76 protein-coding genes and 1 pseudogene (2 of these 77 running past the window's edge) are annotated in these 115,343 nt (G+C 61.0%); 39 read left to right on the top strand and 38 right to left on the bottom strand.

The annotated features are described in order from the left end of the window. From ACM6JQ_RS09815 to ACM6JQ_RS09795, 5 genes are all read left to right on the top strand, one after another. Positions 1-3,498 carry the 3' portion of an amino acid adenylation domain-containing protein gene (locus ACM6JQ_RS09815; protein ID WP_414893678.1) on the top strand. Its footprint begins 2,913 nt before the window's first position, so only the last 3,498 of its 6,411 coding nucleotides appear in the window; its start codon lies off the left edge, out of view; it ends in the stop codon at positions 3,496-3,498. 246 nt (positions 3,499-3,744) lie between these two features. Beyond that, positions 3,745-16,761, top strand: a complete 13,017-nt coding sequence (locus tag ACM6JQ_RS09810; protein ID WP_414893677.1) for an amino acid adenylation domain-containing protein — start codon at positions 3,745-3,747, stop codon at positions 16,759-16,761. After that, positions 16,758-34,610, top strand: a complete 17,853-nt coding sequence (locus tag ACM6JQ_RS09805) for a non-ribosomal peptide synthase/polyketide synthase (protein WP_414893676.1) — start codon at positions 16,758-16,760, stop codon at positions 34,608-34,610. Before ACM6JQ_RS09810 ends, ACM6JQ_RS09805 begins: the two co-directional genes overlap by 4 nt. Positions 34,611-34,676: 66 nt before the next feature. After that, a complete protein-coding gene (gene macA / locus ACM6JQ_RS09800) occupies positions 34,677-35,825 on the top strand; it encodes a macrolide transporter subunit MacA (protein WP_414893675.1) in 1,149 nt (382 codons plus the stop codon). A 2-nt stretch (positions 35,826-35,827) separates the two neighbouring features. After that, on the top strand, positions 35,828-37,786 hold the full coding sequence (locus tag ACM6JQ_RS09795; RefSeq protein WP_414893674.1) for a MacB family efflux pump subunit: 1,959 nt from the start codon (positions 35,828-35,830) through the stop codon (positions 37,784-37,786). Positions 37,787-37,976: 190 nt separating this feature from the next. Here ACM6JQ_RS09795 and ACM6JQ_RS09790 read toward each other — a convergent pair whose 3' ends face one another. Further along, entirely contained in the window at positions 37,977-38,723 is a 747-nt protein-coding gene (locus tag ACM6JQ_RS09790; protein ID WP_095111869.1) for a response regulator transcription factor, read from the bottom strand. A 318-nt stretch (positions 38,724-39,041) separates the two neighbouring features. Between ACM6JQ_RS09790 and ycaC (ACM6JQ_RS09785) the strand changes: the two genes are divergently transcribed. Beyond that, positions 39,042-39,674, top strand: a complete 633-nt coding sequence (gene ycaC, locus ACM6JQ_RS09785) for an isochorismate family cysteine hydrolase YcaC (protein WP_064390431.1) — start codon at positions 39,042-39,044, stop codon at positions 39,672-39,674. 81 nt (positions 39,675-39,755) lie between these two features. Here the strand turns inward: ycaC (ACM6JQ_RS09785) and ACM6JQ_RS09780 are convergent, their stop codons facing one another. Continuing rightward, positions 39,756-41,006 carry an MFS transporter gene (locus tag ACM6JQ_RS09780; RefSeq protein WP_414893673.1) on the bottom strand — a complete coding sequence of 417 codons (1,251 nt, stop codon included), beginning with the start codon at positions 41,004-41,006 and terminating at the stop codon, positions 39,756-39,758. A 265-nt stretch (positions 41,007-41,271) separates the two neighbouring features. Between ACM6JQ_RS09780 and ACM6JQ_RS09775 the strand changes: the two genes are divergently transcribed. Further along, positions 41,272-42,819: a sensor domain-containing diguanylate cyclase gene (locus ACM6JQ_RS09775; protein WP_095111871.1), complete on the top strand. Its 1,548-nt coding sequence runs from the start codon at positions 41,272-41,274 to the stop codon at positions 42,817-42,819. On the opposite strand, the gene ACM6JQ_RS09770 is transcribed toward ACM6JQ_RS09775, so the two are convergent. The 4 genes from ACM6JQ_RS09770 to ACM6JQ_RS09755 form a co-directional block, all read right to left on the bottom strand. Continuing rightward, positions 42,781-45,243, bottom strand: coding sequence for a PAS domain-containing protein (locus tag ACM6JQ_RS09770; protein WP_414893672.1), 2,463 nt, complete (start codon positions 45,241-45,243; stop codon positions 42,781-42,783). The genes ACM6JQ_RS09775 and ACM6JQ_RS09770 overlap by 39 nt on opposite strands. Before the next feature lie 128 nt (positions 45,244-45,371). After that, positions 45,372-46,910: a cryptochrome/photolyase family protein gene (locus tag ACM6JQ_RS09765; protein ID WP_414893671.1), complete on the bottom strand. Its 1,539-nt coding sequence runs from the start codon at positions 46,908-46,910 to the stop codon at positions 45,372-45,374. 279 nt (positions 46,911-47,189) lie between these two features. Beyond that, positions 47,190-48,314, bottom strand: coding sequence for an alkene reductase (locus tag ACM6JQ_RS09760; RefSeq protein ID WP_414893670.1), 1,125 nt, complete (start codon positions 48,312-48,314; stop codon positions 47,190-47,192). A 105-nt stretch (positions 48,315-48,419) separates the two neighbouring features. Beyond that, complete coding sequence (locus ACM6JQ_RS09755) at positions 48,420-49,097, bottom strand: type 1 glutamine amidotransferase domain-containing protein (protein WP_123376759.1); 678 nt, start codon at positions 49,095-49,097, stop codon at positions 48,420-48,422. A 212-nt stretch (positions 49,098-49,309) separates the two neighbouring features. Here ACM6JQ_RS09755 and ACM6JQ_RS09750 point away from each other — a divergent pair, with 212 nt between their 5' ends. Continuing rightward, on the top strand, positions 49,310-49,894 hold the full coding sequence (locus ACM6JQ_RS09750; protein ID WP_414893669.1) for a TetR/AcrR family transcriptional regulator: 585 nt from the start codon (positions 49,310-49,312) through the stop codon (positions 49,892-49,894). A gap of 33 nt (positions 49,895-49,927) precedes the next feature. Here ACM6JQ_RS09750 and ACM6JQ_RS09745 read toward each other — a convergent pair whose 3' ends face one another. Together ACM6JQ_RS09745 and ACM6JQ_RS09740 are read right to left on the bottom strand one after the other, a co-directional pair. Further along, complete coding sequence (locus tag ACM6JQ_RS09745; protein ID WP_102899148.1) at positions 49,928-50,632, bottom strand: helix-turn-helix transcriptional regulator; 705 nt, start codon at positions 50,630-50,632, stop codon at positions 49,928-49,930. Then, positions 50,632-51,579, bottom strand: a complete 948-nt coding sequence (locus ACM6JQ_RS09740) for an NAD(P)-dependent alcohol dehydrogenase (RefSeq protein WP_414893668.1) — start codon at positions 51,577-51,579, stop codon at positions 50,632-50,634. The genes ACM6JQ_RS09745 and ACM6JQ_RS09740 overlap by 1 nt, the downstream gene beginning before the upstream one ends. 306 nt (positions 51,580-51,885) lie before the next feature. Between ACM6JQ_RS09740 and ACM6JQ_RS09735 the strand changes: the two genes are divergently transcribed. Further along, positions 51,886-52,596, top strand: coding sequence for a carboxymuconolactone decarboxylase family protein (locus ACM6JQ_RS09735; protein ID WP_414893667.1), 711 nt, complete (start codon positions 51,886-51,888; stop codon positions 52,594-52,596). Between the two features lie 12 nt (positions 52,597-52,608). On the opposite strand, the gene paoC is transcribed toward ACM6JQ_RS09735, so the two are convergent. Next, positions 52,609-54,819 carry an aldehyde oxidoreductase molybdenum-binding subunit PaoC gene (gene paoC, locus ACM6JQ_RS09730; RefSeq protein WP_414893666.1) on the bottom strand — a complete coding sequence of 737 codons (2,211 nt, stop codon included), beginning with the start codon at positions 54,817-54,819 and terminating at the stop codon, positions 52,609-52,611. A 267-nt stretch (positions 54,820-55,086) separates the two neighbouring features. Between paoC and ACM6JQ_RS09725 the strand changes: the two genes are divergently transcribed. Further along, positions 55,087-57,213 (top strand): TonB-dependent siderophore receptor, encoded by a 2,127-nt coding sequence (locus tag ACM6JQ_RS09725; RefSeq protein ID WP_414893664.1) that lies wholly within the window; start codon positions 55,087-55,089, stop codon positions 57,211-57,213. A 99-nt stretch (positions 57,214-57,312) separates the two neighbouring features. Here the strand turns inward: ACM6JQ_RS09725 and ACM6JQ_RS09720 are convergent, their stop codons facing one another. From ACM6JQ_RS09720 to ACM6JQ_RS09700, 5 genes are all read right to left on the bottom strand, one after another. Then, positions 57,313-58,455, bottom strand: a complete 1,143-nt coding sequence (locus ACM6JQ_RS09720; RefSeq protein ID WP_095114548.1) for an IS481 family transposase — start codon at positions 58,453-58,455, stop codon at positions 57,313-57,315. Positions 58,456-58,800: 345 nt separating this feature from the next. Further along, positions 58,801-59,757, bottom strand: coding sequence for a 2-hydroxyacid dehydrogenase (locus tag ACM6JQ_RS09715; RefSeq protein WP_095111880.1), 957 nt, complete (start codon positions 59,755-59,757; stop codon positions 58,801-58,803). A 32-nt stretch (positions 59,758-59,789) separates the two neighbouring features. After that, positions 59,790-60,548, bottom strand: a complete 759-nt coding sequence (locus ACM6JQ_RS09710; protein WP_095112193.1) for an SDR family oxidoreductase — start codon at positions 60,546-60,548, stop codon at positions 59,790-59,792. A 49-nt stretch (positions 60,549-60,597) separates the two neighbouring features. Continuing rightward, entirely contained in the window at positions 60,598-61,290 is a 693-nt protein-coding gene (locus ACM6JQ_RS09705) for a fumarylacetoacetate hydrolase family protein (RefSeq protein ID WP_095111881.1), read from the bottom strand. A gap of 98 nt (positions 61,291-61,388) precedes the next feature. Next, on the bottom strand, positions 61,389-62,738 hold the full coding sequence (locus tag ACM6JQ_RS09700; RefSeq protein ID WP_095111882.1) for an MFS transporter: 1,350 nt from the start codon (positions 62,736-62,738) through the stop codon (positions 61,389-61,391). Positions 62,739-63,307: 569 nt separating this feature from the next. Here ACM6JQ_RS09700 and ACM6JQ_RS09695 point away from each other — a divergent pair. Beyond that, positions 63,308-64,240, top strand: a complete 933-nt coding sequence (locus ACM6JQ_RS09695; protein ID WP_095111883.1) for a helix-turn-helix transcriptional regulator — start codon at positions 63,308-63,310, stop codon at positions 64,238-64,240. Between the two features lie 199 nt (positions 64,241-64,439). Here ACM6JQ_RS09695 and ACM6JQ_RS09690 read toward each other — a convergent pair whose 3' ends face one another. From ACM6JQ_RS09690 to ACM6JQ_RS09675, 4 genes and pseudogenes are all read right to left on the bottom strand, one after another. After that, the gene (locus ACM6JQ_RS09690) at positions 64,440-65,438 is read right to left on the bottom strand and encodes an NADP-dependent oxidoreductase (protein WP_414893663.1); all 999 of its coding nucleotides are present in this window, start codon (positions 65,436-65,438) and stop codon (positions 64,440-64,442) included. 58 nt (positions 65,439-65,496) lie between these two features. Continuing rightward, positions 65,497-65,634 (bottom strand): annotated as a pseudogene (locus tag ACM6JQ_RS09685) (alpha/beta hydrolase); the annotation flags it as partial. A gap of 5 nt (positions 65,635-65,639) precedes the next feature. Then, complete coding sequence (locus ACM6JQ_RS09680) at positions 65,640-66,422, bottom strand: SDR family NAD(P)-dependent oxidoreductase (protein WP_095111885.1); 783 nt, start codon at positions 66,420-66,422, stop codon at positions 65,640-65,642. Positions 66,423-66,482: 60 nt separating this feature from the next. Further along, entirely contained in the window at positions 66,483-67,583 is a 1,101-nt protein-coding gene (locus ACM6JQ_RS09675) for an alkene reductase (RefSeq protein ID WP_414893662.1), read from the bottom strand. A gap of 141 nt (positions 67,584-67,724) precedes the next feature. On the opposite strand from ACM6JQ_RS09675, the gene ACM6JQ_RS09670 reads away from it, so the two are divergent. Both ACM6JQ_RS09670 and ycaC (ACM6JQ_RS09665) read left to right on the top strand, forming a co-directional pair. Beyond that, on the top strand, positions 67,725-68,321 hold the full coding sequence (locus ACM6JQ_RS09670; protein ID WP_007916010.1) for a TetR family transcriptional regulator: 597 nt from the start codon (positions 67,725-67,727) through the stop codon (positions 68,319-68,321). 128 nt (positions 68,322-68,449) lie between these two features. Then, positions 68,450-69,082, top strand: a complete 633-nt coding sequence (gene ycaC, locus ACM6JQ_RS09665) for an isochorismate family cysteine hydrolase YcaC (protein WP_007916011.1) — start codon at positions 68,450-68,452, stop codon at positions 69,080-69,082. Positions 69,083-69,164: 82 nt separating this feature from the next. On the opposite strand, the gene ACM6JQ_RS09660 is transcribed toward ycaC (ACM6JQ_RS09665), so the two are convergent. From ACM6JQ_RS09660 to ACM6JQ_RS09650, 3 genes are read right to left on the bottom strand one after another with little or no spacing between them, the layout of a single operon-like run. Next, positions 69,165-70,403 carry a nucleoside permease gene (locus ACM6JQ_RS09660; protein WP_123376766.1) on the bottom strand — a complete coding sequence of 413 codons (1,239 nt, stop codon included), beginning with the start codon at positions 70,401-70,403 and terminating at the stop codon, positions 69,165-69,167. Positions 70,404-70,445: 42 nt separating this feature from the next. Beyond that, complete coding sequence (locus ACM6JQ_RS09655) at positions 70,446-71,528, bottom strand: sugar phosphate isomerase/epimerase family protein (protein WP_123376767.1); 1,083 nt, start codon at positions 71,526-71,528, stop codon at positions 70,446-70,448. Continuing rightward, on the bottom strand, positions 71,518-72,708 hold the full coding sequence (locus ACM6JQ_RS09650; RefSeq protein ID WP_414893661.1) for a Gfo/Idh/MocA family protein: 1,191 nt from the start codon (positions 72,706-72,708) through the stop codon (positions 71,518-71,520). Before ACM6JQ_RS09650 ends, ACM6JQ_RS09655 begins: the two co-directional genes overlap by 11 nt. A 177-nt stretch (positions 72,709-72,885) precedes the next feature. Here ACM6JQ_RS09650 and ACM6JQ_RS09645 point away from each other — a divergent pair, with 177 nt between their 5' ends. Continuing rightward, complete coding sequence (locus tag ACM6JQ_RS09645) at positions 72,886-73,896, top strand: LacI family DNA-binding transcriptional regulator (protein ID WP_414893660.1); 1,011 nt, start codon at positions 72,886-72,888, stop codon at positions 73,894-73,896. Between the two features lie 189 nt (positions 73,897-74,085). After that, positions 74,086-74,718 carry an isochorismate family cysteine hydrolase YcaC gene (gene ycaC / locus ACM6JQ_RS09640; RefSeq protein ID WP_007915995.1) on the top strand — a complete coding sequence of 211 codons (633 nt, stop codon included), beginning with the start codon at positions 74,086-74,088 and terminating at the stop codon, positions 74,716-74,718. A gap of 102 nt (positions 74,719-74,820) precedes the next feature. On the opposite strand, the gene ACM6JQ_RS09635 is transcribed toward ycaC (ACM6JQ_RS09640), so the two are convergent. The 8 genes from ACM6JQ_RS09635 to ACM6JQ_RS09600 all read right to left on the bottom strand — a co-directional run bounded on the left by ACM6JQ_RS09635 (position 74,821) and on the right by ACM6JQ_RS09600 (position 80,655). Then, positions 74,821-75,558: a Fic family protein gene (locus tag ACM6JQ_RS09635; protein WP_095111891.1), complete on the bottom strand. Its 738-nt coding sequence runs from the start codon at positions 75,556-75,558 to the stop codon at positions 74,821-74,823. Continuing rightward, a complete protein-coding gene (locus tag ACM6JQ_RS09630) occupies positions 75,555-75,818 on the bottom strand; it encodes a hypothetical protein (RefSeq protein ID WP_007916021.1) in 264 nt (87 codons plus the stop codon). The genes ACM6JQ_RS09635 and ACM6JQ_RS09630 overlap by 4 nt, the downstream gene beginning before the upstream one ends. 143 nt (positions 75,819-75,961) lie before the next feature. Next, positions 75,962-76,885 (bottom strand): LysR family transcriptional regulator, encoded by a 924-nt coding sequence (locus ACM6JQ_RS09625; protein ID WP_414893659.1) that lies wholly within the window; start codon positions 76,883-76,885, stop codon positions 75,962-75,964. 93 nt (positions 76,886-76,978) lie between these two features. After that, a complete protein-coding gene (locus tag ACM6JQ_RS09620; RefSeq protein WP_095111894.1) occupies positions 76,979-77,689 on the bottom strand; it encodes an SDR family NAD(P)-dependent oxidoreductase in 711 nt (236 codons plus the stop codon). Positions 77,690-77,736: 47 nt separating this feature from the next. Further along, positions 77,737-78,393: a DsbA family oxidoreductase gene (locus ACM6JQ_RS09615; protein WP_414893658.1), complete on the bottom strand. Its 657-nt coding sequence runs from the start codon at positions 78,391-78,393 to the stop codon at positions 77,737-77,739. Continuing rightward, positions 78,390-78,605 carry a tautomerase family protein gene (locus ACM6JQ_RS09610; RefSeq protein WP_095111896.1) on the bottom strand — a complete coding sequence of 72 codons (216 nt, stop codon included), beginning with the start codon at positions 78,603-78,605 and terminating at the stop codon, positions 78,390-78,392. Before ACM6JQ_RS09610 ends, ACM6JQ_RS09615 begins: the two co-directional genes overlap by 4 nt. A gap of 181 nt (positions 78,606-78,786) precedes the next feature. Continuing rightward, a complete protein-coding gene (locus ACM6JQ_RS09605; protein ID WP_305887116.1) occupies positions 78,787-79,482 on the bottom strand; it encodes a tRNA (adenine(22)-N(1))-methyltransferase in 696 nt (231 codons plus the stop codon). A gap of 123 nt (positions 79,483-79,605) precedes the next feature. After that, positions 79,606-80,655, bottom strand: a complete 1,050-nt coding sequence (locus ACM6JQ_RS09600) for an NAD(P)-dependent alcohol dehydrogenase (protein WP_007916032.1) — start codon at positions 80,653-80,655, stop codon at positions 79,606-79,608. A gap of 188 nt (positions 80,656-80,843) precedes the next feature. On the opposite strand from ACM6JQ_RS09600, the gene ACM6JQ_RS09595 reads away from it, so the two are divergent. From ACM6JQ_RS09595 to ACM6JQ_RS09585, 3 genes are all read left to right on the top strand, one after another. Continuing rightward, complete coding sequence (locus ACM6JQ_RS09595) at positions 80,844-81,770, top strand: Gfo/Idh/MocA family protein (protein WP_414893657.1); 927 nt, start codon at positions 80,844-80,846, stop codon at positions 81,768-81,770. 167 nt (positions 81,771-81,937) lie between these two features. Further along, positions 81,938-82,138: a hypothetical protein gene (locus tag ACM6JQ_RS09590; RefSeq protein WP_007916036.1), complete on the top strand. Its 201-nt coding sequence runs from the start codon at positions 81,938-81,940 to the stop codon at positions 82,136-82,138. Between the two features lie 28 nt (positions 82,139-82,166). Continuing rightward, a complete protein-coding gene (locus tag ACM6JQ_RS09585; RefSeq protein ID WP_095111899.1) occupies positions 82,167-82,379 on the top strand; it encodes a DUF2945 domain-containing protein in 213 nt (70 codons plus the stop codon). 5 nt (positions 82,380-82,384) lie between these two features. On the opposite strand, the gene ACM6JQ_RS09580 is transcribed toward ACM6JQ_RS09585, so the two are convergent. From ACM6JQ_RS09580 to ACM6JQ_RS09550, 7 genes are all read right to left on the bottom strand, one after another. Beyond that, entirely contained in the window at positions 82,385-83,323 is a 939-nt protein-coding gene (locus ACM6JQ_RS09580) for an AraC family transcriptional regulator (RefSeq protein WP_095111900.1), read from the bottom strand. A gap of 11 nt (positions 83,324-83,334) precedes the next feature. Beyond that, positions 83,335-84,168, bottom strand: a complete 834-nt coding sequence (locus tag ACM6JQ_RS09575; protein WP_095111901.1) for an oxidoreductase — start codon at positions 84,166-84,168, stop codon at positions 83,335-83,337. A 170-nt stretch (positions 84,169-84,338) separates the two neighbouring features. Continuing rightward, positions 84,339-85,601 carry an NAD(P)/FAD-dependent oxidoreductase gene (locus tag ACM6JQ_RS09570; RefSeq protein WP_414893656.1) on the bottom strand — a complete coding sequence of 421 codons (1,263 nt, stop codon included), beginning with the start codon at positions 85,599-85,601 and terminating at the stop codon, positions 84,339-84,341. Then, positions 85,591-87,183: an aldehyde dehydrogenase (NADP(+)) gene (locus tag ACM6JQ_RS09565; protein WP_414893655.1), complete on the bottom strand. Its 1,593-nt coding sequence runs from the start codon at positions 87,181-87,183 to the stop codon at positions 85,591-85,593. The genes ACM6JQ_RS09570 and ACM6JQ_RS09565 overlap by 11 nt, the downstream gene beginning before the upstream one ends. Positions 87,184-87,253: 70 nt before the next feature. Next, the gene (locus ACM6JQ_RS09560; protein WP_414893654.1) at positions 87,254-88,201 is read right to left on the bottom strand and encodes a dihydrodipicolinate synthase family protein; all 948 of its coding nucleotides are present in this window, start codon (positions 88,199-88,201) and stop codon (positions 87,254-87,256) included. Positions 88,202-88,256: 55 nt separating this feature from the next. Beyond that, a complete protein-coding gene (locus ACM6JQ_RS09555; RefSeq protein WP_007916054.1) occupies positions 88,257-89,183 on the bottom strand; it encodes a 4-hydroxyproline epimerase in 927 nt (308 codons plus the stop codon). Positions 89,184-89,205: 22 nt separating this feature from the next. Beyond that, positions 89,206-90,831 (bottom strand): APC family permease, encoded by a 1,626-nt coding sequence (locus ACM6JQ_RS09550; protein WP_007916055.1) that lies wholly within the window; start codon positions 90,829-90,831, stop codon positions 89,206-89,208. A gap of 231 nt (positions 90,832-91,062) precedes the next feature. Here ACM6JQ_RS09550 and ACM6JQ_RS09545 point away from each other — a divergent pair, with 231 nt between their 5' ends. Then, complete coding sequence (locus ACM6JQ_RS09545) at positions 91,063-91,833, top strand: AraC family transcriptional regulator (RefSeq protein WP_093430807.1); 771 nt, start codon at positions 91,063-91,065, stop codon at positions 91,831-91,833. 113 nt (positions 91,834-91,946) lie between these two features. Here ACM6JQ_RS09545 and ACM6JQ_RS09540 read toward each other — a convergent pair whose 3' ends face one another. Together ACM6JQ_RS09540 and ACM6JQ_RS09535 are read right to left on the bottom strand one after the other, a co-directional pair. Further along, positions 91,947-92,543 (bottom strand): LysE family translocator, encoded by a 597-nt coding sequence (locus ACM6JQ_RS09540; RefSeq protein WP_414893653.1) that lies wholly within the window; start codon positions 92,541-92,543, stop codon positions 91,947-91,949. Between the two features lie 54 nt (positions 92,544-92,597). Continuing rightward, positions 92,598-93,434, bottom strand: coding sequence for an AraC family transcriptional regulator (locus tag ACM6JQ_RS09535; RefSeq protein ID WP_414893652.1), 837 nt, complete (start codon positions 93,432-93,434; stop codon positions 92,598-92,600). Between the two features lie 137 nt (positions 93,435-93,571). Between ACM6JQ_RS09535 and ACM6JQ_RS09530 the strand changes: the two genes are divergently transcribed. From ACM6JQ_RS09530 to ACM6JQ_RS09435, 20 genes are all read left to right on the top strand, one after another. Further along, entirely contained in the window at positions 93,572-93,847 is a 276-nt protein-coding gene (locus ACM6JQ_RS09530; protein WP_095111907.1) for a hypothetical protein, read from the top strand. A 67-nt stretch (positions 93,848-93,914) separates the two neighbouring features. Next, complete coding sequence (locus ACM6JQ_RS09525; RefSeq protein WP_414893651.1) at positions 93,915-94,838, top strand: bifunctional helix-turn-helix transcriptional regulator/GNAT family N-acetyltransferase; 924 nt, start codon at positions 93,915-93,917, stop codon at positions 94,836-94,838. Positions 94,839-95,720: 882 nt separating this feature from the next. After that, positions 95,721-96,677: an AraC family transcriptional regulator gene (locus ACM6JQ_RS09520; protein ID WP_095111909.1), complete on the top strand. Its 957-nt coding sequence runs from the start codon at positions 95,721-95,723 to the stop codon at positions 96,675-96,677. A gap of 151 nt (positions 96,678-96,828) precedes the next feature. Then, positions 96,829-98,184 (top strand): benzoate 1,2-dioxygenase large subunit, encoded by a 1,356-nt coding sequence (benA, locus tag ACM6JQ_RS09515; protein WP_007916066.1) that lies wholly within the window; start codon positions 96,829-96,831, stop codon positions 98,182-98,184. Continuing rightward, positions 98,184-98,672: a benzoate 1,2-dioxygenase small subunit gene (gene benB / locus ACM6JQ_RS09510; protein WP_414893650.1), complete on the top strand. Its 489-nt coding sequence runs from the start codon at positions 98,184-98,186 to the stop codon at positions 98,670-98,672. Before benA ends, benB begins: the two co-directional genes overlap by 1 nt. Before the next feature lie 20 nt (positions 98,673-98,692). Beyond that, the gene (gene benC, locus ACM6JQ_RS09505; protein WP_414893649.1) at positions 98,693-99,706 is read left to right on the top strand and encodes a benzoate 1,2-dioxygenase electron transfer component BenC; all 1,014 of its coding nucleotides are present in this window, start codon (positions 98,693-98,695) and stop codon (positions 99,704-99,706) included. Between the two features lie 20 nt (positions 99,707-99,726). Further along, the gene (locus ACM6JQ_RS09500) at positions 99,727-100,488 is read left to right on the top strand and encodes a 1,6-dihydroxycyclohexa-2,4-diene-1-carboxylate dehydrogenase (protein ID WP_414893648.1); all 762 of its coding nucleotides are present in this window, start codon (positions 99,727-99,729) and stop codon (positions 100,486-100,488) included. A 22-nt stretch (positions 100,489-100,510) separates the two neighbouring features. Then, positions 100,511-101,632: a muconate cycloisomerase family protein gene (locus ACM6JQ_RS09495; RefSeq protein WP_414893647.1), complete on the top strand. Its 1,122-nt coding sequence runs from the start codon at positions 100,511-100,513 to the stop codon at positions 101,630-101,632. A 15-nt stretch (positions 101,633-101,647) separates the two neighbouring features. Then, complete coding sequence (gene catC / locus ACM6JQ_RS09490; protein WP_095111915.1) at positions 101,648-101,938, top strand: muconolactone Delta-isomerase; 291 nt, start codon at positions 101,648-101,650, stop codon at positions 101,936-101,938. A 182-nt stretch (positions 101,939-102,120) separates the two neighbouring features. Beyond that, a complete protein-coding gene (catA, locus tag ACM6JQ_RS09485) occupies positions 102,121-103,038 on the top strand; it encodes a catechol 1,2-dioxygenase (protein WP_414893646.1) in 918 nt (305 codons plus the stop codon). Between the two features lie 359 nt (positions 103,039-103,397). After that, on the top strand, positions 103,398-104,444 hold the full coding sequence (locus ACM6JQ_RS09480; protein ID WP_414893645.1) for an isopenicillin N synthase family dioxygenase: 1,047 nt from the start codon (positions 103,398-103,400) through the stop codon (positions 104,442-104,444). Positions 104,445-104,471: 27 nt separating this feature from the next. Continuing rightward, complete coding sequence (locus ACM6JQ_RS09475) at positions 104,472-105,281, top strand: MetQ/NlpA family ABC transporter substrate-binding protein (RefSeq protein ID WP_414893644.1); 810 nt, start codon at positions 104,472-104,474, stop codon at positions 105,279-105,281. Then, complete coding sequence (locus ACM6JQ_RS09470) at positions 105,278-106,078, top strand: methionine ABC transporter ATP-binding protein (RefSeq protein ID WP_414893643.1); 801 nt, start codon at positions 105,278-105,280, stop codon at positions 106,076-106,078. The genes ACM6JQ_RS09475 and ACM6JQ_RS09470 overlap by 4 nt, the downstream gene beginning before the upstream one ends. After that, on the top strand, positions 106,075-106,746 hold the full coding sequence (locus ACM6JQ_RS09465; RefSeq protein WP_007950374.1) for a methionine ABC transporter permease: 672 nt from the start codon (positions 106,075-106,077) through the stop codon (positions 106,744-106,746). The genes ACM6JQ_RS09470 and ACM6JQ_RS09465 overlap by 4 nt, the downstream gene beginning before the upstream one ends. Before the next feature lie 8 nt (positions 106,747-106,754). Beyond that, positions 106,755-108,311, top strand: coding sequence for a sugar ABC transporter ATP-binding protein (locus ACM6JQ_RS09460; protein ID WP_414893642.1), 1,557 nt, complete (start codon positions 106,755-106,757; stop codon positions 108,309-108,311). Beyond that, positions 108,304-109,329, top strand: coding sequence for an ABC transporter permease (locus ACM6JQ_RS09455; RefSeq protein ID WP_414893641.1), 1,026 nt, complete (start codon positions 108,304-108,306; stop codon positions 109,327-109,329). Before ACM6JQ_RS09460 ends, ACM6JQ_RS09455 begins: the two co-directional genes overlap by 8 nt. Before the next feature lie 23 nt (positions 109,330-109,352). Then, entirely contained in the window at positions 109,353-110,408 is a 1,056-nt protein-coding gene (locus ACM6JQ_RS09450) for a substrate-binding domain-containing protein (RefSeq protein WP_414893640.1), read from the top strand. A 148-nt stretch (positions 110,409-110,556) separates the two neighbouring features. Continuing rightward, positions 110,557-111,222: a sulfite oxidase-like oxidoreductase gene (locus ACM6JQ_RS09445; RefSeq protein ID WP_095111921.1), complete on the top strand. Its 666-nt coding sequence runs from the start codon at positions 110,557-110,559 to the stop codon at positions 111,220-111,222. Between the two features lie 428 nt (positions 111,223-111,650). After that, positions 111,651-114,038, top strand: a complete 2,388-nt coding sequence (locus ACM6JQ_RS09440) for a TonB-dependent receptor plug domain-containing protein (RefSeq protein ID WP_414893639.1) — start codon at positions 111,651-111,653, stop codon at positions 114,036-114,038. Continuing rightward, positions 114,028-115,343, top strand: the 5' portion of a protein-coding gene (locus ACM6JQ_RS09435) for an APC family permease (protein WP_414893638.1). 100 nt of this gene lie beyond the right edge of the window; only the first 1,316 of its 1,416 coding nucleotides appear in the window; it begins with the start codon at positions 114,028-114,030; its stop codon lies beyond the right edge, outside the window. Before ACM6JQ_RS09440 ends, ACM6JQ_RS09435 begins: the two co-directional genes overlap by 11 nt.

Genomic DNA, 115,343 nt, shown 5'->3' with positions numbered 1-115,343 from the left:
GTCGAAATCGCTTTGGCGCAGATCTGGGCCGAGGTCTTGCAAGTCGAACGGGTCGGGCGTCACGACCATTTCTTCGAGCTGGGCGGTCACTCCTTGCTGGCCGTGGGCCTGATCGAACGCATGCGTCAGATCGGCATGAGCAGCGATGTTCGCGTGCTGTTCAGCCAACCGACCCTGGCTGCGCTGGCAGCGGCGGAGGGCAGCGGTCGTGAAGTCGAAGTGCCGGCCAACCGCATTGCCGCCGATTGCACGCGCATCACGCCGGACCTGTTGCCACTGGTGCAACTGGATCAGGCGATGATCGAGCGTATCGTTGCGACGGTGCCGGGTGGTGCCGCCAATGTGCAGGATATCTACCCCTTGGCGCCGTTGCAGGAAGGCATTCTCTATCACCACATCACTGCCGCGCAGGGCGATCCGTATCTGCTGCAATCGCTGCTGGCATTCGACAGCCTCGAGCGGGTCGAGGCCTTCGCCGTTGCGCTGCGTCAGGTCATGGCGCGGCACGACATCTTGCGCACGGCGGTGGTCTGGGAGGGGCTGACGTCACCGGTTCAGGTCGTTTGGCGCGAGGCCATTTTGCCGGTGCAGGAAGTCGAACTTGACCCTGCTGGCGGCGCAATCATCGATCAGTTGCACGAGCGCTTCGATGCGCGGCGTTATCGCCTCGATGTCAGTCAGGCACCGCTGCTGCGCCTGATGTATGCCCGTGATCCCGCGCATAACCGGGTGGTCGGCATCTTGTTGTTCCATCATTTGGCGATGGACCACATTGCGCTGGAGGCGATGCGCGAAGAAATTCACGCCAGCCTGTCCGGGCACGGCGAACCGCTGGCGGCACCGGTGCCGTACCGCAACTATGTGGCGCAGACGCGATTCGGCGTCAGCGAGCAGGAGCATGAAGCGTTCTTCCGGCAGATGCTCGGCGAGATCGACGAGCCGACCTTGCCGTTCGCTTTGCAGAACGTACAGGGCGACGGCAGCAACATCGAAGAAGCCGAGCAAGCCGTGGCGCCCGGTCTCTATCAGCGCCTGCAGCAGCAGGCACGCCTGGCCGGCGTGAGTGTCGCCAGCCTGATTCACCTCGCCTGGGCGCAGGTGCTGGCGGCGACATCCGGCCAGCAAAGCGTGGTGTTCGGCACAGTGTTGATGGGGCGCATGCAGGGCGGCGCGGGTGCCGACCGGGCGTTGGGGGTGTTCATCAACACCTTGCCGCTGCGGGTCGATGTCGGCGAGGGTGCGCGCGCAGCGGTGAAATCCACTCATGCGCGCCTGACCGCTTTGCTCGCCCATGAACATGCGTCCCTGGCGCTCGCCCAGCGGTGCAGTGGCGTTGCTGCGCCAGCGCCGCTGTTCAGCGCCTTGCTCAACTATCGGCACAGCGATGACGTCGAGCAAAAAACCTCCCGGCAAACCTGGCAGGGCATCGAAACCCTGGCCAACGAGGAGCGCACCAATTACCCGTTTACCCTGAGTGTCGATGACTTCGGCACAGGCTTGCGTCTGACCACCAGAACCTTGTCGAACATCGGCGCGCAGCGGATTGGCGCTTACGTGCAAGCGGCCCTGAATGGCTTGGTCGCGGCGCTGGAGACCGAGCCTCAGCGGCCGCTGAATAGCCTGCTGCTGTTACCGCAGGAAGAACTGCAACGGCTGCTGATCGAGTTCAACGATACGGTGGTCGACTGCCCGCTGGACCAGCCGCTTCACACACTGTTCGAACAACAGGTGCAGCGCAAACCGAATGCCGTCGCCGTGCAATTCGCCGAACAGCGCCTGACTTATCGCGAGCTGAACGAGCAGGCCAACCGCTTGGCTCATCATCTGCGCGGGCTGGGCGTGCAGCCGGATTCGCGGGTAGCGATTTGTGTCGAGCGCGGGCCTGAACTGGTGATCGGCCTGCTGGGCATACTCAAGGCTGGCGGTGCTTATGTGCCGCTCGATCCGGATTACCCGCTGCAACGGCTGAATTACATGTTGCAGGACAGCGCACCGGTCGCGCTGCTGGTGCACGCCGCGACGCGCGACCTGCTTGGCGAACCCGGCGTGCCGCTGATCAATCTCGACCTCGGCGTCTGGCAGGACCAGCCGCACGACAACCCGCAGGTGCCGGATCTCGGCGCGGCGAATCTGGCCTACATGATCTACACCTCCGGCTCTACCGGCACGCCGAAGGGTGTGATGATCGAGCACCGCAGCGCCTGCAACATGGTGCACTGGGGCTCGCAGTTGGCGCCACCCGGCGAACACGGGGCGTTGCTGCAAAAGGCGCCGTACAGTTTCGACAGTTCGGTATGGGAAATCTTCTGGCCGCTCTGCTCGGGCATGCGCCTGGTGCTGGCGCGGGCCGATGGCAACCGCGATTCGGCTTATGTCACGCGAGTGATTCGCGAGCAGAACATTACCGTGGTCAAGTTCGTGCCGGCGTTGTTGCAGCAGTTCATCGAACAGGACGACGTCAGCCAGTGCACCAGCCTCACCGACGTGCTTAACGGTGGCGGCGAGTTGACCGTTGCGCTGGCTCGGCAAGTGCGCGAGCGCCTGCCGTGGGTGCGCCTGCACAACGTCTATGGGCCGACCGAAACCACGGTCGACAGCAGCGGCTGGACCCTGGAGCCCGGCGAACCGGTGCCGCCGACGCTGGTGCCGATCGGCAAAGCCCTGAGCAATACGCGGCTCTATGTGCTCGACGCCTGCGATCAACCGGTGCCGCTTGGCGTGAGCGGGCATTTGCACATTGGCGGGGTGGGCGTGGCGCGGGGCTATTTGGGACTGCCGCAATTGCAGGCCGAACGCTTTATCGACAGCCCGTTCGTGGCCGCTGATCGCTTGTATCGCACCGGCGATCTGGTGCGTTACGGCGCCGATGGCAACCTCGAATTCCTCGGTCGCAACGACTTTCAGGTCAAGCTGCGCGGGGTGCGCCTTGAGCTGGGCGAGATTGAAGCGCGCCTGCTGGAACACCCGGCCATTCGCGAGGCCGTGGTGCTGGTGCGCGATGAGCGACTGGTGGCGTATTACAGCGTGCGTACCGGGCTGACTGCACCGACGCTTGAGGCCTTGCGAGCGCATGTACTGGCGCAGTTACCGGAATTCATGGTGCCCGGTGCCTACGTGATGCTGGCCGCATTACCGTTGACGCCTAACGACAAAATCGACCGCAAGGCCTTGCCGGAACCGGGGGCGGAGGCGCTGCTCAGCCGTCCTTACGAGGCACCTGAGGGTGACGTGGAAACGGCCTTGGCGCAGATCTGGGCGCAGGTGCTCAAGGTCGAGCAGGTGGGGCGCCACGACAACTTCTTCGAACTGGGCGGGCATTCGTTGTTGGCGGTCAGTCTGGTGGCGCGCATGCGTCTGGCCGGGCTGCATGTCGACGCGCGGACGCTGTTCAGCCAGCCGACGTTGGCCGCGCTGGCGGCACAGACCTCGCGGCAGGCCAAGCAGGTCGAAATCGCCCAGACCACCATCCCGAGCCTCAACCGCAAACGCCGCCTCTGACGGCGACCACAATCCCTGTAGGAGCTGCCGAAGGCTGCGATCTGTTGATCTTGTTTTTAAAAGCAAAATCAAAAGATCGCAGCCTTCGGCAGCTCCTACAGAGACGAACAGCGAGCAGGGCGGCTTGTCCCCGCTTCCCATGTCAGACACCCACGCCCCGATGTTTTAGTTTTTCCAGGCTGCGCGCCGCGTGCACGGACTCGCTGCTGCGCGCTCCTTTTTTCCGTATTTACAGCAGGTTACCTCATGCATTTCAGCGAATTGATGGCTGTTATTTCCACCCATGCGATCCGCCTTCAACAGGAAGATGAAGACCTGGTCATTCTGGGCAGCGACGACGCGCTGGATGACGCGTTGTGGGACAGCCTCGCGGCGCACAAGGCGCAATTGCTGGAATTGGTTGCCCAACACGGCGGCGACTGGCTGAGTCCTGCGTTTCGCATCACTCCGGACATGCTGCCGCTGGTGAATCTGCAGCAGGACACCCTTGACCGCATCGTCGCCACGGTGCCGGGTGGCGCGGCTAACGTACAGGACATTTATCCGTTGTCCGCGTTGCAGGAGGGCATGCTCTATCACCATCTCTCGGCTGCTGCCGGTGACCCTTACATCTCGCAAGCGCGCTTCGTGTTCGACAGCCAGCAACGGCTGGACGCTTTCGCCGACGCGCTGCGTTGGGTGGTCAAACGTCACGACATTCTGCGCACCTCGTTCGTTTGGGAATACCTCGACGAAGCGGTGCAAGTGGTCTGGCGCGAAGCGCCGCTGGTGTGTGAAGAAGTCAGTGTCGACAGCGGCGCCGATGTGCTGACGCAACTGCTCGAACGCCACGACCCGCAGCACTTCCGTCTCGACATGCAGCAAGCGCCGTTGCTGCGCATGGTCTATGCGCAGGATCCTGCTCAGGGTCGCGTCGTTGCGCTGTTGCTGTTTCATCACATGATCATGGATCACGTGGCGCTGGATGTACTGCGTCGGGAAATTCAGGCCTGCCTGCTCGGGCAGACCGCGCAAGTGGCCGCGCCGGTGCCGTATCGCGATCACTTGGCCAAGGCGCGCAGTGCCGGCAATGAACCGGCGCAGGAGGCGTTTTTCCGCGACATGCTCGCCGACATCGACGAGCCGACGCTGCCCTGCGGTCTGCAGGATGTGCAGGGCGACGGCCACGCCATCGAGGAAGCCGCGTTGATGCTCGACAGCCGCTTGAGCCGGCAGTTGCGCGAGCAGGCACGGCAGTTGGGCGTGAGTGTCGCGAGCCTGATGCATCTGGCGCTGGCGCGTGTATTGGGGCAATTGTCCGGGCGTACGGCGGTGGTGTTCGGCACCGTATTGCTCGGGCGGATGGACGCGGGCGAGGGCGGTGAGCAGGCGTTGGGGATGTTCATCAACACCTTGCCGCTGCGCGTTGATGTCGGTGCGCAAAGCGTGCGTGCCGGCGTGCGGGCGACCCATCAGCGCCTGACGGCGTTGCTGGCGCACGAGCAAGCTTCGCTGGCCCTGGCCCAACGCTGCAGCGCCGTCGCGGTGCCGACGCCGCTGTTCAGCGCGATTCTCAACTACCGGCACAGCAGCGTCGAAGAAGTCGCTGACGTGGTCGACATAGCCCCCGGTGTGCAGGTACTCGGCGCCCGCGAGCGCACCAACTACCCGCTGACCATCAACATCGATGACCTCGGCGTGGACTTGCGCATCACCGCGCTGGCGGATGCAGCACTGGGCGCCGAGCGCATGGCGGCTTATTTGAACACCGCGCTGGAGAGTCTGGCGGCGGCCCTGCAATCCAGTGCCGATGTGGCGCTGCAAGAGCTGAAAATCCTCCCCGCCAGCGAACGCGAACACCTGCTACACGACAGCAATTTGCCGCTGTCGCAGTGCCCCGACACCCCGCTGATCCACCAGCAATTCGAAGCCCGGGCACAGGCCCGCCCGGACGCTACGGCGCTGATCTTCGAAGGGCAAACGCTCAGTTACGGCGAACTCAATCATCGCGCCAATCAGGTCGCCCACCATTTGCTGGCGCTGAACATTCGCCCTGACGACCGTGTCGCCATCTGCGTCGAGCGCGGCCCACAGATGATTGTTGGCCTGCTCGGCGTGCTCAAGGCTGGCGCCGGTTACGTGCCGATTGATCCGGCCTATCCGCTGGACCGAATCAGCTTCACCTTACAGGACAGTGCACCGGTGGCGGTGCTGATGCAGGCGGCGACACGCGATCGTGTGGCCGATCTCGAGGTGCCGCAGATCGACCTCGACAGCGCTCACCTCAAGGCCGAACTCGACAGCAATCCGCAGATCCCCGAACTGACCCCGGCGCATCTGGCGTACGTGATCTACACCTCCGGCTCCACCGGTCTGCCCAAAGGCGTGATGGTCGAGCACCGCAACGTGGCGCGGCTGTTTTCTGCCACCCAGGACTGGTTCCAGTTCAACCAGCAAGACATCGGCGTGCTGTTCCATTCTTTCGCGTTCGACTTCTCGGTGTGGGAAATCTGGGCCGCGCTGGCATTCGGCGGGCAATTGCTGTTGATCCCGCAAGCCGTCAGCCGCTCGCCGGACGACTGCTATGCATTGCTCTGCGAAACCGGCGTGACCGTGCTCAACCAGACGCCGAGCGCATTCCGCCAACTGATCGCCGCGCAGGGCCGCAGTCAGCTTCAACACTCATTGCGGGAAGTGATTTTTGGCGGTGAAGCGCTGGAGCCGGGCTTACTCAAGCCGTGGTATGCGCGGGTCGGCAATTCCGGCACGCGGCTGGTGAACATGTACGGCATCACCGAAACCACGGTGCACGTGACCTATCGGCCGTTGCAGGCTGCCGACGCGCAGTTGCTCGGCGTCAGCCCGATTGGCGTGCGCATTCCCGACCTGCAACTGTATGTTCTCGATGCGCAGCGCGAACCGGTTCCGGTCGGCGTGATTGGCGAGCTGTACGTCGGTGGCGCAGGTGTGGCGCGCGGTTATCTGAATCGCGAAGCACTGACCGCCGAGCGTTTTATCAATGATCCGTTCAGCGAAAACGCCCAGGCGCGGTTGTATAAAACCGGTGACCTCGCGCGCTGGGCCGCCGATGGCAGCCTCGAATACCTGGGGCGCAATGACGATCAGGTGAAGATTCGCGGTTTCCGCATCGAACTGGGCGAAATCGAAGCACGCCTGTGCGCTTGCGAAGGCGTGCGCGAAGCCGTGGTCATCGCCCGTGAGGACAGCCCCGGTGATCAGCGTCTGGTTGCCTACTGGCTGGCCGACGAAGGCGCCGCGCCGGATGTGGCGCAATTGCGCGATCAACTGCTGGTTACGCTGGCTGAGTACATGGTGCCGAGCGCCTTCGTGCGTCTCGAGAATTTCCCGCTGACCGCCAATGGCAAGCTCGACCGCAAAGCCTTGCCAGCACCGGACAGCGAAGCGTTTGCCCGACGGGGTTTCCAAGCGCCGGTCGGCGCCGTGGAAAATCTGATTGCCGAACTCTGGCAGACGTTACTCGGTGTCGAGCAGGTCGGTCGCCACGACAATTTCTTCGAACTTGGCGGTCATTCGCTGCTGGCGGTGAAGCTGATCGAACGCATGCGCCAACAGGATCTGCATTGTGATGTGCGCGTGCTGTTCGGTCAGCCGAGCGTGGCAGCGCTGGCGGCGACCTTGAGCAGCGAACGCGGCATTGTCGTTCCAGACAACCTGATCGAGCCGGGGTGCACGCGCATTACCCCGGCGATGCTGCCGCTGGCCAATCTCGATCAAACCGCGATCGACCGTGTCGTTGCAACTGTGCCGGGCGGCATCGCCAATGTGCAGGACATCTATGCTCTGGCGCCGTTGCAGGCGGGGATTCTCTATCACCATCTGGCGACCAGCGCCGGCGATCCGTATGTGTTGCAGGCGCAATTTGCCTTCGACGGTCTGGCGCAGATCAAAACCTTCGTTCGCGCCTTGAACGGCGTGATCAAACGCCATGACATTTTGCGCACCGGCATTGTCTGGGAAGGGCTGGAAGAGGCGGTACAAGTGGTCTGGCGTGAGGCACCACTGGCGCTGGAACGCGTTGATGCCGATGAACTCGACGGCGACGTGCTGGAGCAGATGCAGGCGCGTTTCGATCCACGTCACTATCGTCTGGACCTCAATCGCGCGCCGCTGATGCGCTTTGTCTACACCGAAGATCAGCCGCACAACCGTTGGATCGGCATCCTCCTGATGCACCATATCGTCCTCGACCACACCGCACTGGAAGTGCTGGTCGCGGAAATGAGCGATGTGATGCTCGGCCATAGCGTCGATCTGCAGCCGCCGGTGCAGTACCGCCACTTTGTCGCGCAGGCGCGGCTCGGCGCCGATGATCGGGTCCACGAAGCTTTCTTCCGCGAGATGCTCGCCGACATTGACGAGCCGACCGTGGCCTTCGGTTTGCAGGACGTGCACGGCGACGGCAGCGCGATCCTCGACAGTCATGCCGAGCTGGACGCCGGCCTCGGCCAACGTCTGCGCGAGCAGGCGCGGCGGCTGGGTGTCAGCGTTGCCAGCCTGGTGCATCAGGCCTGGGCTCAGGTATTGGCGCAGGTTTCCGGCCAGCAAGACGTGGTGTTCGGCACCGTATTACTGGGGCGCATGCAGGGCGGAGAAGGTGCAGATCGGGCGCTGGGCATGTTCATCAACACCTTGCCGTTACGCGTCAGCGTCGCTGCTGATGCGGTAGAACACGGCGTGCGTGCCACGCATGCGCGTCTGGCGCAGTTGCTCGGCCATGAGCAGGCGTCATTGGCGCTAGCCCAGCGTTGCAGCGGTGTCGGCGGTGCGCAGACGCTGTTCAGCACCTTGCTCAACTACCGCCACAGTGCGGCGGATTCGGCCGCTGTAGCGTGGGATGGCGTGCAGATTCTCAGCTCGCGCGAGCGCAGCAATTATCCGCTGGTGGTCAGTGTCGACGACCTCGGCGAGGGGTTTCGCTTGAACGTGCAAGCCGTGCCGCAGGTGGACGGTGCGCGAGTCTGCGATTTCTTGCAAACCGCGTTGCACAGTCTGGTGACGGCGCTGGAGTACACGCCGCAGGCGCCGTTGCAGCAGCTGTCGATCGTGTCGCCGGGCGAGCGGCAACGGGTGCTGGTCGGCTTCAACATCAGCGGTCGTGAATACCCGCCCGCACAAACAGTGCCGCGTCTGTTCGAAGCACAAGTGGCGGTGCATCCCGAGGCGCTGGCGGTGGTGCAGGGCGAGCAACAGCTCAGCTACCGCGAACTGAATCAGCGCGCCAATCGCCTCGCCCATCACTTGATTGGCCTCGGCGTGCAAGTCGATGACCGTGTCGCGCTGTGCCTGCGTCGTGGCCCGGACATGCTCGTCGCACTGCTGGCGATTCTCAAGGCCGGCGCCGGTTACGTGCCGATTGATGCGGATTATCCCGCAGAACGAATTGCCTACCTGTTGCAGGACAGCGACCCGATCGCAGTATTGGCGCAGGCGTCGACACGCGAATTGCTCGGCAGGGTGCCGGTAATCGATCTGGACGCCAGCGACTGGCGGCACCTGCCTGACCACAATCCGCTGCGGCCAAATCTGACCCCGGAAAATCTGGCCTACGTGATCTATACGTCGGGCTCTACCGGGCAGCCGAAAGGCGTGATGGTCGAGCACCGCACTCTGGAAAACCTCGTGCACTGGCACGCCGAAGCCTTCGATCTGCACGCCGGCAGCCACACCGCCAGCGTCGCCGGTTGCGGTTTCGATGCCATGGCCTGGGAAGTCTGGCCGGCGTTGTGCGTCGGCGCGACTTTGCACCTGCCACCGCCTTCAATCGGCAACGAACACCTCGATGAATTGCTCGAGTGGTGGCGTGCGCAGCCGTTGCAAGTGAGTTTCCTGCCGACCCCGGTCGCCGAATACGCATTCAGTCGCGAGCTGGGCCATCCGACCCTGCGCACGCTGCTGATTGGGGGCGACAAGTTGCGCCAGTTCCCATGTGAGCAGACGTTCGCTGTGATCAATAACTACGGCCCGACCGAAGCCACGGTGGTCGCGACTTCCGGGCGCATCGAACCCGGACGGGTTCTGCACATTGGCCGGCCGATTGCCAATGCCAAGATCTATCTGCTGGACCGTCAGCAACAGCCCGTGCCGACCGGTGTGCAGGGCGAGTTGTATGTCGGCGGCGCCGGGGTTGCACGCGGTTATCTGAATCGCCCGGAACTGACCGCTGCACAATTTCTCGACGACCCGTTCAGTGACGAGCCGCACGCGCGGATGTACCGCACCGGCGACCTTGCGCGCTGGCTGGACGACGGCAATATCGAATACCTGGGACGCAACGACGATCAGGTGAAACTGCGCGGCGTGCGTATAGAACTCGGGGAAATCGAAGCGGCGCTGAGTGCTCACGAGGCAGTTCGCGAATGCGTGGTGCTGGTGCGTGACGGGCGTCTGGTCGCCTGGTTCACCGAAATCAAATCGGTCGAAATCGGCGACTTGCACCAGCATCTGCAAGCCCGACTGCCGGACACGTTGGTGCCGGCTGCATACGTACGCCTGGCCAGCCTGCCGCTGACCGCCCACGGCAAACTCGACCGCAAGGCCTTGCCCGAGCCGGATCAGGATGCGTGGCTCAGCCGTGAATACGAAGCACCACAAGGCCCGGTCGAAACAGCGTTGGCGCAGATCTGGGCCGACGTTCTGAACATCGAACAGATCGGCCGTCACGACAACTTCTTCCAACTCGGCGGCCATTCGCTGTTGGCGGTGAGCCTGATCGAACGCATGCGTCAGGCCGGTCTGAGCGCCGATGTGCGCGTGCTGTTCAATCAACCGAGCCTGGCCGCGCTGGCGCAGGCCTTGGGCAGTGGCCGGGAAATCGCAGTGCCGGCCAATCTGATTGCGGCCGATTGCACGCACATCACTCCCGACATGCTGACCCTGACCACACTGGATCAGGCCAGCATCGAGCGCATCGTCGCCACGGTGCCGGGCGGCGCAGCCAACGTGCAGGATATCTATCCGCTGGCACCGTTGCAGGAAGGCATTCTTTATCACCATCTGAGCGCCGAACAGGGCGATCCGTACCTGCTGCAATCGCGTCTGGCTTTCGACAGTCTCGAACGTTTACAGACCTTCGCCGCACACTTGCAGCAGGTCATCGCGCGCCACGACATTCTGCGCACCAGCGTGATCTGGGAAGGCTTGCCGAGCCCGCAGCAAGTGGTCTGGCGCGAGGCGCAGATGGTTGTGCAGCAGGTGCCGCTGGATGCGCAGGACGGCGATATTCTCGAACAGTTGCACGCGCGCTTCGATGCGCGGCATTACCGCCTCGATCTGACCCTCGCGCCGTTGATCCGCATGGTCTACGCCGAGGATCCGGCGCAACAGCAAGTCGTCGCCATCGTGCTGTTCCATCACTCGATTCTCGACCACACCGCCATGGACGTGATCGGTCGGGAAATGCACGCGTTGATGTTCGATCAACTCGACACGCTGACGCCACCGATGCCTTACCGCAATTACGTGGCGCAGGCCCGCCTGGGCGCCGATGAGCAGGCGCACGAAGCGTTCTTCCGCGAGATGCTCGGCGATATCGACGAGCCAACCTTGCCGTTCGGGCTGCAGGATGTGCAGGGCGACGGGCGCGGCATCGAAGAAGCGCTGCACCCGGTGGATGCCGCGCTCAATCTGCGTTTGCGGGAACAGGCCAGGCAGTTGGGCGTCAGCCCGGCGAGCCTGATGCACATGGCCTGGGCGCAGGTGCTGGGCGTGGTCTCCGGGCGCCGCGACGTGGTGTTCGGCACGGTGTTGATGGGGCGCATGCAGGGTGGTGAGGGCGCCGACCGCACGCTGGGGGTGTTCATCAACACCTTGCCGCTGCGCGTCGATCTCGCTGAAGGCGTGCGCGCCGGGGTGAAAACCATCCATGCGCGGCTGACAGCGCTGCTCGGCCATGAACACGCGTCACTGGCGCTGGCCCAGCGTTGCACTGCAATGGGCGGTTCCGCACCGCTGTTCAGCGCCTTGCTCAACTATCGACACAGTGCCGCCGAGCAGCAGCCGCGCGACGGCCAAGGCATCTGGCAGGGCGTGCGCATGCTTGGCGGTGAGGAGCGCAGCAATTATCCGTTGACCTTGTCGGTGGATGATCTGGGCGAAGGTTTTGCCTTGGATGTGCTGGCGGTTGCAGAGATCGGTGCGCAACGGATTTGCAGCTACATGCACACCGCACTGGAACATCTGGTGACGGCACTGGAAGAGACGCCGCAGCGTCCGCTCAACCGTTTGCCGGTGCTTTCGGTGGCGGAATACGAACACTTGCTGGTCGGCTTCAACCAACATTCAGCGGCCTATCCGCGTGGCGCGACGATTCAACGCTTGGTCGAGGTTCAGGCTGAGCAGCAGCCGAATGCACTGGCCGTGGTGCAGGGCGCGCAGCACCTGACCTACGCTGAGCTCAATCAGCGCGCCAATCGCCTGGCCCATCACTTGCTCGGGCTCGGCGTGCAGCCCGATGACCGCATTGCCGTGTGTCTGCGCCGTGGCCCGGACATGCTCGTCGCGTTGCTGGCGATCCTCAAGGCCGGCGCCGGTTATGTGCCGGTCGATCCAGCGTATCCGGCGGAACGCATCGCCTATCTGTTGCAGGACAGCGTGCCGATGGCGGTGCTGGCGCAGGCTGCGACGGTTGATTTGCTCGGCGCCGTGCCGCTGATTGATCTGGACAATCCCACCTGGCAACAGTTGTCCGAGAGCAATCCGCAACTGTCCGCGTTGACTCCGGCGCATCTTGCCTACGTGATCTACACCTCCGGCTCCACCGGCCAACCGAAGGGCGTGATGGTCGAACACGCGACGCTGGAGAACCTGGTGCACTGGCACTGCGAGGCCTTTGACCTGCGCGCCGGCAGCCACACGTCGAGTGTCGCCGGTTTCGGCTTCGACGCCATGGCATGGGAGGTCTGGCCGGCGTTGTGCGTGGGCGCGACCCTGCACCTGCCGCCGGAGTCGGTGAGCAACGAGCACCTCGATGAGTTGCTGGAATGGTGGTGCGCGCAGCCGTTACAGGTGAGTTTCCTGCCGACGCCGGTTGCCGAATATGCGTTCAGTCGCGACCTCGGCCATCCGACTTTGCGCACGCTGTTGATCGGTGGTGACAAGCTGCGCCAGTTCCCCCGCGAGCAGACCTTCGCGGTGATCAATAACTACGGCCCGACTGAAGCCACGGTGGTTGCCACCTCCGGCGCGGTCGAGGCCGGGCAGATGCTGCACATCGGTCAGCCGATGGCCAACGCGAAGATTTATTTGCTCGACGACCAGCAGCGCCCCGTACCGGTCGGTGTTGCAGGCGAGTTGTATGTCGGCGGTGCCGGTGTGGCGCGTGGTTATCTGCATCGACCCGAGCTGACTGCCGAACGCTTCCTCGACGACCCGTTCAGCGACGAACCGCAGGCGCGTATGTATCGCACCGGCGACCTCGCACGCTGGCTCGCCGACGGCAGCATCGAATACCTGGGGCGTAACGATGATCAGATCAAACTGCGCGGCGTGCGCATCGAGCTGGGCGAAATCGAAGCGGCGTTGAGCGCTCACGCGGCCGTGCAGGATTGCGTGGTGCTGGTGCGCGACGGCCAGTTGCTGGCGTGGTTTACCGAACGCCTGAGCGTCGACATCGAGGATTTGCGCAGTCATCTGCAAGCGCAGTTGCCGCAAGCTCTGGTGCCTGCCGCTTACGTGCGCCTGCAAGCACTGCCGCTGACCGCCAACGGCAAACTCGACCGCAAGGCGTTGCCGGCGCCGGATCAAACAGCGTGGCTGAGTCGCGAGTATGCCGCGCCACAAGGTTCGGTGGAAATCGTGCTGGCACAGATCTGGTCCGAAGTCCTCAATGTCGAGCAGGTCGGCCGTCACGACAACTTCTTCGAAATGGGCGGGCATTCCCTGCTGGCGGTGACGCTGATCGAACGCATGCGTCAGGTCGATCTGAGCACCGACGTGCGCGTGCTGTTCAGCCAACCGACTCTGGCCGCGCTGGCGGCGGCGGTGGGCAGCGGCCGCGAGGTTGCAGTGCCGGACAATCTGATTCCCGCCGATTGCACACAGATCACCCCTGACATGCTGCCGCTGGTGCAACTGGATCAGGCCAGTATCGAACGCATCGTCGCCACGGTGCCGGGTGGCGCGGCCAACGTGCAGGACATTTATCCGCTGGCGCCGTTGCAGGAAGGGATTCTTTATCACCACCTCAGCGCCGTGAAAGGCGATCCGTACCTGCTGCAATCGTGTCTGGCGTTCGACAGCGTCGAGCGTGTTCAAGCGTTCGCGGCGGCGCTGCGCCAGGTCATGACCCGCCACGACATCCTGCGCAGTGCGATTGTCTGGCAAGGCCTGCCGGCGTCGGTGCAAGTGGTCTGGCGGCATGCGGAGCTACCGGTCCAAGCCGTGGCGCTGGAGCCTGCGCAGGGTGAAGCCATCGATCAACTACGGGCGCGCTTCGATGCGCGGCACTGGCGTCTGGACTTGGGTCAGGCACCGCTGTTGCGTCTGGTGTATGCCCTCGATCCGGAACATCAGCGCGTCGTCGCTATGCTGTTGTTCCACCACATCGCCATGGACCACACCGCGCTGGCGGTGGTCAGCGCGGAAATGCAGGCGATTTTGCAGGGCGATGAGCAACTGCCGGTGGCCGCTGTGCCGTACCGCAATTATGTTGCGCAGACTCGTCTTGGTGTCAGCGAACAAGAGCACGAAGTGTTTTTCCGCGAAATGCTCGGCGACATCGACGAACCGACTCTGCCGTTCGGCCTGCACGATGTGCATGGCGACGGTAATGACATCGAGGAGGTCTGCCAGCCGCTGCCCGCCGTGGTGGCGCAGCGACTGCGCAGTCAGGCGCGCTTGCTCGGTGTCAGTGTCGCCAGTCTTTTTCATCTCGCCTGGGCGCGGGTGCTGGCGGCAACGTCCGGTCAGGAACGCGTGGTCTTTGGCACCGTGCTGCTTGGCCGGATGCAGGGCGGGGCTGGCGCGGATCGCGGGTTGGGCATGTTCATCAACACCTTGCCATTGCGTGTGGATGTTGACGAAAGCAACGTGCGCGCCGGGGTCAAGGCCACGCATGCGCGGCTCAGTGCGCTGTTGGCGCACGAACATGCTTCGCTGGCGCTGGCCCAGCGTTGCAGCAGTGTCGCGGCGCCGTCGCCGCTGTTCAGTGCAATGCTCAACTACCGGCATAGCGACAGTGAGGCCCGTCAGAACGCCAAGCGTGAATCCTTGCAGGGCATCGAATCCCTGGCCGGCGAGGAGCGCACCAATTACCCGTTGACCCTCAACGTCGACGATCTCGGCAGTGGCTTCCAACTGACGGTGATGACCCCGTCGCGCATCGGCGCAGCACGCATCGGCCAGTTCATGCAGAACGCGCTGGTTGCGCTGGCCGAGGCGTTGGAGCAGACACCACAGCAACCGTTGAATCGTTTGACGGTGTTGCCGGACGAGGAGCGACAGGCGTTGTTGTTCGGCCTCAACGCCACCGACGTCGATTACGATTTGCAGCAGACGCTGCACGGCTCGTTCGAGGCGCAGGTGCGACGTACGCCAGAGGCTGTGGCCGTCGTCGCCGGCGATCAGGCATTGAGCTACACGCAGCTGAACGAGCGCGCCAACCGCCTGGCCCGGTACTTGATCAGCCTCGGCGTGCAAGTGGATTCACGGGTGGCGATCTGCGTCGAACGCAGCCTGGAAATGGTCATCGGTCTGCTGGCGATCAACAAGGCCGGTGCCGCGTATGTGCCGCTGGACCCGGCCTATCCGCCGGAGCGCCTGACCTACATGCTCGAGGACAGCGCGCCAGCCGTGGTGCTGGTGCACGGCGCGACCCGTGCGTTGCTGGGTGAGATCTCGGCAGCGATGGTCGATCTCGACCAGATCACTTGGCAATCGCTGTCTGCCGACAATTCGCAAATCCCGGCGCTGACACCTCAACACAGCGCGTACGTGATCTACACCTCCGGTTCGACCGGCCAACCGAAAGGCGTGGTCAACGAACACGCCGGTGTGGTCAACCGCTTGCTATGGATGCAGGACGCCTATCAGCTGACGGCGGCCGATTCGGTGCTGCAGAAAACTCCGTTCAGCTTCGATGTGTCGGTGTGGGAGTTCTTCTGGCCGCTGATGACCGGCGCGCGACTGGTCATGGCGCAGCCCGGCGGGCACAAAGATCCGCAGTATCTGAGCGAAGTGATCGAGCGCGAGCACATCACTACGCTGCACTTTGTGCCATCGATGCTCGATGTGTTTCTCGCCAACAGCGATACCACACGCTGCGACAGCGTGCGCCAGGTGATGTGCAGCGGTGAGGCGTTGCCGGGCAGTCTGGTGCGGCGCTTCAAGCTGCAACTGCCGGGCAGCGGTTTGCACAACCTGTATGGCCCGACCGAAGCGGCCGTCGACGTCAGCGCGTGGGATTGCACCGGTTCCATCGAGCAGACGCCGGACAACACGCCAATCGGCAAACCGATTGCCAACACCCGCATGTACATCCTCGATGCGCAACAACAGCCGGTGCCGCAAGGCGTAGTCGGCGAGCTGTACATCGCTGGTGTGCAGGTGGCGCGCGGGTATCTGAACCGGCCTGAGCTGAGTGCCGAGCGCTTCCTCGACGATCCGTTCCAGCCTGGTGGGCGCATGTACCGCACCGGCGACGTCGCGCGGTATCGGCCGGACGGCAATATCGAGTACCTGGGGCGTAACGATGATCAGGTGAAGATCCGCGGTCTGCGTATTGAACTGGGCGAAATTCAGGCACGTCTGGCCCGGATCGAAGGTGTGCAGGAGGCCGTGGTGCTGGCCCGTGAAGAGGTGCCGGGCGACAAACGTCTGGTCGCGTATTACACCGGCGAGCGCTTGGACATCGACCTGCTGCGCAGTCATTTGCTCGAGCACTTGCCGGACTACATGGTGCCCGCCGTGTTCGTGCATCTCGCTGCTTTGCCGCTAAGTCCCAACGGCAAACTCGACCGCAAAGCACTGCCGGCGCCGGATCAGCAATCGCTGAAAACCCGCGAATACGAAGCCCCGGTCGGCGAAGTGGAAATCACCCTCGCACGGCTGTGGGCCGAGCTGCTCAACGTCGAACGGGTAGGGCGCCACGATCACTTCTTTGAATTGGGTGGTCACTCATTACTGGCGGTCAGTCTGATCGGCCGGTTACGTCAGGAAGGCATGGAAGCCGATGTCAGGGGGTTGTTCGAACAACCGACCCTGGCCGGCTACGCCGCAATTACGGAAAGAATGGAGATCGTCCTGTGAATGTGCTCGAACTGTTGGCAACCCTGAAGGCAAAAGACATTCAGTTGGCGGTGACCGATGAGCAATTGCGCGTCAATGGCAACAAGCAGGCGTTGAGCGATCCGGCGTTGCTGGCCGCGCTGCGCGAGCACAAACCGGCGCTGATTGAACTGATCAAGGCCGGCCAGTACTCGGCCACCCGCGTCGGCCAGATCGATGTTCCGGCCAACGGCATTCTCCCCGGCAGCACGCACATCACGCCAGCGATGGTGACCCTCGCTGAAGTGGATCAGCCGATCCTTGACCGTTTGATCGCCGATGTCCCGGGTGGCGCCGCCAATGTGCAGGACATCTACCCACTGGCGCCGTTGCAGGAAGGCATTCTCTATCACCACGCGAGCAACGAGCAGGGCGATCCGTACGTCATGCAATCGTACTTTGCGTTCAGCAGCCGTGAGCGTTTGCAGGATTTCGCCCAGACGTTGCAAAAGGTCATTGATCGCCACGACATCCTGCGCACCGCCGTGCATTGGGAGGGGCTCGACGTGCCACTGCAAGTGGTCTGGCGTCAGGCGCAGTTGCCGATAGAAGAAGTTGTGGTGCGCGACGGCGAAAGCGCTGTGCTGCAGCAATTGCACGAGCGTTTCGATGCGCGGCATTTCCGTCTCGACGTCAAGCACGCACCGATGATGCGGCTGGCCTACGCGTGGGATGAGGCCGGTCAGCGCGTGGTCGCGACGTTGTTGTTCCATCACATGGCGCTGGATCACTCGGCGCTCGATGTGGTGCGTCACGAACTGCTCGCCTGCCTCACCGGCGAGGATCAATCGCTCGGCCGGCCGGTGCCGTTTCGCAATTACGTAGCGCAGGCGCGGCTGGGCATCAGCGAAGCCGAACACGAGACGTTTTTCCGCGACATGCTCGCCGACATCGCCGAGCCAACGCTGCCCTACGGTTTGCAGGACGTGCAGGGTGACGGCCTCGGCATCGCCGAGCTGAGCCTGCCGATCAATGCGCTGCTCGGTCAGCGTCTGCGGGCGCAGGCGCGGCAGCTCGGCGTGAGTGCCGCGAGCCTGTTTCATCTGGGCTGGGCGCAGGTACTGGCGGTGCTCACCAGCAAGCAGAATGTGGTCTTCGGCACGGTGCTGATGGGCCGTATGCAGGGCGCCGAAGCCACTGAACGGGCGCTGGGGATTTTCATCAACACCTTGCCGCTGCGCGTCGATGTCGATGCGCAGGGCGTGCGTGCGGCGGTGGAGGCGACGCACAAACGTCTGACCACATTGATGCGCCACGAACACGCGCCGCTGGCACTGGCCCAGCGTTGCAGCGGTGTGGTCGCGCCGACGCCGTTGTTCAGTGCCTTGCTCAATTACCGTCACAGTCACACGGCGGCGACGGCGAGTGCCGAGACCCTGGCCGCTTGGGAAGGCATCAGCACGATCAGCTCCGAAGAACGCACCAACTATCCGCTGACCCTGAGCGTCGATGATTTCGGCGATGCCTTCAGCCTGACGTTGCTGGCCACCACCGAGGTCGATCCACAGCGCATCTGCGATTACCTGCAGTGCGCCCTGGAAAGTCTGGTGCTGGCGCTGGAGCAGGCGCCGGACACCGCGCTCAACCAATTGCCCATTCTTCCGGCGGCGGAGCGCGAGCAGCTGTTGTTGGCGTTCAACGGCACTCACGCCGACTTCCCGGCGACGTTGACCATTGGCCAACGTTTCGAAGCGCAAGTGGTGCAGCGGCCCGAAGCCGTAGCCGCGCAATACCTCGGTGAGCAACTGAGTTATGCCGAGCTCAACCGGCATGCCAACGCGCTGGCCCATCATTTGATTGCGCTGGGAGTGAAGCCTGACGATCGCGTCGCCATCGTCGCCCGCCGTGGCCTCGATACGCTGGTCGGGCTGGTCGCCATTTTGAAAGCGGGCGCCGGTTATGTGCCGGTCGACCCGGCGCACCCGGCCGAGCGTCTGCACTACTTGCTCAGCGACAGCGCCCCCGTTGCCGTGCTGATCCAAAACAATCTGCGGGATCGCCTGCCGGCGCTGGCGGTGCCGGTGATCGATCTCGACCCGCGCACCTGGCCATTGAGCGAGACCTTTGATCCGCAGGTGCCGGGCCTGACCACCGCACATCTGGCCTACGTGATCTACACCTCCGGTTCCACCGGCCTGCCCAAAGGCGTGATGGTCGAACACCGCACCTTGTCGAATCTGGTCGACTGGCATTGCAGCGCGTTTGATCTGTGCGCCGGTCGCCATACGTCCAGTCTTGCCGGGTTCGGTTTTGACGCCATGGCCTGGGAAGTCTGGCCGGCGTTGTGTGCTGGCGCGACTTTGCATCTGGCACCGACGCACGAGGGCAGCGAGGACATCGATGCGCTGCTCGAGTGGTGGCGCGCGCAGCCACTGGACGTGAGTTTCCTGCCGACACCGGTCGCCGAATACGCCTTCAGCCAGAACCTTGAACACCCGACGCTGCGCACGCTGCTGATCGGTGGCGACCGCTTGCGCCAGTTCAGCCGCAATCAGCAATTCGATGTGATCAACAACTACGGTCCTACCGAAGCCACCGTGGTCGCCACCTCTGGCCGCATCGAGGCGGGCGACGCCTTGCACATCGGTAAACCGGTGGCCAACGCCACGGTGTACTTGCTCGATGAACAGCAGCGTCCGGTGCCGATTGGCGTCATGGGCGAATTGTATGTTGGCGGAGCCGGGGTCGCTCGCGGTTATTTGAACCGTGCCGATCTGAGCGCCGAGCGCTTCCTGCATGACCCGTTCAGTTCCGTGCCGAATGCGCGCATGTATCGCAGCGGCGACCTCGCGCGCTGGCGTGCCGACGGTACGATCGAGTACCTGGGGCGTAACGACGATCAGGTGAAAATCCGTGGTGTGCGTATCGAACTCGGCGAAATCGAAACCCGCCTCAATCAGTTGCCCGGTATTCAGGAAGCCGTGCTGCTGGCCCGCGAAGATGAACCGGGCCAACCGCGTCTGGTGGCGTATTTCACCGAGCAGAGTCAGGTTGAACCGCTGGCGGTGGCCGAGTTGCGCGCGCACCTGTTGACCCAGTTACCGGATTACATGGTGCCGGTGGCCTTCGTCAGACTCGACGCACTGCCGTTGACCGCCAATGGCAAGGTCGACCGCAAGGCCTTGCCGAAACCTGAGCGTGCGGCGCTGTTCACCCGCGAATACGAGGCGCCGCACAACGAACTGGAAAGCGCCTTGGCGCAGATCTGGGCGCAGGTGTTGCAGGTCGAGCGAGTAGGGCGTCAGGATCATTTCTTTGAACTCGGCGGCCATTCGCTGTTGGCCATGCGCATGGTGTCCCAGGTTCGCCAGCGCCTTGGCGTGGAGCTAGCACTGGGCGATCTGTTTGCCAATGCCGAACTGGCAGCGGTTGCCGAGGCGGTGGCGCAGGCCGGGCGCAGCACGCAACCGGAGATTGTCGCGGTGGCCCGTGATGGCGCCTTGCCGCTGTCGTTCGCGCAGCAGCGCTTGTGGTTTCTCGCACAAATGGAAGGCGCCAACACTGCGTACAACATCCCCATCGGCCTGCGCCTGCGTGGGCAATTGAATGAACAAGCGCTGCAACAGGCCTTGGCGCGCATCGTCGCGCGGCATGAAACCCTGCGCAGCCGTTTTGCCCAGTTCAATGACGAGGCGCAAGTGCTGATCACCCCGGTCGACAGCGGTCTGCTGCTGCGCGTTGAAGACCTGCGCCAGCACCCGCAACCCGATGAAACCTTGCAGGCGCTGATTCAGGGCGAAGCGTCCGGGCCATTCGACTTGCAGGACGATGCGCTGATTCGCGGTCGGTTGGTGCGCCTCGCCGACGATCATCACGTGTTGTTGCTGACCCTGCACCACATCATCTCCGATGGCTGGTCGATGGGCGTTCTGACCCGCGAACTGATGGCGTTGTATCAGGCCTTCAGTCATGGCCAGCCGGATCCACTGCCACCGCTGGCGCTGCAATACACCGATTACGCGGTGTGGCAGCGGCGCTGGCTCAGTGGTGAGGTGCTGCAGCGCCAAAGTGAATACTGGCAACAGACTTTGGCCGGCGCTCCGGCGCTGTTGACGCTGCCGACCGACCGCGTGCGCCCGGCACAGCAGGATTACGCCGGCAACACCGTCGACGTGGTGCTCGACGAACGCCTGAGTGCCGGGCTCAAGGCTTTGGCCCAGCGTCACGGCGTGACGATGTACATGCTCATGCTCAGTGCCTGGGCGAGTCTGTTGGGTCGTTTGTCCGGGCAAGCCGAAGTGGTCATCGGTTCGCCGGTCGCCAACCGTACCCGCGCCGAGATCGAAGGCTTGATCGGCATGTTCGTCAACACCCTGGCCTTGCGTATCGATACCTCGGGCGAGTTGAGCTGCGAAGCGCTGCTGGCGCGGGTCAAGGCGCGGACGCTGGACGCGCAGGCGCACCAGGACCTGCCGTTCGAACAAGTGGTGGAAATCACCAAACCGGCGCGGAGCATGGCGCACAGCCCGTTGTTCCAGGCGATGTTCAGTTGGGACAGCGGCCATGGCGCGAGCCTGAGTCTGGGCGAGCTGACGCTGGAAAGCGTCGCCGAGCCGAGCCACTTTGCCAAATTCGATCTGTCACTGACGCTGGCAGAGGCGCCGGGCGGGATTCGCGGTGTGCTGGAGTACGCCGTTGCCTTGTTCGATGAGTCGACTATTCAACGGTACGTCGGCTACTTCCAGCGCCTGTTGCAGGCGATGGTCAGCAACGATCAAGCGGTGCTTGAACACGTGGCGTTGTTGGCGGACGACGAGCGTCAGCACCTGCTGGTCGATCTCAACGCCACCGCCGTCGCCCACGATCTCGAACAGACCGTTCATGGCCGCTTCGAAGCGCAGGTGTTGCGCACGCCAGACGCTGACGCCGTGGTCGCCGGTGAGCTGCGTTTGAGTTACGCCGAGTTGAACCGCCGCGCCAACCAACTCGCCCATCACCTGCGCCAGTGCGGTGTCGATCGCGATTCGCGGGTGGCGATCTGCGTCGAGCGCGGGCCGCAGTTGCTGGTCGGTCTGCTGGCGATTCTCAAGGCCGGCGGCGCTTATGTGCCGCTCGATCCCGGTTATCCCGCCGAACGTCTGGCCTACATGCTTGAGGACAGCGCGCCCGTGGCGGTGCTGGTGCATGCGCCGACGCGTGCGCTGATCGGCGAGTGCGCCGGCGTGTTGGTCGATTTCGACGAGTGCAACTGGCAAGACCTTGCGCAGAGCAATCCGCAGGTGCCGGACTTGAGCGCGGCAAATCTGGCCTATGTGATTTACACCTCCGGCTCCACCGGCACGCCGAAAGGCGTAATGGTCGAGCACCGTAACCTGGGCAATCTGCTGCACTGGAGCGCCGGGCTGTGCCCGCTTTCTAGCGGCGCCGCGCTGCTGCAGAAAACCCCGTTCAGTTTCGACGCCTCGGTGTGGGAGCTGTTCTGGCCGTTGAGCTGCGGCATGCGCCTGGTGCTCGCCGGCCCGGACGATCATCGTGATCCGGCGGCGCTGGTGCAGCTGATTCGTGAGCAACAGGTCAACGTCGTGCAGTTTGTGCCGGCACTGTTGCAGCAATTCCTTGAAGTGGCAGAGGTCGGCGAGTGCAGCAGCCTCAGCGATGTGTTCTGTGGTGGCGGTGAGCTGACCGCCGCGTTGGTGCGTAGCGTCCGCGAGCGTCTGCCGCAGGTGCGCCTGCACAACGTGTATGGCCCCACCGAAGCCACCGTCGACAGCACCGTGTGGACGCTGGAGGCGGATTCGCCGGTACCGCAAGGCGCGCCGCCGATTGGCAAACCGCTGTGCAATACCCGTGTGTATATCCTCGACGCTCATCAGCAACCGGTGCCATTCGGCGTAGTCGGCGAGATGTATCTGGGCGGTGTGCAGGTGGCGCGGGGTTATCTGAATCGGCCTGAGCTGACAGCCGAACGCTTCCTCGACGATCCGTTCAATGATCAGCCAGGCGTGCGTTTGTACCGCACCGGCGACGTCGCGCGGTATCTGGCCGATGGCAATATCGAGTACCTGGGGCGCAACGACGATCAGGTCAAGATCCGTGGCCTGCGCATCGAACTGGGCGAGATCCAGGCGCATCTGGCGCACATCGACGGCGTGCGTGAAGCTGCCGTGCTCGCTCGCGAAGACGTGCCGGGCGATCAGCGCCTGGTGGCGTACTACAGCGGCGAACCGCTGGACATCGATCAACTGCGTAGCCAACTGCTCAAACACTTGCCGGATTACATGGTGCCTGCCGTGTTTGTGCATTTGCCGGCCTTGCCACTGAGTCCCAACGGCAAGCTGGATCGTCAGGCCTTGCCGGCCCCTGACCAGTCGGCGCTGCTGACCCGCGAGTACGAAGCCCCGGTCGGTGAAGTCGAAACCGTCATTGCCGGTATCTGGGCCGAGTTGCTGAAAGTCGAGCGAGTAGGGCGCTTTGATCACTTCTTCGAACTGGGCGGCCATTCATTGCTGGCGGTCAATCTGGTTGCGCGCATGCGCCGGGCCGGGCTGTCGGCGGACATTCGCGTGCTGTTCGGCCAACCGACGCTGGCCGCACTGGCGGCGGCAGTAGGTGGGAAACCCGAAGCAGCGGTGCCGGCGAATCTTATTCCAGCTGATTGCCCGCGCATCAGGCCCGAACTGCTGCCACTGGTGACGCTGGATCAAGCGACGATCGACCGCATCGTCGCGAGTGTCCCCGGCGGCGCGCGCAATGTTCAGGACATCTACCCGCTGGCACCTTTGCAGACCGGCATTCTGTTCCATCATCTTTCGGCTGCGCAGGGTGATCCGTATGTGCTGCAGGCGCAGTTTGCCTTCGCCGATGAACAGCGTTTGCAAGCCTTCACCGACGCACTGCAACAAGTGATCGAGCGCCATGACATTCTGCGCACGTCGCTGTTCTGGGAGAGTCTGGAAGAGCCGGTGCAAGTGGTCTGGCGTGAGGCTTCGCTGAGCTGTGAGGCCTTGCAGCTGGACGCCGAAGCGGGCGATGCGCTGAGCCAGTTGCAAAGACGCTTCACCATCGATAACTACCGCATGCCTGTGACCGAGGCGCCGCTGATGCGCGTGGTGTACAGCCGTGATGCCGTCAATCAACGGGTGGTGGCGTTGTTGCTGTTCCATCATTTGGTCATGGATCACGTGGCGCTCGAGGTGTTGCAGCACGAGATGCAGGCGTTTCTGCTGGGCAACGCCGGGCAACTGAGCGAGCCAGTGCCGTATCGCAACTACGTGGCGCACACCCGCGCCGGGCTGAGCACGCAAGAGCACGAAAGCTTCTTCCGCGAAATGCTCGGCGCGATCGATGAGCCGACCTTGCCCTATGGTCAGAATCTGGCCCATGACGGTCCCGCGCAACAAGCCCAATTGACGCTGGAAAACACACTCAGCCACAGCGTAAGGCAACAGGCGCGGCGCTTGGGTGTCAGCGCCGCCAGCCTGATGCACCTCGCCTGGGCGCAGGTGCTGGGGCAATTGTCCGGGCGCGACGCCGTGGTTTTTGGCACGGTTTTGCTTGGCAGATTGCAGGGCGGCGAAGGAGCGGAGCGGGCGCTGGGTGTGTTCATCAACACCTTGCCGCTGTGCATCGAGCTCAATGCGCACAGCGTTAAAGGGGCGGCGCTGGCGACCCATCAACGCTTGAGTCAGTTGCTTGCTCACGAGCACGCGCAACTGGCGCAGGTGCAGCAGTGCAGCGCGATGCCGGCGGGTACGCCGCTGTTCAGCACGCTGCTCAACTATCGTCACAGCGCCCCGGTCGGGCCGATATCCGCCGAGGTGCAAGCGGCGTGGCACGGGATGCAATTGCTCGATGCCGAGGAACACACCAACTATCGCCTGACCCTCAGCGTTGACGATCTTGGCGAAGATTTCGGCTTGAAGGTATTGGCCGGGGCGGGGATTGATGCACAGCGAATCTGCGGGTACATGCAGGGTGCATTGATGACTTTGCTGAACGCGCTGGAGCACACGCCGCACGCGGGGTTTGATCGGTTGTCGGTAGTCAGCGCCGAAGAACGTCATCAGTTACTGGTCGAGTTCAACGCCACACAACGCGAGTATCCGCAGGCGCTGACAGTGCACGCGTTGTTTGAGGGGCAAGTGGCGGCGCAACCGCAAGCGGTGGCCGCGGTGCACGGTGAGCAATCGTTGAGTTACTTTGAACTCAATGCGCAGGCCAACCGTCTGGCCCATCAGTTGATCGCGCAAGGCGTCCAGCCGGGCGACCACGTGGCTATATTGTTGCCACGCTCGCTGACGCTGCTGGTCGCACAACTGGCAATCGCCAAGTGCGCGGCGGCCTATGTGCCGCTGGACATCCATGCGCCGAGCGAGCGGCAGTCGTTCATGGTCGATGACTGCCAGGCTGTTGCACTGTTGACCTTGAGCGGTGAAGTCATCGACTACGCCGTCCGGCGCATCGATCTGGATACGTTGTCGCTGGATGAGCAATCAACGCAAAACCCGAACCTTTCGCAAACCTCGGAATCGCTGGCGTACATCATGTACACCTCCGGTTCCACGGGCACACCGAAAGGCGTGATGGTGCCGCACCGAGGCATCGGCCGGTTGGTGATCAACAACGGTTATGCCGATTTCAACCCGCAGGATCGGGTGGTGTTTGCCTCCAATCCAGCGTTCGATGCCAGCACCATGGACATCTGGGGGCCATTGCTCAATGGCGGTCGCGTCGTGGTCATCGACCATCAGACGCTGCTCGATCCGAACGCTTTCGGCCGTGAATTGAGTGCTCGCGGGGCGACGATCCTGTTCGTCACCACCGCGCTGTTCAACCAGTACGTGCAACTGATTCCGCAGGTGCTCAAAGGCTTGCGTATGCTGTTGTGTGGCGGCGAGCGGGGCGATCCAGCGGCGTTCCGGCAGTTACTGGCCGAGGCGCCAGCGCTGCGTATCGTGCACTGCTACGGTCCGACCGAAACCACCACATACGCGACCACCTTTGAGGTGCGCGAAGTCTCGGAAAACGCCGAGAGCGTGCCGATTGGCGGGCCGATCGGCAACACGCAGGTTTACCTGTTGGATGCCCATCAACAACCGGTGCCGATGGGCGTGACCGGTGAGTTGTATATCGGCGGTGAGGGTGTGGCGCTGGGCTATCTGAACCGGCCGGATCTGACTGCCGAGAAATTCCTTCGCGATCCATTCAGCGATAAACCCGGCGCGCTTCTGTACCGTACGGGCGACCTCGCGCGTTGGCTGGCGCCGGGGCAACTCGATTGCATCGGACGGAACGACGATCAGGTGAAGATTCGCGGCTTCCGTATCGAGCTGGGCGAAATCGAAAACCACCTGCTCAGCTGTGCCGGGGTCAAGGAAGCGGTTGTGCTGGCTCGCCAGGACAGTCAACAAACTACGCGTCTGGTGGCGTATTACACCGCTCACGCTGAACAGCTGGACAGCGCCGGGCTACACAAGCAATTGCAAGCACGACTGCCGGAATACATGGTGCCGTCAGCGTGGGTGCAACTGGATAGGTTGCCGCTGAACAACAATGGCAAGGTTGATCGCAAAGCCTTGCCCAAGCCTGACGACGCTACGTTACTCAGCCGCGAATACACAGCACCACAAGGTGAGCTGGAAACCGCACTGGCGCAGATCTGGGCCGAAGTGCTGCAAGTCGAGCAGGTCGGGCGTCACGATCATTTCTTCGAACTCGGCGGTCATTCGCTGTTGGCGATGCGCATGGTTTCGCTGATCCGTCAGCGCCTCGGCGTCGAACTGGCGCTGAGTGATCTGTTTGCCGATGCGCAATTGAGTGCGGTTGCTGAAGTATTGAGCCGCGCCGGGCGTAGCGCGCTAGCGGACATTGTGCCGGCACCGCGTGATCAACCGCTGCCGATGTCCTTCGCCCAGCAACGTCTGTGGTTCCTCGCGCAAATGGCCGGTGGCAACTCGGCGTACAACATTCCTCTCGGCCTGCGCCTGCGCGGTCACCTCGACGGCGACGCCCTGCAAGCGGCGCTGGCACGGATTGTCGCTCGTCACGAAACCCTGCGCAGCCGTTTCATCCGCCTCGACGACACTGCGCAGGTATCGATTGCCCCGGTCGACAGCGGTTTGCTTTTGCGCGTGGACGACCTGCGCCAAGCCTTGCAAGCCGAGCTCACCTTGCAGGGATTGATGGCGCAGGAAGCCTCGACCGCGTTTGATCTGCAGAATGATTCGCTGATTCGTGGGCGACTGGTGCGCTTGGCCGACGATCATCATGTGCTGTTGCTGACCGTGCACCACATCGTCGCCGATGGCTGGTCGATGGGCGTGCTGACCGCTGAGTTGATGGCGTTGTATCAAGCGTTCAGCCAGGGTCAGCCTGATCCGCTGCCAGCGCTGACGCTGCAATATGGCGACTACGCCGTGTGGCAGCGCCGCTGGCTCAGCGGGGAGGTGCTGCAGCGGCAAAGCGAGTACTGGCAGCAAACCCTCGACGGTGCGCCGGCCGTGTTGACACTGCCTACCGATCGCCCGCGACCGGCACAACAGGATTACACCGGCGGCAACGTCGACGTGCTGCTGGACCCGCGCCTGAGCGCGGGGCTCAAGGCCTTGAGCCAACGTCACGGCGTGACCCTGTTCATGACCATGATGAGCGCCTGGGCGCTGCTGATGAGTCGTCTGTCCGGGCAAACCGATGTGGTGATCGGTACGCCGGTGGCCAATCGCACTCGCACAGAAGTCGAAGGCCTGATTGGCATGTTCGTCAATACGCTGGCCTTGCGCATCGACACCTCGGGCGCGGTGAACGTCGAAGCGCTACTGGCGCGGGTCAAGGCGCAGACACTGGCGGCGCAGGCGCATCAGGATCTGCCGTTCGAGCAAGTGGTGGAAATCGCCCGGCCGCTGCGCAGCCTGGCGCACAGCCCGCTGTTCCAGACCACGCTGAACTGGGACAGCAGCGTCGGCCCGCAACTGGCGTTGGCTGATCTGACGCTGGAGGGCGTGGCCGGCCCGGGCGAGGTCGCCAAGTTTGACCTGACGCTGATACTGGGCGAGGTCAATGGAGCGATTCGCGGCACGCTGAACTACGCCACGGCGCTGTTCGATGCGCTGACGATCAAGCGTTATATCGGCTACTTCGAACGTCTGCTCGAAGCGATGATTGGCGGTGAGCAAACGGTACTGGAACAGGTGCCGTTGCTGGCGGCGGATGAGCGCCAGCGTTTGCTGTACGACTTCAACGCCACGGTGCGTGACTACCCGCAAACACTGACCGTGCACGGGATTTTCCAGCAGCAGGCGGCGGCGCATCCCAAAGCGGTGGCGGCGGTACATGGCGCGCATTCGCTGAGTTACTTTGAGCTGAATGCCCAAGCCAACCGCCTGTCCCATCACCTGATCGCCCACGGCGTGCAGCCGGGCGATCATGTGGCGATCCTGCTGCCACGTTCGCTGGAGTTGCTGGTAGCGCAACTGGCCATTGCCAAATGCGCGGCGGCCTACGTGCCGCTGGACATCAACGCACCCAGCGAGCGCCAGGCGTTCATGGTTGAGGATTGCCGGGCGGTGGCGCTGTTGACCCTCAGCAGCGAAGTCATCGACTACGCCGCGCCGCGTATCGATCTGGACATGCTGACCCTCAACGGCCAGCCGACGCACAACCCCAACCTGGTGCAGTCCTCCGAAACGCTGGCGTACATCATGTACACCTCCGGTTCCACCGGCACGCCGAAAGGGGTGATGGTGCCGCACCGGGGCATCGGCCGCTTGGTGCTTAATAACGGTTACGCCGATTTCAATGCGCAGGATCGTGTGGTCTTCGCCTCGAACCCGGCGTTCGATGCGAGCACCATGGACATCTGGGGGCCGCTGCTCAATGGCGGTCGCGTGGTGATCATCGACCATCAAACGCTGCTCGATCCGAATGCCTTCGGCCGTGAACTGAGTGCCAGTGGCGCGACGATCCTGTTTGTCACCACCGCGCTGTTCAACCAGTACGTGCAACTGATTCCGCAGGCGCTCAAGGGCCTGCGGATGCTGCTGTGCGGCGGTGAGCGTGGCGATCCGGCGGCGTTCCGGCGACTGCTGGCCGAGGCCCCGGCATTGCGCATCGTGCATTGCTACGGCCCGACCGAAACCACCACGTACGCCACGACATTCGAAGTGCGTGAAGTGGCGGAAAACGCCGAGAGCGTGCCGATTGGCGTACCGATCGGCAACACGCAGGTGTACGTGCTCGACGCGTATCAGCAACCGGTGCCGATGGGCGTGACCGGCGAGCTGTACATCGGCGGGCAGGGCGTGGCGCTGGGTTACCTGAACCGGCCGGATCTGACCGCCGAGAAATTCCTCCGCGATCCGTTCAGCGAGACGCCGGGCGCGTTGCTTTATCGCACCGGTGACCTCGCGCGCTGGCTGGCGCCGGGACAACTCGATTGCATCGGCCGCAACGATGATCAGGTGAAGATTCGTGGTTTCCGCATCGAGCTGGGAGAAATCGAGAGTCGCCTGCTGAACTGCGCGGGGATCAGGGAAGCCGTGGTGCTGGCGCGCCGCGACGGCCAGGACGCCACGCGTCTGGTGGCGTATTACACGGCGCACGATGGCGTCTTGGACAGCGCTGAACTGCACGCTCAGTTGCACGCACGCCTGCCGGAATACATGGTGCCCACCGCGTGGGTGCAACTCGATGTGTTACCACTGAATAACAACGGCAAGGTTGACCGCAAGGCACTGCCGGCACCGACCCAGGAGGCGCTGCTCAGTCGGGTCTACGAGGCGCCGGCCAATCCACTGGAAATCAGCCTCGCACAGGTCTGGGCCGAAGTGTTGCAGGTCGAACAGGTCGGCCGTCACGACAACTTCTTCGAACTCGGCGGCCATTCATTGCTGGCCATGCGCATGCTCTCTCAGGTGCGCCAGCAATTGGGCGTGGAGCTGGCGCTGGCCGATCTGTTTGCCAATCCGGAACTGGCGGCGGTCGCCAACGTATTGAGTCAGGCCGAACGCAGCAGCTTGCCGCCGATTCTGCCGGCGCCGCGCGATCAGGCGCTGCCGCTGTCGTTCGCCCAGCAACGCTTGTGGTTCCTCGCGCAGATGGGCGGCGGTAATACCGCTTACAACATTCCCTTGGGCCTGCATTTGCGTGGACGACTCGACGCAGAGGCGCTGCACCGGGCATTGGCGCGGATCGTCGCGCGTCACGAAACCCTGCGCAGTCGATTCGCGCAATTGAACGACGAAGCACAGGTGCTGATTGCCCCGGTCGACAGTGGCCTGTCGCTGATTGAGGAGGATTGGCGACAACAGCCGCAGACCGACGAGGCCTTGCGTGCGCTGATCGAAACTGAAGCGCGCGGACCGTTCAATTTGCAGGACGGTCCGTTGATTCGCGGACGGTTGCTGCGTCTGGCCGATGAGCACCATGTGCTGTTGTTGACGATGCACCACATCATCTCCGACGGCTGGTCGATGGGCGTGCTGACCCGTGAATTGATGGCGCTGTATCAGGCGTTCAGCCATGGCGAGGCAGATCCACTGCCAGCGCTGGCCTTGCAATACGCCGACTACGCGGTGTGGCAGCGGCGCTGGCTCAGCGGCGAGGTGCTGCAGCGCCAAAGCGACTATTGGCAGCAGACCTTGGCCGGCGCTCCGGCGTTGCTGAGCCTGCCAACCGACCGTCCACGTCCGGCGCAACAGGATCACCACGGCGGCAGTGTCGAGATCGTGCTGGACGAGCAGACCAGCGCCGGCCTGAAGACGTTGTGTCAGCGTCATGCCGTGACACCGTACATGGTGCTCATGAGCGCCTGGGCAATGTTGCTCGCGCGCCTGTCCGGGCAGTCCGATGTGGTCATTGGCTCGCCGGTGGCCAACCGTACCCGCGCCGAGATCGAAGGGCTGATCGGCATGTTCGTCAACACCTTGGCGCTGCGCATCGATACCTCGGGCGATCTGACCGGTGCGGCGTTGCTGGCGCGGGTCAAGGCGCAGACTCTGGCCGCGCAGGCGCATCAGGATCTGCCGTTCGAACACGTGGTGGAAATCACCCGGCCGCTGCGCAGCCTTTCCCACACACCGTTGTTCCAGACCCTGGTGAGCTGGGACAGCAGCGTGGCGCCCGCCCTGGCACTGGACGGTCTCACGCTGGAAGGCGTGGCCGGGGAAAATCACTTTGTGAAGTTCGACCTGTCGCTGAGCCTCGGTGAGAACCCGCAAGGCATCCGTGGCGCGCTGCGCTACGCCACGGCGTTGTTCGACGAGTCGACCGTGCGGCGTTTTGTCGGTTACTTGCAGCGCTTGCTGGCGGCGCTGGTCAGTGATGATCAGGCGCTGTTGGCGCAGGTCAACCTGCTTGCGCCGGAAGAGCAGCAGCGCTTGCTCGGCGATTTCAACGCAACGGCGGTTGATTGCCCGGTCGAGCAACCGATCCAGAGCCTGTTTGAAGCACAGGTACGTCGTCAGCCGGACGCCATCGCCGTGCAGTCGGGCGAACACAGCCTGACCTATCGCGAGTTGAATGCCCGTGCCAACCGCCTCGCACATCATTTGCGCGAGCAGGGCGTGGGGCCGGATGCGCGAGTGGCGCTGTGTGTAGAGCGTGGGCTTGATCTGGTGGTGGGGTTGCTCGGCATTCTCAAGGCCGGTGGTGCTTATGTGCCGCTGGATCCGGCTTATCCGGCGGAGCGCCTGGACTTTATGCTCAGGGACTGCGCGCCGGTGGCGGTGCTGGTGCAGACGGCCACCCGTGCGCTGTTTGCCGGGACCAACGCAGCCGTCATCGACTTTGACCAATGCACCTGGCACGAGCAAGCGGAGAGCAATCCGCAGTTGCCCGGCCTGACCCCTGCGAATCTGGCGTACATGATCTACACCTCGGGTTCGACCGGCACACCGAAAGGCGTAATGCTCGAGCATCGCGGCCTGTGCAATCTGGTGCATTGGGGATCGCAGATCTGCCCGCCGACCCCAGACGGCGCGCTGTTGCAAAAAGCGCCGTTCAGTTTCGATGGTTCGGTGTGGGAGTTCTTCTGGCCGCTGACCGCCGGTGTGCGTCTGGTGCTGGCACGGCCGGGCGGCCATCGGGAACCGGCGTATCTGGCGCAAGTGATTCGTCAGCAACGTGTGACGGTGGTCAAGTTTGTGCCGGCGCTGTTGCAGCAGTTTGTTGAACTGCAGGACGTCAGTGAATGCACCAGCCTCACCGATGTGTTCTGCGGTGGTGGCGAACTCACCGCGGCGCTAGCCGGAGCTGTGCGCCAGCAACTGCCGTGGGTGCGCCTGCATAACGTGTATGGCCCGACCGAAGCCACGGTCGACAGCACGGCGTGGACCCTGGAACCGCACATGCCCGTGCCGACCACTGAATTGCCGATCGGCAAAGCTATCTGCAACACGCGCCTGTATGTGCTCGATGCCCATGACCAACCGGTGCCGCTCGGCGTCATTGGCCAGTTGCACATTGGCGGCATCGGCGTGGCGCGCGGTTATATGGGGCTGCCGCAGATGCAGGCCGAGCGCTTTATCGACAGTCCGTTTGTGGCCGGTGATCGCCTGTACCGCACCGGCGATCTGGTGCGATACCGCGCTGACGGCAACCTCGAATTCCTCGGGCGCGACGACTTCCAGGTCAAGCTGCATGGCTTGCGTCTGGAACTCGGTGAAATCGAAGCGCGGTTGATCCAGCACCCGGATGTGCGCGAGGTGGTCGTGCTGATGCGCGACGAGCGTCTGGTCGCGTATTTCACGGTGCGCGAGGGCAGTGCAGCGCCCACGATCGACACGCTGCGCGCGTTCATCCTCGAACAATTACCCGAGTACATGGTGCCGGGCGCGTTTGTTGCGCTCGACGTTTTACCGTTGAGTCCCAACGGCAAGATCGACCGTCAGGCGCTGCCGGCACCGGGCATCGACGCGGTGCTCAGCCGCCACTACGAAGCGCCGCAAGGCGAGGTCGAAAGCTTGCTCGCGCAGGTCTGGGGTGAAGTGCTGAATGTCGAGCGGGTCGGACGTCACGACAACTTCTTTGAATTGGGCGGGCATTCGCTGTTGGCGATTCGTCTGGTCAACCTGCTGCAACGTGCGGGGCAGGAGGTGACGCTGGCGCAGTTGTTCCAGCGGCCGAGTGTCGAGTCGCTGGCGGCGCTGCTCAGTCAGCACCATGCCGTGCCCGCACAGCCGGAAGGACTGGTCGTGGTGCGACCGGGCGAGGGCGGCAATGCGCTGTTCCTGATCCATGAATTCAGCGGTCGGGACGTGTATTTCCCGGCATTGGGCCTGCATATCGAGGGCGAGTTTCCGATTTACGGTTTGCCCGGTGTGCCGCTGGGGCAGCCGCAACTGCGTACCCTTGAATGCATGGCCGCGCGGATGGTCGGGATCATCCGCTCGGTGCAGCCGCATGGGCCGTATCGTCTGGCCGGGTGGTCGTTTGGTGGCTTGCTGGCGTATGAAATCGCCCAGCAATTGCTCGGTCTCGATGAGACGGTGGCTTTTGTCGGCCTGCTCGATACCTACGCGCCACATCCGGCCAGTCAGGATAAAACCCGCTGGAGCGGCGCGCATCGCGACAAGCGTCAATTGCTCGAGCACTGTCGCGCGCGTTCGCAGATGCGTGGAGAAGAAGGGCTGCCAGCGATGGCTGAGGTCGAGCGGCTGGAGGCTGAAGTCGAGCTCATCGCCTTCGATGAACTGTTCCAGCGCTGCTGCGAACAGCAATTGCCTGACCCGGAACTGGCCGCACTGAGCGCAGCGGATGCCTGGAGTTACTTTGATCGTGAGGCCGCTCATGGTTTGGCGCTGGCGCATTACCGGGTCAGCCCGGCCAGCCAGCCGGTGCACTTGTTCCGCGCTCAGGCACTGATGCCGGGGCAGGCACAACCGAGTCCGAGCCGTGGTTGGGAGAACAAGGTCGGTGCAGGTTTGCTGCGCTGCATCGATGTGCCGGGGGATCACCGCAGCATGATGAAAAACCCGGATGTCCAGGCACTCGGCCAGGCCTTGAGTCAGGCCATGGCCGCTGCGCAGGCCCCGCAACCACAGGTTTATCAACCCGTGTTGACGATCCAGAGCGGGCACGCCGGGCATGCGCCGATCTTTTGCGTGCCGGGGGCGGGCGACAGTGTCACCGGGTTCATTCACCTGACCGAAGCGCTCGGTCCGGAATGGCCGATTTTCGGTCTGCAACCGCGCGGGCTCGATGGCAGCGGCGTGCCGCACAGTCAGGTGGAAGCGGCGGCGAGGTGTTATCTGCAAGCCGTCGAGCAGTTGTATCCGCAAGGTGCGGTGCACTTGATCGGCCATTCGTTCGGCGGTTGGGTCGCGCATGCCATGGCCACGCAGTTGCAGGCGACCGGGCGTGAGGTAGCGTCGTTGACCCTGATCGACAGCGAAGCCCCCGGTGGCAATGGCACGGCGGGCAAACCGTATACAACGACCGCCGCGCTGGAACGCTTGATCGAGACGCTGCAACTGTCCAGTGGCAAGTCGTTGGGCATCGATCCGCTGGCGTTCGCCGAGGCTGACGACACCACGCAAATGCGCCTGTTGCACGAGGGCATGGTGCGCGCCGGTGTGTTGTCTGCGCGTTCGTCAGCGCAGGCCATGCACGGCCCGGTGCGCACCTTCGCCACAGCCTTGCGCACGGTCTATCAACCGCAACTGGCCTACAGCGGGGCGGTGCGGCTGGCGCTGGTCGATGACCCGACGCTGGATGCGTGGGGCAATCAGCGCGAGCAAGCGGCGATGGTTGAGGGTTGGCAGCGTCAGGTGACGGATCTGGCGGTGTGGTACGGGCCGGGCAACCACTTCACGATTCTCAAGGCGCCCAACGTCTTCAGTCTCGCGGCGTGGTGGCATGACGGCCTGAAAGTGCCGGCCGGCCAAGTGGTTTCCTGATTGTTGTTTATCTACCAGAGCCCGGCCGCTGGCCGGGCTCACCCCTGAACGGACTTGTGGTCATTTATGGAAAAGTCGAAGTTGCGCAAAGTCGGTATGGGTCTGGCGTTGGTTGCGGTGGCGGGATTGGCGTTCTACGCGGTGCAGGCACCGGCCGAGGCGCCGCAATACCTGACCGCGCCTGTGGAGCGCGGTGATATTGAAAACGCGGTGCTGGCCACCGGGTTGCTCGAAGGCATCAAACAAGTGGACGTCGGTGCGCAGGTGTCCGGGCAATTGAAGTCGCTCAAGGTCAAGGTTGGCGACAAGGTAAAGAAGGGGCAGTGGCTGGCGGAAATCGATCCGCTGGTGCTGCAGAACACCCTGCGTCAGGCTCAGGTCGATGAGGAAAACCTGCAAGCGCAAAAGCGCGCCACGCAGGCTCAACTGAGGCAGACCAAAGCGATTTACGAGCGCTACAAGAACCTGCAGGACGACGCGTCGATCTCGCGCCAGGATTTCGAAAATGCCGAGTCGAACTATCAGGTACAACAGGCCAACCTGATGTCGCTGGACGCGCAGATCAAAAGCGCGCACATCCAGATCGACACGGCCAAGGTCAATCTGGCGTACACACGGATTGTCGCGCCGATCGATGGCGATGTGGTCGGCGTGGTCACTCAGGAAGGCCAGACGGTGATCGCCAGCCAACTGGCGCCGGTCCTGCTGAAACTGGCGGATCTGGACACCATGACGGTCAAGGCGCAGGTGTCCGAAGCCGATGTGATTCACATTGCCCCGGGGCAGGAGGTGTATTTCACCATTCTCGGTGAGGACAAACGCTACTACGCGAAACTGCGCGGCACCGACCCGGCGCCGCAGAACTTTCTCGAAACGCCGCCCGCCGGCACGCCAAAGCAAAGCAGCGCGGTGTTCTACAACGCCTTGTTCGAGGTGCCAAACCCCGACCATCGTTTGCGCATATCGATGACCGCGCAGGTGCGCATCGTCCTCGACACTGCCAAATCGGTGCTGACCGTGCCGGTCGCGGCGCTTGGCCCGCGCAACGCCGATGGCAGTTTTCCGGTACGGGTGCTCGACGCCAAGGGCCACGCGCAATCGCGCAATGTGCAAACCGGGATCAACAACAACGTCAAAGTGCAGATCAATGATGGCTTGGCGGAAGGCGATCGCGTGGTGATCGGTGATCCGCTGACCAATGTGGCAGGGGCCTGAGCATGACTGAGCCACTGCTACAGCTCACCGGCATCACCCGCAGTTTCACCGCTGGCGACCGCGAATTTCTCGCGCTGAACAACATCAGCCTGACGATTAATGCCGGGGAAATGGTCGCGATCATTGGCGCCTCGGGCTCGGGCAAATCGACCCTGATGAACATCCTCGGCTGCCTTGATTACGCCACTGCCGGCAGCTACAAGATCAACGGCCAGGAAACCCGCGATCTGGACAATCAGGCCTTGGCCGAACTGCGCCGCGACTACTTCGGTTTCATCTTCCAGCGCTACCACTTGCTGCCGCATTTGAGCGCGATGCACAACGTCGAGATGCCGGCGATTTACGCCGGGACGCCGCAGCTTCAGCGCCACGCCCGCGCCCGCGAGTTGTTGGCGCGACTGGGTCTGGAAGGGCATTTGACGCATCGGCCGAGCCAGCTCTCCGGCGGTCAGCAGCAGCGGGTGAGTATCGCCCGCGCCTTGATGAACGGCGGCGAAGTGATCCTCGCCGACGAGCCGACCGGCGCACTCGACACGGCCAGCGGCAAGGAAGTCATGCGTATCCTGCTGGAGCTGCACGCGGCGGGGCATACGGTGATTCTGGTGACCCACGACCCGAAAGTCGCTGCCAACGCCGAGCGCATCATCGAAGTCAGCGACGGCGAAATCCTCAGCGACCGCACCAACGAGCGCGACACCACGCACCTGCTCAGCGAAGAACCGGTGGCACCGAAAGCGGCTGCGTCACGGCGCCTGGTCGCCAGCCTCGGGCTGTTCAAAGAAGCGTTCGCCATGGCCTGGGTGGCGTTGATTTCCCATCGCATGCGCACCTTGCTGACCATGCTCGGCATCGTCATCGGCATTACTTCCGTGGTGTCGATCTCGGCGGTCGGCGAGGGCGCGAAGAACTACGTGCTCAAGGACATCGCCGCCATCGGCAGCAACACCATTGATGTCTATCCCGGCAGCAGTTACGGCGACAAACGTGCAGCGGCCATCGAAACCCTGACGCCGGCCGATGTCACCGCGCTGAATCAGCTGTATTACGTCGACAGCGCCACGCCAATGATCGGCCGCAGCCTATTGCTGCGCTATCGTAATATCGACCTCGACGCCCAAGTCAACGGCGTCAGCGATCAGTACTTCAAAGTGCGCGGGATCAAAATGGCTGCGGGCATCCCGTTCAGCGAAAGCGATGCGCGGCGCCAGGCGCAGGTGGTGGTCATCGATCACAACACCCGCCAGCGTTTGTTCGGGCAAGACGTGGATCCGTTGGGGCAGGTGATCCTGATCGGCAACCTGCCGTGCACGGTGATCGGCGTGGCGGCGCAGGATAAAAGCCTGTTCGCCTCGGGCAAGACCCTGAATGTCTGGGTGCCTTATGAAACGGCGGCCGGGCGGGTATTGGGCCAGCGTTATCTGGACAGCATCAGCGTGCGCATGAAGGACGGCCAGCCGAGCAAAGTCGTGGAAGAACACGTCACCCAACTGCTGCTGCAACGCCACGGTACCAAGGATTTCTTCACCAACAACCTCGACAGCGTCTTGCAGACCGTGCAGAAAACCAGCCGTTCGCTGGCGTTGTTGCTGTCGCTGATTGCAGTGATTTCCCTGGTGGTCGGCGGCATCGGAGTGATGAACATCATGCTGGTATCGGTGACCGAACGCACTCGCGAGATTGGTATTCGCATGGCGGTGGGGGCGCGGCAGTCGGACATTCGTCAGCAGTTTCTGGTGGAGGCGGTGATGGTGTGTCTGTTGGGCGGAGCGATCGGGATATCCCTGTCGTATGCGATCGGGCATTTGTTTTCGGTGTTTATCAAGGAATGGGAGATGGTGTTTTCGCTGGCGTCGGTGCTGACGGCGGTGGTGTGTTCGACGTTGATCGGGATTGTGTTCGGGTTTGTGCCGGCACGGAATGCTTCGCGGCTTGATCCGATTGAAGCGTTGGCGCGGGATTAAAAGCGAACCCTCTCCCAGAGGGAGAGGGGACTGACCGCGGTGTTCTTTCGAGGTGCGCCGACCTGGAATATCGCGTCGAACTCAGGCTCGAAAACTACACAAATCTGCTCCCTTTCCCCCTCGCCCCCTTGGGGGAGAGGGCTGGGGTGAGGGGGTAGCGATCCAGAGCCGTGCACAAAACCCACCTCTGTCACGCCGCACTCGACGCCAACGCCTCCAACGGCGAATACATCCAGCGCATCAACGAATGCCGCCCACTGATGCCCAACTTGATCGCCGCCCGTTTCAGATAACTCTCCACGGTGTTGACCTTCAGCGCCAACTGCTCGGCCAGTTCCGGCGCCGTGCGGCCGGCGAGCAGGCCGACACACACTTCGGTTTCGCGGTTGGACAGGCTCAGCCCCAGTTGCTCCAGGCGTTCGTCGAAGCGCAGGCGCAAGGTTTCCGGACCGTTGCCTTCGGCGGCCTCGGGTAGGCTTTGTGGATCAGGGGTGGTCGGTTGCAGGGCGTTGATGTGTTTTTCCACCATCGGCAGCAGCACCGGGGAGATGTCCTGCAACAGGCTGCGCTCCTGCGCGGAAAAACGCTGCGACTCGCCGTTGCGGTACACCGAAATCACGTAGCGATAGCCGTCCTTGCGCCGGGTCAAGTGCAGCTGCGAAGCGTCTGCGCTGGTTGCGGCCGGCGGACTCTGTAAGTGGTGGGCCGCCGCACTGTGTTCGGAAAACACCGTTTCGGCGAGCAGGGCCGGCTCTTTCAGCGGCTCCGGCTCATTGCGACTCGATGCGCGGCCCAGCGGTTCGACACGCATCTGCCGGATGTGCGTGGCGTCCACCGCCAGTTGCGTCAGGATCAGGTCATGCAGCATGCGCGGAAAGTGCCGGCTGCCGGTGCTGGCGATGACCTTGCCGATGTGGGGGAACAAGTGTGAGTTCATATGCGTGTCATCCCTGAGAGGCGTCAATTCAAAAACGTCTGCAGCACCGTCGACGATCTCCTTGGTCGACGAAATACCGCAGACTTGGATCCTATCCTAGTACAACGTTTGAGCGACGGTTTAATGAAGGTGTTATTAGCTAATAACCGCGACTCTGCTGGGTTGAAGGTAAAAACGCCGAGGCATCGATGGCGAATTGTCCCGTTCAGGTTGACGGTGAAACGCCTTTCAGCCGATTTATCCCTTTTCGATGCGTCAGTAATCTGTACCCAACTTGAACGCAACAACAACTTCAAAAACTCAAAAGGGACGCAGACCATGACCACTCCAACCTACAACCGCCTGAACAAAGACGACGCCATCGTGCTGCTGGTCGACCACCAGACCGGCCTGATTTCTCTGGTGCAGGACTTCTCGCCCAACGAATTCAAGAACAACGTGCTGGCCCTGGCCGATCTGGCCAGGTTCTTCGAACTGCCGACCATCCTCACCACCAGTTTCGAACAAGGCCCGAACGGCCCGCTGGTGCCGGAACTGAAAGAAATGTTCCCGGATGCGCCGTACATCGCTCGCCCAGGTCAGATCAACGCCTGGGACAACGAAGACTTCGTCAAAGCGATCAAGGCTACCGGCCGTAAACAGATCATCATTGCCGGTGTAGTGACGGATGTCTGTGTAGCGTTCCCGACCTTGTCGGCGCTGGCAGAAGGGTTTGATGTGTTTGTGGTGACTGATGCGTCGGGCACCTTCAACACCACGGTGCAACAAGCCGCGTGGAGCCGCATGACGCAGGCCGGCGCACAGATGATGAACTGGTTCTCGGTGGCGTGTGAGCTGCACCGCGACTGGCGCAACGATATTGAAGGTTTGGGCAATCTGCTGTCGCAGCGGATCCCTAACTACCGCAACCTGATGAACAGCTATTCGGCGCTGACGGCTCAGCAGAAATAATCCTGCGCGACAAACGAAAGCCTGCCCTGAAAAGCAGGCTTTTGTCGTGCTCGTACGTTAAAGCTGAACAGCAGGATACGTTCAGGATTCTGCAGCGGCCTCGACCACGCCGGTTTCAGCCAGACGACCACTGCGCTGGGTTTCCGGCACCCCGATCCCGAGCAGGACAACAGCCACTGCCGCAATAGCGGCCAAAGTAAGAAACGCTGCACTGTAACCGGCCTCTTGCACCACGAATCCAGCGAGGCCGTTGCTCAGCGCCGCGCCTAGTCCGAAAGCTGTCGTCAGTGCGCCAAGGCTGATGTTGAAGTGACCGGTGCCCTGGGTGAGATCCTTGACCATGATTGGAAACAAGGCGCCGAACAGACCGGCGCCGACGCCGTCGAGCATCTGCACCGCGACCAGCCAATAGGCGTCGTCCGACAGGGTGTAGAGCACACCGCGCAACGGCAGGATCAGAAAACCGGCCAGCAGCAGCGGTTTGCGTCCCCACACATCGGCTTTCGCCCCGACCAGCAATGCCGCCGGCACCATCACCAGTTGCGCCGCGACGATGCAGGCCGAGGTCAGCGGAGTCGCCATCTGCAAATTGGTTTGCGCGAGTTTCTGGCTTACCAGCGGCAACATCGCCGCGTTGGCGAGGTGGAACAGCGCACAGCAAATGGCAAACAGCAACAGTGAGCGATTACCCAGCAACACGGATAAACCGGAAGGCTGGCGATGGCCAGCGTCGGCAGGATCGAGTCCGCGGGCCAGATCATGGTCGATGGCTGCTGGCGAAACGCAGGCGATGGCAATGACACTGGCCAGGGCCATGGCCGCCATCAGATAAAACACCGCCACCGGGCCGAACAGATACGCGAACACCCCGGCCAGCAGGGCGGCGCAGGCATTGCCGGCATGATTGAAGGTTTCGTTGCGCCCGGTTCGCCGCGTGAACGCTCGTGGCCCGGTCATGCCCAGGGTAATTGCGCAAATGGCCGGGGCGAATATCGAAGCGGCCATCGCACTCAGGGTTTGCGTCAACGCCACCCACGTGAAGGACGTCACGAACGGCAGCAGCAGGCAACTGCCGGTCACCAGCAGCGCGGCGATCGCAATCAACGCACGTTTGCGCCGGCTGTTGTCGACCCAGGCGCCGGCCGGCGTCTGGGTGATCAGTGCAGCGACCCCGGCAATGGTCATCACCAGGCCAATGCTGGCCGGCTCCCAGTGATGCACCGCCAGTAAGTAAATGGCCAGATAGGGACCGAGACCGTCGCGCACGTCGGCGAGGAAAAAATTCAGGCTGTCCAGTGACAGGTTGTTGCGGCGATCGAGGTCAGCGGCCACGGCGGTGTCTTCAATGTTAGAGGTTTGCGGATGGATTCAACCTCAGCAAGCCTAATGACCTGCGGCCGTGAATATAAGTTGCAAGCTGCTGCCGTGTCGTTGCGAAACAACGCCTAAGGCCTGAAAACGACGTTCCGTCATACGGTTGCTGCACGTTCGACGCGCTACTTGTATCCTTGCGCCGGTCGAGGACATACGACCGCTGTTATTGCCTTGAATCAGTAACGGCCGGAACCGGAAACCGGACTTTCCATTAGGTACTTTCGTGAAGCGTGATACCCACCTCGTCATTCTCTTGTTGCTGGTCATCGGCTGCTCCCTGGCGTCGCTGACCATCTGGAAAGTGCTGTCTTCGCGCGATCGCGCGCTGGAGGAAGTCAACGTGCACGGGTTGAACCTGACCCAGGCACTCGAGACCTATTCCGAAGGCATTGTCCGGCAAAGTTCGCTGCTGTTGCTCGGGCTGGTCGAGCGCCTGGAAACCGAGGGCAGTGGCCCCGCGCAGATCCAGCGCCTGAGTGCGCTGGTCAACCGCCAGCAACCGCTGATGCCACAGCTGAGCGGTATCACTATCTATGACCGCGATGGTCATTGGCTGATGTCGTCGAACCGGCCGATTCCGGTGGGTGCCAGCAGCGTTGATCGAGCCTACTTCATTCATCATCGCGACGATCCGAGCCGCGAACCCTTTATCGGGCCTCCGATCCGCAGCCGTTCCAATCAGGAATGGGTGATCACCGTCAGCCGCCGTTTCAATGATGATCGCGGCGAGTTTGCCGGGGTCGTGGCCGTGACCCTTGGCGTGGAAAACTTTCTGCGTCTGTTCGGCAAACTCGACATCGGCCAGGACGGGGCCATCGGCCTGTCCTATACCGACGGTACGTTGCTGGTGCGCTATCCCTTCCGCGAGCAGGACATGGGCCGCAACTTTTCCAAGTCGCCGATCTACGCCAAATACCTGGTCGATCAATCGGTCGGCACCGCCTCTTATACCTCCAGCCTGGATGGCGTCGAACGCCTCTACGCCTTCCGCAAAAGTGAAAAATTGCCCCTGATCACCACGGTCGCCATCGGCAAGCGTGAAGCCCTCGCGGCCTGGCGAACCGAGGCGTTGCTGTCGGCGGTGGTGGTGGCGGGGCTGTTGGGGCTTACCGGTCTGATTGGCTGGTTCTTGATTCTCGATATCCGGCGCCGGACCCAAGTGGAAGGCGAACTGCGCATCGCTCAGCAGCAATTGCTCGGCTCGAACCGACAGTTGGAGTTGTTGGCCATGAAAGATGCGCTGACCGGTTTGGCGAATCGGCGTTGCTTTGATCAGACCCTGGCCACAGAGGCGCGGCGGGCACAGCGCGACGGCTCGTCGCTGGCCTTGTTGATGATCGATATCGACTATTTCAAGCGCTTCAATGATGCGCTCGGGCACGTTGCCGGCGACGCCTGTCTGCAAGCCGTCGCCAGGGTGCTGGATGAATGTGTGCGGCGACCGTCAGACCTGGTCGCGCGCTACGGCGGCGAGGAGTTCGCGGTCATCATGCCCGCCACCGACATCGACGGTGCCGCCGTGGTAGCGCAGTTGATCATTGAGCGTTTACAGCAAGCAAACATTGCTCACCCCTCCAGTCCCGTGGCCCGCGTGAGCCTGAGCATCGGCATCGCCGCCGCGCGCGCTTCACGCCTGGACCCTGCGCACGGTTTGATCGAGTCAGCCGATCAGGCGCTGTATCAAGCGAAAACCGCGGGGCGCAACCGGTTCATGGCATCCCGAGCGCAGCGCTTACTCGACGTCGATGGACAGCAGGCCACTGACGCGTGACACCAGCGTGTCGACGACAAAGGGTTTGGTCAGTACCTGCATGCCCGGGCCGAGTTGACCGTTGCCGATCACTGAGCTTTCCGCATATCCGGTGATAAACAACGTCTTCAGTTTCGGCCTGATCTGCCTGCCTGCATCGGCCATTTGTCGGCCGTTCATGCCGCCGGGCAAGCCGACATCGGTGATGAGCAAATCGATGTGCGCGCTGGAGCGCAATACTTCCAGACCCTCAACGCTGTCGCACGCTTCGAGCAGGTTGTAGCCAAGGTCGTTCAGCACGTCTTTGAGCAGCGTGCGAACGGTGGGTTCGTCGTCGACAATCAGGATGGTCTCGCCGGCCTTGGTTTGAGGCGTTGCCAAGCTTTGCGCGTCATCGTGATTGCGCTGCGTTTCGCCGAGGTAGCGCGGCAGGTAAACGCACATGGTGGTGCCTTGACCCACGGTCGATTGCACCCGCACCTGTCCGCCAGATTGCTTGGTGAAACCGTAGATCATCGACAGCCCCAGCCCCGTGCCCTGGCCCAGCGGTTTGGTGGTGAAAAACGGGTCGAAGGCCTTGGCCATCACTTCTGCACTCATACCGGTTCCGGTGTCGGCGACAGACAGGCACAAGTATTGCCCTTCGGGCATTTCCCTTACGCGCGCCGCTTCAGCATCCAGGGTGCGATTGGCGGTTTCGACGGTGATGCTGCCGCCGTCGGGCATCGCGTCGCGAGCGTTGATGCACAGGTTGAGCAGGGCGTTTTCCAGTTGACTGGCATCGACCAGCGCCGGCCACAGGTCGGCGGCGACGACCGTCTTCAGGCGAATGCTCGGGCCAACGGTGCGCTGGATCAGTTCGGTCATGCCGGCAATCAGCGCGTTGACTTCCGTTGGCCGGGGATCGAGTGTCTGCCGCCTGGAGAAGGCCAGCAGGCGATGGGTCAGGGCCGTTGCGCGTTTGGCGGCGTCTTGTGCGATCAGCATGTATTTGTCGATGTCGCTCAGACGCCCTTGGGCGATGCGTTTGTCCATCAGCTCAAGGGATGCGCAGATACCCGCCAGCAGGTTGTTGAAGTCATGCGCCAGACCGCCGGTGAGTTGCCCGACCGCTTCCATTTTCTGTGATTGCCGCAACTTTTCTTCGGCCTGCATCAGCTCTGCGGTGCGCGCCGAGACCCGTTGTTCCAGTGTGTCATTGAGGGCCTTTAACGCAGCGGTGACCCGGTCGCGCTCGGCTTCGACATTGCGCCGGTCTTCGACATCGATGAGCACGCCGGGAAAGCGCAAAGGCGTGCCGTCTTCGGCGCACTCGACGCGGCCGTTGGCTTCAATCCAGGTGTATTTGCCATCCGCGCCGCGCACTCGGTACTGGTGCGAATAGGCCCCGCCGCGGGCTTTGACTTCGTTGATGGCGGCTATCAGTCCCTCCCGGTCGTCCGGGTGAACGGTCATTACTACTTGTTCCAGGCTCAGACCGTCGAGCCCCCAGGCGGGGTCGAGGTCGAACACCCGCGCGAAGGCTTCATCGACGCTGAAGCGATCGCTGGGCAGGTGCCAATGCCAGGTACCGATAATGGCGCCAGCGGCGAGGGCCAGTTGCACGCGTTCGACGTTCTCCCGAGCGACCGCCTCGCTGATGCGCAAACGCTCCTGCGCGTCGCGGCGCTCGGTGACATCGCTGAAGAAGATCGCGATCTGCCGATCGGCCGGGTCGCCGACGCGCACGGCACGCACATCGAACCAGCGTTCGAAGGTATTGGCGTAGTTCTCGAAGTTGGCCGGCTCGCCGGTCTTGGCCACATGGCCGTAGGTTTCGAACCAGAACTTCTCCAGGTTGGGCGCAAACTCGGTGACCCATTTGCCCCGCAGGTTGACCCCCGCCTGACGCTCGAACGCCGGGTTGGCCTCGACAAAGCAATAGTCGATCGGGTGGTCGTCGGCGTCGAATTTGACTTTGACGATGGCGAACGCGGCTTCGATGGTTTCCAGAATGGTGCTGAAACGTTCTTCGCTACGACGCAATGCAGTTTCGGCACTGCGCGAGCGGGTCAGGTCGAGCATCGCCCCGATCATGCGTTCGGCCTGGCCATCGGCATTGCGAATCAGGTGTCCGCGATCCAGCACTTCGGCGTACGAACCATCGTGGCAGAGGAAGCGGTACTCAGCGCTCCAGGTCGTCCCGGAGCCGTCAATTGCTGAGCGAATCGAGGTCGTCACGCGTGCGCGATCCTGCGTGTGAATCTGCGCAAACCGCCAGTCACACGTCGGCTCGATGGCTGCTGACGCGTAGCCATACGCCTGTTGCAGCGAGTCGTTCCAGATGACCTGATTGGTTTTCAGATCCCAGTCCCAGACGGCGTCGCAGGTCGCTTTGACGGCCAGACGCAGGCGCGTGACTTCGGACTCAAGCTCCTCGCGAGTAAGCTGTTTCAGGGTATCCACTCCTCATGCCTTTATTGTTGCTCTGCGTTTAATTGGCGTGTTTCAAGCCATCGACTTTGCAAGCTTTGTGAGCCATTGACCCGGGGTCTCATGTTTAAGTTGCACGCGAGCCAAGGGGGCACGCGTTTTCATAGCGATTCGCCGCGATCCAGTCTGTCGAGCAAGCTCTGCCCGCGCTGCCACAAGGCCTGCTGCTTTTCCGGCGGCATGCGGTCGAGGTTTTTGTACATCATGCCCATGCGCTGATTGCCGCGCAGAAGGTCGCCGTGGCGCATCAGAAAATGCCAGTACAACGCGTTGAACGGGCACGCGTTGTCAGCCGTGGTTTCGCGCACCGAGTAGGCACAGTCGCGACAGTAGTCGGACATCCGGTTGATGTACTGGCCGCTGGCGCAATAAGGCTTGGAGCCGAGGTAACCGCCATCGGCGTGCATGACCATGCCGAGGGTGTTGGGCAGCTCGACCCAGTCGAACGCGTCCATGTAAATGGCCAGATACCATTCACAGATCTGGCTCGGCGCGATACCGGCGAGCAGGGCGAAATTGCCTGTCACCATCAGGCGCTGAATGTGATGGGCGTAGGCGTGTTTGAGGCTTTGGCCGATGGCCTGGCGCATGCAGTTCATCTGCGTTGCGCCGGTCCAGTAAAACTCTGGCAAGCGCCGCGTATTACCGAAGGCATTGCCCTCGGCGTACTCCGGCATGTGCAGCCAGTAAACGCCACGGACGTATTCGCGCCAGCCGATCAGTTGGCGAATGAAACCTTCGGCGGAGTTCAGGGCAATGCTGCCGGACCAGTAGGCAGACTCCACATCACTGCAGACTTGACGCAGATCGAGCAAGCCAATGTTCAGTGCAGCGCTGATACGCGCATGGAACAGAAACGGTTCGTCGCGGGCCATTGCGTCCTGATAATCGCCGAAGCCCGCCAGACCATAGTCGAGAAAGTAGGCCCACAATGCCTGGGCGTCGGCGTGCGTCACCGGATAGTTGAAATCGTCCAGGCTGCCGTAGTGACTGGCGAAGCGATCCTTGACCAGTGCGAGGACATCGAGGGTGATTGCATCGTTGGTAAAACCCGTCGGGTAGGGCGCCTTGACGGTTTTGGGCAGGGCTTTGCGATTGTCGGCATCAAAGTTCCACGCGCCGCCGACGGGCGTGCCATCGCCATTGAGCAACAGGCGACTTTTGCGGCGCATCTCGCGGTAGAAAAATTCCATGCGCAGTTGCTTTTTGTCTGCGGCCCACGCGCGGAATTCGTCGCGGCTGCACAGGAAACGGTTGTCGGCATGCCAGTGGATCGGCAAGCCACAATCCTTCAGTGATTGCTCCAGACGCCAGTCGCCGCATTCGGTCAGGTGCAATTCGTTGGCCTGCAGTAGTGTCTGCCAGCGCTTTAATTCGCCGGGCACCGAGCCGCTGTTTTGCGGGTCGTCGAGGGTCACGTAATGCACACGGATGCCCTGATCTTTCAGGGCTTTAGCGAAGTGACGCATGGCGCTGAAGATCAGCGCGATCTTCTGCGGATGATGGGCAACATGGGTGGCTTCCTCCATGACCTCGACCAGCAGCACACGATCCTGTTCGCGATCCAGACCTGCCAATGAAGCCAGATCAAACGATAACTGGTCACCCAGAACGAGGCACAGCCGATGGGTTTTGTTCATTTCACGGATTCAGCGTAATGAGCAGCAAGCTGCCGAGTGGACGTTTAAACTCAAGTCCAGATAGTTGTACAGATTGTAGTCTGTGTATAGGTTTTTGTGCGGTGAATATTCACATCCCCCCTGTAGGAGCGAGCCTGCTCGTGAAGGCGTCGTCACATTCAACATTGTGAGTGACTGACACGCCGCTTTCGCGAGCAGGCTCGCTCCCACAAGGGCTTGCACTCCGACTCGGATAAACGCTCCCGATATTTCGCGAGCGTTTACTGTGTCTTGAAAGGCTTAGGCGGGATAAACGGGGTAATCCACATAGCCCTCGGCGCTGCCGCCATACACCGTCGCCGGGTTCAACGCATTCAACGGCCAGTCATTGGCAATCCGCGCAGGCAGATCGGGGTTGGCCATGAACGGGCGGCCAAAAGCGACCAAGTCTGCCAGCCCGGAATCGAGCAGTTGCGCGCCGGATTCTGCGGTGTAGCGCCCGGCATAAATGATCGCGCCGCTGAAGGTGTCGCGTACGGCCTGACGAAACGTGAGGGGCATCGCCGGCGCGTTGTCCCAGTCGGCTTCGGCGATGGACAGATAGGCGATGCCCACGTCCTGCAGCACTTTGATCGCTTCGATGTAGGTGGTGTGCGGATCCTCTTCGACCATGCCCAAATAGGTCCGCGCTTCATCGGTGGTGGTGAACAGCGGCGCAAACCGCACGCCGACTTTTTCCTTGCCGATGCACTCGGCGACACCGGCGACCACTTCCTTGAGAAAGCGCAGACGATTTTGCAACGAACCACCGTACTGATCGTTGCGCAAATTGCTGTGGGCGGAGATGAACTGGTTCACCAGATACCCGTTGGCGCAGTGCAATTCGATGCCGTCGAAACCGGCGTCCATGGCGTTGCGTGCGGCCTGGATGTACAGCTGAACCAACTCCTGAACTTCATCGGTGCTCAGCGCACGAGGTGCCGACGGCGGAACCAGTTCACCGGCACCGGGCGCAGTTTCGATAAACACGCTGACCCGATCGGTAGCCACGGCAGAGGCAGAAACCGGCGCCGCGCCGTCGGGCTGCAGTGCGGTGTGGGAGACGCGGCCGACGTGCCACAACTGGGCGAAAATCACCCCGTCCACGGCATGCACCGCCTCGGTGACTTTGCGCCAACCGGCGATTTGCTCAGGCGTATGAATGCCCGGCGTCCACGCATAACCCTGGCCACGGGGTTCGATCTGCGTGCCTTCGGTGACCAGCAGACCGGCGCCGGCACGTTGTTGGTAATACTCGGCCATCAACTCATTGGCGATGTTGCCCGGTTGGGTGCTGCGCTGACGGGTGAGGGGTGGCAGGACGATACGGTTTTTCAGGGTGTGGTTGCCGAGTTTGGCGGGTGTGAAGAACGTGCTGCTATTCATGGATTACCTTGTCTTGGCGTTTATTAGACCAGTCGACTATTGATTGGGTGAAAAAATAACGCCGAGCAAGACGCACTCGGCGTTAGGAAGGTTGGAAGCGAAGTTTTAGCCCAGCATCTTCAGCAGTTTTTCAGCGACAGCGGCGGAGCTGGCTGGATTCTGGCCGGTGACCAATTGCCCGTCGGCGACCACATGAACCTGCCAGTCAGCGACTTTCGAATAATGGCCGCCGAGGCGCTGGAACTCGTCCTCGATCAGGAACGGCACCACGTCCGTCAGGCCAACGGCCGCTTCTTCGGCATTGGTGAAACCGGTGACCTGGCGGTGCTGCACCAGCGGTTTGCCGTCAGCGGTGAGGGCGTGACGCAACACACCCGGTGCATGGCAGACAAAACCGTGGGGTTTGTTGGCGCGGTCGAAGGCTTCGATCAATGCGATCGACTGCTTGTCTTCGGCCAGGTCCCACAGTGGGCCGTGGCCGCCGGGGTAAAACACCGCATCGAAATCATCTGCGCTGACGTCGGCCAAGCGACCGGTGTTGGCGAGTGCCTGTTGCGCGGCAGAGTCTTTGCGGAAGCGATCGGTCTCGGCCGTCTGGGCATCAGGCTCATCGCTTTTCGGGTCCAGCGGCGGCTGGCCACCGGCCGGTGAGACCAGCGTGACGTCGGCGCCGGCGTCCTTGAAGGCGTAGTAGGGCGCGGCGAACTCTTCCAGCCAGAAACCGGTTTTCTTGCCGGTGTCGCCGAGTTGATCGTGGGAAGTCAAAACCATCAGGATTTTCATAGAGCACCTTGAGTCGATCAGGTGTCTTCGATTGAGCGAAGGATTCGCACATCGGCCACACCGGTCAGAAAACGTTTGTCGGGGCGCAGCATAGATTCCAATTAGACCAGTCGTCTAGTAATTTTTTATCCTGCAGTTTTTCATCGACAGGTGTGGCAAACTTCCGTTCCTCCCAATATACGACTGGTCTATTGCCTGGTAACTTGCGCCCCATGAAAGCGACCTACGACGACACCCGCCAACACTTGCTCGACACCGGCCACCGGATGATGGCCGAGAAGGGCTTCACCAGTGTCGGCCTCAACGAAATCCTGCAAACCGCCGGTGTGCCCAAGGGTTCGTTCTATCACTACTTCAAATCCAAAGAGTTGTACGGCCAGGCGTTGCTCGCGGATTATTTCGTCGGCTACCTCGCCGACATGGAACGCCGCCTGACGCTGCCGGGGCTGAGCGCCCATGAGCGGCTGATGGATTACTGGCAGGGCTGGCAGAACCGCTGCACCCTCGAAGGGCATGGCGATGAGTGTCTGGTAGTCAAGCTCAGCGCCGAAGTCGCCGACCTGTCGGAGTCGATGCGCCTGACCTTGCGCGATGGCGCCGAGCAAGTGGTGGCTCGCATTGCCCTGTGCATCGAGCAGGGCCAGGCTGAAAAATGCCTGCCCCAGGGCGATGCCCGGCATCTGGCGGAAACCTTGTATCAGTTGTGGTTGGGCGCCAGTTTGCTGAACAAATTGCAGCGTACCGGGCAGTCGTTGCAGACCTCGATGGCGATGACCCGACAACTGCTGGCGGTATGAGCGGTGGGGCCGTTGTGGGCCAGGTTACATGACTCAACACACCTCGCCCTGACTGTTGCAGGGCCGCACATCCTCGGCACGCCATTGTTTGATCAAGCGCCGGCGGTCAGGCGCGTAGTGTTCGACAAGCACCTGCACCGTCGCAAGGTCAGCCATATCGATCACGCGAAACCGGCTGTCGCCTTCGCACCACGCCGCGATGCAGCGCTTGCCTTCGATAAAGCCCAACATGATCGGCCAGATGATGTGTTCGGCGGCCTCCGCATGTTCGAGCGCTAGCGCGATGCGCAGCTTGTTCTGCTCGCGCAGCGCCCGACGAATCTCGCTGAGGTCGATGGTTGTGCCGGGCTTGTGCGGCTTGGCCACGTAAAAGGTTTCGTCTTCGAAGATCGGCCGCATCTGCGCGGGCAGCACGGCACTGATTTTCGCCAGGGCATTGTTGACGGCGCCCGCGAGTTGGCTGTCGGTCTGCCGGCTGACCCATTGCGCACCGATGACCAAGGCCTGTATTTCCTCGGCGCTGAACGATAAAGGCGGCAGGACAAAACCGGGCTTGAGCACATACCCAAGGCCCGGCTCGCCGTCGATCTCGGCCCCCATGCCTTGCAGCGTGACGATGTCGCGGCGAATCGTGCGCAACGACACGCCCAATTCAGCCGCCAAGGCTTTGCCGGACACCGTACGACGATGGCGCCGCAGCGCTTGCATCAGCTCAAACAGACGATGACTTCTGGCCATTAACGCTCCATGGCGACGACACCTTTGCCGCCGAGTTTGCGGCCCTGTTCGAGCTCGCGGATCAGTTGTATGGCGCCGTCCAGCGGCACCACTTCTCCTAGCCGAATCTTCAAGCGTGCCTCACTGGCGGCACTGGCCAGTGTTTCGAGGATTTCGTGTCGCGGTGTGCCGATGACCAGTTTCAGTCGCCGATCAATCAAGCCACGCAGGAACTTACACGGACCCGGATTGAGATCAAGCAAACAGCCGCCCGGACGCAGCAATCCGATACCGGTCGAGACCGTCATCGTCGCGGCTGTGTCATACACCACATCGAAGCGCGCCGGCAGCCTCTTCAGGTCCGTTAACCGGTAGTCGTAGACGGTCGATACCCCCTGCGCCTGTGCCCGGGCAACGTCCGACGCGCTGCAACTGCCCGATACCGTGGCCCCCGACATCAGGGCGATCTGCACCGCCGCTTCGCCGACTGCCCCCGCGCAACCATTGATGAAAACCTGCTGACCGGCTTGCAGTCTGGCCTTGTCTATCAACCCGTTCCACGCGGTAATGCCCGGTGTGCCGAGGCACGCCGCATCGGCGAAGGAAAGAGTATCCGGTTTGCTCGCCAGAAAGTCCTCCCTGGTCACGACGGCTTCGCCCAATGCGCCACTTTCTTTGAAGCGGGATAGCCCGAAAACCGCGTCGCCGACCCGGAAGCGGCTGACGCTCGCCCCAACCGCAAGAACCACGCCGGAGAAATCCATGCCCATCGCGCGCGGAAATGTTCTGCCGGTGATGAGCTTCATCCGGCCCTGGCGCAACTTCCAGTCGATGGGGTTGATCGCTGCACATTTGACCTGCACGAGCACTTCATCCTTGCCGGGTGCCGGCAACGGGAATGCTTCAATGTGCATCACCTCCGGACCGCCGTAGCGTGAGTACTGAATACGTTTATAGCTCGCTGACATGTCGGGTTCGCCTTCCGAGAGTGGACATGACGCCGACTCTATAACGGGGCAGTGCCAGTTTTTGGCACCATTCGCTTTCTATCGAGAAGACGGATTGATGAACGGTGTTCATGACTTCATGAAGCTCAGCGCCGATAGTCGCAGGATCCTCGTCGGTTTAACGTAGCGGCTGATTATCCCGCCAGCAGGCGCTTAGCGATGGCAGCACGCCCGGTTCGAAACGTCACCCATTCCCGCCGACTTCTGTTGACGGCCATCGCACTGTTGCTGACAGCCTGTGCTTCAACTGAAAAAGGTTCGACCTCCATGAAACGTTCACCCGCAATGACCTCCGATGCCGCGGCTGCCGTATCCCCGGCACTGGCTCATAACACCGATGCCATGTTGTTTGGCGAAGTATGGAAGCGCCCCGGATTGTCACCCCGTGACCGCAGTCTGGTAACCGTTGCAGTGTTGATCGCACGCGGACAAACCGCCGAGATGGCCGCGCAATTCAACCTCGCACTGGACAACGGTGTCACACCGCTGGAACTGTCCGAAACGCTCAATCACCTGGCGTTTTATTCCGGCTGGGGCAATGCGGCAGCGGCGCTGCCTATCGCCGGCGAGGTGTTCACCGCGCGCAACATCGGTGCTGAGCAACTGGCGCCGGTTGCGCCGTCGTTGTTGCCGCTGGACCAGGCTCGCGAAGCTGACCGCGTGGAGCGCGTGAATGCGGCGGTGGGATCAGTGGCGCCGGGGCTGGTCGAGTTCACCACCGAAGCGCTGTTCCGCGATCTGTGGTTGCGGCCAGGTCTGGCGCCTCGCGATCGCAGCCTGATCACGGTCAGTTCGTTGGTGGCCAACGGGCAGACCGGCCAGGTCGGCTATCACCTGGGTCGGGCGATGGACAACGGTTTGAGCCAGACCGAAGCGGCGGAAATGATTACCCAACTGGCTTTCTATGCCGGATGGCCGAATGCGTTTTCCGCCGTGCCGGTGTTCAAGGAAGTGTTCAGCCAGCGCGCGCCGGGCTGACTGAACAGGGCGTCAAATCTGCTCCGGCAAGTGCGTGATAAGTTTGTCCAGCGTGATCGGATAATCGCGCACGCGCACGCCGGTGGCGTTGTAAATCGCATTGGCGATGGCCGCTGCGGCGCCACTGATGCCCAACTCGCCGACGCCTTTGGCCTTGAGCGGCGTGGCGTAGGGATCAACCTCATCGAGGAAAATCACCTGCTGATGGGGAATATCGGCGTGCACCGGTACTTCGTAACCGGCGAGGTCATGGTTGACGAAAAAACCAAGGCGCTTGTCGACCTGCAGTTCTTCCATCAGTGCGGCCCCGGCGCCCATGGTCATGCCGCCGATGATTTGGCTGCGCGCGGTCTTCGGATTGAGAATCCGCCCCGCTGCGCAGACCGCCAATTGGCGGCGCAGACGAATCTCGCCGGTCGCCGCGTTGACCGCGACTTCGGCGAAATGTGCGCCAAAGGTCTGCTGGGCAAAGCGCTGGGCCAGATCGCCGAATTCCATGCGGTCTTCGCCAACGAGATCGCCTGCGGCCGCCGCGTGAGCCAAAGGAAAATGCCGCGTACCATCGTGCACCTCGCCGTGGGCAAATTCGGCCGTTTGCGGATCAAGTCCGACGGCGCGGGCAGCGGCTTCGCGCAACTTGACGCAAGCGGCATAGACCCCGGCGGTTGACGACGCCGCCCCCCATTGCCCGCCCGATCCCGACGACTCCGGAAAGCGCGAGTCGCCAAGGTGCACTTCGACCCGGTCCAGTTCCACACCCATCATCTCGGCGGCGGTCTGCGCAATGATCGTGTAGCTGCCGGTGCCGATATCAGTCATGTCGGTTTCGACAGTGATTGTGCCGTGCCGATCAAGACGCACACGGGCCGCCGATGCGGTGGTTGGCGCGCCACGTATGGCAGACGCCAGACCGATGCCGATCAGCCAGCCATTCTCCAGACGTTGGCCGGCGCTTGCGTTGCGCTGGTGCCAGCCGAATTGCTCGGCACCGGTTTGTAAACACTCGACGAGTTGCCGTGTGGAAAACGGTCGTGATGGCTGTTCGGGGTCGACCTGGGTGTCGTTGAGCAGGCGCAACTGCAGTGGGTCGATAGCCAGTTTTTCCGCCAGTTCATCCATGGCAATTTCCAGCGCCATCATTCCCGGTGCTTCCCCCGGCGCGCGCATGGCCGAACCTTCAGCCAGGTCCAGCACGGCAAGATTCAAGCGGGTCATGCGGTTGGCGCCAGCGTAGAGCAAACGCGTCGAGGCCGTCGCGGCTTCGGCCCGGCCCCCGGGCAGGTTGCCTGACCAACTCTCATGGCCGATGGCAGCGATCAAACCCTCGCGGCTGGCACCGATGCGAATGCGCTGAAGCGTCGCGGGGCGATGGGTCAAATTGTTGAACATCAGCGGACGTGGCAGCGCGACTTTCACCGGGCGCCCGGCGTGGCGTGCCGCCAGCGACGCCAGCACCGCGTCACACAGGATCGTGCCTTTGCCGCCGAAACCGCCGCCGATGTAGGGCGATATCAAACGAATATCTTCTTTGCGCATGCCGAGTGTCTTGGCCAGATCGCGCACGCCCCAGTTGATCTGCTGTATCGACGTCCACAACGTCAGCGAATTGCCGTTCCACTGGGCGATGGTGGCGTGGGGTTCCATCATCGCGTGCGCCTGATCCGGCGTGCTGTAGTGCTGGTCGATCTGGATCGGTGCGGCGTTGAAGGCGCCTTCGAAATCTCCGATCTGCGTCTGCGGCGGTGGGCCGAAACCGGCGGGTGGGGGTGGGGTCGCCGAATCCTTGGCGGCAGCCAGATCGAACGCGCCGGGTTCGGCCACATAGCTGATCTCGAGCAGATTGGCAGCCGCGCGGGCCTCTTCAAATGTCTGCGCGACGACAATCGCGACGGCTTGGTGATAGTGGTCCACCTGCGGGCCGGCCAAGGCGCGCGCGACATAGAACTCGCCCTTGGCCAAAGGCCCGGCATTCTCGTAGGTGACGATCGCGATCACCCCGGAACTGTTGCTTGCCTGCGTCGAGTCGATCGAGGCAATTCGCCCCTTGCCGATCCCGGCGCCGACCACATAGCCATAGGCGGGGTTGGGCACTGCGGCATGTTGTTCATACGCGTAGGGCGCGGTCCCGGTGGTTTTCAACTTGCCATCGATGCGGTCGGCGGGCTGGCCGATGACGTTCAATTGATCGATCGGATTAGTGCCGGCCGGTGTGTCGAATTTCATCGCTGAGTTCCTCTTCAGGCGGGCTGGCGGACAACACCGGGCGCCTCAGCGCCAGTGTTTGCAGGCCATATCGCCTACGAGCCTAGGCCATTGAACCGCATCTGATAATGCGCCTTGCCAGGATGGAGTCATGAGTTCGGCTCATGAATCCTGACCAACATGACAAATAAGAATAAGTTTCAATTACACGATCTCTGGTATACCATCCGCGCCGCTGTTCTGGCGGTTTTACCCTTCGTTCTGGCCTATTCGTAAGGTTTTCATTTCATGCGTCGTACTCTGCTTTCAATTTGCGTGCTGCAGGCGTTGTCTTCTTCCTCGTGGGCCGAACAGGCCGATTCAACATCCTCAGCGCTAGAGCTGGAGGCGACCGACGTGGTCGGTACAGCGGATTACGAACGGGCCGACGGCCCGGTGCAGGGTTATCGCGCTACACGTTCCGCCAGTGCCACGCGCACCGACACCTCAATCCATGAAACTCCGCAATCGATCAGCGTAGTGACCAAGGATGCGGTCGAAGACCTCGGCGCCACGCGTCTGCAAGACGCACTGGATTACGCCGGCGGCGTTGGCCGGGCAAACAATTTCGGCGGGCAGGGATTGACCACATTCACCGTGCGCGGCTTCACCACCGGCGAGTTCTACCGCAACGGTTTCCCGATCAATCGCGGCTACCCGAACATGCCCGATGCCAACACCATCGAGCGTCTGGAAGTGCTGCGCGGGCCGGCGACGATGCTCTACGGCCGTGGCGATCCTGGCGGCACCTTCAACGTCGTTTCCAAGCAGCCGTTGGCCGAGCGCACAGTCACCTTGGGCAGTCAGTTGAATGATCAAGGCATGAAGCGCGGCACGCTGGACGCCTCCGGCCCACTGGACGAAGAGGGGCGCCTAGCCTATCGATTGAACGTGGTGGGCGAGGGCGGCGATACCTTTCGCGATCACGTCGAGACCGAGCGCTACGGCGTCACGCCAGTGCTGACCTGGCAGGCCAGCGATACCACGCGAGTGATTTTCGAGGGTGATTTCATGCGCAATAATCATCCACTGGATCGCGGCGTGACGCGTTACGCCAAACAGATCGGCACCGCCTCGCGCGACACGTTTTTCGGCGAGAAAGACGCCGGCAAATTGCACAACGACAACAACATGGCGCAGCTGCGATTCGAACATCTGCTCAATGATGACTGGACGCTGGGCGGTGGTTTTCAGTGGCTCGACGGCTCGCTTGAGGGCAATGCGATCGAAGCCAACGGCATTGCTGATGACGGTCGAACCCTGGGGCGCAATTTCAACTACCGCAAGCTGGAATGGACCGACAAGGACACCCAGCTCAATCTGACCGGGCATTTCAGTACCGGCGGCTTGCAGCACACCTTGCTGACCGGCATCGAATACGAAGATTACGACTACAAGTCGATCATTCAGCGCTCCAGCGGCGCGGTCGGCGCCTACCCGATCGACATCTTCGATCCGGTTTACGGTCAGCCGCGCCCGGCATTGACCCGCACCCCGACCCACGACAAGGAAAACCTCAAGACCTACGCGGCGTTCGTCCAGGATCAGGTGGCGTTGACCGAGCGTCTGAAGGTGCTGGCCGGGGCGCGTTTTGAGCGTTTCGAACACGACTATGAAACCTACGTACCAGGCGGTAAAAACTGGCAGGCCAGCGACAACGCGGTGACCCCGCGCCTCGGCGTCACCTACGATCTGACTGAGACGCTGGCGGTCTATGCCGACACCGCGCGCTCGTTCAAGCCCAATACCGGCGCGAGCCGCGTGGGCGGAGGCTTTGCACCGGAGAAAGGCAAGTCCTACGAAATGGGCGTCAAGTGGGAAGCGCTGGATCATCAGTTGAGCGTCGACGCGGCGATCTATCAGATCGAAAAGCGCAACGTGCTGACTACCGACCCGGTGGACTCGACCTTCAGTGTGGCGGCCGGGGAAGTACGCAGCCGTGGTTTCGACCTGAATGTCGCCGGCAACCTGACTCCTGAATGGCGCGTCATCGGCGGCTACGCCTACGTGGATGCCGAAGTGACCAAAGACAATGTGATCCGTTCGGGCACGCGACTGATGAACATTCCGCAAACTAGCTTCAGCCTGCTCAACGTCTACGAATTTCAGGACGGCACGCTTAAAGGTCTGGGCCTGGGTACCGGACTCAAGTACGTCGACGAACGCGCCGGGCAAACCGCCAATACTGCGTTCTCGATGGACAGCTACACCGTTGTCGATTTGCTCGGCTTTTATAAGGTCAACGAGAAGGTGCGGCTCAATCTTGACGTGAAGAATCTGTTTGACCGGGATTATGAAGAGGGCGCGTTTGGTAATGTCTACGCCTATCCGGGCGCGCCGCGAACGGTGCAGGTTGGGATTTCCTACACCTTGTAAGCCGAGCTCGACGCTGCAACGGCTGCCCCTCACCCCAGCCCTCTCCCTGTATGTACCGGAGACATGGTGGACACATGTTCGGAGACATAGTGGACGGTTTTAGATCTTCTTACCTGCCGTAACGGTCTGCAAGTTCAAGTCGATTCGGGCGATACGATGTCTACTCCAGTAGACATCGTGGATGCCGTCCTCCGTCGTTTCCCGGATAGCTACTGACCTCCCGTGAAAAGCCTTTCCGACTGTGTATTCACGGTTCCCCCAGTAGATCTCTCCTTTCACCTGAACCTTCCTGACCACATCCCCATCGTCGTACTCAGGTGCCGCTGGTTGCTCCTGGTATTCCCGTGGGCTGCTGCTGTAGCGAGTAGCAGGAACCTGCATGTCCAGCGCTTGATGCGGGCGCTTCTGGTTGTAGATATCACGCCAGATATCAAACGCCCGTTGTGCATCGTCCAGATCGATGAAGAGTTGGCCTTGCAGGACTTCCCTTTTCAGACTGCGGTGGAAGCGCTCCAGCTTTCCCTGGGTTTGCGGGTGATAAGGTCGGGAGTGGCCGACCTTGATGCCCTGGCTCATCAGCCAGACCTCCAGCGCGGTATAAACGCCGGTCTGGTCACCCCATGGCGAACCGTTGTCCATCGTCATGCGCAGAGGCAGACCGTAGCGCCGAAAGGCCCGCATTAGTTGCTCCTGGACGGTTCGGCGCTGCTCATTGGCGCACGCAGCGATGCACAGTGAGAACCGTGAGTGATCGTCCAGTATCGTCAGCGGATGGCAACGTCCGTGTTTCAGGCTGATATGGCCTTTGAAGTCGATCTGCCAAAGATCGTTGGGCGCCTCGTGCTCGAACCGGATAAACGGTTTGACCTCGGCAGCCTTTGGATCAACGCGCGAATGACGCTGTAAAACCGCATGCACGGTGCTGACAGAGGGCATCACTTTGCCGTCGTCTTCCAACACGCGCTTGAGCTTGCGAGCGCCCCAAGCGGCGTACTCCTGACTCACGGTCAAAATCTGCTGCTCAACCTCATCAGCGCAGCGTTTGGGTGACGTCTTCGGTCGTCGAGACTGATCGATCAACCCTTGAGCACCGAGGTTTTCAAACCTGTTGAGCCATTTGTAGGCAGTGCTTGGGCTGATATTGAATCGACGGCAAAGCTGCCGAACATTGGCCCCTTCTTGCCGAGCCAACAGCACGAATTCTGAACGAAGCTGCACGGTGGACACCTCTTCCCAAGACACAGGCCATCTCCTTCGCGATGAGCAATGTGTCTATTAAAATGTGTCCACCATGTCTCCGGTACATACACTCCCTGAGGGAGAGGGGGCCGACCGAGGTGTCTGGCGTTATACATCGACCTGAAACATTGCGTCGATTATGGATTCATCGGTAATGCCAGACGGTGATGGATTCACAGGCGCTATTGCACGTTTGCGTTCATCCACTACGGATTCATCGGTAATGCCTGGCGGCATTGGATTCACAGACGCTATTGCACGTCGGCGTTCATCGCCAATATCCCCCAATCGGTCCCCTCTCCTGGGGGAGAGGGCTAGGGTGAGGGCAGCTGTTTCGGCCCCTGCCACTTAACCAGTGACACAACCCTGCGGCGTCTTCCCGGCAAAGCTGTCCAGCAGACTCGCCACCACCATCTCACCCATGCGTGTGCGTGTCTGCAAGGTGGCGCTGGCGCGGTGCGGTTGCAGCACCACTTGCTCATTACCGAACAAGGCTTCTGGCACATTCGGTTCATCGACAAACACATCCAGCCCCGCACCGGCGATCTCGCCGGCATTCAGCGCCGCCACCAGATCTGCCTCGTTGACCAGTTTGCCCCGTGCCACGTTGATCAGATAACCGTCCTTGCCCAAGGCCTGTAGCACGGAAGCATCGATGATGGCCTCGGCCTTGTCGGCAGCGGCGGCGAGAATCAGCGCATCGCTGTCGCGAGCCAGTTGTTTGAGGTCGGCGACAAAGGTGTGGCTGACGTCGCTCATCGGTTGCAGGTCGGTGTAACTGATCGGACAGCCGAAGGCCGCCGCTCGGCTGGCCACCGCGCGGCCAACCCGGCCCATGCCGACAATGCCGATACGCATGCCGGACACCTGACGTGCCAGCGGCAGAGGCGCCAGCGGTGTGGCGCTGTGCAGCCATTGACCCGAGCGTACATAGCGATCACTGGTACACAGCCCGCGACACACGGAAATCAGCAAACCGATGGCAAGGTCGGCGACGTCTTCGGTCAACGCGCCAATGGTCGCCGTCACGCGGATGCCGCGATCCCGAGCATAAGCCAGGTCAACCGCATCGGTGCCGACGCCGTTGACCGCCACCACCTCAAGGTTTGGCAGTTGCGCCATCAGTGCTTGGGTAATGCCTGTGTGCCCGCCGGTGATCACCCCACGAATATTGGCGCCGTGCTCCTGCACATAGGCGGGTTTGTCTGCCTGCTGGAAGTAGCGTCTGACCGTGAACAGTTGGTCGAGACGCGCATTGATTTCAGGAATCAGGATCGGGCTCAGCTGCAGGATTTCTGGTTTCATGTAAACCTCACTTACCGAATAAAAAGGCCGGCTCAACCGCGACCGGCAAACGGCATGGCGGTGGCCATGACGGTCATGTTCAGAACATTGGCCGACAGCGGCAGGCCGGCGATGTAGCGCACCGCATCGGCGACATGCTTGACGTCGACCATCGGTTCCACGGCGATGCTGCCGTTGGCCTGGCGCACGCCTTTGGTCATGCGCACTGACATTTCAGTCAGGGCGTTGCCGATGTCGATCTGGCTGCACGCGATGTTGAATTCGCGACCGTCCAGCGCCAGTGATTTGGTCAGCCCCAGCACCGCATGTTTGCTGGCGGTGTAGGCGCTGCTGAACGGGCGTGGCGTGTGTGCCGAAATCGAACCGTTATTGATGATGCGCCCGCCCTGTGGCTGCTGGCGGCGCATCAGTCCGAAGGCGCCACGAGCACAGAGGAAAACCCCGTTGAGGTTGGTGTCGATCACGTTGCGCCACTGTTCGAACGTCAGTTCGTCCAAGGGCACAGCGGGGGCATTGACCCCGGCATTATTGAACACCACATCCAGGCGTCCGTAGACCTCGGCAATGGTTGCGAACAGCGCATCGACACTGCCTGGGTCGCGCACATCGGTGGGCACCGCCAGGGCTTCGTGTCCTTCGCTTGCCGCCAGTTCGACCAGCGCTTGCAACGGTTCCGGCCGGCGACCGGCAAGCACCAGGGTGTAGCCGTCGGCCAACAGGCCAAGCGCCACAGAGCGGCCGATTCCGCTGCCGGCACCGGTGACCAGCGCGACTTTCAAAGGTTGAGTGATGGACATTTTGTTGTTCTCCTGTCTTCAAATCACTGAGGCCATAGGGGTTTTACGCCTTGGGGCCGACACGCATTTCCAGTTGGCCGATACCGTCGATGCCGGCGTTGATCACATCGCCCGGTTGCAGGCCGTCGACGCCGGCCGGGCTGCCGGTCATGATCAGGTCGCCGGCCCTGAGCGCCACTGACCGGGAGATCCGGCTGATCACTTCAGCCACCGACCAGATCTGGCTGTCGAGGCTGTCGCGCTGACGCTCCTCGCCGTTGACGTTCAACCACAATTCGCCTTCGGGATGGCCCGCGCGGGTCACTGGCATGATGGCTGTCATCGGCGCGGCGCCGTCGAACACCTTGGCACCTTCCCACGGCAAACCATTGCTCTTGGCGGCACGCTGAACATCTCGGCGGGTCAGGTCGAGGCCGGCGGCATAGCCCCAGACATAAGCCAGCGCCTCGCTCTCCGGAATATTCGTGCCGCCTTCACCGATGGCCACTACCAACTCGATTTCGTGGGCGAAATCCTCGGTCAGCGAAGGGAATGCCACCTCACCAACGGCGTCGACGACATTGCTGGCTGGTTTCATGAAAAACACCGGTGGCTGGCGCGACTGGCCGACGGCATCTGGCCACGGGTAATTGCGGCCGACACAAAATACCCGGCCAACGGGAAAGCGTTGCTCACTGCCGATAACCGGCAAGGTCACGGGAAGATCCGGCGTGAAGACGTATTCAGTCATGTTCATCCTGTTATGAGTCCTGTTGGTAGCTTCAGCGTACGGCGGCAGTCGTTGGTGAAGTTGGACGAAAGCCGCCTCCAGTTGGAGAAAACGGTGGTGTTGACTCAGCGCACTTTCAATTCGATGCGGTACAAGCGTCCGAGCAACAGCGAGTAGGAGAGGGTGCCGATCAGGGCGACGCCGCCAATGAACCAGAAAGCCCAGGCGAAGGAACCGGTGGCATGCACAATCGCGCCAATCACGATCGGCGTGACGATACCGCCAATGTTGGCGGCCAGGCTGGTGATCCCGCCGGTCAAGCCGATCAGCTCCTTGGGTGCCACTTCCGACACGGCGGCCCACGAAGACGAGGCGATGCCTTGCGCGAAGAAGGCAATGGTCAGAACGGCGATGCAGATCGTGTTTGAGTCGGTGAAATTCACCAGCACGATGGACATCCCCAGCATCGAACCAATCACCAGCGGCAACTTGCGGGCGAAGGACATCGAGTAGCCACGGCGGATCAACAAGTCGGAGACGATGCCGGCGAGAAGGATGCCGACCGTCGCGCCGACAAAAGGCAGAACCGCGAAGATCCCGGCCTTGATCATGGTCAGCTGGCGTTCTTCGATTAGGTACGTGGGGAACCAGGTCAGGAAGAAGTACAGCGCCGAGGTGCTGGCGAATTTGCCGATGCAAATTGCCCAGATCTGGCGGTAGCTGAACAGTTCAGCAATTTGCCGCCAGTTGAAGCGGGTGCGTTCCTGACTGCTTTTGACCAGACCGCCGCCGGCTTCGATGTACTTCAGTTCTTCTTTGCTGACTTTCTTGCAGTTCAGCGGGTCACGATACAGGTACAGCCACAACACCCCGAACACGATGCCGAGTACGCCGGTGCTGTAGAACACGTGACGCCAGTCGAAGGTGGTTGCCAGCCAGAGCAGGGCACCGGTAAACAGCGCCGTCCCCAGATATTGCCCGCAGACATAAATACTGCTGGCCAGACCGCGTTCCCGCGCCGGAAACCACACCGTCACCGCACGACTGTTGGCCGGAAACGCCGGTGCTTCCATCGCACCGACCGCCAGACGCAACCCGAACAAGGACGTGAAGCCAGTGGCAAAGCCCTGGCACACGGTCACCGTCGACCAACTGATCAGGGAAACCCCGTAAGTGAAGCGCGAACCGAAGCGGTCGGCGATAAACCCGGCCGGCACCAGGGCCAAGGCGTAAGTCCAGGCAAATGCCGAGAAAATCAGGCCCATCTCGATCTTGTCCAAGCCAAGATCCTTGGCCATGAACGGCGCGGCAATCGAGATATTGACCCGGTCGATGTAGTTGATGATCGTCGCAATCAGCAGCAACGAGAGCATGAACCAGCGCCGCCGCGAGGGCAGACGCTGCGGCACGACGGCGTCCCGGGCGCCGTCTATCACCGGCGGCACGGTGGCTTGGGAAGCATGTGAATTCGACATGAAGAGACCTCGTTATTGTTAGAAGAGTCGAGATGTTTTCGTGCAGCCGAAGGCGTTTGCCCGCGATGGTCGGGGCATGCCAATCGATACTGGAACGAACGGTGCGAACAGCCAGCGTCAGACGTTCAGAAACGTCTTCCAGTCGGCGTGATCGGGACAATGTCGGGAGGGGTGGCGAGGGGGAATAGCAGAATCATGACGTGCACACCTGTGATTGTTTTTGGAAGAGGTTGGGCTGCGTCGGCTCACAGTGGTCGTACAACGCTGGTAAAGCAATCGGGGGGTTAGAACGTTTTTTTTCTATGGAAGCGGCGTTGCTAAACCTGTCCAAAAAATAAATCGGATGATTTCCTAAGTATCTTTTTAGATATGGCTGTTAATGCATTGATTATTAACAATAAAAAATCTTGATACATTCTCGGCGGTTTTGGACAGGCTAAACGCCATATCGAGGATAAAAATTCCTCGGAAAGGCAGGTCGTCGTATGACTGCTTGCGTGTATTGCGTACATGTCTGCAAGATGAGGGTCGTCAGCTCACTGCCAATACCTGTCGAGGATTCTGCGCAGATGTCGTCACTCAGCCGTATTCCCACCTATGTCATGCAGCAGCGCAGCGAATTGACCGACTTCTATATTCGAGACAAAAAGGGCCGGCGCGCCGAGACCAGTCCCCATCGGCACGAGTATTTTCAGATTCAGATCAACCTCGGTGGCGACACCGTGCAGCACATCGGTAACGTCGAGCGTCCGTTTCCGCGCAATACCCTGGCATTCATCCTGCCGCACCGAGTGCACGTAATCCCGCATCCAGCGGACAGCAATTTCATGGTGATCAATTTTTCCCAGACCTTCCTGTTGCCGCATTTGCAGTGCGACCCGATGGATCTGGAAGAAGTGTCGATCCTGCTAGCGCCGGAGTTATCGCCATTCCGCTTTCAGGAGCATCTGGATTTCATTCTCGGGGATGAGGACTTCGCCAAGGTCTGTGCCTTGATCGAGCAGATGCGCACGCTGGACGAGAACCGTCAGTTTGGTACGCGTGAGATGCTCAAAGGCTTGCTGCTGCAACTGATCGGCAGCGTGTGTTTCCTTTACGCCGAGCCACTCAAGCGTCTGGCCGAGGAGAATGCGGCCGAGGTCAGCCGCCGGGATGCGCTAGGCCGCATGTTCGAGTACTTGCGCAAGAACATTGCCGATCCCGATCTCAATCTGATCAAGGTGGCTGCGGCGACGTATCTGTCCCCGACCTATCTGACGCACTGGTTGCGCAAGGAGATCGGCAAGACCTTCACCGAACTGGTGCTCGAACGCAGGATGCACGCGGCACGCAATTTCCTGCTCAACAGCACGCGCTCGGTGGGTGAGGTGGCGCGGTTGTGCGGCTTCGCTGACGAGGCGTATTTCTCGCGGCGTTTTCGGCAGATTCATGGCCAGCCGCCGGGACAGTTTCGCCGCCGGCAACTCAATCCGGATACGCCGCAATCGCCGTTGAACACTTAGGGCTCAAGCATCAAGGGCCGCCATACGATCGGAACAACTCCAAGTATCGCGTTGTGCTGCTTGGGGTCGGGCGTCTCGTGGTTCGCAGATTCAGGTGAGTGTTTGTTCTCCGTGTCTTGCGGTTCGTCGGCGGGGGGCTTTTCGGTGTCGCAGGCAACGTTATCCATGGGTCTTTCGCCAGATGATTACAGGCAGGCAACTATTTGATCTGCACGATTACCTTGCCTTTCGCACGGCCCTGTTCGACGTAAGTCAGGGCTTGGCCCGCTGACTCGAAGGCGAAGGTGCGGTCAAGCACGGGCCTTATTTCACCGGCTTCAATCAGCGTGGTGATTTCCTGCAGTTGTGTACCGCTCGCCCGCATGAACAGGAAGCTGTAACGGGCATCCTGCTTGCGCGCCTTGCGCCGAATACTCAGGCTCAACAAGCGCATGACTTGCCGCAGCGGCCAGGCCAGGCCTTGCGCCTTGGCGAACTCGGCAGTTGGCGGGCCTGATATGGAAATCAGCTGACCACCCGGTTTGAGTACCTTGAGCGAGTTTTCCAGAACGTCGGAGCCGAGGCTGTTCAGCACCACGTCATAGTCGCGCAGTTCCTCCTCGAAGCGCTGCTGTTTGTAATCAATCACCACGTCTGCGCCCAACGCTTTAACCCATTTGACATTCGCGGTGCTGGTGGTGGTCGCGACAACAGCGCCGAGGTGCTTGGCCAGTTGAATGGCGATTGTTCCGACACCGCCGGAACCGGCGTGAATCAAGACCTTCTGACCCTTTTGCAAACGGGCGATGTCGACCAGCGCTTGCCAGGCTGTCAGAGCAACCAAAGGAATGCCGGCGGCTTGTTCCATGCTGAGGTTGGCGGGCTTTAACGCCACGGCGTTTTGGTCGACGGCGATTCGCTCGGCGAACGTGCCGATTCGCTGTTCGGGCACGCGCGCATACACCGCGTCGCCGGGCTTGAAACCCTTGACCGCTGCGCCAACCGCAATCACCACGCCGGCACAATCGTTGCCCAGCACCAAGGGCAATGAGTACGGCAGAATCAGTTTGAATTCGCCGCTGCGAATCTTTGAATCCAGCACATTGACGCTGGCAGCATGTACATCAATCAGCACGTCGTGGGCGCCCGGCAGTGGCTCGGGCACGTCGCCAATACGCCCGTTCTGCTTGCCGTAGCGATCGATAAAATAAGCTTTCATGGTGGGGACGGCTCTCACTGTTTCGGGAAGGGCTGCATTGCCTGAGCGGATTGCCTCAGTGGTCGAGTACCGCGCCCCAATGATTGAGCAGGATCAGCGGCACCGCCGATTTCGGCCCGAGGTCTCGACAGGCGAAGGCCGTGCCGCCAACCAAAATCGATTGGTTGGCGGCGTTGACGAAAAGCGTCTGCGCCATTGCACTCACGCCAGATAGCGCTGGGCGACCGCCGACTGGCGAATCTGCGCCAACAGGCCCTGCCGCGCGGTTTGCAAGGCATCCCAGCGCTCACCTTCATGCAGCGGCGGAATGGTCACCGGCTCGCGACGATCGAAACCGACCAGCGCCGCATCGACCAGATCGGTGACCTCCATGATCTCGCTCAAGGTGTTGATGTCGATGCCCGCGCGATCCCAGATCTCGGTACGCGTCGCGGCCGGCAGCACGGCTTGCACGTAGACGCCCAGTGGCGACAGTTCCAGGCTCAGCCCCTGAGACAGGAACAGCACAAACGCCTTGGTCGCGCCGTACACCGACATGCCGAACTCCGGGGCCAGACCGACCACCGAGCCGATGTTGATAATCGCGCCGTCACCGGCCTTCGCCAGACGGGGAGCGATGGCACTAGCGAGCCGCACCAGTGCCGTGGTGTTGAGGGCGACCAGATTGGCCACTTTGTCGGTGCTCTGCTCGATGAAGTTGCCGGACTGCGCGGCGCCCGCGTTATTGACGAGGATGCCAATGCGCGCATCGTCGCGCAGGCGCGTTTCGACGGTGTGCAGATCGCTGAGTTGGGTCAGGTCGGCCTGCAGCACATCAATGGCAACGCTGTGTTCGCTGCGCAACTTCGCGGCGAGTGTTTCCAGGCGCTGAAGATCGCGGGCGACCAGCACCAGATCATGCCCGCGTTGGGCGAAACGTTCGGCGTAAACCGCGCCGATGCCGGTCGAGGCGCCAGTGATAAGAACAGTAGGGTGGGCGTTCATAGGGTCATCTCTTTTCAAAAAAACGATTAAGGAGAGGCAGTAAATGCGCTGGGGCTCGGCTTACTGGGCAGAAGCGCTCCATTCAGCCAGGGTCGGGTAGTCGATGTAGCCTTCCGCGCCGCCGCCATACAGGGTGGTTGGGTTGAAACCGGCCAACGGCGCACCGGCCGCCAGGCGCTCGACCAGATCGGGATTGCCAATGAACGGGCGACCGAAGGCGATCAGATCGGTGTGGTCCTCGGCAATCCGCGCGTTCGCGAGGTCGAGGTCGTAGCCGTTGTTGGCGATGTAGGTGTTTTTGAAACGCTGGCGCAGAGCGCCGAAATCGAACGGCGCGACATCGCGCGGCCCGCCGGTTGCGCCTTCGACCACGTGCAGATAAACGATGCCCAGCGCGTCGAGTTGCTCGACGATGTAATCGAATTGCCCTTGCGGATCGCTGCTCGAAACACCGTTGGCCGGCGACACCGGCGAGAGGCGAATACCGGTGCGATCTGCGCCAATCTCGGCGACGACTGCTGCCGTGACTTCCAGCAACAAGCGCGCACGATTTTCAATCGAGCCGCCGTAGGCATCGGTGCGCACGTTGGCGCCATCCTTGATGAATTGATCGAGCAAATAGCCGTTGGCGCCGTGGATTTCCACACCATCAAACCCAGCGGCGATAGCGTTGACCGCTGCCTGGCGGAAATCGTTGACGATCCCCGGGAGTTCGCTGATGTCCAGTGCTCGCGGCGCGGAAACGTCTTCAAAGCGGTTGTTGACGAACACTTTGGTCGCCGGGCGTATCGCGGAGGGCGCTACAGGTGCGGCGCCGTTTTCTTGAAGATCAACGTGTGAAACACGACCGACATGCCACAGTTGCAGAAAGATCTTCGCGCCTTTTTCGTGCACCGCAGCGGTCACCTTGCGCCAGCCATCGATCTGCGCCTGTGTGTAAATCCCCGGGGTGTCCTGATAGCCCTGGCCTTGTCGGGAGATCTGCGTCGCTTCAGAAATCAGCAGGCCAGCGGAGGCGCGCTGGCTGTAATAGGTGGCTGCGAACTCACTGGGCACAAAGCCTTCGCCCGCTCGATTGCGGGTCAGCGGCGCGAGAACAATTCGATTCGCCAGCGTCAGGGAGCCAAGCGTGTACGGCGTGAACAGATTTTGATCGGTCATGGGGTTTGATCCGTGCCTGTGAATGAGCAGCGATAATGTCTGTAATTAGGATGATGATCGAAATCTAAGCTGTCAACGATTTTGATTATGGCCGACATCTATGTATCATCGGCGCATGATTTTTCAGCGGAGGTATTGCACGTGAGAGTCACCAAAGCCCAGGCGCAGGCAAACCGCGAGCACATCGTCGAGACCGCTTCGGTGTTGTTTCGTGAGCGAGGTTTTGACGGTGTCGGCGTCGCGGATCTCATGGCGGCAGCCGGATTCACCCACGGCGGTTTCTACAAACACTTTGGCTCGAAGGCCGACCTGATGTCCGAAGCCTCGGCCAACAGCCTTGCGCGCTCGTTGGCCAGTGCCGAAATGGTCGATGTTCAAGGCTTCATCGACGCTTATGTGTCGAAAGACCATCGGGACGGGCGGGGCAGTGGCTGCACCATGGCGGCGCTGTGCGGCGACGCCGCGCGCCAGTCTGACGACGTGAAAAAGGCGTTTGCCGACGGCATCGAGCGCACGCTGCAGACGCTCGGTGACAAGTACCCGACAGGGCCAGACGCGGCGCCTGACGCGGGGCGAGTGAAAATGATCGACATGCTGGCGCGGGCGGTGGGCGCGATTGTTCTGTCGCGTGCCTGCCCGGATGACTCAGCGCTGGCCGATGAAATACTTGCGGTATGCCACGCTGAAATGACCGCGTCATTGCTGATATCTGCCGACAGTGCAGAAGTGGCTGGTTGATCGGTATTGTCCTTTTTGAGTTGACGGTGAAACGCTTTTCAGCCGATTTATCCCGTCCCTGTGCGTCAGTAATCTGTACCCAACTTGAACGCAACAACAACTTCAAAAACTCAAAAGGGACGCAGACCATGACCACTCCAACCTACAACCGCCTCAACAAAGACGACGCCATCGTGTTGCTGGTCGACCACCAGACCGGCCTGATTTCTCTGGTGCAGGACTTCTCGCCCAACGAATTCAAGAACAACGTGTTGGCCCTGGCGGATCTGGCCAAGTTCTTCGAACTGCCAACCATCCTCACCACCAGTTTCGAACAAGGCCCGAACGGCCCGCTGGTGCCGGAACTGAAAGAGATGTTCCCGGACGCGCCGTACATCGCTCGTCCAGGTCAGATCAACGCCTGGGACAACGAAGACTTCGTCAAAGCGATCAAAGCCACCGGGCGCAAGCAGATCATCATTGCCGGTGTGGTGACGGATGTGTGTGTAGCGTTCCCGACCTTGTCGGCGCTGGCGGAAGGGTTTGATGTGTTTGTGGTGACTGACGCGTCCGGCACTTTCAACACCACCGTGCAACAAGCCGCGTGGAGCCGCATGACTCAGGCTGGTGCGCAGATGATGAACTGGTTCTCGGTGGCCTGTGAGCTGCACCGCGACTGGCGCAACGACATTGAAGGCTTGGGCAATCTGCTGTCGCAACGGATCCCGAACTATCGCAACCTGATGAACAGCTATTCAGCGCTGACGGCTCAACAGAAGTAAGCCGACGCGATTCAAACGAAAGCCTGCCCTGAAAAGCAGGCTTTTTGTGTTTTCTGCCGCTGCACCTATCAGAACGGCGTTTTTAGACGGTCGACGGCATCCCCTCCTTTTCGCCGACACGGCCTTTGAACGCCAGTGCGAAACACAGCAGAACCACCACCGAAAATCCTGCCGGAAACAGCCATATACTTCTCCAGTCGTGGCCGTTTTGCGCGGTGAAGTGGTCAGTGATCTGACCCGCCACCCAGAATCCGATCAGCATGCCCACACCGTAAGTGGCCAAGGTGATCAGGCCCTGAGCCGAGCTGCGGAAGCGCTCGGGCGCTTTGGCATCAGTGTAGATCTGCCCACAGACGAAGAAAAAGTCATAACACACGCCGTGCAGTGCAATACCGATCAGCAGCATGAACGCTTGGTCACCATTGTTACCGTAGGCGAACAACACATAGCGCAAGGCCCAGGCCAGCATCCCGACCAGTAAGGCAATCTTGATGCCGAAACGCTGGATGAACAGGGGTAGCAGAAGCATGAACAGCACTTCGGAGACCTGACCCAGAGCCATCTTCGCGGTGGGATTGGTGACACCGATTTCGGCCAGAAACGGATTGGCATTCTGGTAATAGAACGCCAGAGGAATGCAGATCAGGATGGATGCAAGAAAGAACACCAGATAGCTGCGATCCTTGAGCAAGCCCAATGCGTCCACACCCAGCATCTGCTTGATGCCTGGCGAATCGCCCGTTGACTTCAGCGGCGCCGTGTTCGGCAGGCTGAAACTGTAGAGGCCCAACACCAGCGAAGCCACGGCAGACATCAGGAACGTGTTGCGCAAACCGCCTGCAGCAATCGTCTGTTGAGCGTCCCAGGCAAAGCCGAAACTGATCACGATGCCAGCGATGATCCAGCCAATGGTGCCCCACACGCGGATGCGGGAAAACTCCCGGGCCGGGTCTTTGATCTGTCGGAAGGCTACCGCGTTTACCAGGGCCAGCGTTGGCATGTAGACCAGCATGTAGGCCAGTACGTAGGGATAAAACGCACTGAAATCAGGCGCGCGATAAAGCTGAAAGAGCAGCACCGCGCCCAGCAGGTGCAACACCGCCAGAATGCGTTCGGCATTGAAAAATCGATCTGCAACAAGTCCAACGACAAACGGCGCAATGATCGCGCCCCACGACTGCGTGGAAAAAGCCATACCCACCTGGCCGCCGCTTGCTGCCAGTGTCGTGGTGAGGAAAGTGCCGAGGGTGACAAACCAGCCACCCCAGATAAAAAACTGCAAAAACATCATGACGCTGAGTCGCGCATTCATTACGTTCATTTCAATCACCGTATTATTTTTATGTCGGTAACAGCGTGGTAATCAGCGTTCGCCAAGGCCCAGCAGACGCCGGTTGGATTGCTCGTCAGCGCTCACACTGGCGAAATCGTCGAATGCCTTGCGGGTTCGGGTGATCATGTGTCGCTCGATGAAGGTCGCCCCTTCGGCAGCGCCTTGTGCCGCGTCTTTCAGGCAGCATTCCCACTCCAGCACGGCCCAACCGTTGAAGTCGTATTGGGTCAGTTTGCTGAAGATCGCTTTGAAGTCGATCTGGCCATCGCCCAGTGAACGAAACCGACCCGGACGATCAACCCAACCCTGATAGCCGCCGTATACACCGGACCGAGCGCTGGCGTGGAACTCCGCGTCCTTGACGTGGAACATGCGGATGCGCGCGTGGTAGCGATCGATGAAGCCCAGGTAGTCCATTTGCTGCAGCAACAGATGGCTCGGGTCATACAGAATTGCCGCACGCGGATGATGATTCACCGCTTCGAGGAATCGCTCGAAAGAGGCGCCATCGTGCAGGTCTTCGCCGGGGTGGATCTCGTAACAGAGGTCGACACCGGCCTCATCGAAGCACTCGAGGATCGGCAACCAGCGTTTCGCCAATTCGGCAAAGCCCTGTTCCACCAGGCCGGCAGGGCGTTGTGGCCACGGGTAGACGTAGGGCCAGAGCAGGGCGCCGGAAAAGGTCGCGTGGGCGGTCAGCCCCAAGCGCTGACTGGCGCGCGCCGCCAGTTTCAACTGGTTGATCGCCCATTCGGTGCGTGCTTGCGGATTGCCACGCAGCGCTGCCGGGGCGAAGTCATCGAAGAGTGAGTCGAACGCTGGATGCACCGCGACCAGTTGGCCCTGCAGGTGCGTCGACAGCTCGCTGATCACCACGCCAGCCTTGGCGCATATGGCGATGAGTTCGTCGCAGTAATCCTGACTCTCGGCGGCGCGTTCCAGGTCGATGAAGCGCGTGCCGAGGGTCGGCAATTGAATGGCTTTGTAGCCTTGAGACGCGGCCCATTGCGCGATGTTGGCCAAGGTATCGAAAGGCGCTTCGTCGGCGATGAATTGGGCGAGAAAGATGCCGGGGCCGCGCATCCCGATCGGGGGCTGTTGATCAACGCTCATTGGCGGGTGCTCCATTGGCAAGGTCGGGTATTTGAGTCCATTTGGCTTCTCCACGATGGTTGGCGATGGCAGTCTCGATAAAGGCCATACCGCGCAGCCCGGTGGCAATGCCTGGAACGCCGGGTGCGTCAGGGCCGCTCGCACCTTGGAAAATGGCCTGCGCGAGATCACCGTAGAGATTGGCCATGGCCTCGAGGTAGCCTTCCGGGTGTCCGGCGGGCAAGCGCATGCGCCGCGTGGCGTTTGCGCACAGCCAAGGTTGACCAAGGCCCGAGCGCAGCACGCGCATCGGTTCATTCAAGGGTCGATGGATCAGACTGGCCGGCTCTTCCTGACGCCATTCCAGCCCGCCCTTGTCGCCATACAGGCGAATCTTCAGCGGATTCTCTTCGCCCGCGCACACTTGGCTGGCGATCAATACACCGCTGGCGCCGTCGGCCATTTTGAACAGCATCGAGGCGTCGTCATCCAGTTGGCGACTGCTCAAATGTGAGCCGAGCATCGCGCTGATGAACTGGATGGATTGACCGGCGACAAACTCCGCGAGGGAAAACGCGTGCGTGCCGATGTCACCGATGCAGCCACCAATACCGGACTGTTCAGGATTGTCGCGCCAGCCCGCCTGTTTGTTGCCTTGTCCAGCCACATCGCTGCTGAGCCAGCCTTGCGGGTATTCGACGAGGACTTTGCGCAGGCGCCCGATTTCACCGTTGGCGACCATCTCGCGTGCCTGCCAGACCATCGCATACCCTAGGTAGGTGTGCGCCAGGGCGTAAATTCGCTGGCTGTTGTTGACCACACGGGCCAAGTCCTGCACTTGCGCCAGATTGAGCGCAGCAGGCTTTTCACTGAACACATGGAAACCCGCACTCAGTGCTGCACTGGCGATAGGCGCGTGCAGGTGATTGGGCGTGACGATCACCAGCAGTTCCATGCGCTGATCGGCCGGCAGTGCGTGTTCGGCGGCCAGCATGTCTTGCCAAGCGTCATAGCAGCGTTGTGCGGGAAGGCCCAAGGCCTCGCCACTGCGTCGATTGTTGTTGGCGTCGCGGCTGAACGCACCGCAGACCAGTTCGAAGCGTCCATCGAGGCCGGCGGCTTGCCGGTGTGCCTGGGCGATGAAGGCGCCTTCACCGCCACCGACGAAGCCCATTCTTATTTTGCGACCTGCAGCAATCATGGCAATTGTCTCAGTGGATACATGCGGAACTTTGATGATGTAACCGGTTACATCGTCGGCGAAATCTAGGCCTGAAATCAGCGAGTGTCAAACCGTGTCTGACGAATGCCAACGTTTCGGCCCGTGACGCTGTGCGGTAAGCTCGACGGCCGATTTGATTGAAATAGCGAGGCAGTCTTGTCCAATATCCGCGAAGTGGCACGGCTGGCGGGTGTCTCGGTGGCAACGGTGTCGAGAACATTGAAGTCCCCCGAGCGGGTGCTGCCCGATACCCGCGAACGGGTCATGGCCGCCGTCCAGCAAACCGGCTATCGACCGAATTTGATGGCGGTACAGTTTCGCTCGCGCAGAACGGGAAACCTGGTGATTCTGGTCCCGACCATTGCCAACACCTTTTTCGCCAGAGTGATCAGCGGCGCACAAAAAGCCGCGCAAGCCGCCGGATACCGGTTGCTGTTGTGCGACACCCAGGGCCAGGAATCGCTTGAGCGACAGTTCGCTGATCTGGTGTACGCCCATCAAGCCGATGGCGTGATTCAGTTGCGTGCCTTTGATCCATTCGATGAATCCGCCGCCGAGCCAGTGCTGACTCCGATCGTCAATGCCTGCGAAGTCATCCGGCACGGACGGCATCCAACGATCAGTCTGGATAACGTTGCGGCGGCCAAAGCCATGACCGAGTACCTGATCGCGATGGGGCATCAGCGCATCGGACTGATCAAAGGACCCAAAGGCAGCCCGCTCACGCGTGATCGTCTGGCGGGGTATGAAGCGGCCCTGCGCGATGCCGGTCTCGCGCTCGATCACACGCTTATCTGTCACGGCGATTTCACGCTCGACGCGGGCTATTCGGGTGCCGGCAAACTACTCGCGCTCGACAGCCGACCGAGCGCGCTGTTTTGTGAAAATGACGAAATGGCCATCGGCGCGCTCAAGCGTATAAAAGAGGAGGGGCTGCGCGTGCCGGAGGATATTTCGCTCGCCGGATTTGACGATATTCCAATGGCTGCGTACTGCGATCCACCGCTGACAACCATTGCCCAGCCCGCCGAAATGTTTGGCGAGAAAGCCGTGGAAATGCTGATTGCGCTGATCGAGAAACAGCCGTTGCCGCAACGGCATGTGGTATTGCCGTTCGCGTTGACGAGGCGTGACAGCACGGCGCGGGGACCTGCAGCTGATAAATGACCTCGTGACTGCTCCGCGCAGGTTTGTCAGTGGTGTCAGTTTTTCAGACTCACCGGCAGCCGGAAAATTGTCCCTTTTGAGTTGACGGTGAAACGCTTTTCAGCCGATTTATCCCGTCCCTGTGCGTCAGTAATCTGTACCCAACTTGAACGCAACAACAAATTCAAAAACTCAAAAGGGAAGCAGACCATGACCACTCCAACCTACAACCGCCTGAACAAAGACGACGCCATCGTGCTGCTGGTTGATCACCAGACCGGCCTGATTTCTCTGGTGCAGGACTTCTCGCCGAACGAGTTCAAAAACAACGTGCTGGCCCTGGCCGATCTGGCCAAGTTCTTCGAACTGCCAACCATCCTCACCACCAGTTTCGAACAAGGCCCGAACGGCCCGTTGGTGCCAGAGTTGAAAGAGATGTTCCCGGATGCGCCGTACATCGCTCGTCCTGGTCAGATCAACGCGTGGGACAACGAAGATTTTGTGAAGGCGATCAAAGCTACCGGTCGCAAGCAAATCATCATTGCTGGTGTGGTCACTGACGTGTGTGTAGCGTTCCCGACCTTGTCGGCGCTGGCGGAAGGGTTTGAGGTGTTTGTGGTGACTGACGCCTCCGGCACCTTCAACACCACTGTGCAGCAGGCTGCATGGAGCCGCATGACTCAGGCCGGCGCGCAAATGATGAACTGGTTCTCGGTGGCGTGTGAGCTGCACCGCGACTGGCGCAACGATATTGAAGGGCTGGGTAACTTGCTGTCGCAGCGGATCCCTAACTACCGCAACCTGATGAACAGCTACTCGGCGCTGACGGCTCAGCAGAAGTAAGCCTGCGTGCTGCGGACGAAAAGCCTGCCCTGAAAAGCAGGCTTTTTGTTCATCGCGAAGTCAGACCCCGGAATTCAACAGCGACACCACGGGGAGCGCGGATCATTCAAGAGGCGTTGCTCGATACGCTTTATAAAGTCGCTGAACCTCGGGATCATCCAGGCTTTCATACGTAATCCCTTCCTTGTCCAGTCCATCCAGACCCTTTATTCCGCCAATCATTGCCGGCCATTCATCGCGACTGGAAATGTCGATGACGAAGGGGGCCAGATAACCATCCAGATGGCCTGTGAAAGGGTCTCGAATTTCGTCGGCGAGTGCTCGCAGGTAGTCGTCTTTGTTGGTTTTTGACCAGTCGATGGCGAACCGGGTCCGATAGCACAACTCCATGTAGATGAGCAGGATTGTGCGGCCATTGCCATCCAGAAACGGGTGGGCGGACGCCAACTGGCCCATTACTTCGCCGGGGCGCTGACGAAAACGTTTTTTGTTTGCTGCGAGTTCGAAGGCGTATTCCACGGACCTTTTGATCAGGTCAGGACGTTCGAATATCGTGTGATGCGGATCATCTTTCGACCCTTTGAATACTGCGAGGTGGGGGACCAGTTCATTTCTGTCTTTTCCTGCCCACGGATAAAAACCGGAGAACAGGATTTCGTGGGTCTTGAGGACAGCTTTGTAGTCGATGGGTTTTTTCTTGGCGAGATAGGCAAGGGCATCTTCGATACTGGCTTCGAAGGAGAGGTGCTCAGACTCTTTGACTTCAAGAGGGTCTTTCAGTTTGAGCGAGTTTTGAAGATAACCTTCAGTCTCGAAATCGCCGAAGGGGTCAAAAGTCATGCGCTAAGCTGCCTTTTGCAACGCCTTTTTTCCTGGAGGTAGCGACCTTGAAGAGCCATGATTTCTGCTTTGTTGAGAACACCTTTACGCTTGAGATTGACGAGCAATTGCTCAATGCCATCCAGCTCGACAGCATCACCTGCCAGGCGAGTAATGGTCGCGGCCATGCAGCTCATGCTGTCACGCTCAGCGGTAACCTTATGCTTTTGGGCGAGTTTGCGGACTTCATTCGCAACGCCGCCAGTGGCTGGACTAGTCATTTGAAACCCTCGTTTTCTCCCTCAGAGCATAGCATGGCGCCGGCTCTGTAAATTTTCCAGCAGCCCCCGGTTGTCAGCAAGAAAATCGCGTTGTTCGGGTTGGCTGCGAAACGCCTTTCAACCGATTTATTCCTTGTTCAGCGTTACACCTGCGCCCACTCATCACGAAACTGCAGCAGAAAATCAACAAACGCCCTGACCCGTTGCGGCACATACCGTCCATGCGGATACAGCAAGGTGTAAGGTCGCGAGCGCCCGGCGTACGGCTTAAGCACCTCGACCAAGCTGCCATCGGCCAACTCTTTTTCGACAATGAACTTGTAAGTCTGGAAGACCCCGGCACCATGTTTGGTCAGGGTGACACCGCCGAGCACGTCATCGGAACAGGAGTAACCACCGTCGGAAAACACTTCACGATCGTGGCTATTTTCCTGAAACAGCCAGGAGATCCGCCGCCCGCTGCTCGGCAGTTCGAACTGAATGCATTCGTGTTGCACCAGGTCTTCCAGGGTCTTCGGTGTGCCAGCCTTTTTCAGGTAGTCAGGGGAGGCGACCACCACCAGCTTTGCGTCCTCCAGCAGTCGCGCGACCATGGTCGAATCCGGTTGCGCGCGGACGCGGATCGCCAGATCGTAGCCTTCGCCGACGAAGTCGATATTGCGGTTGCCCAAGTGGATGTCGACAGTCACGTCGGGATAGAGCGCACGGAATTTGGGAAGCAGCGGCAGGATGCGGTGATGCCCGTAAGTGGTGGGAAGACTGATGCGCAACTGACCGGACGGTGACGACTGTGCGCCCATGACTTCTTGTTGCGCTTCGACCAGTTGCGTCAGCGCCTGGCTGCACTGGACGAAAAAGTTTCTGCCCGCTTCGGTCAAGCGAATGCTGCGGGTAGTTCGGGCAAACAAGCGTGAACCCAATCTTTTTTCGAGGCGAAGAATCGACCGGCTCACCGCGGCCGGCGTCACACCCGCAAGCTGGGCGGCGGCGGTGAAGCTGCCGGCTTCAGCGGCGAGGCAAAAGAGTTCGATGCTGCCTAACTGCAAGTCTTCAAAGTGGCGCTTCATGGAATAAGCCTGAGGATCAACTGACGGTTCATTCTCAGGTTTATCTCATGAAGCGGCACCGCCGGTACACACCGGCAGTGCCGTGGGGAGGTGTCAATGGCCAGCGCTTTGACCACCGTCGACATGGAGGATTTCGCCGGTCACGAACTTCGCACTGTCCAGGTAAAGGATCGCTTGCACGATGTCGTCGATCTCACCCATATGCCCAACCGGGTGCAGGCTACCGAGGGCGGCGTGAGTCTCTTCGCCGTGCATCGGTGTCTTGATGATGCCGGGCGACACCGCGTTGACCCGAATGCCGCGCTTGGCGTACTCGATGGCCAGGGATTTGGTCGCCGCGTTGATGCCACCTTTGGTCAGCGACGCGAGCACCGACGGTACGCCGTCAATCGCGTGGTCGACCAGGCTGGTGGTGACGCTGACGATGTGGCCGCTGGCGTTTTTCTCCATTTCGGCAATGGCCAATTGCGAGATGTGGAAGAAGCCGCTCATGTTGGTCGCTACCACTTGTGCGTAGTCTGCCTGGCTGTACTCGGTGAAGGGTTTGGCGACGAAAATCCCGGCGTTATTGACCAGCGTGTCGATGCGCCCGAAACGTGCAACGGCTTCGCCAATCACCCGCTCGGCGGTTTGCGGGTCGGCAATGTCACCGGCGACGGCGAGAATGTCCGGGTCAGTGGAGGGTTTGATCGAGCGCGAGGTCGCGACAACCTGATAGCCGCGTTCACGGAAACCCTTGACCAGACCTGCGCCAATGCCTTGCGAGGCGCCGGTAATCACTACAACTTTGTTGGACGTGTTCATGATGTTTCCTCATGCAATCTGGAGGGTGGAAAAACGGATTTCGGGTTTCAGGCGTAAGCCGCAACCTGCGCGGCCTGACGTAACGCCTGCTGGTAATAAGCGACGGACTGGGAACCGGGGATGACCTGTTTGTCATCCAGGACCATGGCCGGAACCGAATCGATGCCGCGCTGCTGGTAAAACCGTTCAAGTTCGCGCACGGCCTGGCTGAACTCAGCGTTGGCCAGAACCTCTTGCGCACGCTGGCTGTCGAGTCCGACTGCTTCTGCCAGTTTCACTAGCGTGGCGTGGTCATTCGGGTTCATGCCGTCGGTGAAGTAGGCCTTGAGCAAGGCCTGCTTCAACTCACGCTGACGTCCTTGTGTGGCGGCCCAGAACAGCAGTCGATGGGCATCGAAGGTGTTGTGGAAATGGCTGCGTTTTTCCAGGTCGAAGTGAAAACCGATCTGCTCGCCGCGTTCGATGATCATCGCGTTGCGATCCGCCACTTGCTCAGCGCTTCGCCCGTATTTGCGCATCATGTGCTCGATGGCGTGTTCACCTTCGGCGGGCATGTCGGGGTTCAGTTCGAACGGTTTGTAGGTCAGTTCCACATCGACTTCGCCCGCCAGATTTTTGATCGCTTGCTCCAGAGCGGTGACGCCCAAAGCACACCAGGGGCAAACGACATCCGACACAAATTCGATTTTCACGGTGCGGTTCACGACTGCGAATCCGCTAACTGCTGGCGATAATCGGTGGTGGTGATGCCGGCATAACCCCAGTTATCGGTGTCGACTTCTTCGATCACGATGTGGGTGAGTTTCGGGTCCTTGTGCAGCACCCGCTGCATCGTTTCGGTGATCTCCTTGATGACCTGGGCTTTCTGTTCCCGGGTCACGCCGTCACGGGTGATGCGTACGCTGATGAAAGGCATTTGGGGTATCTCCAGTCGCTGGCCCGTCGGAGTGATGGGCGGCTGTTGGAGAGGACTTTAAGAGGAGGGCGGGAGTTGATAAATGGGGTTTGAGGTACATCATTTGTGATGTGGTGTATCAAATTAGGGCGCGCGAGCAGTCATCCTGTGCACGCGCTGTCTCAGTGCGAAACGCTGGCGCTCAGGCCAGCAGCTCGGTAATCCAGCGTGTCTGTTGTTTGAGGTCTTGCAGCTTTTGTTCTGGCAGGCTTTGTTGCGCATGGGCGAGCTGGCTGAGCGTCTTCTGCTTATGGTGAAGTTTGTGCTGCCATTTGCGCAAAAACTCGGGGCTACGGGCCTGCATCTGCAAGGGGCCGAAGTAAAGTTCCTGGTCGGTATAGGTCGCCGGTTCAGCGCGTTCGGCCACGATGATTTCGTAGTCGAAGCGGTTTTCCCGCAGAAGCTCTTCGCTGAGGATGCGGTAGCCGTTTTCCATCAGCCACTGGCGCAGCGGTTGTTCGCCACCATTGGGCTGCAGGATCAGGCGTTCCTTGTCGTTCAAACGGGCCTTGCCGCTGTCGAGAATGTCGCGGATGGTCTCACCGCCCATGCCGCAGATCGTGATGGCGGTGATCCCGTCGGCAGGTTTAATCGCCGCCAGGCCATTGGCCAGGCGCACGCTGATGTGCTGTTGCAGATCATTCTCGCGCACGGTGCGTTCAGCTGCGTGGAACGGCGTTGACGCAACCTCGCCAGCCACCGCCGCAGTGATCAGGCCTCGGCGCATCAGCGCCACCGGCAGATAGCCGTGATCCGAGCCGATATCCGCCAGCCGGGCACCGGCAGGTACGTGGGCAGCCACGCGCTCAAGGCGTATGGACAATGTCTGTTCGTTCAACGGCAACCCCTTGATGGCCGGCAAAGGGGTGCGACTCTGGCGAGCAACGCCGGGCCTGTCAAATCCCGGCGACGGAATTCAATGGCCCATTGGCTGCGCTGAACGGCCAATGGGCGCTGAGGCTTAGCCGGCCAACGTTGCGTTGTCGATCACGAAACGATACTTCACGTCACCCTTGAGCATGCGCTCGTAGGCGTCGTTGATCTGGTCGGCGCGGATCAGTTCGATGTCGGAGACGATGCCGTGCTCGGCGCAGAAATCCAGCATTTCCTGGGTTTCAGGGATGCCGCCGATCATCGAGCCGGCAATCGTGCGGCGTTTCATGATCAGGTTGAACACGTTCGGCGACGGGTGCGAAGTGGCTGGCGCACCGACCAGCGTCAACGCACCATCACGCTTGAGCAGCACGAGGAATGCATCGAGATCGTGCGGCGCGGCGACGGTGTTGAGGATCAGGTCGAAACTCTTGGCGTGGGCGGCCATTTCTTCGGCATTGCGCGACACCACCACTTCATCGGCGCCCAGCGCTTTCGCCGCTTCGCGTTTGGATTCAGAGGTGGTGAACGCCACCACGTGGGCGCCCAAGGCGTGGGCCAGTTTGATGCCCATGTGGCCGAGGCCACCAATGCCAACTACACCGACTTTTTTGCCGGGACCGGCGTTCCAGTGGCGCAGCGGCGAGTAAGTGGTGATGCCGGCACACAGCAGCGGCGCGACGGCAGCCAGTTGCGCTTCGGGATGGCGAATACGCAGGACGTAGCGTTCATGCACGACGATGTTTTGCGAATAACCGCCCAGCGTCCAGCCCGGTGCGTCCGGGGTCGGGAAGTTGTAGGTGCCGATCATGCCGTCGCAATAGTTTTCCAGCCCGGTTTCGCAGTCATCGCAATGTTTGCAGCTGTCGACGATGCAACCGACGCCGACCAGATCACCGACCTTGTAGTCCGCGACATGCGCGCCGACGGCCGAAACGCGACCGACGATTTCGTGCCCCGGTACGCAAGGGAATTGCGTGCCGGCCCATTCCGCGCGCACCTGGTGCAGATCCGAATGGCAGATGCCACAAAAGGCGATATCGATCTGCACATCATGGGCGGCCGGCGCGCGGCGGTTGATCTGCATTGGCTCAAGGGGTTTGTCGCCCGCGTGGGCACCGTAGGCTTGTACAAGCATGGGAACATCCTCGATCGGTTTGTCGTAAGGCATTGTTTCTGTTCCCGCGCTGCGGGCACTAGCGCATTCCTGTGCAATCCTTGCCTGATCCTGTGCGTTGTTGTGACATTGCGCGGACAGACGCTCGTGGCGTTTGCAGGTAATCTCCCGGTTCACTGACGACAACAAAATCAAAACAGGAGTCATTGATGCAACCAATCCGTCTCGGTCTGGTGGGCTACGGCAAGATTGCCCAGGATCAACACGTCCCGGCGATCCTCGCCAATCCCGCTTTCCAGCTGGTCTCCGTCGCTACCCAAGGCAAGCCCTGCGCGGGCGTTGAAAACTTCCAATCGTTGAGTGAGTTGCTGGAAAACGGTCCGCCGGTGGACGCGATCGCTTTCTGCACACCACCGCAAGGGCGCTTTGCGCTGGTGCAGCAAGCACTGGCCGCCGGCAAACACGTACTGGTGGAAAAGCCGCCGTGTGCCACCTTGGGCGAAGCGCTGGCCTTGGTCGATCAGGCTGCCGAGCAGGGCGTCAGTGCCTTGTTTGCCTGGCATTCACGCTACGCACCCGGCATCGAAGCCGCCCGCGACTGGCTCGCTTCGCGCACCCTGCAAAGCGTGCAGATCGACTGGAAAGAAGACGTGCGCAAATGGCACCCCGGTCAGGCCTGGATCTGGCAACCCGGCGGCCTCGGCGTGTTCGACCCGGGCATCAATGCCTTATCGATCGTCACCCATCTGCTGAAGCTGCCGCTGTTTGTCGAATCCGCTGAACTGCGTGTACCGAACAACTGCCAGTCGCCGATTGCCGCGTCGATCCAAATGTCTGACGCCCGCCGCCTCGATGTGCGTGCGGAGTTTGATTTTGACCATGGGCACGATGAGCTGTGGAGTATTGAGGTTCGCTGCGCCGAAGGTGTGTTGCGCCTGGATAACGGCGGCGCGTTGTTGAGCATTGACGGTGTGGGCCAGGCTGTGTCGGAGGAGGGCGAGTACGCGGCGGTGTATCGGCATTTTCAGCAGTTGATTGGCGACAAGGCCAGTGACCTGGATGTGCAGCCGTTGCGGTTGGTGGCGGACAGTTTCTTTGTCGGCAGTCGGGTGTTGGTTGAGGCGTTTTACGATTAGCGTCCGGCTGGCTCGGCACGGTTATTTTAATCGCCAAGCGAAAGCCTGCCCTGAACGGCAGGCTTTTTCGTTAGAGCACCGTTCGTCCAGTGCCCGGCACTTGCGCTGTGCCGTTGCCTCTCACGTTTAAGCGCGGATATCCCGCGTACAAGAACGGAGAAACAAGCATGGACATCGATGAAAATGCACCGGGCAACCGGTCACAGCAAGACGTGACACGCACGACGGACAATGAGACGGGGCATGATCCGAAACGCAACCCGGCCGAGGTTCCGTTGCCCGCCGATGAAGAGTCGCCGGTCGATGAAGACATGACGGATGTGGCGGCCAACAACTCGGTGTCGAGCGAGCATCCTGGGTCGCAATGACCGGATTGAATCAGTGTGGGGACAGACCATGAGCACGCCATTCAAGGTCGGCGACGCGGTTCACTGGAACAGCGAGGCCGGGGAGATTCGCGGCAAGGTTGTCAAGGTGCACACCCGGGATGTCGAGTTCATGGGCCGCCATCGGCCTGCTTCAAAGGACGAGCCGCAGTACGAAGTCAAAAGTGACAAGACCGGGCATCTGGCGATGCACCACGGCGCGGCGCTTCATCCCGCGAAGTGACCGGTCTAGTGCGACGAAACAAACTCGGAAGGCGTTGTCGGCGGCGGCAATGAGTACGTCGCCTTCATCCATTCAACCTCCGCTTGGGGTGTCCGGCCGAAAAACCGTTTGAACTCGCGACTGAATTGCGAGGCGCTTTCATAACCCACGTCAAACGCTGCTGCCGATGCGCTCATGGCTTGGCGCAGCATCAGCAGCCGCGCCTGATGCAGGCGTGTCGACTTCAGGTATTGCATCGGCGAGGTATCGGTCACGCTGCGAAAGTGCAAGTGAAAACTCGGTACGCTCATGCTCGCTTCGCGGGCCAATTGCTCGACGTCGAGGCGCTGCTGATAGCTGCTGTGAATCTTGCGGATCGCCCGGCTCACCTTGCCGAAATGCCCGCGACGATGCAGCGCCGCACGCATTGAACCACCTTGCTCGCCCGTGAGAATGCGGTAATAGATCTCACGTACCAGCGCCGGCCCGAGAATTTGCGCTTCACCGGCGACGCTCATCGCCTCGAGAAAACGCAAGGTCGTGGTGCGCAGCGCGTCGTCCATCGGCGAGGCATACATGCCCTTCGGCTCAGCATCGCTGACGCCATGCACCTCATCGACTTGCAACATCAACTCGCTGGCCAACTGAAAGTCCAGTTGCATGTAAATCGCGAGCATCGGCTCGGCTGCCGTGGCGTCGGTCTCCATGGTGAAGGGGATGGGCACGGACACCACCAGATAATGCTGCGCGTCATAGACGTAGGTGTCCTCACCCAGATAACCGCGCTTGCGACCCTGGCAGAGGATGACAATGCCGGGGTCGTACAACACCGGAGTGCGGGTCAGTGGGCGATTCGAGCGCAGGAAGCGTACATCATCGAGCACGCTGAGGTTGTAGCCCTCGACCGGTGCGAGGACTTCCATCAGTTGCACCATGCGCGCGGTGCTGCCATCGGCCGGCGTCATTGTTTTCTCTCTCAGTGATCGGTGGAGCAACTCAGCGCTTGCCATTGATCAATCTCGTCGAGCGCCTGTTGCAGGCGGTCACGCACCAGCCCCAACGCATCACTGCCGAGTAACAAATGGGCGGGAGGCTCGGGGCAATCGATGATCTGCAGCATCGCTTGCGCAGCCTTTTGCGGGTCGCCGAGTTGCTTGCCGCTTTTTGCTTCCCGGGCTTGGCGGATCGGGTCGAAACTGGCGTCGTAGTCGGCAATGCTGCGCGCGGTGCGTTGCATCGAACGGCCGGCCCAGTCAGTGCGAAACGAGCCAGGTGCCACCGCCGTGACGAAGACATTGAAGGGCCGCAGCTCTTTGCTCAGGGTATCGGAGATCCCTTCAAGCGCAAATTTGCTGCCGCAGTAATAGGCGATGCCGGGCATCGTGATGGTGCCGCCCATGGAGGTGATGTTGAGGATGCGGCCGGCGCGACGCTGGCGGAAGTAGGGCAGGAAGGCCTTGGTCATGGCGACCGCGCCGAACACATTGACGTCGAACTGACGGCGCATGTCCTCCAGCGGCGATTCTTCAAAAATACCTTCGTGACCGTAACCGGCGTTGTTGATCAGCACGTCGACGGGACCGTGAGTGGCTTCCACTTGCGCAACGACGCTGTCGATCCGCTCAAAATCAGTGACGTCCAGCAGCACCCCGTAAGCGTTGTCCGGGGACAGCGCCTGGAAGTTTTTCAGGTCGGATTCATTGCGCACAGTACCGATCACGCGGTGGCCGTTGGCAATGGCTTCCTTGGCCAGTGCATGGCCGAAACCGCTGCTGACGCCGGTGATGAACAGGGTTTTGCTTGGTTTCATGACGGTCTCCAATGACTCGGGTGTGACGTCATGGTAGCCATCACCCAAGCGCTCACCTATGCCGGTTTGTCTTGGAGCCTTGCCTATTCCTATCAGGCGCTCGTGATGTTCAGAAAAAACGGTGGCTGCCGGCTAAGCACGCTCACCGTCGATCTTGCTGTCTGTGGCCGTCAGAAACGTGCCAGTCGATAGGGCGTGCCACTTGGCAAAGCCGTTGCCGGGATTGCATCTGCACGCGTCATCCTCACCACCATCTCCGCCGTCACCGCCGCCTGCGTCAGCCCCAGATGCTGATGCCCAAAAGCAAGCAACACCTTGCCCCCACAGACCTGATCAATCACCGGCAACGAATCCGGCAACGAGGGTCGAAAGCCCATCCACGGCGTCGCTGCTTCAGCACTCAGATCCTGGCGAAACAAGCCCTGACTCAACCGATGCAATTGCCATGCGCGTTCCATGCTTGGTGGCTTCTCCAGACCGGCGAACTCGACGGTGCCGGCCAGGCGCAAGCCTTCGGACATCGGCGTCATGATGAACTTGCGTTCCAGCGAGGTGACGGGGAAGGGCAGTCGATCATGTTCCTGCGGCAGCATCAGGTGATAACCGCGCTCGGTGTCCAGCGGTACTTTTTTGCCGGTGAGGGCGGCGGTGAGTTTCGCCGAATGTGCGCCGCAGGCAATCAGCACGCGGCTTGCAGTCAGAGCGCCATTGCCGGTGATCAGCGAAACGCCGTGTTCCTGCACGTAGCCGCCCTGAACCTGTTGCTGGACAAAATTCACACCACTGGCCTTGGCCGCCTGGACCAGTTCGCACACCACGCGGTAGGGGTCGATGAAATGCCCGGTGCGCGGGAAGAACAAACCGCCCTGAATATGTTCGCTGAGTTGCGGCGCGGTTTCGCGTATGGCGCCGGCCTGCCAATAGTCGACCGGCACTTGCTGCTGGTGCAATCGGCTCTGCAATGCCTGGATCGCCTGACGCGATTCGGGCCGTTCGAACACCAGCAACGAGCCATCGATCTTCAGCAAGTCGGGCCGCTGAATGTCGGCGAGCAGGCGCTGCCAGGCCTCCAGACTGCTTTCATTGAGCGCGCGCAAGCCTGCTACGGTGTTCTGAAAAGGCGCCGGCCGCAGATTCAGCAGCAACCGGGTGAACCATGGCAGGGCGCGTGGCAGGTATTTCCAGTCCAGCCGCAACGGCCCCATCGGGTCCATCAGCATGGCTGGCAGGCGCTTGAGGATGGACGCGTCGGCAATCGGAAACACCTGCTCGGTCGCCAGATGCCCGGCGTTGCCGAATGAGGCGCCGTGGCCGGGTTGCTGCTGATCGATGACCACCACGCGCAAACCCTGGCGAGCCAGACGCAGCGCGCAGGCGACGCCGATGATGCCAGCGCCGACCACGGCGATGTCGTGGGAGACATTATTCACCATGGCGCTGCACTTCCCTGTGGCCATCGAGCAGCCGCCGTAATTGCAATGGATTGCCTTGTTTCAATGCGTCAGGCAACAAGCTGTCCGGGAAGTCCTGATAGCAGACCGGGCGCAGGAAACGCAGGATCGCCGCGGTACCGACGGATGTCGTGCGCGAGTCGGATGTGGCCGGGAACGGCCCGCCGTGAACCATAGCGTCACACACCTCGACCCCGGTGGGCCAGCCGTTGACCAGCAAGCGACCGGCCTTGCGCTCCAGCGTCGGCAGCAATGCACGCGCCTGTTCCAGGTCTTGGTCATCCAGGTGCAACGTGGCGGTCAACTGGCCTTCCAGAAGCTCGGTGACCTGACGGATTTCAGCTTCACTTTCGCATTGCACGATCAGCGTCGCCGCACCGAACGCTTCGGCTTGCAGGCGGTGATCGGCGAGAAAGTCGGCGGCCTCGGTCACGAATACATGGGCCTGACACTGGTTTGGGCCGCTGCCGGGCTGGCCAACGCCGGCGATGCGCGTATCGGCACTTTCGGCAAGCGCATTCACGGCAGCCTCGTAGGCGCTGAAGATGCCTGGTGTCAGCATCGTCTGCGCCGGGCTGCGCTGAATGGTCTCGGCGGTGGCGGCGATAAATTTGTCCAGCGCCGGTCCTTTCAACGCGATCACTAATCCCGGATTGGTGCAGAACTGGCCCGCGCCCAATGTCAGCGAAGCCACGAATCCTTCAGCCAAAGCTTGCGTGCGATTGTCCAGCGCCGCTGGAAACAACAGCACCGGATTGATCGAACTCATTTCCGCGTACACCGGAATCGGTTCTGGCCTGGCCTGCGCTGCTTGAATCAACGCCAGGCCGCCGCTGCGCGAACCAGTGAAACCCACCGCTTTGATCCGTGGATCTGTGACCAGCGCAATGCCCACTTCGCGGCCGGAGCCGTACAACAAGGAAAACACGCCGTCCGGCAAGCCACAGGCTTTTACCGCCCGGGCCACCGCGCGGCCGACCAGTTCGCTGGTGCCGGGATGCGCACTGTGCGCCTTGACGATCACCGGACAACCGGCGGCCAGTGCCGATGCGGTATCACCGCCCGCCACTGAGAACGCCAGCGGAAAGTTGCTTGCGCCAAACACCGCGACCGGTCCCAGCGCAATCTGCCGTTGACGCAGATCGGCGCGCGGCAGCGGTTGACGTTGCGGCAGCGCGCTATCGACACGCACATCCAGCCATTCACCGGCTCGCACCGTGCGGGCGAACATTCTTAATTGCTGGCAAGTACGCCCGCGTTCGCCCAGCAGTCGCGCGTGCGGCAGGCCGGTTTCCGCGTGGGCACGGTCGATCAGCTCATCGCCCAGGGCTTCGATTTCCCCGGCAATGCCTTCAAGGAATTCGGCGCGGACATTCAGGGTTGTCTCGCGATAAACATCGAATGCGGCCCAAGCCAACGCGCAGGCCTGTTCGACATGCCCGGCCGAGCCACCGGCATACGCTGGTTGCAGCGCTTCATCGGTGGCCGGATTGATCCCGCAAATGGCGCTGCGATTGCCGGCAATCGTGTGCTGCCCGATCAGCATGTGGCCCGTCAAAGTCATGGTGTCTTCCTGATAAAAGGGAAATGCCTGCCGCGTAGCAAAACGCATCGCGGCAGGTGAGGCTGAGGTGTCAGGCGAAGTTCTGTTCCGCCGACCAGTTCTCGTACCAGTGACGGAACAGCGAATACTGCTTCTCGGCATACTGCCGCTGCGAATCGCTCAACGCATCGGTTTCGTTGAAGTGCAGGGTGTATTCCTTGTCGCCGTTGAGCACCATCAGGTGTTTGTAATACAGCACCAGGTCGCAGCCTTCATCGAACGACGACAGTACCGCCAGCGCCGATTCCAGTTCCCGCGCCTGGCGCCGGGCCTTGGCATCACCCTTGGCCGCTTGCTTGCTCAGCGCTACCAGTTGCAGTACTTCGCGGGGCAGGGCGTTGCCGATGCCGGTAATGGCGCCGGTGGCGTTGCAGTTGACAAAACCGTGCACCACTTGCGTGTCGACGCCGACCATCAAGGTCACGTCATCGTCCTTGGATGTGATGTTTTCAGCGGCGTAACGCAGGTCGGCGCCACCGCCGAATTCTTTGAAACCGATCAGGTTCAGGTACTCGCGGCGCAGTTCGAAGAACAGGTCGGCGCGGGTGGCGAAGCCGTAGTAAGGGCTGTTGTAGATCACCGCCGGCAGATTCGGCGCGGCTTGCAGGATGGCGGCGAAATGGGCTTTTTGCGCCGTGACCGAAGCACCACGGGACAGCACACGCGGAATCACCATCAAACCCTGCGCGCCGACTTTCGCCGCGTGCGCCGCATGGGAGACCGCTTCACGGGAATTCACCGCGCCGGTGCCCACGATCGTCGGGATGCCCGCCGCGACCAGACGCGCCACGCCTTCTTGACGCTCGGCCTCGGTCAGCAGCGGCCAGTCGCCCATGGAACCGCAATAGACCACGGCGCTCATGCCGATATCGATCAGTTCGCGACCCTTGGCCACCAAGGCGTCGAAGTCCGGTTTGCGCTGGGCGGTGCACGGGGTCATCAGGGCCGGCATGCAACCGGTGAAGATGTTGTCGCTCATTGTTTTAACTCCTTGGCACATCGTTCAAATTGAGGTGAAAAGTCTGCGCGGTGGCTCAGATGCCCCACGCGAACGGGTCTGCTTCGTCGATCAGCAAGGTGCTGTCGGCGGTCATGTAAGCGCGGCCGGTGATGAACGGGCGCACTCGCTCGCCGTCCCATTCGAAGCGGCCTTCGAACTGGCTGCCGGTGATGCTCGCCTGCACCCAGGTCGCACCGGGTTGCAGCTTGTCGTCGGCCGCGAGGCAGGCGAGTTTGGCGCTGGTGCCGGTGCCGCACGGTGAGCGGTCGTAGGCTTTGCCAGGGCACATGACGAAGTTGCGGCTGTCGGCAACGGCGTCGTCTGCAAACAGTTCGATATGATCAATGACGGCGCCGTCCTCGCCGTAAATGCCCTGATCTTCGAGGGCCTTGAGCATTGCCCAGGTGTACGCCGTGAGGTGTTCGACGTTGTCCATCGTCAATGTCTGGCCGTGCTCGGAGACGAGGAAAAACCAATTGCCGCCATAGGCGATGTCGCCCAATACCTGACCGAATCCCGGCACGTCCACCGGCACCTGTTTGCGATGGCGGTAGGCGGGCACGTTGCCCAATGTCACCGAGCCGTCCTCATGCAACGTGGCGCTGACCGGGCCGACTGGCGTGTCGATTTTGTGGATGCCCGATTGGATTTTTCCCAAGTACTGCAACGAATTGATCAGGCCGATGGTGCCGTGGCCGCACATGCCCAGATAACCGGCGTTGTTGAAGAAAATCACCCCGCACGTGGCGTCCGGCGAGACCGGCTCGCAATACAGCGCGCCGACCAGCACATCGTTGCCACGAGGCTCCAGCAGGCAGGCGCGGCGCCATTGGTCATGCTGAGTGCGCAGCGCATCGCGTTTTTCCACCATGCTGTTGCCGGGCAGGTCGGGGAAGCCTGTCATCACCAGACGCGTGGGCTCACCGCCGGTGTGGGAATCAATGACGTGTACTCGTTTCATGAATAGATTCCTTTAGGTGATTTCAGTAGGCGCCGGCAGGGCGCGCAGCCACGGTCGAGTCGGGGGCGGCGATTTCGCTTTCCTCATCATCGTCTTCCAGACGCAGCAGATGCGCCGGCACACCGGTCGCGGCGCCCCAGTAATAAATGCCGGTGGCGCATGCGGCGACGACGATCGTGTCGAACGGATGAGCGAGGATGCCGAGGCCACCAAAGGTGCCGAGTTTCGACAGCACGATGGTCACCGCGTAGAAGGCGATCAGCCACGCTGAACTACGCACCTGGCGGGCCAGATTGAGGTGGGCGGTCGGCACGAAACGGCCGCACAAGAGATAGACGACGAACATCAGAATCTGCAGGCCAAGCAGCCACGACACGGTGTTCCAGCCCGACCAGTAGACAATCAGCGCGGCGATGATGAACGACACCGGCCCGAGCACGCCCATGCACTTGACCCGGAACGGCCGTGGCATGTCTGGCGCATTGCGGCGCAGCGCGGCCACGGACACGGGGGCCACGGCGTAGCTCAACACCAGCGCAGCGGAGACCACGTTGATCAGCGCCTCCCACGACGGAAACGGCAGGGTCCAGAACACCGACAGGGCGAAGGTCAGCCACAGCGCCGGACGTGGGATGCCGGATTTTTCGTCGATGTGGGTGAAGACCTTGAAGAACGTGCCGGTCTGCGCCCAACCGTAGATCACGCGCGGGGTGGCGTTCATGTAGATGTTGCCGCAGCCGCTTGGCGAGATCACCGCATCGGCGACCACCAGATAAGCCAGCCAACCCACACCCAGTGCCAGTGCAATGTCGCGGTATGGCAGGGAAAACTCTTTGCTGATCCCGGCCCAGCCATTGGCGAGCATTTCGGTCGGGATGCTGCCAAGAAAGGCCATTTGCAGCAGCACATAAATCAACGTCGACAGCAGCACCGAGAGGATCAGCGCGATGGGAATAGTGCGCTGCGGATTCTTCACTTCACTGGCCACGGAGATGATTGGCGTCAGCCCCAGGTAAGCGAAAATCACGCCACCCGCCGACACCGCCATTTCGATACCGGACAAGCCGAACGGGGCGAAACCCTGCACGTGGAAGTTGGCCGGTTTGAAGAAGGTGAACAGCACACCGATCACCAGCAACGGCACGATGAATTTGAATACGCTGACAAGATTATTGGCCTTGGCGAAGGTCTTCACGCTGCGGTAGTTGAGCAGGAAGAAAATGCAGAGCAGACCAAACTGCACCATCCACCCGAGGATCGTCGGATCGCCGCTGCCAGCCTTGGTCAGCTCGGGAAACCATGCCGCCGCGTATTGGCGCGAAGCAACCACTTCGATCGCCACCAGACTGGAAAACGCAATCAGGGTGATAAAACCCATCAAGTAGCCGAGCAACGGCCCGTGGGAGTACACCGGGTAACGCACCACGCCACCGGCACGCGGCAGTGCAGCGCCGAGTTCACAGTAGACGATGCCCAGCAACAACACGGCGAAGCCGCCCAGCAGCCAGGAAAAAATCCCCGCCGGCCCGGCAATCGCGGACACATGACTGGCCGCGAACAACCAGCCGGAACCGAAGATTGCCCCCAGCCCGATAAATGTGAGGTCGATCAGTGAAAGCTGTTTTTTGAACTTGCCTTGGCCTGACATGGCATCGCCTTCTTGTGAGTTATTGGATAGGCAGTTGTGTCACTCGGACGGCCAGACTTTGAACTCATCAACGGTGTGGCGATTGATGTTTTGCCGCGGGTTCGATGACGAAATCAGCACAATGGCACCGATGAAACACGGCCCTCGACACGCCTTGAACGATGCTGCAATCTGCACGCGAACGCCGCATGGCGGGGACTTGGTCGATCCACGTTACGAGGGGAATCTCTGATGCAGCAGGCGTTTTCGATCCTGGCCCAAGGCATGAATGGCCAGCGTCCGCAGACACTGGAGGAACTCTTGGCCGGCGCCGCGCTGTTGTTGCCGATGCTTGATGTGATCCCCAATGCGGCGATTTTCATCAAGGATGTGCAGGCCCGTTACGTGCTCGCCAACCGCACGCTGGTGCAACGCTGTGGCTTGAAGGATTTGCGCCCGTTGCTCGGCAAAACCAGTGCGCAGGTGTTCCCGGCACAACTCGGACCGGGTTACACCGAGCAGGATCGCAAAGTGCTGGAGGAGGGTTTTGTGCTGGAGGATCAGCTGGAACTGCATCTGTACGGCAGTCGCGAACCGGGCTGGTGCCTGACGCACAAGCAGCCGCTGTACAACCGTGACGGGGTCATTATTGGTCTGGCGGGAATCTCGGTTGACCTGCAATCGGCCAGTGAAACGCACCCGGCATTCGAACGGCTGGCGGCTGTCGATGAGCATATTCGCGCGAATTTCAATCGCCGCGTCACCCTCGGTGAACTGACCCGCATCGCCGGTATCTCTGTGGCGCAACTGGAGCGTTATTGCAAACGGGTATTTCACCTGACACCACGGCAGATGATCCAGAAAGTGCGGCTCGAACACGCGCACCGGTTGTTGCATACCGACCTGCCAATTACCGACGTGGCGCTGCAATGCGGCTACACCGATCACAGCGCTTTCACCCGCCAGTTCAAGGCCTCGACCGGGTTTACTCCGCGCGAGTATCGGCAGGCCACCTCACCCTGATGAAATGGCTATTGAAGAGCACTGTAGGAGCTGCCGAAGGCTGCGATCTTTTGATTTTGTTTTATAAGATCAAGATCAAAAGATCGCAGCCTTCGGCAGCTCCTACAAGGGCGTCATGCCAGTACTGTCAGCCAGGCCGAGAGCAGTAACAATAACGCGAGTACTACGTTCATCCGCTTGAATGCCTTTGGCGATCCCGTCAAGCGAGCACTGCCCACACCCAGCAACGCCCACAACGTCATGCACGGCAATGACACCAGCAAAAACGCCAGCGACAACACCAACAATCGCAGCGTCTTGTCACCACCGCCGACAAATACGCTGACCACCGCCACGGCCATCATCCACACCTTGGGATTGACCAGTTGCAGCATGGCCGCGCCCAGCACGCTGAAACCTTCCTCTTGCGTCTCAGCCGGGTCCAGCGACGGCGGCGCGCTGCGAAAGATCTGCCACGCCAGCCAGCTCAACCAGAGCACACCGCCCCAGGCCATGGCTTGCTGCACGCGCGGGTAGCGCAGCAAGGTTTCACCGGCACCGAGGCCGACCACCAATACAATCAGTGCCGCCGCCGCGCAGGCGCCAAAAATGATCGGCAACGTGGCGAGCAGGCCTTGGCGCGAACTGTGGCTCAACACCAGAATATTGGTCGGCCCCGGCGTAATCGAGGCAACGAAAGCGAATAGCAGGAAGGGCAATAATGACGCCATGGGCGGATTCCTTGGAAGTAAACACAGGAAGCCATGATCGCCAGTCGGTGTACGTCAGTCTGGAAGGTTTGAGCAGCGCTTGCGGTAGTCGGCGGGGGTGAGTTGGTAGGCGCGACGGAACCAGCGACCGAGATGACTCTGGTCGGCAAAACCGAGCACGCTGGCGACCTGCGCCGGCGTTTCCCCCCGAGCCAGCAACTGACGCGCCTTGGCCAGACGCAGCTGGATCAGGTACGCGTGCGGCGCCATGCCAAAAGCCGACTTGAAGGCGCGGCTAAGACGAAAACGGTCGACCCCGCAGACCCGCGCGAGATCATCGAGACCGATATCTTCATAGGTGTGCGCGTGCAGATAATCCCGCGCCAGTTGCGCCACCAACGGCAGGCGAGGATCGAAATCCTGGCGTTTGCGCCACGCGAGATGGCGCGTGAGCGAGCCGAGCAAGCCATCGATGGCGGTCTGGCGGACAATGCGCAGATCGCCGTCATGCAACGCATGAAAAGCGTGACTGATCGCTGTGGCCAGACGCGGGTCCTGACTCAGCGTATCGGCAAAACCGGGCTGGCTGTCGGACGGTGCATCTTCGAACAGCGCGTGCATTTCACGCTCAAGCCAATGCGGATCGAGGTAGAGCATCGAATAGGTAAAACCCTCCTCGGTAGGCGCTTGCCCATCGTGGATTTCCCCCGGCTCCAGCAAGAACACGTTGCCCGGCGTACTGCGATGGCGCATGCGGCGGCAATTGAACTGCTGCACACCTTGCTCGGTGACGCCGACGAGGAAACTGTCATGCCAGTGCGGATCGTAGGCATGGCCCTCAAAGTGAGCGCGAATCGATTCAATCCCGGTGTCGACATCCTGGGACAGCTCGATCCAGTTGCGTTTATCCACGGAGGCTCCAGAGTTCGCCATTGAAAGGTGCGGCCCCATAAAATACCGCGCAATGATCATCGACGTTTAGAAGATTTGTGCAGGTGAGGGGACTAGACTCTGCAGGTCACGACCCCTTTGCCGGCAGGTGGAATGCGATGATTAACCGATGCTCGCTCTGGGGCATGCTCACCCTGATCGGGCTTAGCCTGACGCTTGGCGCAGGCTGCTCCAGCCGAAAACACTATCCACCCTCGGGGGTTGGCGATGCCTGCTACGCCAAAGCCTTGCCGACGGTCGGCGAGGGCGGTCTGGCCTGGGGCTCCAGCCTGAACATGGCCCGGCAGAAATCGTTGAACAACTGCATCCGTTATGCCGGGCGCTCCGGGGGCACGCCGGACACCTGTCAGGTGGTGTTGGCCAAATGTCGATAGCTTTCTGTTGACATGGTTGCTTTTGGCAAATATATAGTTGCTTTAAGCAATTATCTGAGTATTTGCCATGTCCAGCAGCCATCTCCTCGAGCAAGCCGATGTTGTGCGCGGCTTCAATCGTTTTTACACCCATCAGATCGGCGTATTGCAGGAGCATTTGCTGCAAAGCGACTACTCGCTGACTGAGCTGCGCATTTTGTATGAGCTGGCCTCGCGTGGCGACCTGACCAGCGCCGATCTACGCCAGATGCTTGGGCTGGACGCCGGCTACATGAGTCGCATCATCAGTGGTTTCGAGAAGCGTGGCCTGATCCAGAAAGTCCCGTCGCCGACCGACGCCCGCGCCGCGCAATTGCACCTTACCGAGCTGGGCCGTGAAATTCTGATCCCGTTGGAAAAGGCTTCCCGTGAACAGATCGTCACCATGCTCAAGCGATTACCTGAACCGCAGCAAAAACGTCTGATCGGCGCCATGACGCTGATCCAGACACTGCTGCAAGGCAACAAGGATTCGAACTACGTGTTACGCGATCCGCAGCCCGGTGACATGGGCACGGTGATGCAACAGCAAGCCGCGCTGTATAGCCGCGAATACGGCTGGAATTCGGAGTTCGAAACACTGGTGGCCGAGGTGGTCGCCAAGTACCTGCGTGATTACGACCCGACAAGCGAGCGCTGCTGGATTGCGGAAAAGGACGGCAAGGTTATTGGCTCTGTGTTTATCGTCCGCCAGGATGAAACGACCGCCAAACTGCGCATGCTCTACGTCGACGCCAGCGCGCGGGGCTTGGGCATTGGCAGCCGTCTGGTCGAGGAGTGCCTGCGCTTTGCCCGGCAGATTGGCTACCAGAAAATGACCCTGTGGACGACCAGTAACCTGACGGCTGCGCGCAAGATCTATCAGCAGGCCGGGTTTGAACTGGTGGAGGAGGAGGCGGTTCACAGCTTTGGCAAGGATCTGGTGAGTCAGACGTGGGCGCGGGCGCTGTGATCTGATTTTCATCGGCGGGTGCAGTGAAAAGGCAGACGAAAAAAAACCGCCTTTGCGGGGCGGTTCTTTTGTAAACCTTGGTTTGCGACCGAGGTTTTTTGCTTCACTAGCTGCTTTAACGTTCGCTCATGGTAGGAGTCTTTGTGCCCCCTTGCAAGGTTAAAGTTCGTAAGAAACTGGTTGTTTACGCTATTTCATTTTCATAAAAGGCTGGCAGAAATAATGGTTAACAAAACAGAAAATTACTTTTCCTGAAAGCCTCTGAATGAAGGTTATGATGCGGGCGCTCACTTGTTCAAGCAGCGGTGAGGCCAGGCTGGTGACCAAACGGTTTCATGCCCTTTGACACGGTTTTGCACCCGTGCCGGAATGATGTTTCGGAGGGATTTCAACCGGCCGCCTCACTAGCTGCTTTAACGTGCAGGCTGAAGGCAAGTATGATCCGGTAAGTTTACTGGAGGTTTGGCCCCCAGCCCTGGAGGCCAAAACGTATGAAGCTTTTGCTGCGTACGCTGAGCCTTGTATGGAGATTGTTTAAAGCCTTTCGCTTTTACGAGTTCCTGCGAGACCACTTTGACGACCTGAAGTAAGGGCCGTTGAGGTGGGAGAAGCCCGTTTCAGTTTCGACTGGAACGGGCTTTTTTTGTTTTTTTAAAACTGTCATAAGTAGGATTTTTCTGTGTCGGATTTTTTTGCGTGTAGGGCATTTCTTTGGCAAGTGTAGGCCTAGTTCAAACCACCCCGTAATCCGCAAAAAAACGTTCGATTATCGAGCACCCAAACCTTTGTCCAATTGCCCACCCTCATACTCCGGGCGTACTGTGAGTCGTGATGCCTGAAACCCCGTGATCCCAAAATAACGACAACAACGAGCAATGCCCCATGGACAGCCATCTGCTGAGCGATCGCAGCAGCGTGTTTCGTCACGCTGACCCTTATGCCGTCTCCGACTACGTCAACCAGCACGTCGGCCAGCACTTCATCGGCCTGTCCAGAACCACCCACCCACAAGCCAGCCTCAACCACCGAAAACTGGCCGACCTCGATCTGGCGCGTATCAGCTATGGCGGCAGTGTTCGCGTGACCTCCGTGGCGCTGGAGACCGTGTACCACCTGCAAGTCCTGCTGCAAGGCAATTGCCTGTGGCGCGGGCATAAGCGCGAACAGCATCTGGTGCCGGGCGAGTTGCTGTTGATCAATCCGGATGATCCGGTCGATCTGACGTACTCGGATGATTGCGAAAAATTCATCCTCAAGGTGCCGGTCAGCGTGCTCGAATCGGTGTGCGACGAGCAGCGTTGGCAGCACCCCTCCAGCGGTATCCGTTTCCTGCGCAATCACTATCGGCTGGAGGAGTTGGAAGGCTTCACCAACCTGCTGGCGATGATCTGTCAGGAAGCCGAGGCCAGCGATCCGTTACTGCGGGTGCAGGAGCATTACGCGCAGATCATCGGCAGCAAACTGATTTCGCTGATGAACACCAATGTCAGCCGTGAGTGCCTGAGCACGCCGAACGTCAGCTTCGAGCGCATCATCGATTACATCGAGCGCAATCTGAAACAGGACCTGCCCGCCGAACATCTGGCCGCGCAGGCGAGCATGAGCCCGCGCTCGCTGTATGCTTTGTTCGAACGCCAACTCGGCGTCACACCGATGCAATACATCCGCCAGCGCAAGCTGGTACGCATTCACGCCTGCCTCAGCGACCCAAGCTGCCCGGTGCGCAATCTCACTGAACTGGCGCTGGATTATGGCTTTCTGCACCTGGGCCGCTTCTCCGAAAGCTATCGCCAGCAATTCGGCGAACTGCCGTCGCAGACCTTCAAACGCCGCCACTGACACTCCGCACTAAACCCTCGCGAAACATGCTGAATCATCTGCCGCGCCATCCTGCACAAAACGGATAGCGATCTGCAGGATTCGGCTATTGCCCCGTGCATCGCCTCCCTAATCTGACCTGGCCTGAACAATAACAATGGAGGCCCCGGCCATGTCCCTGGGAATCGATTACCTCAATGCCATGCTTGAAGAAGACAAGGAGAAGGGCGCCTACCGCTGCAAGCGGGAGATGTTCACCGATCCGCGTCTGTTTGAACTGGAGATGGCGCACATCTTCGAAGGTAACTGGATTTACCTCGCCCATGAAAGCCAGATCCCCAACAACAACGATTTTCTCACCACCACCATGGGGCGCCAGCCGATCTTTATCGCGCGCAACAAGGACGGTGTACTCAATGCGTTCCTCAATGCCTGCAGCCATCGCGGCGCCATGTTGTGCCGGCACAAGTCCGGCAACCGCTCCAGCTACACCTGCCCGTTTCACGGCTGGACGTTCAACAACAGCGGCAAATTGCTCAAGGTCAAAGACCCGAGCGAGGCCGGTTACCCGCAAGGCTTCAACTGCGAAGGCTCCCATGACCTGACAAAGGTTGCGCGTTTCGAGTCCTATCGCGGCTTTCTGTTCGGCAGCCTCAATGCCGATGTGAAACCCCTCGCTGAGCATCTGGGCGAATCGGCAAAAATCATCGATATGATCGTCGATCAGTCGCCTGAAGGCCTGGAAGTGCTGCGCGGTTCAAGTTCCTATATCTACGAAGGCAACTGGAAACTCACCGCTGAAAATGGCGCCGATGGCTACCACGTCAGCTCGGTGCACTGGAACTACGCCGCCACCCAGAACCAGCGTCAACAGCGCGAAGCGGGTGAAGCGATCAAAACCATGAGCGCCGGCAGTTGGGCGAAGAAGGGCGGCGGCTTTTATTCGTTCGATCACGGTCATCTGCTGCTCTGGACCCGCTGGGCCAACCCTGAAGACCGCCCGGCCTACGAGCGCCGTGACGAGTTGGCCCGTGATTTCGGCCAGGCCCGCGCCGACTGGATGATCGAAAACTCGCGCAACCTGTGCCTGTACCCCAACGTGTACTTGATGGATCAGTTCAGCTCACAGATCCGCATCGCCCGGCCGATCTCGGTCGACAAGACTGAAATCACCATTTACTGCATCGCCCCCAAAGGCGAGAGCGCTGAAGCGCGGGCCAAGCGCATTCGTCAGTACGAAGACTTCTTCAACGTCAGCGGCATGGCCACGCCGGATGACCTGGAAGAGTTCCGCTCGTGCCAGGCCGGTTATGGCGCGGGTCGCGGCTGGAACGACATGTCCCGTGGCGCCACCCATTGGGTCGAAGGCGCCGACGCCGCCGCCGAAGAAATCGACCTTAAACCATTGCTTTCTGGCATGCGTACCGAAGACGAAGGTCTGTTTGTGCTGCAACACAAGTACTGGCAAGAAACCATGCTCAAGGCCGCTGCCGCCGAACCTCAACTGATTCCTGTGGAGGCCGTGTGATGAGCAACCTCTACGAAACCGTGCGCGATTTTCTCTTCCGCGAAGCGCGCTATCTCGATGACGGCCAGTGGGATCAATGGCTGGAACTGTACGCCGCCGATGCGACCTTCTGGATGCCGGCCTGGGACGACAACGACACCCTCACCGAGGACCCGCAAAGCGAAATCTCGCTGATCTGGTACGGCAACCGTGGCGGCCTCGAAGACCGCATCTTCCGGATCAAGACCGAGCGCTCCAGCGCGACCCTCCCCGACACCCGCACCTCGCACAACCTGAGCAACATCGAAATCGTCGGGCAGAGCGAAGGGCTGTGCCAGGTGCGTTTCAACTGGCACACCCTGAGCTTTCGCTATCAGGTCACCGACAGCTACTTCGGCAGCAGTTTCTACACCCTCGATCTGCGTGGTGAACAACCGCTGATCAAGGCCAAGAAAGTCGTGCTGAAAAACGATTACGTCCGTCAGGTCATCGACATTTATCACATCTAGTCGACACGGCGAGGTGCACCATGAATTTCCAGATTGCGCTAAATTTTGAAGACGGCGTCACTCGTTTCATCGAGGCGGGTGGCCATGAAACTGTCGCCGATGCGGCGTATCGCCAAGGCATCAACATCCCGCTGGATTGCCGTGACGGCGCCTGCGGCACCTGCAAATGTTTCGCCGAGGCCGGGCGGTACGACATGGGCGACAACTTCATTGAAGACGCCTTGAGCGACGACGAGCTTGCGCAAGGTTATGTGCTGACCTGCCAGATGCGCGCCGCCAGCGATTGCGTCGTTCGCGTGCCGGCCGGCTCGCAGGTGTGCAAGACCGAACAGGCGAACTTCCAGGCGTCGATCAGCGCTGTCCGGCAGTTGTCCGAGAGCACCATCGCGCTGTCGATCAAGGGCGAAGCGCTGAGCAAACTGGCGTTTCTGCCGGGCCAGTACGTCAATCTGCAAGTGCCCGGCAGCGAGCAGACCCGCGCCTATTCCTTCAGCTCGTTGCAGAAGGACGGCGAAGTCAGCTTCCTGATCCGTAACGTGCCTGGCGGTTTGATGAGCAGCTTTCTCACCGGGTTGGCCAAGGCCGGCGACAGCATGAGCCTGGCCGGGCCGTTGGGCAGCTTTTATCTGCGCGAGATCAAACGGCCGCTGCTGTTGTTGGCGGGCGGCACCGGCCTGGCACCGTTCACCGCGATGCTGGAAAAGCTCGCCGAGCAGGGCAGCGATCATCCCGTGCATTTGATCTATGGCGTGACCAATGACTTCGATCTGGTGGAACTCGATCGTCTCGAAGCCTTCGCCGCCCGCATCCCGAACTTCAGTTTCGGCGCCTGCGTGGCCAATCCGCAGAGTGCGCATCCGCTCAAGGGCTACGTCACCCAGCACATCGAGCCGCGCCATCTCAATGAAGGTGACGTCGATGTGTACCTGTGCGGCCCGCCGCCGATGGTTGAAGCGGTCAGCCAATACATTCGTGAACAGGGCATCACCCCCGCGAATTTCTACTACGAAAAATTCGCCGCAGCGGCTGCCTGACCCCTATTTTCGAGGTTGTCATGAACAACAGATTCTCCAACAAGGTCGCGCTGGTCACCGGCGCGGCTCAGGGTATCGGCCGCCGTGTCTGCGAGCGCCTGCTGGACGAAGGCGCGCAAGTGATCGCCGTCGACCGTTCCGAACTGGTGCACGAACTGCAAGGCGAGGGCGTTCTCGCGCTGACTGCCGACCTTGAGCAATACGCCGATTGCGCGCGGGTCATGGCCGAAGCCATCAACACCTTCGGCCGCCTCGACATCCTGATCAACAACGTCGGCGGCACGATCTGGGCCAAACCGTTCGAGCACTACGAAGTCGAGCAGATTGAAGCCGAAGTGCGCCGCTCGCTGTTCCCGACGCTGTGGTGTTGCCACGCCGCGCTGCCGTACATGCTCAAGCAAGGTCGCGGCGCCATCGTCAACGTTTCCTCAATAGCCACCCGCAGCGTCAACCGCGTGCCGTACGGCGCTGCCAAGGGCGGTATCAACGCACTCACGGCTTGCCTGGCATTCGAAAACGCCGAGCGCGGGATTCGCGTCAACGCCACCGCCCCGGGCGGCACCGAAGCACCGTCCCGGCGGATCCCGCGCAATGCAGCCGAACCGTCGGCGCAGGAGCAGGCCTGGTACCAGGAAATCGTCGCGCAAACCCTCGACAGCAGCCTGATGAAACGCTACGGCAGCCTCGACGAACAGGTCGGCGCGATCCTCTTTCTCGCCTCTGACGACGCCTCGTACATCACCGGCGTGACCTTGCCGGTCGGTGGCGGCGATCTCGGTTGAGCACTATTCAAGGGACACAGACATGCAGCAAATTCTGATTGAAAGCCTGACGACGATCATCGTCGACCTGCCGACCATCCGCCCGCACAAACTGGCGATGCACACGATGCAGAAGCAGACCCTGGTGATTCTGCGTCTGCGCTGCAGCGACGTTATCGAAGGCATCGGTGAAGCCACCACCATCGGCGGCCTCGCCTACGGTTATGAAAGCCCGGAAAGCATCAAAGCCAATATAGACGCGCATTTGGCTCCGGCCTTGGTCGGTATGGAAGCCAATAACATCAACGCGGCGATGCAGCGTCTCGACAAGATCGCCAAGGGCAACACCTTCGCCAAGTCCGGCATCGAAAGTGCACTGCTCGATGCGCAAGGCAAGCGCCTCGGTCTGCCGGTCAGTGAACTGCTCGGCGGCCGCGTGCGTGACAGCCTCGAAGTGGCCTGGACCCTGGCCAGCGGCGACACTGCCCGCGACATCGCCGAAGCCGAGCAGATGCTCGAAGCGCGTCGCCATCGCATCTTCAAATTGAAGATCGGTGCCAACCCGCTGGAGCAGGATCTCAAACACGTGGTGGCGATCAAAAAAGCCTTGGGCGAACGCGCCAGTGTGCGGGTCGACGTTAACCAGTACTGGGATGAATCCCAGGCGATTCGCGGCTGTCAGGTACTGGGTGACAACGGCATCGACCTGATTGAACAACCGATCTCGCGGGTCAACCGTTCCGGGCAGATTCGCCTGAATCAGCGCAGCCCGGCACCGATCATGGCCGACGAATCGATCGAAAGCGTTGAGGATGCCTTCAGCCTCGCCGCTGACGGTGCCGCCAGTGTGTTCGCCCTGAAAATCGCCAAGAACGGTGGCCCGCGAGCCGTGCTCAGAACCGCGCAGATCGCCGAGGCCGCCGGCATCGCGCTGTACGGCGGCACCATGCTCGAAGGCTCCATCGGCACGCTGGCCTCGGCGCACGCCTTCCTCACGCTCAAGCAGCTGACCTGGGACACCGAACTGTTCGGCCCGTTGCTGCTGACCGAAGACATCGTCAGCGAAGCGCCGCAGTACCGCGATTTCCACTTGCATATCCCGCGAACCCCGGGCCTTGGCTTGACGCTGGATGAAGAGCGTCTGGCGCGTTTTCGTCGCCACTGAATCAGGAGAATCAGCATGTTGTTCCACGTAAAAATGACCGTGAAATTGCCCGCCGATATGGACCCGTCATTGGCCACCCGGCTCAAGGCGGACGAAAAGGAACTGGCGCAACGGCTGCAACGCGACGGCGTATGGCGACACCTGTGGCGCATCGCCGGGCATTACGCCAATTACAGCGTGTTTGATGTGCCGAGCGTCGAGGCCCTGCACGACACGCTGATGCGCTTGCCGCTGTTTCCCTACATGGACATTGAGGTCGATGGCCTCTGCCGGCATCCGTCGTCGATCCATACGGACGATCGCTGATCCAGGGTTTCGAATCCATCCCTGAACACTGTGGGAGCTGGCTTGCCAGCGATAGCAATACACCAGCCGCCATCAATGCTGGATGACACACCGCAATCGCTGGCAAGCCAGCTCCCACAGGAGAAGGTGGTCTGTCCTGAAGATTCGCGTAAACCACAAAACAACAAGATGAGGTAACCACTATGACCGTGAAAATTGCACACACCGCCGAGCTGCAGAAATTCTTCAAGGAAGCCTCCGGTTTTGCCAACGACGACGGTAAAACCCGGCTGAAAACCATCGTCCTGCGCATCTTGCAGGACAGCGCCAAGATCATCGAAGACCTGGAAATCACTGATGGTGAGTTCTGGAAAGCGGTCGACTATCTCAACCGATTGGGGGCTCGTTCGGAGGCGGGATTACTGGTCGCAGGCCTTGGCATCGAGCATTTCCTCGACCTGTTGCAGGACGCCAAGGACGCACAGATTGGCTTGACCGGCGGCACACCGCGCACCATCGAAGGCCCGCTGTACGTGGCCGGCGCGCCGTTGTGTGAAGGCGAGTGCCGCATGGATGACGGCAGCGAAGAGGGCGTCGCCACCGTTATGCACCTCGAAGGCCGGGTGTTCGATCTGCACGGCCAGCCCTTGGCCGGTGCCACCGTTGACCTGTGGCACGCCAACACCAAGGGCACCTACTCGTTTTTCGACCCGAGCCAGTCCGAATACAACTTGCGCCGCCGCATCATTACCGACGCCGAAGGCCGTTACCGCGCTCGCAGTATCATGCCCTCCGGTTATGGCTGCGACCCACAAGGGCCGACCCAGGAGTGCCTGAACCAGCTCGGCCGCCATGGCCAGCGTCCGGCCCATGTGCATTTCTTTATCAGCGCACCGGGGCATCGGCACCTGACGACGCAAATCAATCTGTCGGGTGATCAATACCTGTGGGATGACTTCGCCTATGCGACCCGTGAAGGCTTGGTCGGGGAGGTGGTGTTCCGCGAGGACGCGGTGTCGGGGTGTTATGCCGAGCTGAAGTTCGACTTCCAGCTGCAACCGGCGCCGGATGCCAGTGCTGAACAACGCAGTCAGCGGCCGCGTGCGTTGCAGGAGGCTTGATACCGAGTCGTCTGTGCCCCTCACCCTAACCCTCTCCCGGAGGGAGAGGGGACTGACCGATGTGATCTTGAGCGCTACGCCGACCTGAACGTTTTTTACCGAATCCAACCCGGTTTTTCAGGTCGATGTATAACGCAAGACAACCCGGTCGGCTCCCTCTCCCACGGGGGAGGGCTGGAGTGAGGGGAAATCAGGCCTAAGGTAATGCGAAAAAGATATTGGCTCTGCATTTTTAAGATCGTTTAGTTTTGTCGCAACGACGAATCAAAACGCATCAAACCGATAGACCCCGATTGCCATGACGGCACACGCTGAATCGATCACAGGTTTTTCAGGTTTGATTCACACGGGAGTGAATCATGCCGCATACCCTCGATATCACCGCATTACCGACGCTGGACCTGTCGCTGTTCGAAGGCACGGCGCAACAGCGTTACGAATTTCTTGAAGACCTGCGCCACGCCGCTCGCGACGTCGGGTTCTTCTACCTGACCGGTCACGGCATCGACAGCGCTTTGCTCAAGCAGGTACAGGCCCACGCCCGCCAGTTTTTCGCTTTGCCCGACAGCGAGAAAAACGCCGTCGGCATGATCAATTCACCGCACTTTCGCGGTTACAACCGGGCCGCCTCGGAGATCACCCGTGGCCAGCCCGATCTGCGTGAACAGTTCGATCTGGGCGCCGAGCGCGAGGTGTTGCCATTAGACGCGGACAGCCCGTTCTGGGCGCGGCTGCAAGGCCCCAACCAATGGCCGGCGTCACTGCCGGAGCTAAAACCTCTGTTACTCGAATGGCAAGAGGCGATGACGCGGATGTCGTTGCGCCTGCTGCGTGCGTTCGCTCAGGCGTTGTCGCTGCGCGCCGATGCGTTTGATCAGCTCTACGGCGACAAACCCAACGAACACATCAAACTGATGCGCTATCCCGGCCAATCCAGCGAGTCGAGTCACCAGGGCGTCGGCGCACACAAGGATTCCGGTTTCCTCAGCTTCCTCCTGCAAGACCAGCAGGCCGGTCTGCAGGTCGAGATCGAAGAGGGGCGCTGGATCGATGCGTTGCCGCGTGAGAACACCCTGGTGGTGAACATCGGCGAACTGCTCGAGCTGGCCAGCAACGGTTATCTGCGGGCCACGGTGCATCGGGTCGTGTCGCCGCCCGAGGGCACTGAGCGTCTGTCTGTTGCGTTCTTCCTCGGTGCGCAACTGGATGCCGTGGTGCCGCTGTATCCGCTGCCCACCGCACTGTTGCGCGAGGCACGCGGGCCAGCAAGTGATCCGCTCAACCCACTGTTTCGCGATGTCGGCTGGAACTACCTCAAAGGTCGTTTGCGCTCGCATCCCGACGTCGCGCAGCGCTTCTACGCCGATGCGCTACTGCCGCCACCGCCCGTTCGTAAAACCGCCTGACTCATCACTCGCTCAAGGACTCCGCACATGATCAAGAAAGCAGGTTTGACCCTGGCCGTGCTCGGCGCGCTGGTGACGTCGTTCGGTGCGCAGGCGCTGGAGCCGCTGCGCGTGGCTGCCGACCCGGTGCCTCACGCGCAGATTCTGGCGTACATCCAGAAAATCGATCCGCAACTCAATCTCAAAGTCATCGAGATCCCCAACGGTGTGAACTCCAACGAGCTGTTGGTACACGGCGATGTCGACGCCAATTACTTTCAGCATCTGCCGTACCTGAAATCCCAGGAAAAGGCCCTCGGCGAAAAGCTCGCGGTGGCCGCCACGGTGCACATCGAACCCTTGGGCATTTACTCTCACCGGCACAAAAGCTTCGCCGACGTGCCGGTAAAAGGCACGGTCGCCGTGCCCAACAACGTCACCAACCTGAGCCGCGCGCTGTACCTGTTGCAGGACAACGGCCTGATCAAACTCAAAGCCGGCTTCAACGACCCGGCGGCGGATCAGGCAACGCCCAAGGACATCGCCGAAAACCCGAAACAACTGAAGATTCTCGAGATCGAATCGCCACAGATTCCGCGCTCGCTGGACGACGTCGATCTGGCCGTAATCAACGGCAACTACGCGCTCGACGCCGGGCTGGTGCCGGCCAAGGATGCCTTGGGCCTGGAGAAAGCCGAGCACAATCCTTACGCCAACATTCTGGTAACCACGCCCAAGCTCGAACACGATCCGCGTATCGCGCAACTGGCCAAGGACCTGACGTCGCCCGAGGTCGCCAAATACATCAGCGACAACTTCGCCGGCTCGGTGATTCCCGTGGCGGGCGGCAAGCCATGATCACCGTCGAGCAGTTGAGCAAGACTTATCCTTCGGCCGCGCAACCGGCACTCGATCAGGTCTCGCTGAGCATTCCCGACGGCGCGGTCTACGGGATTCTCGGACGCAGCGGGGCGGGCAAGTCGACGCTGCTGCGCTGCCTCAATCTGCTCGAACGACCGGACAGCGGACGCATTCTGCTGGATGGCGTCGACCTGACGACGCTGCCGGTCAGCGAACTGCGCCAGCAGCGCCAGCGCATCGGCATGATTTTCCAGGGCTTCAATTTGCTGCATTCGCGCACCGTTTTCGACAACATCGCGGTGCCGCTGGAGATCGCCAAGGTCGGCAAGCCGTGGCGCCATGTGCGGGTTCGCGAGCTGCTCGAGCTGGTCGGTTTGAGTGACAAGGCGCAGGCCTTTCCCTCGCAATTGTCCGGCGGCCAGAAACAGCGCGTCGGCATTGCCCGCGCCCTCGCCGCAGAGCCGGCGTACCTGCTATCGGACGAGGCCACCAGTGCGCTCGACCCGGAAACCACCGCGTCGATCCTTGAACTGCTGCGCGACATCAATCGGCAACTGGGCGTGACCATCGTGCTGATCACCCACGAACTGGAGGTGGTCAAGTCGATCTGCGACCACGCCGCGTTCATGGCCAACGGACGTTTAGTCGAGGCCGGGCCGGTGCCACGGCTGCTGGCCGATGCGCAATCGCAACTGGGTGCTTCGTTGCGACCGACTTGCGGCTTGCCGCTGGGCCACGATGCACCGGGCCTGAGTTTTCTCAAGCAATACGGCGTACGAGCGGCGCACTCATGAACCGCACGGTCAACTGGGATGAAATCCTGCAGCTGGTGTTCAACGCCACCGGTGAAACCCTGTACATGGTCTTGCTTGCGGGGTTGTTCACGCTGCTGATCGGCTTGCCGCTGGGCGTGTTGCTGTTCATCAGTCGCCGCGACGGACTGCTGCCGATGCCACGCTTGAATGCCGTGCTGGGCGGCGTGGTCAACCTCGGCCGTTCACTGCCATTCGTGGTGATGCTGATCGCCCTGATCCCGCTGACGCGGCTGGTGGTCGGCACAACGCTGGGCAGCACCGCCGCTGTGGTGCCGATCACCATCGGCGCGTTTCCATTTTTCGCGCGCATTGTCGAAAACGCCCTCGACGAAGTCGACAAGGGCCGCATCGAAGCGATCCTCGCCATGGGCGGCGACATCGGTCATGTGATCTTCAAGGTGTTGTTGCCCGAAGCGCTGCCGGCTTTGCTGGCCGGGATCACCTTGACGCTGGTGATGCTGATCGGTTTTTCCTCGATGGCCGGGGTGATCGGCGGCGGTGGACTCGGTGATCTGGCGATCCGTTACGGCTATCAGCGGTTCAACAATGAAGTGATGGTTGCCACGGTGGTGGTGTTGGTGATCCTCGTCCAAGGCGTGCAAAGCCTGGGCGATCGGTTGGTTCGTTCGCTGGCGCATCGCCGCTAAGGAATTGTATGAGTGTGCCGGTCGCTGTAGTCCGCGAACCGCTGATTCGTGTACGTGAGTTGAGCAAAATATTTGGTGCGAGCCGGGCGCTGGACGCGGTCAGCCTGGACATCTATCCCGGCGAAGTGGTGGCGCTGCTCGGTGCGAATGGCGCGGGCAAGTCAACTCTGGTGAAGATCCTGGCCGGCAGCCAGACCGCCGACGCTGGCGAGATCTGGCTGGAGGGCGCGCCACGGCATTTCAGTTCGCCGCTGTCGGCGCGGCGCTTTGGCATTGTCGCGGTGCATCAGCAAATCAACGAGGGCATCGCACCGGGTTTGAGCGTCGCGGAAAACCTCCTGCTCGATGAACTGTGCAAGCCGGACGCGGACTTCTGGCTCAATCGCCAACGCCTGCTGGAGCGCGCTGCGAGCATCGCCGCCGGACTGGGTTTGACCTTGCCGCTGGAGCAGCCGATCGAGCATCTCGGTCAGGCCGAACGGCAACTGGTGGTGCTCGCTCGCGCGTTGGCGTTGCAGCCGCGTCTGCTGATTCTCGATGAACCGACGGCGGCGCTCTCCGATGCCGAAGCGCAACGCTTGTTTGGATTGATCGATACTTTGCGCAGTCGCGGCGTGGCGATTCTGTACATCTCCCATCGACTCTCCGACCTGCAACGGGTGGCGGATCGCGCCATCGTTCTGCGGGATGGCAAGTTCGCGGGCGAGTTCACCGCTCGGCAACTGCCCGAAGCGGTCAACGCCATGCTCGGACAGGCGCTGGCCGAGCATTTTTACCAGCCGCGCGTGGCCGGGCGCGAGGTGTTGCAGCTCAACGCCTTGCAAATCCTGCCGCGATCCGCCGCGTTCGATCTGACCCTGCGCGAGAACGAAGTCGTGGTGCTCACCGGCCTGTTGGGCGCCGGTAAAAGTGAAATCGCCGAGGTGTTGTTCGGCCTGCGTAAAGCGGCCTCGGGCAGGGTGCAACTGGATGGCGCTGACTGGCGTGCAGACTCACCGCGCCAGGCCATTCAAAGCGGGGTTTTCTTCGCCGCCGAAGATCGCGGCAGTCAGTCGCTGGTACCTGATTTCTCTTTGCGTCGCACCCTGACCTTGCCGTTTCTCGAGCGCTTCACCCGCGGCGGTTTCATCCGCAACCGCGCCGAAGCGGCAGCGGTCGAGGCACAAGTAGCGGCGCTGGGGATCAAGACCGCCGGTATCGATGTGCCGATGAGCGCACTGTCGGGCGGTAATCAACAGAAAGTCGTGCTCGGCCGCTGGCTCCTCGGCGAAGGGCGAGTGTTGATCCTCGATGAACCCTTTCAAGGCGTCGACGTGCGCGCCCGCCGCGACATCGGCCAACTGCTGCGCGATAGCGCCAAGGGCCGCGCGACGCTGGTGATTTGCGCCGACGTCGATGAAGCCCTGGAAATTGCCGACCGCATTCTGCTAGTGCGCGATCACGCCGTGGTCGCCGAGTACCCGCGCGCCGGCCTCAATCGCGCTGATCTGGTCGCTGCACTGGCCGGCAGCGACGTCACCGAACATTCCCCTCAAGCCACGCCAAGGAGCAGAGCGAGTGCCTGATTCAAGTTCACTGATATCGACCGAGCCGGCCCGCGCCGAACGTCTGCTGCACGGGTTGATCCGCTACGGCCTGCTGTGGCTGCTGGCGCTGATTGTGGTGTTTTTCAGCGTTGCCGAGCCGGCATTCCTGCGCGTCGGCAACCTGTTCAGCATCCTGCAATCGGTGTCGATTGTCGCGCTGCTGGCGCTGGGCGTGACGCTGACCATGGCCGTCGGCGGCCTCGATCTTTCGATTGGCGCGGTGGCGGCGATGAGCCTGATGATCGCCAGTTACGTGATGGTCGTGCTCGGCTGGGGTGCGGTGCCGGCGGTGTTGATCAGTCTGGCGGGTGGGGCGCTGGTCGGCCTGCTCAACGGCTGGCTGATCGTCAAACTGCGCGTGCCGGACATTCTCGCGACGCTGGGCAGCATGTTTCTGGTGATCGGCGTGCAATTGATTCCCACCGGTGGACGCTCGATTGCAGTCGGCATGACCTTGCCCAGTGGCGAGGAAACCGAAGGTACGTTCAGTGCCGCGTTTCTTGCGCTGGGGCGCGGGCGGTTGTGGGAGGTGGTGCCGATTCCGGTGTTGATCACGAGCGTGGTGGCGATCGCGGTGTGGTTATTTCTCGAACGCACGCGCATTGGTCGTTTGTTCTATGCCATTGGCGGCAACGAGCAAGCGGCGCGACTGGCCGGTGCGCCAGTGCAGCGCTTCAAGTTGTTGGCTTACGTGCTTTCGGCATTGCTGGCATCGCTCGGCGGCTTGTTGCTGGCGGCGCGTTTGGGTCGCGGTGACGTCAGCTCGGGCAATGGCCTGGTGCTGGATGCCCTCGGCGCGGCGCTGATCGGTTTTGCCGTACTTGGCGCGAAGAAGCCCAATGCCTTTGGCACCCTGGTCGGGGCGCTGCTGGTGGCGGCGCTGCTCAATGGTCTGACCATGCTTAACGCGCCTTACTACGCGCAGGATTTCGTCAAGGGACTGGTGTTGGTGCTGGCCCTGATGTTCACCTTCGGCCTCGCGCATCGAGCGCGTTGAGCCGCTTCATTCAAGGAAGTTGTATGCACGGTTCAATCAAACAATTTGCCCGTCATTGCCTCGCCGGCGCGTTGCTTTCGGCAATGGCGCTGAGCGCTCAGGCCAAAGCCTTGCCCGGTGCGCCGGCACCGTTCGACAAAGGTCAGGTGCAGATCGCGCTGGTGGGGTATTTGTTCTCCGGGGATTTCCCCGAGGCGTATTTGCGTGGCGTCGAAAAGCAGACCGAAGCGTTGGGTGCCAACCTGCGCGTATTCGATGCCCGGCAGCAGGCGGCGAGTCAGGGCGAAATGATCGATCAGGCGATCGATTTGGGTGTGGACGGCATTATCGTCCAGCTCGGCTTGGCCGAAACGCTCAAAGCGCCGATTGATCGGGCCATTGCCAAAGGCATTAAAGTCGTCGCTTTCGATGTCGATCTGAACACGCCGCAAGTTACTCAGGTCGAGCAGGATCACCATGCGCTGGCACGTCTGGCCCTCGATCAAGCCCTGAAGGACAACGGCACGAAGTTCAATGCTGGCTACGTGTACATCAGCGGTTTTACGCCAATGGAGCGCCGCGACGAAATCTGGAGTCAGGTGAAGAAGGCCAATCCGGGGATCGTCGAGAAGGCCCGCTTTGGCACGTTGAATCCGCCGATTGCCAACTCGGTGGCGGATCAGGCCAGCGCCGTGCTTCGCGCCAACCCGGGCATCAGCGTGATTTTTGCGCCGTTCGATGAGTTTGCCAAAGGCGCGAAAATCGCTGTCGACGAGGCTGGGCTGACGAGCAAGGTGAAGATCTACAGCGCCGATATTTCCACTGCCGATATTCAAATCATGAAAGAGCCGGACAGCGCCTGGGCGGCGACGGCAGCGGTCAATCCGCAAGTGGCCGGGGCAATAAGTGTGCGCAGTCTGGCGATGTTGATTGCCGGGGAAAATCCGGGGCATCAGGTGCTGGTGCCGCCGACGCTGATTACCCGTCAGCAGTTGCTGGATCTGGATGTGAAAAACGTTCGAGATCTGGCGCAGAAACTCCCGGCCTTCGGTGATACCGCCAATGTCGCGCGGGCGCCGTGGATTCCAGTGGCTAACTAGATCTTCCTACTGACAACGATCCCGTGTAGGAGTGAGCCTGCTCGCGATAGCGGATTTGAATCCAACATTGTTGCCGGCTGATCCACCGCTATCGCGAGCAGGCGAAGGCCTACAGGAGATTGGGGGCACCCTTGAAATTGGAGCGACTATGCACAACAAAGCTGCACGCATACGCAAAAGCCGTTCACCGACGACGGATCCGGCGTACGGCAATCGACTACCCCCAGGCCAAGTGCTGACGGAGCGATTCCCAATTCTCCACGAAGGCGAAGTACCGGAATATGACCTTGCCAACTGGTCGCTGCGGGTGTTCGGCACGCTCGCACAACCGATCGAATTACGTTACGCCGACCTGCAGGCACTGCCGCAACGACAACTTCGCTGCGACATCCATTGCGTGACACGCTGGTCGAAGTTCGACACTGAGTGGAGTGGGGTGCATCTGCAGGATTTGTTGCAGGCGTTCGATCTCCAGCCGACATCGGCGTTCGTCATGGCCCATGCCGATCACGATTACCAGACCAACTTGCGACTGGATGATCTGTTGCACTCCGACAGTCTGCTGGCCACCCATTACGCTGGCCAGCCGCTGACCGCGCAACATGGCTGGCCGCTACGGTTGGTGGTGGCGGGGCGGTATTTCTGGAAGAGCGCAAAGTGGCTGCGCGGGCTGGAATTTGTTGAACAGGAACAGCCGGGGTTCTGGGAGCAGAACGGCTTTCACCTGCACGCCGATCCGTTTGCCGAACAGCGATTCAGTGGTGATGAACTGGATATTGCAGAGGATGCCTGGCTGGAGAAAGCCTTCGACTAAGTAGCGTCTGATGCAGATCAAAACTGTAGGAGTGAGCCTGCTCGCGATAGCGGTGTGTCAGTTGACAACTTTCTTATTGATATACCGCTATCGCGAGCAGGCTCACTCCTACAGGGAACCGTATTTCAGTCTAAAAATTGTTTTTAGTTGGTTGAAGTGTTGGCTCAGCAACACTTCTGCTGAACTAAGAACAATCCTTTAGAGCGATCTAACCTAAGCGTTATTGGTTCTTTTACGAGTTGCGGCAGCTCGTCTAGCATCGGCTTTCAAGGGGAAACGTCTCACGCTGGGGAAACTGCAACTCACCGTAAACAAGCCTTCACTGCCTTCCAGAAATCCAAAACTACAGCAGACATTGCCGCGCATTGCTTGCCGAACTTTATTGTCGGTAACGGCCGGGTATTAACTGCGATTCAAGGAGCTGTTATATGCATCACCGTTCCCGTTCATTATTGGCGGCTGCTGTCGTGTCCGCCATCTGGCAACTTCCGGCCGACGCAGAAGAAACTTCCGCCAGCGCCGACAGCGAATCGCGACTCGGCACCGTGTTGGTCACCGGCACCCGGGGTACTTCGCGCACCGTGCTCGACTCTCCGGTGCCGGTCGACGTGCTCACCGCCGAAGACCTGAAATCCGCCGGCGCCGCTGATGGTGAACTGGGCGCGGCGTTGCAGACGTTATTGCCATCCTTCAGCCTGCCGCGCCAATCCAACTCCGGTGGCGCCGACCACGTGCGCGCGGCGCAACTGCGTGGCATGAGCCCGGATCAGGTGCTGGTACTGGTCAACGGCAAGCGTCGCCATACGTCAGCGGTGGTCAACGACTCGTCGAAGATCGGGCGCGGTACCGCACCCGTGGATTTCAACTCGATCCCGCTCAGCGCGATCAAACGCATCGAAGTGCTGCGCGACGGCGCCGGTGCGCAGTACGGCTCCGACGCGATTGCCGGGGTAATCAATATCATCCTGGATGACGCGCCGGAAGGCGGCGAGGTGTCTACCAGTTATGGCGCCTATCACACCCATCAGGACGCCATCGACAAGACCACCACCGACGGCCAGAACAGCGTGACCACGGCGAAGATCGGCACGCGCCTGGGCGAAGAGGGCGGGTTTATCCGCGGCGGCACCGAATACAAAGATCGCAATCCGACCAACCGCTCCGGTTTCGACGGTTTTGCCGACAGCCCCGGTCAGCGCAACTATGTGATGGGCGACGGCGTTGCGCGTGACGTCAACCTCTGGTTCAACAGTGAACTGCCGCTGGCCGGCGGCAAAGCCTACAGCTTCGGCACCTATAACCAGCGCCATACCACCGGCGCTGAGTTCTATCGTTATCCGTATGAACAGCCGCAGTTCTACCCCAACGGCTACTTGCCGCAATCGCTCGGTGACAACAAAGACGTCTCCGCCACCGCCGGGTTCAAAGGCCTGCTCGGTGACGAGTGGGACTTCGACAGCAGCGTTACCCACGGCCGCAACCGCTTCGATGGCTCGACCCGGCGCACGCTTAACGTCAGTCTCGGCGAAGACTCGCCGACGAAGTTCGACACCGGCGATTACGAGCTGCGCCAGACCACCACCAACCTCGACTTCAGCCGCGAACTGCGCCTCGGCGAGCGCTCCTTTGTATTGGCGGTGGGCGGTGAATACCGCTACGAAAATTACCTGACCTACGCCGGTGACGAGGCCTCGTATATCGGCTCCGGAGCGGACGGCGCCAATGGCCTGCGCCCGAGCGAAGAGTCGGATCTGGATCGCAACGTGTTCGGTACTTACGTCGAGTTGTCCGGCGATCTCACCGAGCGCTTCTTCGTCGACGCCGCCACCCGCTGGGAGCATTACGACGATGCCGGCAGCAAACTGACCGGCAAGCTCAGTGGTCGCTACAAACTCACCGAGCAATGGGCCCTGCGCGGTGCGGTGTCGAACAACTTCCGCGCGCCGTCGCTGGCCCAAAGCGGCTTCCAGAACACCACCAGCAACTTCGGCGATGGCGGCACGCTGACCGACATCCGCGTGCTCTCGGTCAACGACCCGATCGCCCGCGCACTCGGCGCCGAGAAGCTCGATCCGGAAACCTCGAAGAACTTCAGCCTCGGCCTGACCTTTCAGTTGAATGAACGCTTCGATGCATCCCTGGACGTGTTCCGCATCGACGTCAAAGACCGCATCACCCTGTCGCAACGCATTGGCAGCGATGCCCTGGAAAACTACATCAACGACAACTTCGGCGTTGCTGGCGTGCACGACGTCAACTTCTTCACCAACGCCGCCGACACCAGCACCCACGGCGCCGAACTGGTGCTCAACTACCATCAGCCGTTCTACGAAGGGCAATTGGGCCTGACCACCGCGTACACCTACAACCACACCAAAGTCACCAGCACCAAAGGCACGCCGTCGCAATTGACGGCGTTGGGCATCGGCAACGACGCCCTCGTTGGCGTTGAAGAAACCAACACCCTGACTGATGCTGCGCCGAAGGATCGCTTCATCTTTTCCGCCAACTGGGCCAGTGAACACTGGGGCTTGCTCGGTCGCTTGACGCGCCAGGGCGAGACCACCCGGGTGTTCGATTTCGGCGACTCGCAGCCCGAGCAAACCTATGGCGCGGTGTGGCAACTGGACGCCGAAGTGGCTTACAAATTTACGCCGAAATTCAACATTGCCGTAGGCGGCAATAACCTCACCGACAACTACCCGGAACGTTCCGGTTCGGCGATCAACTACGGCGGCAACCTGCCGTACGACGTGCTCTCGCCAATCGGCACCAACGGCGCCTACTACTACGCCCGCGCTACCTATGGTTTCTGACGCGGGGCCGGGGCGGCATCTGCCGGTTTTTCAGGCGTTGCTGATCACGCTGGGCATGGTGATCACCACCGACATCCTGAAAACCGCGCCGACCGTGGCGCTCAATGTCGGACCGCAATATTTCTATCTGGTGTGGGTGCTGGGTGGCGTCGCATCAATGATCGGCGCGCTGTGTTTTGCCGAGATGGCCACAGCGTTTCCGCACCCGGGTGGTGACTATCATTTTCTGCGCACGGCGTATGGCGAGCGTATGGGATTCTTGTTCGCCTGGTCGCGGTTTTCGGTGATGCACACCGGGTGGATAGCGTTGTCGGCGTTCATGTTTGCCGATTACGTCGATGCGGTGGTGCCGTTGGGACAGTACGGTTCGGGGCTGTTTGCCGGGGCGGTGATTGCCGCGTTGGTGCTGCTTAATCTCACTGGCAAGCACGTTGGTTTTATTACCCAGACCTTGTTGGTGGGGCTGTTGGCGCTGGGCTTTTTGAGCATCGCCAGTGCCGGTGTTTTTTTGGCCTGGCAAGGCATCGAACCACCTGCGCCGAGTGTCCCGCCCATTGCGCAAGACACTGGCATGGCCGGCTTCTCGGCGGCGATGATTTTTGTCTTTCTGGCGTTCGGCGGCTGGAGCGACGCGGCGACGTTGTCGGCAGAAGTGCGTGATGGCCGGCGGGGGATTTTCATTGCCATGCTCGGTGCGCTGAGCGTGTTGATGGCGATCTATCTCGGGTTGAACTGGGCGTTTGTCGAGGGCCTGGGATTCGCAGGGTTGGCTGCCAGCAATGCTCCGGCCGTAGAGTTATTGAACCGCGCATTCGGTGCGCCGGGTGTCATGCTGATTTTGCTGATGGTCGGCATCGCCGCGATAGCGACCATCAACTCGACCTTGCTGGTCGGGGCGCGTACCACCTACGCTGCCGCGCGCGACGTGCCGCAACTGCGCAGTTTCGGTGCTTGGGACGATCGGCATGGTGTGCCGCGCAAAGCGTTGCTGGCGGAAGGTGCGGTGGCGTTGCTGCTGGTGCTGTTTGGCAGTTTTACCCAGAGCGGTTTCAACACCATGGTTGAGTACCTGACTCCGGTGTATTGGTTGTTTTTGAGTTTGAGCAGCGTGGCGCTGATTATTCTGCGGGGGCGTTTTCCCGAGGTGCCGCGGCCGGTGAAGGTGCCGTTGTATCCGCTGTTGCCGTTGCTGTTTTTCGGGTTGTGCCTGTATATGCTGTATTCCAGCGTGACGGTGGTGGGGGTTGGGGCGTTTTTTGGGATTGGAGTGTTGCTGGTTGGTGCCGTGCTATTGGCCGGGTTGAG

Source organism: Pseudomonas sp. IT-232MI5 (genome assembly GCF_949767845.1).
Lineage (GTDB): Bacteria > Pseudomonadota > Gammaproteobacteria > Pseudomonadales > Pseudomonadaceae > Aquipseudomonas.
The sequence above is the reverse complement of the archived record's forward strand: the minus strand, read 5'-3'. Positions and strand labels throughout refer to the sequence as shown.

Bases quoted from the DNA above. Each gene is read 5' to 3' on its own strand.
- macA (WP_414893675.1), top strand. From the start codon at position 34,677: ATGGAAAAGTCGAAGTTGCGCAAAGTCGGTATGGGTCTGGCGTTGGTT.
- ACM6JQ_RS09530 (WP_095111907.1), top strand. From the start codon at position 93,572: ATGATTAACCGATGCTCGCTCTGGGGCATGCTCACCCTGATCGGGCTT.
- ACM6JQ_RS09725 (WP_414893664.1), top strand. From the start codon at position 55,087: ATGCGTCGTACTCTGCTTTCAATTTGCGTGCTGCAGGCGTTGTCTTCT.
- ACM6JQ_RS09595 (WP_414893657.1), top strand. From the start codon at position 80,844: ATGCAACCAATCCGTCTCGGTCTGGTGGGCTACGGCAAGATTGCCCAG.
- ACM6JQ_RS09440 (WP_414893639.1), top strand. From the start codon at position 111,651: ATGCATCACCGTTCCCGTTCATTATTGGCGGCTGCTGTCGTGTCCGCC.
- ACM6JQ_RS09760 (WP_414893670.1), bottom strand. From the start codon at position 48,314: ATGAATAGCAGCACGTTCTTCACACCCGCCAAACTCGGCAACCACACC.
- catC (WP_095111915.1), top strand. From the start codon at position 101,648: ATGTTGTTCCACGTAAAAATGACCGTGAAATTGCCCGCCGATATGGAC.
- ACM6JQ_RS09715 (WP_095111880.1), bottom strand. From the start codon at position 59,757: ATGAAACCAGAAATCCTGCAGCTGAGCCCGATCCTGATTCCTGAAATC.
- ACM6JQ_RS09620 (WP_095111894.1), bottom strand. From the start codon at position 77,689: ATGAACACGTCCAACAAAGTTGTAGTGATTACCGGCGCCTCGCAAGGC.
- ACM6JQ_RS09550 (WP_007916055.1), bottom strand. From the start codon at position 90,831: ATGTCAGGCCAAGGCAAGTTCAAAAAACAGCTTTCACTGATCGACCTC.
- ACM6JQ_RS09585 (WP_095111899.1), top strand. From the start codon at position 82,167: ATGAGCACGCCATTCAAGGTCGGCGACGCGGTTCACTGGAACAGCGAG.
- ycaC (WP_007916011.1), top strand. From the start codon at position 68,450: ATGACCACTCCAACCTACAACCGCCTCAACAAAGACGACGCCATCGTG.
- benB (WP_414893650.1), top strand. From the start codon at position 98,184: ATGAGCAACCTCTACGAAACCGTGCGCGATTTTCTCTTCCGCGAAGCG.
- ACM6JQ_RS09610 (WP_095111896.1), bottom strand. From the start codon at position 78,605: ATGCCTTTCATCAGCGTACGCATCACCCGTGACGGCGTGACCCGGGAA.
- ACM6JQ_RS09750 (WP_414893669.1), top strand. From the start codon at position 49,310: ATGAAAGCGACCTACGACGACACCCGCCAACACTTGCTCGACACCGGC.
- benC (WP_414893649.1), top strand. From the start codon at position 98,693: ATGAATTTCCAGATTGCGCTAAATTTTGAAGACGGCGTCACTCGTTTC.
- ACM6JQ_RS09650 (WP_414893661.1), bottom strand. From the start codon at position 72,708: ATGATTGCTGCAGGTCGCAAAATAAGAATGGGCTTCGTCGGTGGCGGT.
- ACM6JQ_RS09745 (WP_102899148.1), bottom strand. From the start codon at position 50,632: ATGGCCAGAAGTCATCGTCTGTTTGAGCTGATGCAAGCGCTGCGGCGC.
- ACM6JQ_RS09460 (WP_414893642.1), top strand. From the start codon at position 106,755: ATGAGTGTGCCGGTCGCTGTAGTCCGCGAACCGCTGATTCGTGTACGT.
- ACM6JQ_RS09765 (WP_414893671.1), bottom strand. From the start codon at position 46,910: ATGAACAAAACCCATCGGCTGTGCCTCGTTCTGGGTGACCAGTTATCG.
- ACM6JQ_RS09590 (WP_007916036.1), top strand. From the start codon at position 81,938: ATGGACATCGATGAAAATGCACCGGGCAACCGGTCACAGCAAGACGTG.
- ACM6JQ_RS09635 (WP_095111891.1), bottom strand. From the start codon at position 75,558: ATGACTTTTGACCCCTTCGGCGATTTCGAGACTGAAGGTTATCTTCAA.
- ACM6JQ_RS09680 (WP_095111885.1), bottom strand. From the start codon at position 66,422: ATGAACGCCCACCCTACTGTTCTTATCACTGGCGCCTCGACCGGCATC.
- ACM6JQ_RS09540 (WP_414893653.1), bottom strand. From the start codon at position 92,543: ATGGCGTCATTATTGCCCTTCCTGCTATTCGCTTTCGTTGCCTCGATT.
- ACM6JQ_RS09810 (WP_414893677.1), top strand. From the start codon at position 3,745: ATGCATTTCAGCGAATTGATGGCTGTTATTTCCACCCATGCGATCCGC.
- benA (WP_007916066.1), top strand. From the start codon at position 96,829: ATGTCCCTGGGAATCGATTACCTCAATGCCATGCTTGAAGAAGACAAG.
- ACM6JQ_RS09500 (WP_414893648.1), top strand. From the start codon at position 99,727: ATGAACAACAGATTCTCCAACAAGGTCGCGCTGGTCACCGGCGCGGCT.
- ACM6JQ_RS09560 (WP_414893654.1), bottom strand. From the start codon at position 88,201: ATGAGCGACAACATCTTCACCGGTTGCATGCCGGCCCTGATGACCCCG.
- ACM6JQ_RS09700 (WP_095111882.1), bottom strand. From the start codon at position 62,738: ATGTCGAATTCACATGCTTCCCAAGCCACCGTGCCGCCGGTGATAGAC.
- ACM6JQ_RS09625 (WP_414893659.1), bottom strand. From the start codon at position 76,885: ATGAAGCGCCACTTTGAAGACTTGCAGTTAGGCAGCATCGAACTCTTT.
- ACM6JQ_RS09675 (WP_414893662.1), bottom strand. From the start codon at position 67,583: ATGACCGATCAAAATCTGTTCACGCCGTACACGCTTGGCTCCCTGACG.
- ACM6JQ_RS09565 (WP_414893655.1), bottom strand. From the start codon at position 87,183: ATGACTTTGACGGGCCACATGCTGATCGGGCAGCACACGATTGCCGGC.
- paoC (WP_414893666.1), bottom strand. From the start codon at position 54,819: ATGAAATTCGACACACCGGCCGGCACTAATCCGATCGATCAATTGAAC.
- ACM6JQ_RS09575 (WP_095111901.1), bottom strand. From the start codon at position 84,168: ATGAAACCAAGCAAAACCCTGTTCATCACCGGCGTCAGCAGCGGTTTC.
- ACM6JQ_RS09475 (WP_414893644.1), top strand. From the start codon at position 104,472: ATGATCAAGAAAGCAGGTTTGACCCTGGCCGTGCTCGGCGCGCTGGTG.
- ACM6JQ_RS09755 (WP_123376759.1), bottom strand. From the start codon at position 49,097: ATGAAAATCCTGATGGTTTTGACTTCCCACGATCAACTCGGCGACACC.
- ACM6JQ_RS09570 (WP_414893656.1), bottom strand. From the start codon at position 85,601: ATGGTGAATAATGTCTCCCACGACATCGCCGTGGTCGGCGCTGGCATC.
- ACM6JQ_RS09495 (WP_414893647.1), top strand. From the start codon at position 100,511: ATGCAGCAAATTCTGATTGAAAGCCTGACGACGATCATCGTCGACCTG.
- ACM6JQ_RS09630 (WP_007916021.1), bottom strand. From the start codon at position 75,818: ATGACTAGTCCAGCCACTGGCGGCGTTGCGAATGAAGTCCGCAAACTC.
- ACM6JQ_RS09660 (WP_123376766.1), bottom strand. From the start codon at position 70,403: ATGAACGTAATGAATGCGCGACTCAGCGTCATGATGTTTTTGCAGTTT.
- ACM6JQ_RS09520 (WP_095111909.1), top strand. From the start codon at position 95,721: ATGGACAGCCATCTGCTGAGCGATCGCAGCAGCGTGTTTCGTCACGCT.
- ACM6JQ_RS09795 (WP_414893674.1), top strand. From the start codon at position 35,828: ATGACTGAGCCACTGCTACAGCTCACCGGCATCACCCGCAGTTTCACC.
- ACM6JQ_RS09655 (WP_123376767.1), bottom strand. From the start codon at position 71,528: ATGAGCGTTGATCAACAGCCCCCGATCGGGATGCGCGGCCCCGGCATC.
- ACM6JQ_RS09465 (WP_007950374.1), top strand. From the start codon at position 106,075: ATGAACCGCACGGTCAACTGGGATGAAATCCTGCAGCTGGTGTTCAAC.
- ACM6JQ_RS09450 (WP_414893640.1), top strand. From the start codon at position 109,353: ATGCACGGTTCAATCAAACAATTTGCCCGTCATTGCCTCGCCGGCGCG.
- ACM6JQ_RS09525 (WP_414893651.1), top strand. From the start codon at position 93,915: ATGTCCAGCAGCCATCTCCTCGAGCAAGCCGATGTTGTGCGCGGCTTC.
- ycaC (WP_064390431.1), top strand. From the start codon at position 39,042: ATGACCACTCCAACCTACAACCGCCTGAACAAAGACGACGCCATCGTG.
- ACM6JQ_RS09545 (WP_093430807.1), top strand. From the start codon at position 91,063: ATGCAGCAGGCGTTTTCGATCCTGGCCCAAGGCATGAATGGCCAGCGT.
- ACM6JQ_RS09690 (WP_414893663.1), bottom strand. From the start codon at position 65,438: ATGAAAGCTTATTTTATCGATCGCTACGGCAAGCAGAACGGGCGTATT.
- ACM6JQ_RS09705 (WP_095111881.1), bottom strand. From the start codon at position 61,290: ATGAACATGACTGAATACGTCTTCACGCCGGATCTTCCCGTGACCTTG.
- catA (WP_414893646.1), top strand. From the start codon at position 102,121: ATGACCGTGAAAATTGCACACACCGCCGAGCTGCAGAAATTCTTCAAG.
- ACM6JQ_RS09470 (WP_414893643.1), top strand. From the start codon at position 105,278: ATGATCACCGTCGAGCAGTTGAGCAAGACTTATCCTTCGGCCGCGCAA.
- ACM6JQ_RS09445 (WP_095111921.1), top strand. From the start codon at position 110,557: ATGCACAACAAAGCTGCACGCATACGCAAAAGCCGTTCACCGACGACG.
- ycaC (WP_007915995.1), top strand. From the start codon at position 74,086: ATGACCACTCCAACCTACAACCGCCTGAACAAAGACGACGCCATCGTG.
- ACM6JQ_RS09480 (WP_414893645.1), top strand. From the start codon at position 103,398: ATGCCGCATACCCTCGATATCACCGCATTACCGACGCTGGACCTGTCG.
- ACM6JQ_RS09600 (WP_007916032.1), bottom strand. From the start codon at position 80,655: ATGCTTGTACAAGCCTACGGTGCCCACGCGGGCGACAAACCCCTTGAG.
- ACM6JQ_RS09555 (WP_007916054.1), bottom strand. From the start codon at position 89,183: ATGAAACGAGTACACGTCATTGATTCCCACACCGGCGGTGAGCCCACG.
- ACM6JQ_RS09740 (WP_414893668.1), bottom strand. From the start codon at position 51,579: ATGTCAGCGAGCTATAAACGTATTCAGTACTCACGCTACGGCGGTCCG.
- ACM6JQ_RS09735 (WP_414893667.1), top strand. From the start codon at position 51,886: ATGAAACGTTCACCCGCAATGACCTCCGATGCCGCGGCTGCCGTATCC.
- ACM6JQ_RS09790 (WP_095111869.1), bottom strand. From the start codon at position 38,723: ATGAACTCACACTTGTTCCCCCACATCGGCAAGGTCATCGCCAGCACC.
- ACM6JQ_RS09580 (WP_095111900.1), bottom strand. From the start codon at position 83,323: ATGACGCCGGCCGATGGCAGCACCGCGCGCATGGTGCAACTGATGGAA.
- ACM6JQ_RS09695 (WP_095111883.1), top strand. From the start codon at position 63,308: ATGTCGTCACTCAGCCGTATTCCCACCTATGTCATGCAGCAGCGCAGC.